At 68.7% G+C, this 115,343-nt stretch carries 96 protein-coding genes and 3 pseudogenes (2 of these 99 running past the window's edge); 41 read left to right on the top strand and 58 right to left on the bottom strand.

The window, feature by feature from the left end:
• The 3 genes from OD750_RS00555 to OD750_RS00565 form a co-directional block, all read left to right on the top strand.
• A protein-coding gene (locus OD750_RS00555; RefSeq protein WP_263544448.1) for a YncE family protein crosses the window boundary here: on the top strand, positions 1–228 show its final stretch. Its footprint begins 357 nt before the window's first position; 228 of the gene's 585 nt are visible here — the last part of the coding sequence; the start codon falls outside the window, past its left edge; the stop codon is at positions 226–228.
• Positions 162–911 carry a beta-propeller fold lactonase family protein gene (locus tag OD750_RS00560; protein WP_263544449.1) on the top strand — a complete coding sequence of 250 codons (750 nt, stop codon included), beginning with the start codon at positions 162–164 and terminating at the stop codon, positions 909–911. The genes OD750_RS00555 and OD750_RS00560 overlap by 67 nt, the downstream gene beginning before the upstream one ends.
• A gap of 180 nt (positions 912–1,091) precedes the next feature.
• The gene (locus tag OD750_RS00565; protein ID WP_263544450.1) at positions 1,092–2,630 is read left to right on the top strand and encodes an FAD-dependent oxidoreductase; all 1,539 of its coding nucleotides are present in this window, start codon (positions 1,092–1,094) and stop codon (positions 2,628–2,630) included.
• Between the two features lie 16 nt (positions 2,631–2,646).
• On the opposite strand, the gene OD750_RS00570 is transcribed toward OD750_RS00565, so the two are convergent.
• Positions 2,647–3,264: a BON domain-containing protein gene (locus OD750_RS00570; RefSeq protein ID WP_263544451.1), complete on the bottom strand. Its 618-nt coding sequence runs from the start codon at positions 3,262–3,264 to the stop codon at positions 2,647–2,649.
• A gap of 413 nt (positions 3,265–3,677) precedes the next feature.
• On the opposite strand from OD750_RS00570, the gene OD750_RS00575 reads away from it, so the two are divergent.
• The 3 genes from OD750_RS00575 to OD750_RS00585 all read left to right on the top strand — a co-directional run bounded on the left by OD750_RS00575 (position 3,678) and on the right by OD750_RS00585 (position 4,432).
• A complete protein-coding gene (locus OD750_RS00575; RefSeq protein ID WP_263544452.1) occupies positions 3,678–3,827 on the top strand; it encodes a hypothetical protein in 150 nt (49 codons plus the stop codon).
• Between the two features lie 63 nt (positions 3,828–3,890).
• Positions 3,891–4,106, top strand: coding sequence for a hypothetical protein (locus OD750_RS00580; protein ID WP_263544453.1), 216 nt, complete (start codon positions 3,891–3,893; stop codon positions 4,104–4,106).
• The gene (locus tag OD750_RS00585) at positions 4,094–4,432 is read left to right on the top strand and encodes a hypothetical protein (protein ID WP_263544454.1); all 339 of its coding nucleotides are present in this window, start codon (positions 4,094–4,096) and stop codon (positions 4,430–4,432) included. The genes OD750_RS00580 and OD750_RS00585 overlap by 13 nt, the downstream gene beginning before the upstream one ends.
• A gap of 103 nt (positions 4,433–4,535) precedes the next feature.
• Here OD750_RS00585 and OD750_RS00590 read toward each other — a convergent pair whose 3' ends face one another.
• Complete coding sequence (locus OD750_RS00590; protein ID WP_263544455.1) at positions 4,536–5,249, bottom strand: hypothetical protein; 714 nt, start codon at positions 5,247–5,249, stop codon at positions 4,536–4,538.
• Here OD750_RS00590 and OD750_RS00595 point away from each other — a divergent pair.
• The gene (locus OD750_RS00595; protein ID WP_263544456.1) at positions 5,248–5,949 is read left to right on the top strand and encodes a DUF3313 family protein; all 702 of its coding nucleotides are present in this window, start codon (positions 5,248–5,250) and stop codon (positions 5,947–5,949) included. The two genes, OD750_RS00590 and OD750_RS00595, sit on opposite strands and share 2 nt — an antisense overlap.
• Positions 5,950–5,952: 3 nt before the next feature.
• Here OD750_RS00595 and OD750_RS00600 read toward each other — a convergent pair whose 3' ends face one another.
• Positions 5,953–6,252, bottom strand: a complete 300-nt coding sequence (locus tag OD750_RS00600; RefSeq protein ID WP_263544457.1) for a hypothetical protein — start codon at positions 6,250–6,252, stop codon at positions 5,953–5,955.
• Between OD750_RS00600 and OD750_RS00605 the strand changes: the two genes are divergently transcribed.
• The 4 genes from OD750_RS00605 (at position 6,247) to OD750_RS00620 (ending at position 9,847) form a co-directional block, all read left to right on the top strand.
• A complete protein-coding gene (locus OD750_RS00605; RefSeq protein ID WP_263544458.1) occupies positions 6,247–8,382 on the top strand; it encodes an FG-GAP repeat domain-containing protein in 2,136 nt (711 codons plus the stop codon). The two genes, OD750_RS00600 and OD750_RS00605, sit on opposite strands and share 6 nt — an antisense overlap.
• A gap of 496 nt (positions 8,383–8,878) precedes the next feature.
• Entirely contained in the window at positions 8,879–9,088 is a 210-nt protein-coding gene (locus OD750_RS00610) for a cold-shock protein (protein ID WP_263544459.1), read from the top strand.
• Between the two features lie 91 nt (positions 9,089–9,179).
• A complete protein-coding gene (locus OD750_RS00615) occupies positions 9,180–9,446 on the top strand; it encodes a hypothetical protein (protein WP_263544460.1) in 267 nt (88 codons plus the stop codon).
• Between the two features lie 26 nt (positions 9,447–9,472).
• Positions 9,473–9,847 carry a hypothetical protein gene (locus tag OD750_RS00620; RefSeq protein WP_263544461.1) on the top strand — a complete coding sequence of 125 codons (375 nt, stop codon included), beginning with the start codon at positions 9,473–9,475 and terminating at the stop codon, positions 9,845–9,847.
• Positions 9,848–10,060: 213 nt separating this feature from the next.
• Here OD750_RS00620 and OD750_RS00625 read toward each other — a convergent pair whose 3' ends face one another.
• Positions 10,061–11,311, bottom strand: a complete 1,251-nt coding sequence (locus OD750_RS00625; protein ID WP_263544462.1) for a S1 family peptidase — start codon at positions 11,309–11,311, stop codon at positions 10,061–10,063.
• A gap of 413 nt (positions 11,312–11,724) precedes the next feature.
• Entirely contained in the window at positions 11,725–12,897 is a 1,173-nt protein-coding gene (locus OD750_RS00630; RefSeq protein WP_263544463.1) for a hypothetical protein, read from the bottom strand.
• 79 nt (positions 12,898–12,976) lie between these two features.
• On the opposite strand from OD750_RS00630, the gene OD750_RS00635 reads away from it, so the two are divergent.
• On the top strand, positions 12,977–13,336 hold the full coding sequence (locus OD750_RS00635; RefSeq protein ID WP_263544464.1) for a hypothetical protein: 360 nt from the start codon (positions 12,977–12,979) through the stop codon (positions 13,334–13,336).
• Between the two features lie 3 nt (positions 13,337–13,339).
• Here OD750_RS00635 and OD750_RS00640 read toward each other — a convergent pair whose 3' ends face one another.
• The 4 genes from OD750_RS00640 to OD750_RS00655 form a co-directional block, all read right to left on the bottom strand.
• Complete coding sequence (locus OD750_RS00640) at positions 13,340–15,850, bottom strand: hypothetical protein (RefSeq protein ID WP_272841726.1); 2,511 nt, start codon at positions 15,848–15,850, stop codon at positions 13,340–13,342.
• Positions 15,850–16,587 carry a hypothetical protein gene (locus tag OD750_RS00645; protein WP_272841727.1) on the bottom strand — a complete coding sequence of 246 codons (738 nt, stop codon included), beginning with the start codon at positions 16,585–16,587 and terminating at the stop codon, positions 15,850–15,852. The genes OD750_RS00640 and OD750_RS00645 overlap by 1 nt, the downstream gene beginning before the upstream one ends.
• A 67-nt stretch (positions 16,588–16,654) precedes the next feature.
• The gene (locus tag OD750_RS00650) at positions 16,655–17,647 is read right to left on the bottom strand and encodes an SDR family oxidoreductase (RefSeq protein ID WP_263544466.1); all 993 of its coding nucleotides are present in this window, start codon (positions 17,645–17,647) and stop codon (positions 16,655–16,657) included.
• A gap of 114 nt (positions 17,648–17,761) precedes the next feature.
• Positions 17,762–18,271, bottom strand: coding sequence for a hemerythrin domain-containing protein (locus OD750_RS00655; protein WP_263544467.1), 510 nt, complete (start codon positions 18,269–18,271; stop codon positions 17,762–17,764).
• A gap of 286 nt (positions 18,272–18,557) precedes the next feature.
• Here OD750_RS00655 and OD750_RS00660 point away from each other — a divergent pair, with 286 nt between their 5' ends.
• Positions 18,558–19,901, top strand: a complete 1,344-nt coding sequence (locus OD750_RS00660; protein WP_263544468.1) for an outer membrane protein assembly factor BamB family protein — start codon at positions 18,558–18,560, stop codon at positions 19,899–19,901.
• 21 nt (positions 19,902–19,922) lie between these two features.
• Here OD750_RS00660 and OD750_RS00665 read toward each other — a convergent pair whose 3' ends face one another.
• The 7 genes from OD750_RS00665 to OD750_RS00695 form a co-directional block, all read right to left on the bottom strand.
• On the bottom strand, positions 19,923–22,571 hold the full coding sequence (locus OD750_RS00665) for a serine/threonine protein kinase (RefSeq protein ID WP_263544469.1): 2,649 nt from the start codon (positions 22,569–22,571) through the stop codon (positions 19,923–19,925).
• 26 nt (positions 22,572–22,597) lie between these two features.
• A complete protein-coding gene (locus tag OD750_RS00670; protein ID WP_263544470.1) occupies positions 22,598–25,270 on the bottom strand; it encodes a serine/threonine-protein kinase in 2,673 nt (890 codons plus the stop codon).
• A gap of 51 nt (positions 25,271–25,321) precedes the next feature.
• Positions 25,322–28,012 carry a serine/threonine-protein kinase gene (locus tag OD750_RS00675; RefSeq protein ID WP_263544471.1) on the bottom strand — a complete coding sequence of 897 codons (2,691 nt, stop codon included), beginning with the start codon at positions 28,010–28,012 and terminating at the stop codon, positions 25,322–25,324.
• A 115-nt stretch (positions 28,013–28,127) separates the two neighbouring features.
• Positions 28,128–29,531 (bottom strand): NHL repeat-containing protein, encoded by a 1,404-nt coding sequence (locus OD750_RS00680; RefSeq protein ID WP_263544472.1) that lies wholly within the window; start codon positions 29,529–29,531, stop codon positions 28,128–28,130.
• A 59-nt stretch (positions 29,532–29,590) separates the two neighbouring features.
• The gene (locus OD750_RS00685) at positions 29,591–32,437 is read right to left on the bottom strand and encodes a serine/threonine-protein kinase (protein ID WP_263544473.1); all 2,847 of its coding nucleotides are present in this window, start codon (positions 32,435–32,437) and stop codon (positions 29,591–29,593) included.
• A complete protein-coding gene (locus OD750_RS00690) occupies positions 32,421–32,993 on the bottom strand; it encodes an ECF-type sigma factor (RefSeq protein WP_263544474.1) in 573 nt (190 codons plus the stop codon). Before OD750_RS00690 ends, OD750_RS00685 begins: the two co-directional genes overlap by 17 nt.
• A 461-nt stretch (positions 32,994–33,454) precedes the next feature.
• A complete protein-coding gene (locus OD750_RS00695; protein ID WP_263544475.1) occupies positions 33,455–33,832 on the bottom strand; it encodes a hypothetical protein in 378 nt (125 codons plus the stop codon).
• A 269-nt stretch (positions 33,833–34,101) separates the two neighbouring features.
• On the opposite strand from OD750_RS00695, the gene OD750_RS00700 reads away from it, so the two are divergent.
• The gene (locus OD750_RS00700) at positions 34,102–34,932 is read left to right on the top strand and encodes a hypothetical protein (protein WP_263544476.1); all 831 of its coding nucleotides are present in this window, start codon (positions 34,102–34,104) and stop codon (positions 34,930–34,932) included.
• 94 nt (positions 34,933–35,026) lie between these two features.
• Here OD750_RS00700 and lysM read toward each other — a convergent pair whose 3' ends face one another.
• Entirely contained in the window at positions 35,027–35,455 is a 429-nt protein-coding gene (gene lysM, locus OD750_RS00705; protein ID WP_263544477.1) for a peptidoglycan-binding protein LysM, read from the bottom strand.
• 20 nt (positions 35,456–35,475) lie between these two features.
• Entirely contained in the window at positions 35,476–36,276 is an 801-nt protein-coding gene (locus OD750_RS00710) for a DUF937 domain-containing protein (protein ID WP_263544478.1), read from the bottom strand.
• A 152-nt stretch (positions 36,277–36,428) separates the two neighbouring features.
• Here OD750_RS00710 and OD750_RS00715 point away from each other — a divergent pair, with 152 nt between their 5' ends.
• Both OD750_RS00715 and rocF read left to right on the top strand, forming a co-directional pair.
• A complete protein-coding gene (locus OD750_RS00715; protein ID WP_263544479.1) occupies positions 36,429–36,758 on the top strand; it encodes an Hpt domain-containing protein in 330 nt (109 codons plus the stop codon).
• A gap of 111 nt (positions 36,759–36,869) precedes the next feature.
• Complete coding sequence (gene rocF, locus OD750_RS00720; RefSeq protein ID WP_263544480.1) at positions 36,870–37,790, top strand: arginase; 921 nt, start codon at positions 36,870–36,872, stop codon at positions 37,788–37,790.
• Here rocF and OD750_RS00725 read toward each other — a convergent pair.
• The 4 genes from OD750_RS00725 to OD750_RS00740 form a co-directional block, all read right to left on the bottom strand.
• On the bottom strand, positions 37,770–39,146 hold the full coding sequence (locus OD750_RS00725; protein WP_263544481.1) for a hypothetical protein: 1,377 nt from the start codon (positions 39,144–39,146) through the stop codon (positions 37,770–37,772). The genes rocF and OD750_RS00725 overlap by 21 nt on opposite strands.
• Positions 39,147–39,148: 2 nt before the next feature.
• Positions 39,149–40,498: an NHL repeat-containing protein gene (locus OD750_RS00730; protein WP_263544482.1), complete on the bottom strand. Its 1,350-nt coding sequence runs from the start codon at positions 40,496–40,498 to the stop codon at positions 39,149–39,151.
• Positions 40,499–40,546: 48 nt separating this feature from the next.
• The gene (locus tag OD750_RS00735; RefSeq protein ID WP_263544483.1) at positions 40,547–41,920 is read right to left on the bottom strand and encodes an NHL repeat-containing protein; all 1,374 of its coding nucleotides are present in this window, start codon (positions 41,918–41,920) and stop codon (positions 40,547–40,549) included.
• A gap of 247 nt (positions 41,921–42,167) precedes the next feature.
• Positions 42,168–43,004, bottom strand: a complete 837-nt coding sequence (locus OD750_RS00740) for a hypothetical protein (RefSeq protein ID WP_263544484.1) — start codon at positions 43,002–43,004, stop codon at positions 42,168–42,170.
• A 196-nt stretch (positions 43,005–43,200) separates the two neighbouring features.
• Between OD750_RS00740 and OD750_RS00745 the strand changes: the two genes are divergently transcribed.
• Both OD750_RS00745 and OD750_RS00750 read left to right on the top strand, forming a co-directional pair.
• A complete protein-coding gene (locus OD750_RS00745) occupies positions 43,201–44,571 on the top strand; it encodes a tryptophan--tRNA ligase (protein ID WP_263544485.1) in 1,371 nt (456 codons plus the stop codon).
• 2 nt (positions 44,572–44,573) lie between these two features.
• Positions 44,574–46,337, top strand: coding sequence for a tetratricopeptide repeat protein (locus OD750_RS00750; RefSeq protein ID WP_263544486.1), 1,764 nt, complete (start codon positions 44,574–44,576; stop codon positions 46,335–46,337).
• Here the strand turns inward: OD750_RS00750 and OD750_RS00755 are convergent.
• The 6 genes from OD750_RS00755 to pdhA form a co-directional block, all read right to left on the bottom strand.
• A complete protein-coding gene (locus OD750_RS00755) occupies positions 46,322–46,966 on the bottom strand; it encodes an RES domain-containing protein (RefSeq protein ID WP_263544487.1) in 645 nt (214 codons plus the stop codon). The genes OD750_RS00750 and OD750_RS00755 overlap by 16 nt on opposite strands.
• Positions 46,967–46,969: 3 nt before the next feature.
• The gene (locus OD750_RS00760) at positions 46,970–47,617 is read right to left on the bottom strand and encodes a helix-turn-helix domain-containing protein (RefSeq protein ID WP_263544488.1); all 648 of its coding nucleotides are present in this window, start codon (positions 47,615–47,617) and stop codon (positions 46,970–46,972) included.
• A 76-nt stretch (positions 47,618–47,693) separates the two neighbouring features.
• On the bottom strand, positions 47,694–49,106 hold the full coding sequence (locus tag OD750_RS00765) for a dihydrolipoamide acetyltransferase family protein (RefSeq protein ID WP_263544489.1): 1,413 nt from the start codon (positions 49,104–49,106) through the stop codon (positions 47,694–47,696).
• A gap of 56 nt (positions 49,107–49,162) precedes the next feature.
• Positions 49,163–50,143, bottom strand: a complete 981-nt coding sequence (locus OD750_RS00770; RefSeq protein WP_263544490.1) for an alpha-ketoacid dehydrogenase subunit beta — start codon at positions 50,141–50,143, stop codon at positions 49,163–49,165.
• Positions 50,144–50,150: 7 nt separating this feature from the next.
• On the bottom strand, positions 50,151–50,675 hold the full coding sequence (locus OD750_RS00775; RefSeq protein ID WP_263544491.1) for a GNAT family N-acetyltransferase: 525 nt from the start codon (positions 50,673–50,675) through the stop codon (positions 50,151–50,153).
• The gene (pdhA, locus tag OD750_RS00780; RefSeq protein WP_263544492.1) at positions 50,675–51,754 is read right to left on the bottom strand and encodes a pyruvate dehydrogenase (acetyl-transferring) E1 component subunit alpha; all 1,080 of its coding nucleotides are present in this window, start codon (positions 51,752–51,754) and stop codon (positions 50,675–50,677) included. Before pdhA ends, OD750_RS00775 begins: the two co-directional genes overlap by 1 nt.
• A 257-nt stretch (positions 51,755–52,011) precedes the next feature.
• Between pdhA and kynA the strand changes: the two genes are divergently transcribed.
• Together kynA and OD750_RS00790 are read left to right on the top strand one after the other, a co-directional pair.
• Complete coding sequence (kynA, locus tag OD750_RS00785; protein WP_263544493.1) at positions 52,012–52,863, top strand: tryptophan 2,3-dioxygenase; 852 nt, start codon at positions 52,012–52,014, stop codon at positions 52,861–52,863.
• A gap of 214 nt (positions 52,864–53,077) precedes the next feature.
• Positions 53,078–54,577, top strand: a complete 1,500-nt coding sequence (locus OD750_RS00790; protein ID WP_263544494.1) for a peptide MFS transporter — start codon at positions 53,078–53,080, stop codon at positions 54,575–54,577.
• 52 nt (positions 54,578–54,629) lie between these two features.
• Here the strand turns inward: OD750_RS00790 and OD750_RS00795 are convergent, their stop codons facing one another.
• On the bottom strand, positions 54,630–55,085 hold the full coding sequence (locus OD750_RS00795) for a MarR family winged helix-turn-helix transcriptional regulator (RefSeq protein ID WP_263544495.1): 456 nt from the start codon (positions 55,083–55,085) through the stop codon (positions 54,630–54,632).
• Between the two features lie 164 nt (positions 55,086–55,249).
• On the opposite strand from OD750_RS00795, the gene hppD reads away from it, so the two are divergent.
• From hppD to maiA, 4 genes are all read left to right on the top strand, one after another.
• A complete protein-coding gene (hppD, locus tag OD750_RS00800; protein ID WP_263544496.1) occupies positions 55,250–56,338 on the top strand; it encodes a 4-hydroxyphenylpyruvate dioxygenase in 1,089 nt (362 codons plus the stop codon).
• A 186-nt stretch (positions 56,339–56,524) separates the two neighbouring features.
• The gene (gene hmgA, locus OD750_RS00805) at positions 56,525–57,820 is read left to right on the top strand and encodes a homogentisate 1,2-dioxygenase (RefSeq protein ID WP_263544497.1); all 1,296 of its coding nucleotides are present in this window, start codon (positions 56,525–56,527) and stop codon (positions 57,818–57,820) included.
• A gap of 64 nt (positions 57,821–57,884) precedes the next feature.
• The gene (locus OD750_RS00810; protein ID WP_263544498.1) at positions 57,885–58,919 is read left to right on the top strand and encodes a fumarylacetoacetate hydrolase family protein; all 1,035 of its coding nucleotides are present in this window, start codon (positions 57,885–57,887) and stop codon (positions 58,917–58,919) included.
• Positions 58,920–58,996: 77 nt separating this feature from the next.
• The gene (maiA, locus tag OD750_RS00815; RefSeq protein ID WP_263544499.1) at positions 58,997–59,668 is read left to right on the top strand and encodes a maleylacetoacetate isomerase; all 672 of its coding nucleotides are present in this window, start codon (positions 58,997–58,999) and stop codon (positions 59,666–59,668) included.
• Between the two features lie 42 nt (positions 59,669–59,710).
• On the opposite strand, the gene OD750_RS00820 is transcribed toward maiA, so the two are convergent.
• The gene (locus tag OD750_RS00820; RefSeq protein ID WP_263544500.1) at positions 59,711–63,163 is read right to left on the bottom strand and encodes a S8 family serine peptidase; all 3,453 of its coding nucleotides are present in this window, start codon (positions 63,161–63,163) and stop codon (positions 59,711–59,713) included.
• Positions 63,164–63,672: 509 nt separating this feature from the next.
• Positions 63,673–64,785 carry a PilT/PilU family type 4a pilus ATPase gene (locus tag OD750_RS00825; protein WP_263544501.1) on the bottom strand — a complete coding sequence of 371 codons (1,113 nt, stop codon included), beginning with the start codon at positions 64,783–64,785 and terminating at the stop codon, positions 63,673–63,675.
• Between the two features lie 215 nt (positions 64,786–65,000).
• Here OD750_RS00825 and OD750_RS00830 point away from each other — a divergent pair, with 215 nt between their 5' ends.
• The 9 genes from OD750_RS00830 to OD750_RS00870 all read left to right on the top strand — a co-directional run bounded on the left by OD750_RS00830 (position 65,001) and on the right by OD750_RS00870 (position 76,102).
• Positions 65,001–65,303 carry a DUF4398 domain-containing protein gene (locus tag OD750_RS00830; RefSeq protein WP_263544502.1) on the top strand — a complete coding sequence of 101 codons (303 nt, stop codon included), beginning with the start codon at positions 65,001–65,003 and terminating at the stop codon, positions 65,301–65,303.
• On the top strand, positions 65,303–66,247 hold the full coding sequence (locus tag OD750_RS00835) for an OmpA family protein (protein ID WP_263544503.1): 945 nt from the start codon (positions 65,303–65,305) through the stop codon (positions 66,245–66,247). The genes OD750_RS00830 and OD750_RS00835 overlap by 1 nt, the downstream gene beginning before the upstream one ends.
• Before the next feature lie 287 nt (positions 66,248–66,534).
• A complete protein-coding gene (locus OD750_RS00840; RefSeq protein ID WP_263544504.1) occupies positions 66,535–66,747 on the top strand; it encodes an HP1242/YdcH family protein in 213 nt (70 codons plus the stop codon).
• A gap of 181 nt (positions 66,748–66,928) precedes the next feature.
• A complete protein-coding gene (locus OD750_RS00845) occupies positions 66,929–68,299 on the top strand; it encodes a pyridoxal-phosphate dependent enzyme (RefSeq protein ID WP_263544505.1) in 1,371 nt (456 codons plus the stop codon).
• 13 nt (positions 68,300–68,312) lie between these two features.
• Positions 68,313–69,350: a phytanoyl-CoA dioxygenase family protein gene (locus OD750_RS00850; protein ID WP_263544506.1), complete on the top strand. Its 1,038-nt coding sequence runs from the start codon at positions 68,313–68,315 to the stop codon at positions 69,348–69,350.
• A complete protein-coding gene (locus OD750_RS00855; protein ID WP_263544507.1) occupies positions 69,347–70,513 on the top strand; it encodes a cystathionine gamma-synthase in 1,167 nt (388 codons plus the stop codon). Before OD750_RS00850 ends, OD750_RS00855 begins: the two co-directional genes overlap by 4 nt.
• A 32-nt stretch (positions 70,514–70,545) precedes the next feature.
• Complete coding sequence (locus OD750_RS00860; RefSeq protein ID WP_263544508.1) at positions 70,546–71,376, top strand: ABC transporter permease; 831 nt, start codon at positions 70,546–70,548, stop codon at positions 71,374–71,376.
• Entirely contained in the window at positions 71,366–72,724 is a 1,359-nt protein-coding gene (locus OD750_RS00865; RefSeq protein ID WP_263544509.1) for an ABC transporter ATP-binding protein, read from the top strand. Before OD750_RS00860 ends, OD750_RS00865 begins: the two co-directional genes overlap by 11 nt.
• A 126-nt stretch (positions 72,725–72,850) precedes the next feature.
• Positions 72,851–76,102, top strand: coding sequence for a glycosyltransferase (locus tag OD750_RS00870; protein WP_263544510.1), 3,252 nt, complete (start codon positions 72,851–72,853; stop codon positions 76,100–76,102).
• A 25-nt stretch (positions 76,103–76,127) separates the two neighbouring features.
• Here OD750_RS00870 and OD750_RS00875 read toward each other — a convergent pair whose 3' ends face one another.
• Positions 76,128–76,628 carry a hypothetical protein gene (locus OD750_RS00875; protein ID WP_263544511.1) on the bottom strand — a complete coding sequence of 167 codons (501 nt, stop codon included), beginning with the start codon at positions 76,626–76,628 and terminating at the stop codon, positions 76,128–76,130.
• Positions 76,629–76,806: 178 nt separating this feature from the next.
• Between OD750_RS00875 and OD750_RS00880 the strand changes: the two genes are divergently transcribed.
• A complete protein-coding gene (locus OD750_RS00880) occupies positions 76,807–77,769 on the top strand; it encodes a sulfotransferase family protein (RefSeq protein WP_263544512.1) in 963 nt (320 codons plus the stop codon).
• Positions 77,770–77,831: 62 nt separating this feature from the next.
• Here the strand turns inward: OD750_RS00880 and OD750_RS00885 are convergent, their stop codons facing one another.
• The 14 genes and pseudogenes from OD750_RS00885 to OD750_RS00950 form a co-directional block, all read right to left on the bottom strand.
• Entirely contained in the window at positions 77,832–79,565 is a 1,734-nt protein-coding gene (locus tag OD750_RS00885; RefSeq protein ID WP_263544513.1) for a hypothetical protein, read from the bottom strand.
• Positions 79,566–79,680: 115 nt separating this feature from the next.
• A complete protein-coding gene (locus OD750_RS00890) occupies positions 79,681–81,486 on the bottom strand; it encodes a hypothetical protein (RefSeq protein ID WP_263544514.1) in 1,806 nt (601 codons plus the stop codon).
• Positions 81,483–83,873 (bottom strand): hypothetical protein, encoded by a 2,391-nt coding sequence (locus tag OD750_RS00895; RefSeq protein WP_263544515.1) that lies wholly within the window; start codon positions 83,871–83,873, stop codon positions 81,483–81,485. The genes OD750_RS00890 and OD750_RS00895 overlap by 4 nt, the downstream gene beginning before the upstream one ends.
• A gap of 48 nt (positions 83,874–83,921) precedes the next feature.
• On the bottom strand, positions 83,922–84,374 hold the full coding sequence (locus OD750_RS00900) for a GtrA family protein (protein WP_263544592.1): 453 nt from the start codon (positions 84,372–84,374) through the stop codon (positions 83,922–83,924).
• Positions 84,375–84,378: 4 nt separating this feature from the next.
• Positions 84,379–85,053 (bottom strand): class I SAM-dependent methyltransferase, encoded by a 675-nt coding sequence (locus OD750_RS00905; RefSeq protein WP_263544516.1) that lies wholly within the window; start codon positions 85,051–85,053, stop codon positions 84,379–84,381.
• A gap of 204 nt (positions 85,054–85,257) precedes the next feature.
• A complete protein-coding gene (locus tag OD750_RS00910; RefSeq protein WP_263544517.1) occupies positions 85,258–87,075 on the bottom strand; it encodes a hypothetical protein in 1,818 nt (605 codons plus the stop codon).
• A 9-nt stretch (positions 87,076–87,084) separates the two neighbouring features.
• Positions 87,085–88,368 (bottom strand): NAD(P)/FAD-dependent oxidoreductase, encoded by a 1,284-nt coding sequence (locus OD750_RS00915; protein ID WP_263544518.1) that lies wholly within the window; start codon positions 88,366–88,368, stop codon positions 87,085–87,087.
• Positions 88,369–88,411: 43 nt separating this feature from the next.
• Positions 88,412–89,689: a hypothetical protein gene (locus OD750_RS00920; protein ID WP_263544519.1), complete on the bottom strand. Its 1,278-nt coding sequence runs from the start codon at positions 89,687–89,689 to the stop codon at positions 88,412–88,414.
• 25 nt (positions 89,690–89,714) lie between these two features.
• The gene (locus OD750_RS00925; protein ID WP_263544520.1) at positions 89,715–90,662 is read right to left on the bottom strand and encodes an NAD-dependent epimerase/dehydratase family protein; all 948 of its coding nucleotides are present in this window, start codon (positions 90,660–90,662) and stop codon (positions 89,715–89,717) included.
• Positions 90,659–91,396, bottom strand: a complete 738-nt coding sequence (locus OD750_RS00930; RefSeq protein ID WP_263544521.1) for an SDR family oxidoreductase — start codon at positions 91,394–91,396, stop codon at positions 90,659–90,661. Before OD750_RS00930 ends, OD750_RS00925 begins: the two co-directional genes overlap by 4 nt.
• Before the next feature lie 4 nt (positions 91,397–91,400).
• Positions 91,401–92,699: an FAD-binding oxidoreductase gene (locus tag OD750_RS00935; protein WP_263544522.1), complete on the bottom strand. Its 1,299-nt coding sequence runs from the start codon at positions 92,697–92,699 to the stop codon at positions 91,401–91,403.
• Positions 92,699–94,113 (bottom strand): annotated as a pseudogene (locus OD750_RS00940) (UbiA family prenyltransferase). Before OD750_RS00940 ends, OD750_RS00935 begins: the two are co-directional and overlap by 1 nt.
• Positions 94,114–94,195: 82 nt before the next feature.
• Positions 94,196–95,149: a WxcM-like domain-containing protein gene (locus OD750_RS00945; protein ID WP_263544523.1), complete on the bottom strand. Its 954-nt coding sequence runs from the start codon at positions 95,147–95,149 to the stop codon at positions 94,196–94,198.
• Positions 95,146–97,101, bottom strand: coding sequence for an acetoacetate--CoA ligase (locus tag OD750_RS00950; protein WP_263544524.1), 1,956 nt, complete (start codon positions 97,099–97,101; stop codon positions 95,146–95,148). The genes OD750_RS00945 and OD750_RS00950 overlap by 4 nt, the downstream gene beginning before the upstream one ends.
• Positions 97,102–97,452: 351 nt before the next feature.
• On the opposite strand from OD750_RS00950, the gene OD750_RS00955 reads away from it, so the two are divergent.
• The gene (locus OD750_RS00955; RefSeq protein WP_263544525.1) at positions 97,453–98,553 is read left to right on the top strand and encodes a YjgN family protein; all 1,101 of its coding nucleotides are present in this window, start codon (positions 97,453–97,455) and stop codon (positions 98,551–98,553) included.
• Positions 98,550–98,774 (top strand): annotated as a pseudogene (locus OD750_RS27465) (DUF7092 domain-containing protein); the annotation flags it as partial. The gene OD750_RS00955 and the pseudogene OD750_RS27465, both read left to right, overlap by 4 nt.
• Positions 98,775–98,791: 17 nt before the next feature.
• On the opposite strand, the gene OD750_RS00960 reads toward OD750_RS27465, so the two are convergent.
• Positions 98,792–98,989, bottom strand: a complete 198-nt coding sequence (locus OD750_RS00960; protein ID WP_263544594.1) for a hypothetical protein — start codon at positions 98,987–98,989, stop codon at positions 98,792–98,794.
• A 138-nt stretch (positions 98,990–99,127) separates the two neighbouring features.
• On the opposite strand from OD750_RS00960, the pseudogene OD750_RS00965 reads away from it, so the two are divergent.
• Positions 99,128–99,580: pseudogene (locus OD750_RS00965) on the top strand (M48 family metallopeptidase); the annotation flags it as partial.
• Here the strand turns inward: OD750_RS00965 and OD750_RS00970 are convergent.
• From OD750_RS00970 to OD750_RS00985, 4 genes are read right to left on the bottom strand one after another with little or no spacing between them, the layout of a single operon-like run.
• Positions 99,577–100,227, bottom strand: a complete 651-nt coding sequence (locus OD750_RS00970) for a DUF3299 domain-containing protein (RefSeq protein ID WP_263544526.1) — start codon at positions 100,225–100,227, stop codon at positions 99,577–99,579. The pseudogene OD750_RS00965 and the gene OD750_RS00970 overlap by 4 nt on opposite strands.
• The gene (locus OD750_RS00975; protein WP_263544527.1) at positions 100,224–101,432 is read right to left on the bottom strand and encodes an ABC transporter permease; all 1,209 of its coding nucleotides are present in this window, start codon (positions 101,430–101,432) and stop codon (positions 100,224–100,226) included. The genes OD750_RS00970 and OD750_RS00975 overlap by 4 nt, the downstream gene beginning before the upstream one ends.
• Positions 101,429–102,109 carry an ABC transporter ATP-binding protein gene (locus OD750_RS00980; protein WP_263544528.1) on the bottom strand — a complete coding sequence of 227 codons (681 nt, stop codon included), beginning with the start codon at positions 102,107–102,109 and terminating at the stop codon, positions 101,429–101,431. Before OD750_RS00980 ends, OD750_RS00975 begins: the two co-directional genes overlap by 4 nt.
• Positions 102,106–102,597 (bottom strand): DUF2796 domain-containing protein, encoded by a 492-nt coding sequence (locus OD750_RS00985; protein WP_263544529.1) that lies wholly within the window; start codon positions 102,595–102,597, stop codon positions 102,106–102,108. Before OD750_RS00985 ends, OD750_RS00980 begins: the two co-directional genes overlap by 4 nt.
• A 42-nt stretch (positions 102,598–102,639) precedes the next feature.
• Between OD750_RS00985 and OD750_RS00990 the strand changes: the two genes are divergently transcribed.
• The gene (locus tag OD750_RS00990; protein ID WP_263544530.1) at positions 102,640–103,062 is read left to right on the top strand and encodes a MerC family mercury resistance protein; all 423 of its coding nucleotides are present in this window, start codon (positions 102,640–102,642) and stop codon (positions 103,060–103,062) included.
• Between the two features lie 29 nt (positions 103,063–103,091).
• On the top strand, positions 103,092–104,693 hold the full coding sequence (locus OD750_RS00995) for an alkaline phosphatase D family protein (RefSeq protein WP_263544531.1): 1,602 nt from the start codon (positions 103,092–103,094) through the stop codon (positions 104,691–104,693).
• Here OD750_RS00995 and OD750_RS01000 read toward each other — a convergent pair.
• The 5 genes from OD750_RS01000 to OD750_RS01020 all read right to left on the bottom strand — a co-directional run bounded on the left by OD750_RS01000 (position 104,690) and on the right by OD750_RS01020 (position 111,313).
• Positions 104,690–106,903 (bottom strand): DUF5916 domain-containing protein, encoded by a 2,214-nt coding sequence (locus tag OD750_RS01000; RefSeq protein ID WP_263544532.1) that lies wholly within the window; start codon positions 106,901–106,903, stop codon positions 104,690–104,692. The genes OD750_RS00995 and OD750_RS01000 overlap by 4 nt on opposite strands.
• Before the next feature lie 131 nt (positions 106,904–107,034).
• Positions 107,035–107,979 carry an electron transfer flavoprotein subunit alpha/FixB family protein gene (locus tag OD750_RS01005; RefSeq protein ID WP_263544533.1) on the bottom strand — a complete coding sequence of 315 codons (945 nt, stop codon included), beginning with the start codon at positions 107,977–107,979 and terminating at the stop codon, positions 107,035–107,037.
• An 11-nt stretch (positions 107,980–107,990) separates the two neighbouring features.
• Positions 107,991–108,737: an electron transfer flavoprotein subunit beta/FixA family protein gene (locus tag OD750_RS01010; protein WP_263544534.1), complete on the bottom strand. Its 747-nt coding sequence runs from the start codon at positions 108,735–108,737 to the stop codon at positions 107,991–107,993.
• 90 nt (positions 108,738–108,827) lie between these two features.
• Positions 108,828–109,739 (bottom strand): ATP-grasp domain-containing protein, encoded by a 912-nt coding sequence (locus tag OD750_RS01015; RefSeq protein ID WP_263544535.1) that lies wholly within the window; start codon positions 109,737–109,739, stop codon positions 108,828–108,830.
• Positions 109,739–111,313: a hypothetical protein gene (locus OD750_RS01020; protein WP_263544536.1), complete on the bottom strand. Its 1,575-nt coding sequence runs from the start codon at positions 111,311–111,313 to the stop codon at positions 109,739–109,741. The genes OD750_RS01015 and OD750_RS01020 overlap by 1 nt, the downstream gene beginning before the upstream one ends.
• Positions 111,314–111,394: 81 nt before the next feature.
• Between OD750_RS01020 and OD750_RS01025 the strand changes: the two genes are divergently transcribed.
• Positions 111,395–111,544: a hypothetical protein gene (locus OD750_RS01025; protein ID WP_263544537.1), complete on the top strand. Its 150-nt coding sequence runs from the start codon at positions 111,395–111,397 to the stop codon at positions 111,542–111,544.
• 24 nt (positions 111,545–111,568) lie between these two features.
• Here the strand turns inward: OD750_RS01025 and OD750_RS01030 are convergent, their stop codons facing one another.
• Both OD750_RS01030 and OD750_RS01035 read right to left on the bottom strand, forming a co-directional pair.
• Positions 111,569–113,173, bottom strand: coding sequence for an electron transfer flavoprotein-ubiquinone oxidoreductase (locus OD750_RS01030; RefSeq protein WP_263544538.1), 1,605 nt, complete (start codon positions 113,171–113,173; stop codon positions 111,569–111,571).
• 79 nt (positions 113,174–113,252) lie between these two features.
• Complete coding sequence (locus tag OD750_RS01035) at positions 113,253–114,053, bottom strand: GntR family transcriptional regulator (protein ID WP_263544539.1); 801 nt, start codon at positions 114,051–114,053, stop codon at positions 113,253–113,255.
• 124 nt (positions 114,054–114,177) lie between these two features.
• Here OD750_RS01035 and OD750_RS01040 point away from each other — a divergent pair, with 124 nt between their 5' ends.
• A protein-coding gene (locus OD750_RS01040; RefSeq protein ID WP_263544540.1) for an amidase crosses the window boundary here: on the top strand, positions 114,178–115,343 show its 5' portion. The gene runs 241 nt beyond the window's last position; only the first 1,166 of its 1,407 coding nucleotides appear in the window; it begins with the start codon at positions 114,178–114,180; its stop codon lies off the right edge, out of view.

The raw sequence follows: 115,343 nt of genomic DNA on the forward strand, positions 1-115,343 counted from the left end.
ACGGCAACGATTCCCGTCGGCATCCAGCCGCAGTCGGTCGCTGTCCGGTCGGACGGCACGCGCGCCTATGCCACGAACGTCGGTTCTTCCAGCGTGTCGGTGATCGACACGGCCACGAATACGGTGACGGCGACGATTACCGTCGGCGGCAGCCCCTTTCGGTGGCATTGCGGCCGGACGGCACGCGCGCCTACGTCGCCAACGCCGACAACAACTCGGTGTCGGTGATCGACACGGCCACGAACTCGGTAGTGGCGACGATTCCCGTCGGCAACCTGCCTTCCGCCGTGGCCGTGAGGCCGGACGGCGCCCGCGCCTATGTCGCCAACTTCGGCTCCGACAACGTGTCGGTGATCGATACGGCCACGAACACGGTGACGACGACGATTGCCGTCGGCAATGGTCCTCGAGGCGTCGCTTTTCGACCGGTCGGCACCCGCGCCTACGTCACCAACTACGGCGGCAGCGCGGTATCGGCGATCGACACGGCCACGAACACCGTGACGGCGACGATCCCCGTCGGCACGTTCCTGCATGGCGTCGCGTTCAGGCCTGACGGCGCTCGCGCCTACGTCGTCAGCTACGTTGCGTATACCGTTTCGGTGATCGCGATCGGGCCGCAGGTCGCGGCGTTGTCGCCGGGCAACGGTCCGGCGGTGGGCGGCACCGTGGTGACGCTCACGGGCATCAATTTCACCGGCGCCACCGCGGTGAACTTTGGCGCGATACCGGCCGCGAGCTTCACCGTCAACAGCGACACGCAGATCACCGCCACCGCTCCGGCGACGGGCAGCCTCGGCATCGTCGACGTGAGAGTGACGACGCCCGACGGCATCAGCGTCAATTCCGCCGCCGACGACTACAACTACGATACGTTGCCGGTGACGTTGCAATCGTTCGACGTGAAGTAGAACGACGAAAGCGGCCCCGGCGCCGTCGGGAGGCGATCGTGCCGGCGCGGTATTTTGCCGCGCTTTGCGCGTTGTGAACGTTTGCCGTCGCGCGCCGCTTGCGCCCGGCCCCGGACTGCGCTTTGCTTGCGCCTCCCGCGAAGTACGCGATCACCGTTCCCCGATGATCAGGAGCCGCCCATGTCCAGCTCGCATTCCGATACCGCGCAACACCCGGACCTGACGCTCGGCGTCGACGCTTCCTCGATTCCCGACGACGGCGTGCTGCCGGGTCGCGTCGGCGACAGCCCCGTGCTGCTCGCGCGCGTCGACGGCGCCATCGTCGCCGTCGGCGGCGCGTGCACGCACTACGGGGGCGCGCTGCACGAAGGCCTGCGCACCGGATGTTTCATTCACTGTCCGCTGCATCACGCGTGTTTTGACCTGCGCACCGGCGCGGCCGTGCGCGCGCCGGCACTCAATCCGCTGGAGCGCTGGAAAGTCGAAGAGCAGGGCGGCAAGGTATTCGTGCGCGAAACGCTCGCGGCTGCCGACGCCGATGCGCGCGACGCATCGGGCGATCCCGCATCGATCGTCATCGTCGGCGGCGGCGCGGCGGGCCTCGCGGCGGCGCAGCGGCTGCGCGACCTCGGCTACGCCGGCGCGCTGACGATGCTGAGCGACGACACGCTCGCGCCGTACGACCGGCCGAACGTATCGAAGGACTATCTCGCAGGCACCGCCGATCCGGCGTGGATGCCGCTGCGCGACGACGCGTTCTATCGCGACCGCGGCATCGCGCTGCGCACCGGCACGCGCGTCGAGGCGATCGACGCGGCGGCGCGCCGCGTCGTGCTCGCCGGCGGCGAAGCGCTGTCGTACGACCGCCTGCTGCTCGCGACCGGCGCCGAGCCGAACCGGCCCGCGACGCCGGGCTTCGATCGCGACAACGTCTTCGTCGTGCGCAGCCAGGACGACAGCGATCGCCTGATCGCCGCGGCGCGGAATGCGTCGTCGATCGCGGTCGTCGGTTCGAGTTTCATCGGGCTCGAGGTGGCGGCGTCGCTGCGCGCGCGCGGCCTGCCGGTGCACGTGATCGGCCGCGACGACGTGCCGATGGCCGGCAAGCTCGGCGGCGCGATCGGTGCGCTGATCCAGGACGTGCACGAGCGCAACGGCGTGCAATTCCATCTGCGCCGTTCGGTGCAGGGCTACGACGGCGAGCGCCTGACGCTCGACGACGGTTCGACGGTCGAGGCCGACGTCGTCGTGCTCGGCGTCGGCGTGACGCCGAGGCTCGCGCTCGCCGAATCGGCCGGGCTCGCGCTCGACAAGGGCGTGCGCGTCGATGCGTCGATGCGCACGAGCGATCCGAACATCTACGCCGCGGGCGACATCGCACGCTTTCCGAATCCGTTCGGCGGCGCGGCGATTCGCGTCGAGCCTATCCGTGTCGAGCATTGGGTGCTCGCCGAGCGCCTCGGGCAGATCGCCGCCGCGGCGATGCTCGGCATCGACGAGCGCTACGACGAGGCGCCGTTCTTCTGGAGCGTGCACTACGACGTGACGATCCGCTACGTCGGCAGCGCCGACGGCTGGGACGCGATCGAAGAGATCGGCTCGGTCGCGCAGCGCGACGCCGAGGTGCGCTATCGCAAGGGCGGTCGCGTCGTTGCGGTCGCGACGATCAATCGCGACGTCGCATCGCTCGAAGCGGCGGAGCTGGGCCTGCTGCGATAGCGGACGCTCGCCTTCGCTAGCGAACGAGCCCGCTCGCATCGACCGAGCGAACGCCGAGTGTCTGCACCGCCAATGCCGTCGCGCGTTCGATGCCGGACGCGTCGGCCATCTTCCCGCGCAGATGCACGATGCCGTCGACGGACGACACGTCGATGCCGCAGCTGTCGACCGCCCGGGAAAACGACAACGTGTAGCGAAGCGCCGACGCGATCCACGCATCGGACTTCGCCTGCGCACTCAGCCGCGCGGCGTCGCGCGAAACCGCGCCTTGCCTCGCGCCTTCGGTGCGCGGTGGCCAGTAGGCGACGTCGAGCCGGTTGTTCACGCGAATGACGCCGTAGGTGTCGAGCGCCGCGGCGGCGATCTCGGCCTTGTCGGCTTCGGTGCGCGTCAACCCCCGGATTTCCACGACGCCCCGTTGCGTCGAGATGCGAACGTCCGCCGAGTCGACGGCCTTGTTGAACGACAGGCGCGACAGGATCGCCGTCGTCATCGCGCCGTCGTCGACCACGGCGTCGCAGCGCGCGCGCGCGGTGTCGACCGGTGCAGCTGCAGCGGACGCGTCCGCGCGTGCAGCCATGGGCGCGGCAGCGAGCGACAGCTGCGCGATCGCGAGCCCGGCGAAGGTGATCATGGGAATTCCAGTACGTCGTGTTTTGCGCGCGATTGCCGCGTTGCGAATCGAAAAGCCGGCGTGCAACAGGGCGATTCGACGCAGGAACCGAGAGGGAACCTTCGATCAACGTACGCCCCGGGTGCAGGGGGCGCAAGTGCTGGTGGTTTCGTTATGCAAATATATTTCTTTGTATATAAAACCAATAAATGACGTAACGGTTTGGTAACAAGTCCGGGCGCATAGTCGCGGTATCCCTGCCGGATCTGCGGCCATTGCAGATCCCAACAGCGACGTCAGCCGCTCCGGCTGTCGCTCTGCGCGCTGTCTCTTCATCACGTCCAATGGTACCGGGCTCCGGTACTGTCCGGCCGCGGCTGTCCGCGGACCTCTGTCTGGAGATTCACGCCATGGACGGTGCACGGGAGTACGCCATGAACAACAGTCACGACAACAGCACGAATCCGCCGGTCGCCGCGAATACCGAGAACAAGCCGGCGAACGAGACGGTCGAGCAGGCCGCCGCGCCGGCGGATGCGCCCGTCGAGCCCGCGAACGATTCGAGCGAGCCCACCCGGGCTTGAACCGATCAGGGAACGCCGGCGCTATCGCGCGCCGGCGCGTCACGCGAATCCGCGGTGCAGTCAATGAACGAAGTTCCGATGGTCCGCGGCGGCGACGCCGCGAATGCTTCCTTCTACGGCGAGGTGCAGTCCGTGCCTGAAAAAAGTCGCTTTGCGAACAATTTCATTCCGGTGCTCGCGCGCCGGGTCGCGGCCGGCCCGCATCGCAGGCGCCAGCGCCTCGACGGACTGCTGCGCGTACCGGCGTGGCCGACGGCGACCGCGCGATGGATACGCTAGATCTCCGGTCGGGCGGCCGTGCGCGAACGGTCGGCGCGAACGCGCCGTCGACGCTCGAAGTGGCGTTCACGATCGTCGACGATCCGTCGAACGACATCGTGTACAAGGGCGCCGGCAGCTATGCCGCGACGCGCGGGGAAACCGCGGTCCGCCTGGTCGAAAGCAACTTTCCGCCGTTGCGCTTCAACCTCAGTTTCGATCTGGGCCTGCGAACGCTGCACGCGAGTGCGCGCATCGATTTTCCGTTCGAGAACGATGTGTTTCTGCTCGTTCTGGCGAGCGCGTTGACGTCGACGGGGACGCGATTGGCGCCTGACGCCGACTGACTTTTCCCGCGGGTGCCGACGCAGCGACGCGCGTGCCCGGGATCGGCGATCGAACGTGCCTGTTAGTTGCCGGGCGCCGAAACGGTGACTGCGAGACGCCTCGTCATGCGCCTCGGTCGGCAGCGCCGAAAAGTTTGTCCCAGTAGTAGCCGTAACCCCATGCCTTGACGCCAGACGAGCGACCCGTATACGACTTCTCGTCGGTACGCAGCTCGCTGGCGCATCCGAAATGAAAGGTTGCGCTGCGAAACACGTGGCCATACGACTCCGTGATTCTGATTCCCGCAACGTCGAATTCGACCTCCATCGATGCGTACAGCAGCGCATCAGCAGGGATGCGGTGAGCGGCGGCCTCTTTCAGAAGCCATTCTCGATAGAGAGTGCCGGTACGCATCTGCGGGTGAGCAATGCCGTCGATCGACGCGCTTCCTTGCAGAAAGTCGAATATGACGCGACCGTTCCGCTTCCCGGCCAGAATCGCAAGATCGAACCCGTCGGGTAGATCCAGAAATCTCTGTGGCAGCATGTTCGCGAAGTGCTGGATGACTTTCCGGCGCATCTGGCGGCGCGGCTCCTGGTCGAACGCCGGAATCGGCATCGCATCGCTTTTGAAACGGTAGCGACCAAGTATCGGCTTGCTGCGGGCTTTTCGACAAGCGAATCTCCGACGCGCTTTCGCGTTGCTTGATTGACGATGGGACGGTCCCGGTGTCGTCGCCGTACCTCCTCCTGTACGCTTCTTCGGATTGACGACGGGCGCAACGCCGCCGTTCGTCCGGACTTTCGTTTTTTCGATTTCCTCAGGGGGAAGTTTCATGCTCAAGCACACTGGGTGGGTCGTTGCCGCATTGTTCGCCGCGCTGTCGTGTAATTCGGCCGTTGCGGCCGGCGCCGAACCACCGACCACGTTCAAGAAAGCATCGGATACATGGAAGAAGGACGGACTGCAGCCGGTGCGCGCGGAAGGGCTCGATCTCGTCTACGTACGCAAGGAATCTCGCCTGAACGGCTATTCCAAGGTGCTGCTCAAATCCGTGTCGGTCGACGTCAATCCCGACTGGCGCCGCAAGTCCGGCATGAGCATCAGCACGACGCCGGTCAAGGTGAAGCCGGTGATCGAAGCGGTCACCGCGATGGTGAGCGAGGAAGTGCGCAAGGCGCTCGAAGCCGGCGGCTACGCACTCGTCGACGCGCCCGGGCCGGACGTCGCCGAGATCGACGTCGCGGTCGTGAATCTGTTCCTGATCGCGACCGACGAAATGATGGAGCGCGACAAGTCGGTCGACGCGAAGTCGGTCGGCCGGATGTCGCTCGTCGCGACCGTGCGCGATGCCGCGAGCGGCGATCTCGTGCTGCATGCGTTCGACGACGAGGTCGGCCACAAGCCCGACCGGCCGTACCGCGAAGCGGCGGCCGAGTGCATGGACTGGGTGCGTTCGGCGCTGGCCGCGTGGGCTGGCACGCTCAGGAGCGGACTCGATATTTCCACCGGCAAGCGGTCGCTGTCGGCCCGCTGAGCCTCATCGCCGCGCGAGATCGGGCCGTTCCGGCAACACCTCGGCCAGCACGCGCCGAAGTTCCGGCGTGACGATCCACGCCGCCGCGTCCTCGCACTCGCTCTCGGGCTGAGCCCAGTACAAGAGCGAGTGGATGTGCAGATCGATGTTCCGGCGCGGCCGCTTCCTTTTGCCCGAGCGCGTCGATATCTCCGCGCTCCGCGCGCCGCCGCGGTGTCGCCGCGGGCCGTCTTGCTGATATCGTCGTGTTTTGCGTCCGCGCGCCTCGCGCGAGCCGCCAATGGAAGGATCCTCGTCGTGCACAAGCCTCTGCGCCTCGCGTTGCTGATCGGCGGTCTCGTTCTCGCCGCGCAGTCGTCCGCCGCGATCGATCTTGCGCTCGTGCGCAGCGGCGTCGGCGTCACCGGCGGTCCGCGCCAGCTCGCGGGCCATCTCGACGTCAACGGCAACGGCCGTCGCGAGCTGCTGGTCGCGGCGCGCTGGCACGTCACGCTCGCCGAGGAAGATGCGGGTCCGCGCGGCTATCGCGAGGTGGCGCGCATCGACGCGCCGTCGTACCAGGAGTTCGGCGGCGCGCTGCTCGTCGACGTTCCCGGCGCCGCGCCGGCGCTGCTGCTGCAATGGAGCGGCCGGCTGGAGCTGCGCGATGCCGCGACGCTGCGCATCAAGGCATCGCTCGACGGTCAGTTCGGCTGGCCGCTGCTCGGCGATGTCGACGGCGACGGCCTGCCCGAGATCGTCGTCGAATCCGGCAACGGCGTCGCGCTGCTCGACCCCGCGACACTCGCCGCGCGCGGCAACGTCGGAGGATGGATCGGCGCCATGGCGGCGGCCGACATCGTCGGCGACGCGCGCGCCGAGATCGTTTCGGGCGACGGCCGCGCCTACACGGTGACGCGCAGCGGCAGCGAGCTGTCGGCGACCGAAGTCTGGAACGCCGGTATTGCCGGCACGTGGATTCCGTATCCCGTCGACGTCGACGGACACACGGCGATCGTCCTGCACGACAGTTTCGGTTTCAGCGCGCAGCTCGCGACGTTCCGGCCGACGCCTTCCCTGCGCACGCTCGTACCGGCCGACGGCCCGAGCTTCGTGCCGCGCTTTGCCGATGTGAACGGCGACGGGCGCGTCGATCTCGTCGCGGCCACCGGCTCCAAGGTGCGCGCGCTCGATATCCCCTCGGGCGCGACGCTGTGGGAGCGCGACACGATCTATCAGCCGCCCTACATCGGATCGGTCGCCTTTCCGGCAACCGCCGATCTCGACGGCGACGGCACGGTCGAAATCGCCTGGGCCGACGCGTCGTACGACTCGGGCGTGGTCGCGGCCTCCGCACCGATCGTCGGCGCACCGCGCTGGCGGGCGGACCGCAACCAGTCGCGCGTCGCGGACTGGACGCGGGTCAGGCGCGCCGACGGTTCGTCGTCGATCGCCTATCTGACTGACGCGACCGAATCCTACCCGCGCCTGCACACGCTCGGTTTTCTCGACGGCGTGACGTTGGCCGACGAAGGCGGTTCGGCGCTGGCGTGGCTGCCCGACTACAACGGCTACTCCCGGAGCATCGTCCAGCACGCCGTCGCTGCGCTGCCGGTCGCGGGCGACGGCGACGCCATCGTCGTCTCGGGTGCGGAACTGCCGATGTTCGGCGGAACGCCGCTCGCGCGCTGGCTGTGGACGTTCGACAGCACCGGCGCGCTCGTCTCGTCGCGCGCACTCGCATCGACCACCGACCCGCAGCGCATCGCCGTGGCGCAGGTGCTCGACCGGCCCGAGCGGCAGGTCGTCACGGCCGGCTGGATTCCGTTTCCGACGTCCGGCGCATCGACATGGACGGCGCGCGTCGAGGTCGTCGACTACGCGACGGGCGCCGTGCTGTGGCAATCGGTGCTGCTGCCGTCGTACGACGGCGCGCCGCTGACGAAGCTCGCCGTCGCCGATCTCGACGGCGACGGCCGGCTCGAGGTCGTCGTCGCATACGGCGACAAGGTCGCGGTGCTCACCCCCGCGAGCGGCACGGGCGTCGTCGCGAACTACCCGGCACAGACGTTTTCGGTGCTCGCGCGCGGCCCCGGGCGCAGCGCGAAACTGGCCACGCTGCGGAACACCGACGTCGCGGTCTACGACGGCTTTTCCGTAGTGCCGCAGAAAACGTTCGTGCTGCCCGACTACGCGCAGGATATCGTCCTGTTCGCGCAGGCGCCGGACGACGCGCTCCTGTTCGCGACATCGGGATACGGCGGCCTCGCGGTTCGTCGATATGCCGACGGCGACGTCGTCGCGACGTCCCGGCCGCATTCCGGGGTCGGCGGCATGTTGCTCGCCGCGACCGATGCCGACGGCGACCGTCGCGTCGACATCGTCGGTTCCGATCCGGGATTCATGGTCTGGCGTCTCGACAACGATTACATTTTTCGCGGGGCGTTCGATTAAGCCCCGCGTCGAGCTCGCGCAGTTTCGCCGCAATCATCGGCGCTGAACAATCGGAGCGAACCGAGCGCATCGTTGCGGCGAGCATGCCGACGCCGCCGGCGACGAACGTCCAACGCGCCGGTATCGCCAGCGACGCGGGCAGCCGGCGAACGCCTCGGCGAGACGTGCGGCGAGGCCGCCGATCACGGCGAGCGGCACGAGCGCGAGCACCGGCACGGGCAACCCGTTCCGCCGCGTTGACGGGGCCGCACTGGCGCAAAGTGGCAAAGTATTTTCTCGACCGCCGGCGGACCTCCGGCCGCTTTCGGCACCTGCGCTCGCTTTCGTAAGGTTTAGGGAGTACAGTGGGTGCACTGTGCTTGCTCGGTCACCGTGAATCCTGTGACCCGGTTGATCTACCGATCCTCCCTCTCATCCCTCGCGTTACCCCTTGCAAACCAGTCGCTTCATCCGGACGCGTAGTCCGTTGTCATTATACATTGCAAGGAGTAGATTTATGTCGGATCGTCAGAGCGGCACCGTCAAGTGGTTCAACGACGCCAAGGGCTTCGGTTTCATCACCCCGCAGAGCGGCCCGGACCTGTTCGTGCATTTCCGCGCGATCCAGGGCAGCGGCTTCCGCACGCTGCTGGAAGGCCAGGCCGTGACCTTCGTCGCCGTGCGCGGTGAGAAGGGCATGCAGGCCGACCAGGTTCAGGTTGCCTGATCCAACGCTGTAAACCGGTCTTCGCGGCGTTCGCCGCGAAGACCTTCGCGCCGGACATCGGCGCGTACGACGCAAGACCGCCAAGGCGCTTATGGCAGGCAAGATCGTCCTGTTTCAGTTCCGGCTGGCGAGCGACCGCAGCGTCAGCCCGCGCCAGCTCAGAGAGATCTGGTCGCTTGCCTCCAATTCCGCCAAAGTGTCGGTCTCAAGGACGCCGCGGCTCGTCGGCGCCGGATTCACCTATTCGCTGTCCGGTCCTTCGGACATGCCGAACATCGCCGCGGTCGAATCGCGGCTGCGCATACTTCTGGACAAATACGTCGAAGGCGCCGCGATAACGCTCGCACGGATGCACTGAATCGTCGCAACAGCGAGGGGCTGCGTATGAATTACGATATTGCGATTGGCCGCTGCATCGGTTTCGACGCCGAGAACGCCGTCGTCAAGCTCGAAGGCGCCATGCTGGTGAAGCTCGAGCCGAGCTTCGTGTTCAAGGGACCGACGAAGGCGCTGCTCAAGGTCGCGCGGTCGGTCTGGAGCAAGACGCGACCGCCGCTCGCCGACAAGGAGTTTTTCGTCGATCGCGATGCGATATCGGCGCATCCGGAAGCGTTTCTCGACTACAACGGCGACGATCGCTACGTGAGCGTCGATCTGCGCGCGCTGCTGAACGATCCGAGTTCGAACGCGCCGCCGGCCAACGCGCAGCGCCCGCAGGCGTCCGACTATCCCAACACCTTGCGCCGCCGGATATTCTAGTGGCCTGTAACAGACAAATCGAAAGCAGCTCGCTCGTCCTGGCCGCGCAGTACTTGCTGCTCACTCGGCCGATAGCGGGTGCTATCGGCCTCGCTCCGCAGCGGCGTCCTGCACGACCAGTCCTTTGCGATCCCTCTTCCGATTTATCTGTTACAGGCCACTAGCCGCAAAGAACGCCGGCCGTGCAAACGGCACGACCGGCGCCCGATCGGCTTACGGCTGCACCGGATAGCCGTTGTACAGCCGGATCACGTCCGCCCAGTCCTGGAAATACATCTGCGTTCCGCTGCCCGCGGAAACGACGCCTTTCGCGCGCACGCCGTCGCCGAGCAGCGAAAACACCGGACCGCCGCTGTCGCCGCCGCGCACGGCCGTGCCGCCGTTGATCTGCGTCGTCTGGATCAGGCCGTAGACCGTATAGCCCCAGTCGCCGTCGGAATCGGGGTGTTCGCGCGGCCACGACACGTTCGTGCTCGATCCCGTGCGCAGTCCGCAGACCACGCCGCTCGACATGCTCGACTGGCACAACAGCTCGCCGCCCGAGTGGTAGCCCCAGCCGAGCACGTTCTTGTAGTCGTTGCCGTTCGGCTGCACGTTGTCGAACATGCGGTAGAAACCGCCCGCGTCGATCAGGATCAGGTCGTACGAATACTGGTCTCGTGTGACCGGGCCCATGTACTGCCCGTCGTAGCCCTGGTAGCCGACATCCGGGGTGGTAGCGCAGTGCGCCGCGGACAGCACCCACGTGCGATTGTAGGCGCGAATGCCGAACCCGGTGGTGCACTGCGCGCGGAACTGCGTACCGCGACGCGAGACCCAGTAGCCGCCGGCGTTCCACGGCGGCGAGTCGTCCGTGCGGCTCATCAGCTCGATCGTTTCGGTCGCGGTGCTCACATCGACGCGGACGTCGACGCGCGCGTCGGCGAGCACGCGCTCGGCCGTGGCGAGCGTGGGGCCGAACGCCTTCGCGCGCGACGCCGCGTGTTTCTCGAAGGCGGCGCGCGGCATGCGCTGCACGTCGAGGCCGCCACCGTCGTTGCGGATCGTCACGGCCTGGATTTCGCTACCGCCGAGCTTGCGCGCGGCCTTGTCGATCTTCGCCGCAGCGGCCTCGAGTTCGGCGAGCGAATAATCCGCCGGCTTGACCGTCACGGCGCCGACGCCGCGTGCGCGGTCGAGCGCGTTGCGCATGTCGAGGCTCAGCGGACCCTTGTAGTACAGCCAGACGCCGTCGCCTTCGAACGCGACGCCGGCGAAGCCGGAGCCGGGCGATTGCAGATGCGCCTCGTACAGCGCCGTTACCGCGGGCTGCAGCTTTTCCTGCTTGCGCATGATCGCGAGCGTGTCGGCATCGAGCGTGGCGAGGAACGAACCGGATTTCGCGGTCGGATCGACCGGCTCGTCGGAAGCGTGGACGGAGCCGGCCGCGAGCAGGCCGGCGATCAACACGGACAAATGGAGCATGTTGCGTTTCATCGGGTTTCTCCAGGGGATGGCCGCGTCGTTCGTTCAGGGCGATCGGTGCGGCGGGTATCGATTGAGCGGTTTGTTGCGGTTTTCGCGTTCGTTCAGTTAGTTCATATTCGCTCCTTGTGTAAATTGCTGGAGGAAACGATCGTGGCGACGCGGCTCACGGCGTGAGACGTCCGCGCGACGGATATGGAACGGCGATTTCGGCAACACGCGGCGTCGCGCGCTTATGCAATCAAGGAATATTGACTACATGTAGTAATGTGGAGAAATTATGAATCGCGCGGCGACGCCTTCCGTTGCGACGGAAGGCGGTTCGCGATGCCGGGACGGGCGGGGTGGCGGTGCCGGGTGACGCCGGCCGTTGCGGCCGGCGCGACGATCGCCGCCACGGCGGCGATTGGCGATCAGTCCGCCGCGGGCGTTTCAGGCAGCGGCGTGTCGCAATGCGGGGCGCCGCGCTCGGCGACGGCGGCCATCACGTAGTCGCCGTTGCCGCTCACGCGAAAAAACGTCGACGCCGCGCCGTCGTCGCGCCGCAGTTCGACCTGCGTCGTGCCGGGCGCGTCGACGCAGGCGGCGATGGCGCCGAATTCCACCGGTTCGTAGCGCTTGCGCGCGGCATGCAGCGCCTCGTGCGCCTGCTCGAGCGACGACGCCTGCGCCGACCAGCGGCGCGCGAGCGGCCACGGCGAGACGATCCATTCGTCGACGAAGTCGCGTGCGCTGCTTGCGACGGGCGCCACGCGCGTCGCGGTCGCACCGTCGATCGCGTAGCGGCGTACGTATTCGCGATTGTGCAAGCCGGTGTCGATGCTCGCGCCGGTGAAGCGCAGCTCGACGTGTCCGGCGTCGACTTTCAGCCGGCCGGTGTCGTCGTTGCCCCACCACAGGCCGTCGCTGCCGGCGAACACCGGTGCCGGCGCGTCGGGATTCGCGCCCGGCCGCAGCACCGTGTAGTCGATCGTCGACCACGTCGACGTGCACCAGGGCCGGATATGCGACATCGCCGCGAACCAGCGGCCGTCGCCGTCGCGTGGCGATACGGCAACCTGGAACGCACTCCACGCGCCGTCGACGCGCGCATAGCGCGGGCTCGTCGTCGTCAGCACGCGGCGCCAGTGCGCGCCGTCCGGCACGTACGCGAGCCATAGCGCATCGACGCCGCAAGGAATCGGAATCTGCGCGGTCACGCCGAGCAGCGGCGGGTCGTCGAATGTCCTGGCTTCGACGCCGATCGCGGCATCGCCGGTCTTGCCGTCGCCGGCGGCGCGTTCGAGCGCTGCAGCGAGCGTTTTCGTATCCGTGCTTTTCGACGCGGCGCACGCGACCTGCGCGTCGACGAGCGTCACCAGCGCCGCTTTCAGCGCGACGATCGCGTCGCTCGTCGCGGGCGCGAGGTCGGTGTCGAGGTCGTTGCCCGCGACGGCCGCCCGCACGACGCCGCGCGGCGCGGCGATCGCGTCCGCCGCCTTCTTCGAGGCCTCGGTCGAACACGCGGTTTGCGCGAACGCGGTGACGGGCAGCGCGCCGCAGGCCAGCAGCGCGACGGCAGGAAGGCGGGAACGACGTTGGCGCATGGCGATGCGAAGATCGTGGCGGCGGTGCGCAGTATGATGCGCGCGCGGCAGTTACGCCGCATCGGCCGGATGCCAGACGATGAAGCCTGTCTGTCGAACGATACATGCCTACGTTCACGGGGGACGTATCGGCGTGCTGGTCGAAATCGGTACGGACACAGACTATGCGTTGCGGACCGACGAATTCGCCGCGCTCTGCGGCGACGTCGCGATGCACATCGCCGCGTCGAACCCCGCCGACCTCGACACGCTGCTGGCGCAGGCGTTCGTGAAGGACCCGGCGCGCACCGTCGGCGACCGCGTCGCCGAGGTTGCGTCGGTGCTGGCCGAACGCGTCGCGATCACGCGCTTCGTGCGCTGGGATCAGGCGCCCGAGGTTTGCGAACATCCGCCGGAGCCGCCAAAACGGCCTGCCGCGATCCTGCGCGGCATATCGTGATCGCTACCGCGCGCAGCCGCCCGCCTTGACGAGATCGATCGTGCCGGCGCGCGCGAACATGTCGGCCGCTTCCTCGGTATTGTCGAAGCGGTAGTCGAGCGTCGCCCTGTCGCACGCGAGTATCGTGAGCTTCGCCGTGCCGACCGCGAACATGTTGTTCGTCGGCACGCTGTCGAACGCGCCGCCGATCGTGCGCACGATCGGCAGTTCGACGACGCCGTCGCGCGCGCTCGCGAGCGATCCCTGCAGCGTGAACCAGCGCGGTTCGAACGGCAGCGGAATGAAGCCGGTGTACGCCACGCGGAACGTGAACCACGGCGCGAAGAACACGCCGCCGGGCTGCACCACGAACTGCAGGCCCTGGCCGGCCGTCGCCGGTTCGAACCACGAACCCGACAGTCGCGCGTCGAACCCGTTCGCCGGTGGCGCCAGGCCGGCGCCGGGTCGCGTCGTGCCATCGGCGAGCGCGCAGTCGGCGACCGCGGCGCCGAGCCGCGACAGCGTGATCGTGCCGTGCGCGCCGCCGTTGACGTCGGCGTCGAAGGCGTAGCGCAACGTACCGTTGTCGCAATCGGTAAAACGGACGAAGGCCGTGCCGACGCGCCGCGCCTGCCGCGGCGGTTCCCGGTCGAACTCGCCGGGATCCGTCAGCGTGATCGCGAGTTCGGCGCTCGTCGCGTTCGGCGCTATGGCGCCCTGCACGACGTACCAGCGCTGCTGTCTCGCGGCGTTGCCGCCTTCGCGCGCGAACGTGAACCACGGCATGAAGAACGTGCGCGAATCGGGCAGGTAGTCGAGCGCGAAGCCTTCGCCGTTCGCGTACGGCGCCCACCAGGCGCCCGCGATGCCGGGCTGGTCGATGCGGATGCGCGGCGCGTCCGTGCCGACATCGGCCTGCGCGAATACGCCGACCGTTGCGCCAACCGCGCGATCGGCGACGTTCAGTGCGACGCGCGCGTTGCCGTTCGCGTCGAGCGAGAGCGCCTCGACGCGCCCGCAGAAGTCGCCGCACGCGGCGTACCGCTCGTCGAGCGGTGCACCGGTGACGGCGTCGTAGCGCGCGATGCGCAGGCGCTCGCGCTGCCCGGTCGCGAGTGCCGCGACGCCGCCCGACGCCGAGAGCGCGAACGCGCCGCCGCCGCCGGGCAATACGAGCGCTTCGTCGATCGTTGCGAGCGGCGCACCGTCGCCGGGCGCGAACGCCTGCACGCGCACGCTTTCCGGCTCGCTCGCGCCGCGGTCGTTCTCGCGTTCGACCAGATACGCCGCGTTCGCGGACCTGACGATCGCGGCCTTGGCGTATGTGCTGCGATAGGCGCGCTTCCAGGCGATGGTGCCGTCGGCGCGGATCGACCACAGCTCGCGCCCGCCCGTCGACGGCGACGCCGCCTCGCGCGCGATCGCGTGCACGCCGCCGTCGGCCGCGGTCGATCCGTCGGCGAGTTCGAACGCGCCGAGTGCGTTCGCGGAAGCGCCGATGGCCTTGGCGTTGCCTTGGCGGTCGTAGCGCAAGAGCGCGGGAACGCCGTCGGTCTTGCGCAGGCTCAGCGTCGCCCAGCCCGCGCCGTGCAGCGACGCCGACGCGATGCCGCCGGCGCCGACGACGCGCGCGACCTGCGTGCCGTTCGTGTCGAACCGGATGAACGCATGCGTCGTCGCGTCGCCCTGCACCGTGATCAGCGAACCGTCGTCGAGCACCTGGTAGTCGTCGACATCGGGCGGGCCCGGCGGCGGCCACGCCTTCGACGCTTCGCCGCCGTTGGTCGCGGGCAGGCTCTTCGCCCAGCGCTCGGCGCCGTCGGCGTCGTCGTAGCAGCGGATTTCGTTGGTCGGGCCGGTGGGGTTGCCGACCACCTTGCCGCCGATGCACAGCCGCCCGCCGCCGGCCGTCATGCGCACGTTGTACCAGTTGCCCGCGACCGTCCGGCGCCACGCGGGCGCGCCGTTCGCGCCGACCTTCGTCAGCGTCATCGCGTCGGTGTCGTCGGTGTAGATCGGATGCGCGAACAGATAGCTCGCGCCGTTCGCGTCGAGGCGCTGCGCCGCGAGGGTTTGGCCGCGTCCGGCGCTCGGCGTCGCGCCGGGCGAGTCGACGACCTTGCCGTCGGCGTCGACGGCGTATAGCTCGCTCTGAAGCGAACCGGCGATCCGGCTGCCGCGCACCTGAACGGTGCCGTCGGCGCGCGTGGCGATCGGTCGCGCGTTGACCGTCGGCAGCGTGGCTTCGGCCCGCGTCGCGCCGCTGCGGTCGACGCGCAGGAAGCGCGCGCCGGCGTTGTCCGCGCATACGAGCGCGGTGTCGCCGTTGCGCAGCAGCGTCATTGTCGGCATGTCGGCGCGCTCGGTGCCGACGCAGACTTCCTTGCGCCACGCGAGCGCGCCGTCGGTGCCGATGCGATACAGCGCGGCGGCGGTGCCCGTGCCCGCTTCCATCAGCACCTGCAGCGAACCGTCGGTGTCGAGCGCGGCGGCGCGTACCTGCTCGAGCCGGTTCGTCGCCGCGTAGTGCCACATCAGCCCCCTCCCTCGGCCTGCAGTTTGTACACGTGGAGATTGCCGATCGTGAAGTTCGACGCGCGCACGAAGCCGACGACGTACGTGAACCCCGCAGGGTCGACGACAACGCGTTCGACCTCCAGCGGCGCATTCGCCCACGTCCATTCGATGTAGCCGGTCCGGTCGAACCGGCGCACCACGCTGTCGCCGCTCGTGCCCGCCGTTGCCGCGATCGACGCGCCGCCGTCCGGTGCGGCGCCGATGCGCACGACGCGCGTGTACGCCACGTCGTCGAACGGAAACATCAGGAGCCGGCGTCCCGCATCGGAGAACAGGTACAGGTTTGCGTGGTCGGCGACCCAGGTGCGCCCGGTTTGCGAGGCGGCGACGTCGACGCAGGGATAGGCGGTCGTTTCGCGCCAGATGCGGCGCAGCGAGCGGTCGGTGCGCGTCACGCCGCAGGCGAGGCCGTCGTCGACGAGTATCGCGCCGCCGTCGGCGAGCGGCAGGGCGCGATCGAACTCGGGCACGAAGCTGTCCGGTTGCGCGGCGAGCGGCAACGTCGAGCCGGTCGTGTCGGTGCGGCGCGCACCGTCGTAGCCGAGGCTCCACAACGCGCCGTCGCTCGCGATCATGAAATCGGCCGCGTTGATCGGCGCGGTCGGCGGCGCTTCGACGTAGCGCCAGCCGACGGCCGACGCCGGACCGGTACCGATGCAATACAAAAGAACAATGTAAAAAACTCGGCAATTCATCGGCGACGCCTCTTTCCCGCTGTGACGGCGGGAAGGCGTCGTTCCCCCAAGCGGGCGCTTCGAACGGTTACCCGCGCGGTCCGCCCATCACCGGCAGCACCGCGCCGCTGATGTAGCTCGAACAGCACGGCGCCGCGAGAAACACGTAGGCGGGCGAAAGTTCTTCGGGCTGCGCCGGCCGGCCCATCGCGCTGTCCTGTCCGAACTTCGCGACGTCCTTCGCGCTGCGGTCGGCCGGATTGAGCGGCGTCCACACCGGACCCGGCGCGACCGCGTTGACGCGGATGCCGCGTTCGGCGAGGTTGCTCGCGAGCGCCATCGTGAACGCGTGGATCGCGCCCTTCGTCGCCGAGTAGTCGAGCAGTTCCTTGCTGCCGAAAATGCCGGTTTCCGATCCGGTGTTGATGATCGAACCGCCCTCGCGCATATGCGGCAGCGCCGCGCGCGCCATGTGGAAATAGCCGGCGATATTCGTCTGCAGCGTTTCCTGCAGGTGCGCGTCGGTGAGTTTTTCGAGCGACTCGCAGTGCTCCTGGAACGCGGCATTGTTGACGAGCACGTCGAGCCGACCGAACGCCTCGACGGTCTGGCGTACCGCGCGCTCGCAGAACGACGAGTCGCGCACGTCGCCGGCGATCGTGATGCAGCGGCGTCCTTCGGCCTCGATGCAGCGTTTCGTCTCCTGCGCGTCCTCGTGCTCGTTGAGGTACGCGACGGCGACGTCGGCGCCTTCGCGCGCAAACAGCACCGCTACCGCGCGACCGATGCCCGAATCGCCGCCGGTGACGATCGCGGCGAATCCGTCGAGCTTGCCGCTGCCGGCGTATTGCGGCGCGAGAAACCGCGGCGGCGGATCGAGATCGGCCTCGCGGCCGGGCTTCGCCAGATGCTGCTCGGGCAGCGGGTTCTCGGGTTGTTTGCCGTGTCCGGCCTGTATGACCGGCGGCTTCTCTTCGTCGCCGCCACCGCGAGCGCGTTCGCCTTCGTCGATACCTTTCTGGATCCGGCGCTGGCGCGCGACCGCGGCGCGACCGGGGGATGGGCCTGATTTGCCTGTCATGACGATGCTTCCGGTTGCGCGCGCGCCGCGTCACGGTCGCGGCGCGCGCTTGGTCGCCTGTCGCCCCGTGGCGAAAGGCCTTGGGCGTCCCTGCCGTCCCGAAAAACGATCGCGTCAGTGCGAGACCTCGGTCACGTGGATAAGCGTGCCGCCGGCACCGCCGTCCACCTGCGATTCGAGCGAACGTCGCAGTTCCTGCATTTCCGCACCGATCGCATCGAGGTCGAGGTCGGATTTTTCCACCTTCGGAAAGAGTTCTTTTTCCTCTTCGCGCACGTGGTGCTTGACGTATTCCTTGAGTACGACCACGCGCGCCTTGACCATCGGGTCGCTCGGATCGCGGCCGTTCATGTCGGCGATGAGGCCGTGCAGCGTGCCGTGCTCGACGGTCGCCTCGCAGACGAGGTCGACTTCCTCTTCGCCCTTTTCGGTCTTCAGCAGGCGCGGATACAGCAACGACTCTTCGAGTTCGGCGTGGATCGCCAGCGCCTGCCCGATGCGGCTGGCGAGCTCGGCCTGCGCGTGCGCGTCGCCGTCGGCGGCGTCGAACTGCGCGAACAGATGCTCCACTTCGCGGTGATCGGCCTTGAGAATGTCGATCGCATTGGAACCGTTGGCGGCCATGGCGTTTCTCGCTGTGTGGAAAACTTCCGATAACCGAGCAAGCGCTGTGCCATGGCCGCAAACGTTGTCGCGGCGCGATCGCGCACGCGGTCGCCGTTGCATTGCGCCCAGACGCGGCACGAGCGTCTTGCAGCGCGCAACGCCGGGCGCGACCGGACCAACCGCACGCAACGTCACTCCGGTCGGCACGCGAGCGCACAACCAGGGCACGCTCCCGCGCGACTCACGATGTACGGTCGCCGCGTGCCGCGGCGTTCACGGTCCGATATCCGACAAGGAGCGAACGATGTCCCGCGTCATCCGAACGATCATGGCGGCGGCGCTCGCGTGCGCCGCGCACGGCGCGCAGGCGCAGTGGATGCCGCAGTGGATCGGCACCTGGCAGCACCCGGAACCGGTGCGCGGCGTCGCCGCGAGCGGCGTACGCGCGACGGACGACGGCGTCGTGTTCGCCGCGATCGACGTCACGCATCACGGCCGCGCACACGCGGCGCTCGCGCGCTTCGGCGCGGACGGCGCGTTCGCGTGGCTGCGCGAGCACGAGGCGCTCAATATCGCGGCGATCGAACGCCTCGACGGCGGCCGTGTCGCACTCGTCGGCCAGAGTGCGAGCGCGAGCATGACCGTCTACGTGCGCGTCTACGACGGTGCTACCGGCGACGTCGTCTGGCAGCGCGAGTTCTCGCCGGCGAACCTGCGCTACGACGAGCGCTACGGATCGCGCCATCTCAGCGTCGACGCGAACGGCAATCTCTACGTATTGGGGAGCGACGACGGCGACTTCGTCGTGATCCGCTACGATGCGGCCGGCAACGCGCTGCCGGCGTGGCGCTACGCGACCGGCGACGCGAAGGTCGCCGGCAGCTACATCGTCGCGCTGGCCGACGGCGGCGCGATCGTGACCGGGCAGGGCGATTCGCTCGACGGCGGCTACCGGACGGTGCGCCTCGATGCGCAGGGCGCGGCGCTGTTCGACGACACCGAGCCCGGCGATATCGGCAATCCGCTCGGCCCGTCGTATGTCGCCGCGGCGCCGGACGGCGGTTTCGTCGTGGTCGCCGCACCGGAATCGTCGTTCGGCGTACCGAAGGCGCAGGCGTGGAAGCTGTCGGCGACCGGCGAACGTCTGTGGACGACGGTGCTGCCGAATCCGAACGCGCCGTCGAGCCTGTCGATCGGCGCATTCGCGCCGCTGGCGGACGGCGACGTGCTGATCGTGCCCGAGTCGGTTTTCGATCATCGCTTCCGGCTCGTGCGGGTGCGCGGCAGCGATGGCGCGGTGCTGCGCGATGCGAGCGCGGCGACCGTCGGCAACCCGATGGCGCTTGCGGTCGCGCCGAACGGCCGGGCGCTCGTCGGCGGCTTCGTCTTCGTCGGGTCGAGCGGCGCCACCGCCGCGCGCGTCGCGGAGTTCGACGCGAACGGCGCGCCGTGTCGCGCGGCGACGGATCTTGCGATGTCGGGCGGCGTCGCGGCGGGTGCGAGCGTCGCAGGCTGGAGCGTGCTCGGCGGCAGCGTGTTCGTGCAGGGCGTCGGCAACGACGCGCTGGTGCGGCGCTATGACGCGAACGGTGCGTGTACGAGCGGCGAGGCGATCTTTGCGGATGGGTTTGAAGACGCGGTGCGGTGAGCGGCGGTGCGATGCGTCGTTTCAAAGCCCGAAGAACGTCTTCATTTCTTCCATCTGGGCGATGCGCCCGACATGCCAGGGGTTGTCTTTCTTGAGTTTGCTGGCGCGCTCGATCACGAACGGCGCCAGCAGCTGCCGGGCGGCGTCGAAGTCGTACTTGCGAAAGTGAATGTATGCAAGATCGGCGCGGACGAAGCCGACGTCCGCGCCTTCCCCGTAGATCGACGTCACCAAGCGGTTGGCTTCGGTCGTGATCGGTTCGGCTTCGAAGCGCCGCCCTTGGGCGATGAGTTGCTCACCGAACGATTGCAGAAGCAGACCGCGATTGCCGAGCGACTCCGGCGGCGTCGCGGCGAGCGCCTTGTAGGACATCTGCTCGGCACGTTCGGCATCGTGCAGCGTGTAGTAGTAGTCGGTGCTCATGCGATCGTAGAGATTCGCGATAAACGGGCTCGTCGGTCCGATACGCCGCAAGCCGACGTCGATCGCGCGCGCGCGTAGCTGCAGTGCCTCCGCAGCACGTCCAAGGCTCATGTAGAGGGATGCCATGGTCGACATCAGGCGTGCGGCCGCAGCGTTGTCGGTCCCGTAGATCGTGGCATGCCGGTTGTACGCTTCGATGACGTAGGGGGCAGCCTGCTCATAGTCGAACAGCCGTCCATACGCGACGCCGAGCTGCCGCATCGTTTCGATCTGAATAGCCGGATCGAGTCCGGCCCGCGACTGCTGCTCGTGCAGCAGGTCGGCCAGTAGCGCCTTGGCTTCGGCAAACTTGCCGTTGTCTGAAATCAGCGTTGCGTGACGCTGGCGCAGCCGATCAACGTACTCCACCGGCAGGTCGCCTCGCCGCGAAAGCAGGTCAATAGCCGCGTCGTAGACACGCTCTGCTTCGGTTCTCGCGTCGGCGCCGGCGTTCGCACGACCACGTATCGTCCACAGGTCGTAGAGCAGCTCGCCGTCGTCAACGCGCATCCCGTCACCGAGACGCTCGATCGCGGCAGTCGACGCGGCGACCGCATCGCCGAACCGGTTCTGCACGAACGCCGCTTCCGCATCGGCGAGTCCCTGCCGCGCGCGCAGTTCGGCGGACGGATCCGCGACCTGCGCGAGCGCCGCGCGGGCAATTTCCGCGTGCCGCACCGATTCGGGCAGCCGGTCGAGCGCGAAGAACAGGTGCGCGAGCGTCTGCGCGATCGTCGCGCGCAGTGCCGGGTCTTGCGACGGCGCCTGGTTTTCGAGCGATGCGACGGCGCTCGCGAGCAGTTCGTCGGCGCGCAGTTCGCGACCGCGTGCCTTGACCGGGTCGGCCGCTTCGAACGCGTCGACGAGAAAGCTCGTGACGCGCCGGGACGCCGCGAGCGCCTGCACGGCGCGGTCGCGTTCGACGCTTGCGCGGCGGTATTGCGCGATCGACACCGCCGTCGTCGCGAGCACCGCGATGCCGAGCAGCGCGGCGACGAGCGCGGTGACGCGGTGGCGCCGCACGAAGCACGCGAACCGGTAGCGCCATTCCGACGTGCGCGATGCGATCGGCCGGAACGCGAGCACGTTGCGTACGTCGGTGGCGAGATCGTCGACCGAGCGGTAGCGGTCGTTCGGTTCCTTGCGCAAGGTTCTCGCGACGATCGCGTCGAGATCGCCGCGCAGTGCGATGGCGAGCGCGGCGCCGTTCGGCAGCTGCCGCGCACGCGCCGCGCCGTCATTCGTGCTCGCCGAATCGCTCGCAGGCGAGGCCGGGCGGTGCGCGATCGTCTCGACGATCGTCTCGCGTGCGGCATCGGTGAAGCGAAACGGCGGCGACCCGGCGACGAGTTCGTACAACGTGCAGCCGAGGCCGTAGACGTCGGTCGCGACCGACGAGGCGCGACCGAGCACCTGTTCGGGCGCGGCCGAACTGACCGAGAAGAAGCCGTCGACGGTCGCCTCGCCGTTCGCCGCGATGCCTTCGAGCGACTTGGCGATGCCGAAGTCGACGAGGCGCACGCGGCCGTCGCGATCGACGAGGATGTTCGACGGTTTCAGGTCGCGATGCAGCACCAGGCGCCGGTGCGCGTAGGCGACGGCGTCGCAGACGTCGGCGAACAGGGCGAGTCGCGCACGCAGGTCGAGCGCGCGTTCGTCGCAGTAGCGCGTGATCGCGATGCCGTCGACGTATTCCATCGCGTAATACGGGCGTTCGTCCGGCAGTTCGCCGGCGTCGATCAGGCGCGCGATGTTCGGATGGTCGAGCGTCGCGAGTATCGCGCGTTCGTGCCGCAGGCGTTCGATCGTGCGGCGCTCGCGCACGGCGAACGGCACGATCTTGAGCGCGACCCGCTGCACGACGCCGGCGACGTGCCGCTGCGCCAGGTACACGCGACCCATGCCGCCTTCGCCGAGCAGGCGCTCGATGCGGAAGCCGTCGATCACCTGGTCGCGCGCGAGTTCCGCCTCGCGCAGAACGCCCCCGAACGCGTTCGCGATGTTCGCGTCGCCGAGCGTGCCGTCCGATCCGGTGAACGCGTCGTGCACCGAGACGAGATCGCGCACGGCCGCGTACATCGCATCGTCGTCCGCGGCGCGGCGCAGATAGTCGTCGCGCAGGCCGGGTTCGACGGCGAGCACGTCGTCGAACAGCCTGCGCAGTTTCGTCCAGCGCCGCGCGTCGGACGACGGTTGAAGGTCGCTCATGGATTTCGCTCGTTCGTGCCGTCGCGTCAAAACCCGAAGAATGCGGCCATTTCGTCCATTTGTGCAATCTGGTCGCGCTGATACGGGTCGTCTTTCTCGAACGCGCGAACCGTGGCGATCACCTCGGGCGTGAGCCGCTCGCGCGCCTCGTCGAACGCGTACTTGCGATAGCTCAGATACGCAAGGCTCGCCGCGACCGCGCGGACGCGCAGGGAATCGCCGAACAGTCCGGCGAGCGTCGATTCGGCGTCGAGCAGCATCGATTCGGCCTCCAGTGGACGCCCGCTCGCCATCAGCACTTCCCCGAGCGCCTGCTGATACGTCGCACGGTTGGCGCGCGCGTCGACCGGCGTCAGCGTGAGCGCCGTGCGATACGCGCGTTCGGCCTGGTCGAACGCGTGCCAGTAGTGGCGGTATTCGGCGCCCATGCGCTCGTATTGCGTGCCGACGAACGGACTGTCCTCGCCGATGCGGCGCCGGCCGACATCGAGTGCCTTCGCACGCAGGTGCATCGCTTCGGCGTGACGGCCCAGGCGCGTGTAGAGCGACGCGGTATCGCCCATCAGGCTCGCGGTCGTCGCGTTGTCTTCGCCGTAGGTCGCAACGTGCAGGCTCAGCGCTTCGGCGAGATGGCGCTGCGCCGGATCGAGATCGCCGAGCCTTTCGTACGCCTTCGCCAGTTGCCGCAGCGTTTCGATGCGCGTGACGGGATCGGGGTTCGGGCGCGCGCGCTGCTCGTCCAGCAGCGTTCGCATGAGGTCGCGCGCTTGCGCGAACGCGCCCGAATCCGACACGACCGCGGCGTGCCGCTGCCGCAGCAGGTCGATGCGTGCGACGGGCGTGTCGGCGCGTCCGGAGAAGATCGCGACGGCGGTTTCGAACGCCTGCTCCGCGTCCTTCGTTTCGCCGGCGCCGACGTTTGCGCGACCGCGTATCGAGAACAGGTCGTAGAGAAGATCGCCGTCGCCGGCCTGCGTACCGCCGCCGAGGCGCGCTATGCCTTCGGCCGATGCCGCGACCGCGTCGCGGTAGCGATTCTGCGCGAACGCCGCTTCGGCATCGGCGAGGCTCTGGCGTGCGCGCAGTTCGGCCGACGGTTCGGCTGTCTGTGCGAACGCCGCGCGGGCGATCTGCGCCTGTTGCACCGACTCGGGCAGCCGGTCGAGCGCGAAGAACAGGTGGGCCAGCGTCTGCGAGATGGTCGCGCGCAGTGCGGGGTCCTGCCTTGCCGAGTTCTGTTCGAGCGATGTGACCGCGCTGGCGAGGAGTTCGTCCGCGCGCAGTTCGCGACCGCGCGCCTTGACCGGGTCGGCCGCTTCGAATGCGTCGACGAGAAAGCTCGTCACGCGCCGCGCGTGGTCGCGCTGGAGTTGCGCGGTCGCGAGCGCCTCGATCGCGCGGTCGCGTTCGACGCGCGCGGTGCGGTGCTGGGCGATCGACAACGCCGTCGTCGCCAGCACCGCCGCGCCGAGTAGCGCGGCGACGAGTGCGGTGATGCGGTGGCGCCGCACGAAGCACACGAACCGGTAGCGCCACTCCGATGCGCGCAGCGCGATCGGCCGGAAGGCGAGCACGTTGCGCACGTCGGCGGCGAGGTCGTCGACCGAGCGGTAGCGGTCGTTGGGTTCCTTGCGCAGGGTTTTCGCGACGATCGCGTCAAGGTCGCCGCTCAGCGCGGCGGCGAGCGCGTTGCCGTCGGGCAGCTGCCGCTGCCGCGCGGCGGTGTCGTTCGCGCGGGCCGACTCGCTCGCCGGCCCCGCCGGGCGATGCACGATCGTGTCGACGATCGCCTCGCGCGCGAAGTTGGCGAAGCGGAACGGCAGTGCGCCGGCGAGGAGTTCGTGCAGCACGCAGCCGAGGCCGTAGACGTCGGTCGCCACGGACGTGGGCAGGCCGAGCACCTGTTCGGGCGCGGCCGATCCGATCGAGAAGAAGCCGCCGTCGACGGTGGCCTCGCCGTTCGCCGCGACGCCGTCGAGCGACTTGGCGATGCCGAAGTCGACGAGGCGCACGCGGCCGTCGCGATCGACGAGGATGTTGCCGGGCTTGAGGTCGCGATGCAGCACGAGTCGCCGATGCGCGTAGGCGACGGCTTCGCAGACGTCGGCGAACAGGGTCAGCCGAGCGCAGAGATCGAGCGTGCGTTCGTCGCAGTAGCGCGTGATCGCGACGCCGTCGACGTATTCCATCGCGAAGTAGGGGCGTTCGTCGGGCAGCTCGCCGGCATCGATCAGGCGCGCGATGCCCGGATGGTCGAGCGTCGCGAGTATCGCGCGCTCGTGCCGCAGGCGTTCGATCGTGCGGCGTTCGTGCACGGCGAACGGCACGATCTTCAACGCGACGCGCTGAACGACGCCGGCCACCTGCCGCTGCGCCAGATACACGCGACCCATGCCGCCTTCGCCGAGCAGGCGTTCGAGGCGGAATTCAGCGATCTGCGCGCCGGCGTCGAGGTCGCCGTCGCGCAGCATCGCGTCGATCGCGCGTGCGGCGGCCCCTGCGTGCGGCGCCGACGTCGTCTGCGCGAATTCGTCGTGTACGCGGATCAGACGCCGCACTGCCTCGAACGTCGCGTCGTCGCCGGCGGCGCGGCGCAGCCAGGCGTCGCGCGACTCCGGTTCGACCGCGAGCGCGTCGTCGAATAGCTGGCGCACTTTGCGCCAGCGTCCGGCATCGGGCGGAACTTGTGTCGCGGTCATGGGATGGTCTCGTTCGGGTGCGCCGGACCCGACGGTTGCGATGGCGATAGCTTACGGAACCCGGAAGCGATAGAACGCTGCCATTTCCAACAATTGTTCGTACCGTTCGCGGTTGGCGCCCTTCGTGCCGCCCCCGGTCACACCGCGAACGACGTATGGCGTCAACAACGCTGCGGCGTCGTCGAACCGGTATTGGCGGAAGTACAGCCACGCGAGCTGCAGGTCAAGGTACGCGCGTTCGAGGTGTTCGGGGGACAGTAGCGACAATGCCGTGTCGACGTAGTATTCGGCCTCGAAGCGGCGATCCTGCGCCGCGAGCAGATTGGCCAGGATCATCAATGACGCCGCGCGGCTGACGCTGCCTTCGGACGGGCTGGCGGCGAGCGCCTTGCGCGCCGCGTATTCGGCCTGGCCCGCGTCGCCGAACAGGTCGCGATAGTGGTGGCTCATGCGCATGTACAGCAGCACCATGAACGCGCTGCGCTCGCCGATGCGACGTGCCCCGATGTCGGCGGCTCGCCGGTAGATCTGCATCGCCTCGCCGACGGTGCCGTCGACCGCCAGCAACGTCGCCTTGTTGCGCAGGAGATACGCGCCCATCGCGTTGTCGTCGCCGTACATTGCCGTATGCCGCGCGAGCGCTTCGTCGTTGTACAGACCCGCAAGACGATAGAGCTCGTCCTTGTCCTCCGGCGCGGCGCCCAGGCGCAGCAGCGTCTGCGCCAGGAGCCGCAGCGTTTCGGTCAGCGCCGGATCGTCGGCGCTGCCGCGCGCGCGCTGTTCGGCGAGCAGCGCTTCGAGCCGCGCGCGCGCGTCGGCGTTGCGGTCGTTGTCGGACAGCACCTGCGCGTGCTGCTGGCGCAAGCGCTCGATGCGGTCGACGCCGATGTCGCGGCGCCCGGACAACTGCGCAATCGTTTCTTCGTAGCGTTTTTCGGCCTCGCGATAGCGGCCGCTCGCCGCCGTCGCGCGATTGCGCACGAGGTGCAGGTTGTACGCCAGATCGCCGTCTTCGATGGCGCTGCCCGGACGCGCGAGCGCGTCGCGCGAAATGGCGATTGCCTCGTTGTAGCGGGTCTGGACGAAGGCGGCCTCCGCATCGGTCAGTGCCTGGTTGGCGGCGAGATCGGCCGCCGTGCCGCCCGCGGCATCGAACGCCGTGCGTGCGATCTGCGCCTGCTGCAACGATTCGGGCAGCCGGTCGAGCGCGAAAAACAGGTGGGCCAGCGTCTGTGCGATCGTTGCGCGCAGCGCGGGGTCTTGTTTGGCCGGGTTCTGTTGGAGCGATGCCACGGCGCTGGCGAGGAGTTCGTCGGCGCGCAGTTCGCGACCGCGCGCCTTGACCGGGTCGGCGGCTTCGAACGCGTCGACGAGAAAGCTCGTCACGCGGCGCGCGTGGTCGCGTTGCAGCTGCGCGGTCGCCAGCGCGGCGACGGCGCGGTCGCGTTCGGCGGCGGCGCGGCGCGACAGCACGATCGACGATGTGCCGGCTGCCAGCACGGCGATGCCGAGCGCCAGTGCCGTCGCCGCGGTCAGCCGGTTGCGGCGCAGCAGCAGCCTGCTGCGATACCGGAATTCGGACGCGCGCAAGGCGATCGGCCGGAAGGCAAGCACGTTGCGCACGTCGGCGGCGAGATCGTCGACCGAGCGGTAACGGTCGTTGGGTTCCTTACGCAGGGTTTTCGCGACGATCGCGTCGAGATCGCCGCGCAGCGCGGCGGCGAGCGCGTTGCCGTCGGGCAGCTGCCGCTGCCGCGCGGCGGTGTCGTTCGCGCGGGCCGACTCGCTCGCCGGCCCCGCCGGGCGATGCACGATCGTGTCGACGATCGCCTCGCGCGCGAAGTTGGCGAAGCGGAACGGCAGCACGCCGGCGAGGAGTTCGTGCAGTACGCAGCCGAGGCCGTAGACGTCGGTCGCCACGGACGTGGGCAGGCCGAGCACCTGTTCGGGCGCGGCCGATCCGATCGAGAAGAAGCCGCCGTCGACGGTGGCCTCGCCGTTCGCCGCGACGCCGTCGAGCGACTTGGCGATGCCGAAGTCGACGAGGCGCACGCGGCCGTCGCGATCGACGAGGATGTTGCCGGGCTTGAGGTCGCGATGCAGCACGAGTCGCCGATGCGCGTAAGCGACGGCCTCGCAGACGTCGGCGAACAGGGTCAGCCGCGCGCAGAGATCGAGCGTGCGTTCGTCGCAGTAGCGCGTGATCGCGACGCCGTCGACGTATTCCATCGCGAAGTAGGGACGTTCGTCGGGCAGCTCGCCGGCGTCGATCAGGCGCGCGATGCCCGGATGGTCGAGCGTCGCGAGTATCGCGCGCTCGTGCCGCAGACGTTCGATCGTGCGGCGTTCGTGCACGGCGAACGGCACGATCTTCAGCGCGACGCGCTGGACGACGCCGGCCACCTGCCGCTGGGCCAGATACACGCGGCCCATGCCGCCTTCGCCGAGCAGGCGTTCGAGACGGAATTCGGCGATCTGCGCGCCGGCGTCGAGGTCGCCGTCGCGCAGCATCGCGTCGATCGCGCGTGCGACGGGATCGGCGCCCGGCGCTTCGCCTGTTCCCGTGAACGCTTCGTGCGCCGCGATGAGGCGATACACCGCGGCGAGCACGGCTTCATCGGCGGCAGCACGGCGCAAATACGCGTCGCGCGCCGCCGGATCGAGCGAGAGCGCCTCGTCGAACAACCGGCGCACCGTTGTCCAGCGCTCGTCCGTGCGATGTTCCGATGTCGTCGCGTGCATTCGCCCCTCCCCGGCGATCCACGTTACCTGACAACACGCGGAGGGAACCGTTTCGGGGTTCTCGTTGCGGTACGCGAGAAGAAAGGGTTTTTCCACATCCTCCGTTGTGGATCGTTCAAAAACCGTCGGCGAAAACGAGATCCGACGACAGCCGCGTCAGCACGAGATCGTAGTCGGTGTTGGCGGTGGCCGAATCGGGCGATTCTCCGGCGACGAGCGGCTGGCCGCCGTCGAGCGCGATGCGCCTGAACGTCGTGCTGTACGACTCGATCGTCGGCGTCGAACGGCGCGCCGTGTACAGCGTTTCGGCGCTCGTGCCGTTGAACGCCGTGTCCGGCACGCCCGCCGCGGTCAGGCGCAGCACGGCGCCCTTGCGCGCCGCGGCGTATTCGCCGGCGACGACGACGCGGCCGAGACCGTCGACGGCCACGTCGCCGTAGATCGTGTCGTTCGTGCCGGTCACGAACAGGCCGCGGCCGGCGACGTTGCCGAACGTCGTGTCTTCCGCGACGCTCGCGGCCTGCCGGCGCAGCACGACGCCGCGCACTTTCAGGTCGGACATCGTCGTATAGCCGGCCGCGAGGATCTTGCCGTCGGCCTGCACCGCGATGCCGCGCATGTAGTCGAGCGGAAAGCCGCCGGCGGTACCGCGGTCGATCGCATAGGTGAAGGTCGTCGACGACGACGTGACGAGATCGCGCGTGACGATGAACCAGTCGGTATTGCTCGCGCCCTCCGCATAGTCGCCGCCGATGACGAGCCGGTTGCGCGTCGCGTCGTGCACGACGCGCGCGACGCTGACGACGTTGCGGCATTGCGCCCGGCAGTACAGCGCGGTGCCGTTGCCGGACGAGCCGAACGCCGTGTCGCGCGCGCCGTCGGGCTTGAGCTTGACCACGCCGACGGTCGTCATCGGCGTGCCGTTGTCGTCGTCGCTGATCATGCCGGCGACGACGACCGAGCCGTCCGGCAAGGTCGCGACGCTGCCCGGCGTGTCGTTGACGCGGCTGTGCGGGGCGTCGTAGTCGAACGCGACCGACGTGCCGCCGTCGCCGGCGAAGCTCGTGTCGTCGGCGCCGTTCGCAAGGAAACGGACGACGCCGAAGTCGGCCTGGCCGAGCGCGCCGGGCGTCGCGCCGACGACGACGATGCGGCCCTGCGCGTCGACGGTCATGTCGGTGACGGTGCTCAGGAACGCGTCCTTGACGACGCGCCCGTCCGTGCCGAACGTGCTGTCGTTCGTGCCGTTGCGTCGAAATTTATGCAGAAAAATCAACCTGCCGGCGGCGCCGCCGGCGATCGCGCCGGCGATGACGTAGCCGCCGTCAGGCGTGCGCCGCACGCCGACGATGCGCTCGTCCTGCGTCCCGCCGCCGGCCTGAAAGCTGCGCCGCCACCCGGCCGGCGTATCGGTCAGTCCCGCCGCGAACGTGGTATCGACCGCGTTGTCGGCTGCCCGGATCTGCGCGAGCGGGAGGAGGGCGGCGACGGCGACGAACAGGCGACAGGGCGACGGCATGGCGGTACTCCACGGATTCGGTGTCCGGGAGTACGCAGCGGCGCGGCGGAAAGTGACATTCAGCGCGCGAGCGAGGCCTGCGCCGCGCGCAGCGACACGAGATCGCGCAGCCACGGCCGCTGCACGGCGAGCACGCCGACGGCCGCGTCGAGTTCGGTGCGGGCCGCGTCGCGCTCGCCGGCGCCGAGCAGCGCGCGGCCCAACTGCCCGCGCGCGAACGCGGTGCGCCAGTGGTCCGCGCCGCCGGCCTGCGCGTAGCCGGCGACGGCGTCGCGGAACTGCGTCCTTGCGCCCGCGAAATCGCGCCGTGCGAGTGCGCAGCCGCCGAGAACCAACGACGCGTGCGCGCCTTCGATGATGCCGGCCGGCGCGAGTGCCCGGGCATCGTCGAGTGCCGACTGCGCAACCGGTTCGGCCTGCGCGCAGTCGCCGGTGTCGGCGAGCACGGCGGCGAGATCGCCGCGCGCGGTGCTGCGTTCGAGCGAGGGCGCCGTGTAGAACTTGTCGACGCGCGCGATCGCCTCGCGCGCCGGCGCCAGCGCCTCGGCCGCGCGGCCCTGGTAGCGCAGGTTTGCGATCAGCGCCGACTGCGACGAGAGCCAGCCGCTCGCGCTCGCGAGGCTGTCGCCGTCGCGCGCGGTGGCCGCGTCGCGCGCGGCGAGCACGAGACGCAGCTGCGCCTCGCCGTCGGCCAGTCGGCCGCGGTTCGTCGCGAGCGCGGCAAGGCTGCTGCGCGCGGTCAGCACGTAGGTGTGGTCGGCCGGCAGCATCGTCTGCCACAGCGCGAGCGCTTCGCCGACGTGCTGCGTGGCGCCGTCGAGATCGCCGAGCCGGTAGCAGTTGACGCCCCAGTTGTTGAGTTCCTGCGCCAGCAGGCCCTTGTCGGGCTGCGGCTGCGCGCGCAGGATCGCGATGATTTCCGGCCGCAGCGCGAGCGCCTGCGCCGCATCGCCGGTACGCTCGAGGCTCACCGCCTTGCGTCCGAGCGTGCGCGCGATGTCGGCGTGGTTCGGCGGCAGCGTCTTGCGGCGCAGCGCCAGCGCCTCGTCGATGGTGACGAGCGACGCCGCGTAGTCGCCGGCGTCGGCCTGGTACGTCGCGAGGTTGAACAGCGCCGGACCTCGCGTGGGATCGTCCGGCGCGAGCGTGCGCCGCTCGACGTCGACGATGTGCCGGACCAGGGCGATGGCCTCGCCGGTTTCTCCGAGGTCGTTCAGGTGGATCGCCGTCGACTGCTCGGCGCTGAGCGTTGCCGGCGCGTCGGGGCCGAGCCGTTCGCGACGCGACGCGAGCGCCCGGCGCGCGAGCGCGACGGCCTGCGCGTAGTGGCCGCGCGCGCCGAGAATGCTCGCGCGTTCGAACGTGAGCAGGTCGGCGAGGTCGGCGTCGTCGGGACGCCGCGCGACGCGCAGCGCCTCGGCCTCGTCGATCAGTGCGGTCGCGTCGTCGTAGTCGCCCGCGACGCCGCGTACCTGCGCGAGCGAGTGCCGCGTGTCGATCGCTAGCGCGGCCTGCTCGCGCGAGAACAACGGCAGCGCGGCGCGGAACTGCGCTTCGGCCGCGGCGTAGTCGCCGAGTCCGACGTAGCTGGCGCCGAGCACGGCGCGCAGCTGCGCGGCGGCGGCGGGCTGGTCGGCGAGTTCGCGTCCGATGCGCGCGGCGGCTTCGTCGACGAGGTCTTTCGCGGTCGCTTCGCGGCCTCGCGAATTGGCCGGATCGATGCTGCGGAAAATATCCTCGAGAAATCCGTTCACCGCTTCGGCGCGGCGCGCCTCGGCGCGCGCGATGCGCGCCTGCCACAGCGCGACGGCCGTGCCGCCGACGAGTGCGGCGAACGCGATCGCGGCGGCGGCGACGCCGAGCCTGTGCCGTGCGAGAAAGCGCCGCGCGCGGTAGCCGGCGCTGTCGGCGCGCGCGAGGATCGGCAGGCCCGCGCGCGCGCGGCGCAGGTCCTGCGCGAGTGCGTCGACGCTGCCGTAGCGCCGCGCGGGTTCGGGGTCGGTCGCGCGCGTCACGATCACGCCGACGTCGCCGCGCAGCGCGTTCGCGGCGGCGTCGAACCGCCGCGCCGCGACGAGTTCGTACAGCAGCGCGCCGAACTGGTACACGTCGGTCGCGGTACCGGCGTCCTCGCCGCGCACCTGTTCGGGCGCGGCGTAGGCGCGTGTGAGAAACCGCGCGGCGGTGGCGGTGCGCTCGGGCGTGTCGGCGTCTTCAAGCAGTTTTGCGATGCCGAAGTCGAGCAGATGCGGTTCGCCGCGCGCGTCGACGAGCACGTTGGACGGTTTCAGGTCGCGGTGCACCACGAGCTGGCGGTGCGCGTACGACAGCGCGTCGGCAAGGCGCAGCGCGAGCGCCAGGCGCGCGTCGGCATCGGCGCCGGCCGCCCAGGCGTCGAGCGGCACGCCGTCGACGTATTCCATCGCGAGCCACGGCCGGCCGTCGGCCGCGACGCCGCCGTCGACGAGGCGCGCGATGTTCGGATGCGAAAGGCGCGCGAGGATGCCGCGCTCGCGCTTGAAGCGCGCGAGCACTTCGCGGCTGTCCATGCCGCGCTTGACGAGCTTGAGCGCGCAGCGCTGCACGAAGTCGTCGCCGCGGCGCTCGGCCAGATACACCGCGCCCATGCCGCCGCGGCCGATTTCGCGGACGACGCGCCAGTCGCCGAGCATCGTGCCGGCGGGCAGGTCGTCGTCGTCGCCCGCGAGTTCGGCGGCGACGTCTCCGGCGTCGCGATCGAGCAGGCGATTGCCGGCCGCCGCCGCCGCGAGGAGTTCGCGCACGGTCGCGGCGAGCGCGTGGTCGCCGCCGCATTGGGCGGTGACGAACGCGTCGCGCTCGGTATCCTCCAGCGCGAGCGCGTCGCGCAGCAGGGCGAACGCGCGGCGCCTATGCGGCAGATCCATCGCCGCCTCCCTGTCGCATTTCCACGGCGAGCAGCGCGCGTGCGGCCTGCCAGTCGCGCAGCACCGTGCGTACGGTGAGGCCTTCGATCTGCGCGATTTCGGCGAACGACAGCCCGCCGAAAAAATGCCATTGCACGACGCGCGCCGCGCGGTCGTCGACGGTTTCGAGCTGCGACAGCGCCTGGTCGAGCGCGAGCACGTCGACGGCGATGTCGCCGCCGTCCGGCACGTGTTCGTCGAGCGTGACGAGCGCGATGCCGCCGCCGCGCTTGCCGGCCTGCGCGCGGCGCGCCTGGTCGATCAGCACCTGCCGCATCGCGCGCGCGGCGAGCGCCATGAAGTGCGCGCGGCTGGTCGCGTCGAGCGCGCCGCCGGCGAGCTTCAGATACGTTTCGTGCACCAGCGCGGTCGTCGACAGCGTCTGGTCGCGCGCGCCGCGCAGCTGGCGGTGCGCGCAGCGGTGCAGTTCGTCGTAGAGCCGCCGGAACAGGTGCTGCCGCGCGTCTTCGTCGCCGCGGCCGGCCGCCGCGAGGAGTTCCGTGATCGCCTCGTTCATTCCCCTGCGCCCGGCCGCTGTCGGCACCAAGCATTGCCGCCGGGTTCGTCGCCGTCAACGTCGGGTGGCGCGAATGCAGGCATATGCACGGTCGAGAACCGCACGGCGTCGTGCGCCGGCCGTCCCCGGAGAGCCGGCAAGACCGTCCGGTCGACTGCGTCTCGGGTCGCATTCGATACATCCGCCCGACGGCGAGGCGCAGTCGGTTGGATTCGTCGCCGGGCCGAGCGTTCGGGCGGCGGCGGGGGGCGGCGTCATCCCCCCTGTCGCGATCGCGTCGTCGGCGCAGAGCGTCACGACGTGCGTCGACCGCAGCGTGCCGGGGCTGCGGCGACGCCCGATGCCGGCAGCTTCGGCCCCGCCGGTTCGGCGACGCGGCCGACAGCACCTTCGCGGACGACATCGACCGATAGCGTTTCGTCGTTGAAAAGCAGGGCTCCCGCGCAATACGCGGGAAACCTTCATTCGTCCCGCGGACGCACCGCCGGCTCGATCAGCCGGTCGTCGGCGAACAGCTGCAGCAGGCGCAGATGCAACGCCGTGCGATCGAGCACGGTATTCACCGCGAGTACGACGCGCGCGGAGTCGGCGCCGCGCTCGGCGCGCAGAACGTCCACGCGCGCGCGCCGGTCGGGCCGCCACAGCTGGCCGGCGCCGAGGCGCACGCCGTCGACGAGCGCGTCGCGTACCTGTTGTGCCCGCCAGTGCGGATCGGACAGCCGGGCGTGGACGCGCACGACGTCGTCGGCATCCAGCGGAGTGCCTTCAAGCGTCACCGTGTACGCGGCAGGAATGCCGTCGTCGCTCGCGCCATCGATCAATCCGTGCCACCGATGCACGACGTTTCTCCGTTCGTCCCCCATGGCCGGCGACTGTCCGGTGGCGCATGCCGGGCGCGCATGTGACGATAGTACGGGTCGGGCCGCCGATTCGATGAAACATGTTTCATCATGGCGCGGTTCGTGTATACGTGTTGACGTGGATACATGTGAAATGAAACGGATGCGCCCGCTGTGCGAGTTACAGCGCGCTCGTTGCAGTCGTGACACAATATCGACGTCGTGGCCAAGGCAACGTCTCTCCCCTGAAAACGCAAGGAAGGATCCCCATGAACAAAAACAGAAACCTGCTGTCGCGCTCGATTTGTGCGGCCGTGCTGGCCGGCGCCGCCGGCGCCGCCGCGGCCGATACGCATCCGGCGCTCGACCGGATCAGCATCTCGCTCGGCGTCTATCAGGCCGACAGCGACGCCGACGCGCGCATCGACGGTTCCGGCGGTTCGCTCGGCAGCAACGTGAATTTCGAAGACGACTTCGGCCTGACCAAGGATCGCGAAGTCGCGCGCGCGCGCCTGAGCTTTCTGATCGGCGACAGCCAGGGCCTGGAAATCGACGGCTACAGCTTCAACCGCAGCGCGACGAAGACGCTCGACCGCACGATCGTGTACGACGGCAGCACGTTCGACGTCGACGCGCAGGTGCACGGCAGGCTCGACATGGATTTCGCGTCCGTCGCCTGGCGCTGGTGGATTCCGGCCGGCGACGCCGACGTTTGGGGCGTGGGCCTCGGCGCCGGCTACTATCGCGTCGCGGGCCAGGTTGCGGGCGAGGCCACGCTGAACGGCGAGCCGCAGTTCGTACGCACGGACGAGAGCGCTTCGGCGTGGGCGCCGCTGGTCGAACTGGGCTGGCGCCACGCGTTCTCCGACCGCGCGCGCCTGTACGCCGACATTTCCGGCGTATACAAGTCTAGCGGTTCAATTTCCGGGCATATCTACAACGGCGCGCTCGGATTCGAGTACTTCCCGTGGCAGGCGATCGGCTTCGGCATCGAATACGGCGCGCAGCGCATCAAGATCGACGCGGACAAGACGAACTTCGACGGCGAGTTGAACATCAACCTGAGCGGCCCTTCGGCGTTCCTCAAGGCGCGCTTCTGAGCGATCGGGCGACCCTGGCGCAACGCCGGGCGCGAGTTCTCACCGGAAACCCCGGCGCAAGGCCGGGGTTTCGAGAAATCGGATGCGTCGTGGCCTACGGGATGCGCAGCACCTGGCCCGGATAGATATGGTCCGGATCCTTGAGCATCGGCTTGTTCGCTTCGAAGATCTTGTTGTAGTCGCCGGCCTTGCCGTAGACCTCCTTGGCGATCTTCGACAGCGTGTCGCCTTTTTTAACCGTATACATCTTCGATTCGCTGTCGGGCTTGGCCACCGTCACCGCGTCTTCGACGTTCTGCACGCCCTTGATGTTGCCGGCCGCGAGGATCAGTTTCTCCTTGTCCGCCTGCGTCTGCGCGTTGCCGGTGACCTTGACCGTGCCGTCGATGAACTGGACGTCGACGTCGCTGACGCCGATTTCCTTCTCGATGTGCTGTTTGATCTGCGTGCCGGCCGTGGCGGGATTCGCCACCGCGTCGAGCACCTTTGCGCCTGCTTCTTTGACGAAATCGAACAGTCCCATTGCTCTCTCCTTATCGTGAATTAACGTCTGGCCATCGAACCGATCAAACCGCCGCCGACCTGCATCAGGTCGGAAAGATCCACATCGCCGTCGCCGTCGCGGTCGAGCACGGCGCCCAGCAGGCCGCCGGTGACGCCGCCGCCGGCGCGCGCGCGCTCGTTGTCGCGTCCGAGCGCTTCTCCGAGGCCGCCGGGCCCGAGCTGCTGGTTGCGATTCATGCGGCCGAGCACCGCCATGACGATCGGCGCGAGCATCGCCAGGAGCTGCATCGCGTTGCCGGCGCTCATGCCGGTCGTCTGACCGAGGCCGTCGGCCGCTTGCTTTTGCCGTGAGCCGAAGATGTGGCCGAGTATCGCGCCGCCGATGCCGCCGCCCTGCGTGCCGCCGGCCTGGCCGCCGCCCAGGACGCTGCCGAGCACGTCGCCGATGCCGCCGCCCTGCGCGCCGCCGGTCTGGCCGCCGCCCAGGACGCCGCCGAGCACGTCGCCGATGCCGCCGCCCTGCGCGCCGCCGGCCCGGCCGCCGCCCAGGACGCTGCCGAGCACGTCGCCGATACCGCCGCCGCCCTGCGCGCCGCCGCCGAACAGGCCGCCCAGCAGGCCGCCGATGTCGACGCCGGAGTGGTCGCGTTCGAGGGCGCCGTGCAGCGCCTGCGCGCCTTCGGGCGTAGCGCTGTTGCGTGCCAGCGCCCCGACCATCAGCGGCAGGGCCTGTGCGATGGCGTTCTGAGCCTCGTCGGGCGACAGTCCGAAGCGCTGTGCGACCGCGCCGATTTCCTGGTCGCCGATTTCATTCATTACCGCGTCGACTACGCCGCTCATGGCTGATCTCCTAAAAAACTTCCAGAAACGTCACACTACCACCAGCGCAACGGCTGTGCGCGACAGTTTGCAATCCTGCACATGTTGTTCACAGTGTTTTGGCGCGCGTTATGCAACCGACGCGGTAGTCTGGCAGGTATCGATTGCTACCGATGACGACACCCGTGGATCGAATGGAAGAACTGCGCCAGCGCTACGCGCAATCGCTGCCGCAAAAGGGGCGCGACATCGCGCGGCAGTGGCAGGCGTGCGACGCGGCGCCGCAAGACCGGCGCGCGCTCGTCGAACTGCACCAGCAGGTGCACCGCCTGAGCGGTTCGGCGCCGGCCTACGGCTTCGACGAGCTCGGCGCACTGGCGCAGCCGATCGACGCCGCGATCGCCGAATGGCTCGCCCGCAACGCCGACGGCCGCGAGCAGGCCGAACTCCTGCGCCTGATCGAACCCCGCGTCCGCGCCCTGGTGACCGCGCTCGCATTCTGAACCGCGCGAAGTCGTCGGCGTACGGAAACTGGCTGCGCGACCCGGCGCGCGGCTATGCTTGGCGTTTTCCGCAGGGGCGCGCCGCACGTGGCCTGCGCCAACGAGGTTCACATGAATACATTTCCACCGGTAGTGCTGATCGGCGCGCCGACCGACATCGGCGCCGGCCATCGCGGCGCCTCGATGGGGCCCGAAGCGCTGCGCGTCGCCGGCATCGCGCATGCGCTCAAAGGGCGCGGACTCGACGTGATCGACCGCGGCAATCTTGCCGGTCCGGTCAATCCGTGGCTGCCGCCGCGCGACGGCTACCGGCACCTGGAGGAAGTGGTCGCGTGGAACCGCGCCGTGCTCGACGCCGTCTACGCCGAACTCGAGGCGGGGACGCTGCCGATCCTGCTCGGCGGCGACCATTGCCTGGCGATGGGCTCGATCACCGCGGTCGCGCGGCACTGCCGCGAGCGCGGCAAGAAGCTGCGGGTGCTGTGGCTCGATGCGCACGCCGACTTCAACACGAACGTCATTACGCCGTCGGGCAACGTCCACGGCATGCCGGTCGCGTGCCTGTGCGGCTACGGCCCGGCCGAACTGACGCACCTCGGCGGCGCGTCGCCGGCGCTGCAGCCGGGCGAAATCCGGCAGATCGGCATCCGCTCGGTCGATCCGGGCGAAAAGAAGCTGGTGCACGACGTCGGGCTCGACATCTACGACATGCGCTACATCGACGAAATCGGCGTCAGCCGCGCGATGAAGGAAGCGCTCGAGGGCGTCGACGCCGACACGCACCTGCACGTGAGCTTCGACGTCGATTTTCTCGACCCGGCGATCGCGCCGGGCGTCGGCACGCGCGTCAAGGGCGGCCCGAACTACCGCGAAGCGCAGCTCGTGATGGAGATGATCGCCGACACGGGGCGGGTGGGTTCGCTCGACATCGTCGAACTCAACCCGGCGTTCGACAAGCGCAACCAGACCGCGAAGCTCGCCGTCGACCTCGTTGAAAGCCTGTTCGGAAAATCAACGCTCATGCGCGACTGAGCGTCTCGCGCCATGCCGCAGCTGCCGCAAGCCCGCGAGCAGCACGATCAGCGCGATCGACAGCAAAGCCAGCGTGCCCGCCGCCGGAACCGGCCGCGCGCCGCCGTCGCCACGCAGTTCGACGTAGCGCAGGAAGCGAATGCCGGTCGCCGCGTGGTAGTCGGCGACCGCGAACGTCCACGGCGAGTCGGCGACGAAGTTGTGCCGGGTCAGCCGCGCCGGCAGCCCGAATGTCCCGGTCGGCCGGGGTTCCCGGAACGTACCGTCGGGCGTGCCTGCGGCGTCGAGCGCGAACAGGAACGTTCCATGGCCCGGCGTGGGGATGAAGCCGCTTTCGCGATAGATGCCGACCAAAGCACGGCCGCGGTCGAACGGCTGCACGGTTCTGATGCTGTCGGGGCCGTCGACCGCTGTCGTCATGCGGCCTTCGCGGTCGAGATAGCCGGCCAGCATCGACGCGTCGCTCGCGACCGCGTAGCGGCCCGACGCCAGCGCGAATACGTCGACGAGGTGCCGATCGCCGTCGTCGCCGACGTCGCGCCAGCCGTCGCCGCCGTCGACCGTGCCGTCGGCGCGGTAGCGGCGCCAGCGGTTGACCGCGCGGCCGTCGCGCGCCGCGGTGTGCAATACCTGAAATCCGCCGTCCGGCAGCGGCATCGTGTCGCCGTAGCGGCCCGGCAGGTCGGGCAGTTCGACGAGTCCGGCCCGGCCGAACGCCGTGTCGAGCCGGCCGTCGCCGGTCACGCGCAGGAGCCGCGCACTGCCGTGCGTCATCGGCGGCAGCGAAAGGAACGGTCGCCAGGGAATCGACGCGATCAGAAAACCGTCGCCGTGCTTGTGCGCCGTCCACGCGTCGGCCGTCTGCGGCAGCGGCAGCGAGAGCGCAAGTCCGTGGTTGAAATCGCGCGACGGTTTTCCGTCGGCGCCGAAGCGCAGCAGCAGCGCGTCGCCGATGCCCGCGGCGCGGCGCAGCCAGACGAACGCGAGCACGCCGCCGTCGGACAGCGGCAGCAGTCGCGCCAGATTGACCGTCTGCGCCGGACTGCCGACCGGCGTCTGCGCGACGCCGCCGCCGAACGCCGCGTCGATCGCGCCGTCTGCCTGCAGCTTGCCGAGGACGAGCACGTTGCCCCCGCTCGCGCTGCTGCGGCCGGCCAGCGCGAACACGAGCGCGCCGTCGGCGGCGACCGCGAGGTGCACGTCGTCGCTGCCGTTGTCGTCGAACCCGGCGACCTGGACGACGCCGCCGGCGCCGAATCCGGGATCCGGCACGACGACGGCGCGCGCGGTCGACGCGACGGCCAGAAACAGCGCGACGACGAAGAAACCGCGAACGGACCGTTTCGCCGCGACCACGGTCAGCGCACCGCGAACCGGCGCCGCGCCAATCCCGCGGCGCAGGCGGCCAGCAGTAGCAACGCCGGCAGGCCGAGCGCCGGAATCGGCTGGTCCGACGCGCCGCGGCGCACGTCGAGATACCGCAGCACGCGCATCGAATTCTCGCCGGCGGACGCCAGCACGACGCCGCGCTCGCCGTCGGCGCCGACGCTGTAGTCGGCGTTCGGATCCGTCGGCGATCGCCAGCGGTCGCCCTGCGGTTCGGCGAACGCGCGGTCGATCGCGCCATTGCGGTCGAGCACCCACAGCCAGGTGCCGTCGGCCGGCGACGGCGTACCCGGGAAGTACTGCCCCGCGTTCGCGAGCAGCTTCTCGCCGTAAGGCTGCACGTTCGGATTGCTCGTCGCGCCGCCGATGCACAGGCCGCTGAACTTCGACAGCGTTCGGCCGTGCGCGTCGAACGTGCGCTGCACGCACGACGCGCCGGCGACGGCGGCATACGTTCCGTCGCCGAGCGGATACACGTCCCGGACGACGTCGTCGGGCGAATCGACGTTCGGAATGGCCTCGACGCCGCCGTCGCCGAACGCCGTGTCGACGCTGCCGTCGGCGCGGTAGCGCCGCCAGTAGTTGGGAACGGCTTCGCTTTGTTGATAATTCAAGATCTGGAAACCGCCGCCGGGAACGGGCATCACGTCGGTGCTGCCGATGCCTTCGCCGCTGCCGGGAACGACGATGCTGCCGCCGCCGCCGAACGCGATATCGGGCGACCCGTCGGCGCGCACGCGCCAGGCATCGAAGCCCAGCCGCACGCCGAAGGTTCCGAGCCGTCCGACGCCGACGACGAGATAGCCGCTGCCGGTGTCGAACACCTTGGGGTTCTCGTAGGCGTGCGGCGCGACGACGAGCGGCGCGCCGGCGTTGAACGCCGGATCGAAGCGGCCGTCGGCCGTGACGCTCGCGAGGATCGTCTGGTGTCCGACAGACGACGAGAGCGTGACGAGTGCGTACAGACTGCCGTCGTTGCGCACGTGAACATCGTTGAACCGCACGAACTGCAGCTCGGCCTGCGCCAGCTCGAGCGTCGCCGACGCGCCGTTGCCGAATGTCGGATCGAGGCTGCCGTCAGGCAGCAGCCGCGCGACCCACAGCAGCGGTTGAATGGTCCAGAACGGTCTCGGATTGCCGCGAACGGCGGCCACGACGACACGACGATCCGGCAGCACCGCCGTATGGGTCGTGCCGGCATTTCGTTGTCCCGGCAGTGCGAGGTCGACGATGCCGGCATTGCCGAAGCCGGCGTCGGGCGCCAGCGCCGCGCGCGCGACGCAAGGCAGGGCGAGCGCGAGAACGAGTATCGCTTTCCACATGGTGAACTCCGAAGGCGTGCCGGGTGGTTGTTCGATTCGCGTGGCCGGTCAGTCGCGGCGGCGCAGCCGCCGCCCCGCGAACGCGGCGGTGCCGGCGACGACGAGCAGCAGGCCGGGAAGGCCGAGCGCCGGAACCGGTTGCGCCTGCGTCGTGCCGCGCGGCGCGACGAAGCGCTGGACGCGCACCGTGTTTTCGGCGAACTCGGCGCTCGCGACGACGAAACGTTGAGGGCCGTCGGCGGCGACGTCGTGGCTGGCCGAATGCGGGCCCGGTATGCGCCAGCGGGTGTCGTCCTGCGGCTGCGCGAAGGCAGCATCGACGCGGCCGTCGAGATCGACCGCCCATGCGTAGGATCCGTCGCTCGGCAGCGAGATGAAGTACGTGCGCTGCTCGCCTTGCATGAGGATGCGCTCGCCCCAAGCGTGCGGGCGGAACTTCTGGCTCGTACTCGCCAGTCCCGGCGTGCACGTGCTGGCGAAGGTGACGAGAATGTTGCCCTGCGCATCGAGGATGCGGCGCCCGCAGTTCGAACCCTCGGTGCCGAGCCAGGTGCCGTCGCCGAGCGCGTAGACGCGTCTGAGACCGAACCCGTCGTGGGTCGGAATGGCGGCTTCGCCGTTGATGCCGAAGGCGGTGTCGAGACTGCCGTTCGCGCGGTAGCGGCGCCAGAACGAGCGTTCGCCGGCACTCGTATATTCAAGGAACAGTATCTGCAGCCCGCCGCCCGGCACGGGCATGGCATCGCGGATCTGCGCCGGCGTCGATTCGACGTCGAGCACGCCGTCGGCGCCGAACGCGATGTCGGGCGTGCCGTCCAGATGCAGACGCCGCGCGATCAGTCGCGTGACGTGGCCGCAACACGTTTCGCGATCGATGCCGACGACGACCACCGCGTTGTCGTCGACGAACAGTTTTTCGCTGGTGAACGGCGCCAGCGGCAACGGCTGGCCGGCGTTGAATGCGGGATCGAGACGGCCGTCGGCCGTGACGGCGAGGAGCAGCGCTTCGGACTGCGGCGACGGATCGCCAGCGCCGGTCGTCGTCGACATCAGCACGAACTGGCTGCCGTCCGCACGCATATGGATGTCGCCGGCCACGGCGTAGTCGGCCGGTGCGGGCCGCAGCACGAAGGTGACCGTGCCGCCGTTGCCGAACGTCGCGTCGGGCCGGCCGTCGGGCAGCAGGCGTGCGAACGACGCCGTCAATGCGCCGCTCGCGCTGTCACGCCCCGTATCGGTCCTCGCGACCGCGATGCGCCGGTCGGGCAGCACCGCGACATGCGCCGGATTGAGATACGAGGCACCCGGCAGCGCGATGTCGACGATGCCGTTGCTGCCAAAGCCGGCGTCGGGCACGGGCTCGGCCGACACGAGCCCCGGCCCGGCGGCGAGCACGGCGAGCACTCGCGAAAAAACGGACAAGAAATACCGGCGATTCGACGCTCGCGGCCAAATCGGCGCAAGCGTTGCGATCGTGCTTTCCATGAACACCCCTGTTCGACGTCCTGCGATCGACCCTTGAGACGCGGGCCGACGCAGGTCCCCCCAAAGGCGGATGCGCACGATCGCGACGGGCGGCGTGCCGCCCGTCTTCAGATTGTTAACAAGAAGATAAAGCGACTTCCGGCCCGGCGCGGCCGGAAGTTCTATTGAAAACGACTACAAAATATCAACGACGCGGCGGATCGGCGACGAAGCCCGCCGGAAACGCCTGCGGCTCGTCCGGCACCGGGCGCGGATGGCGCGGCACGATGCCGCGCGCGGCAAGGTTGCGCCAGCTGTCGTACCAGACCGACACGACTTCGTTCGGCCGGCTGCTCTCGCGCTCGAACGTCGTGTAGCTCGCGTAGCTCGACTCGCGCTGGCCGTGTCCGGTGCCGAGCGATTCCTCGACGGCCGGCGCCGGCGCGCGCTTGGCGGCGTCGGCGGCGCCGCCGCGCGGCGCGGCCTGTGCGGTCGACGCGGCCGGCGCTTCGGCGCGACGGCCTTCGCTTTCGCGCGCGGCGCCGAGCTTGTCGTCGGCGATGCGGTCGCGGTAGATCGGGCGCGGCGGCGGCACGTAGCGTTCGCGGAACACGGCGACGCCGATCACGCCCACGTTGTCCGGCCGCCCGGTGCGCGCCGCGTACGAATCGGAAAGCTCGGTGAACTCGAACGCCGCGATCTCGCTCATGTCCTTGCGCCAGCCGGCGACTTCGGTCGACTCGTACGGGCCGAGCACGTAGCCCGACTGGTTCGGGTTCGCGGTCTGACCGCTGATCGCGTTGACGCCGTCGACCGACAGCACGGCGAGCACGCGCTGCGCGCTGCGGTTGACGATGCGCACGGCGTAGCGGTGGCCCGGCGTGCCGGCGACGTAATACTGGCCGCGCTGCGGGTATTGCGGCAGCGTCGTGCCGGTGTCGCGGTCGACGACGGAGATGTCGACGAGGCTGCCGGCCTGCGCGGCCGTCGAGGCGGCGATGGCCAAGCTAGCGAGGGCGGACAACAGGGTGCGCGCTTTCATGGTGGGGCTCCAGACCGGATGTGCGGCAATCGAACGCGAAGCCGCCGGGTACGGGGTTACAACGCCGATCGGCGCCCGAAGCGAACGTATGCCCTTGTCTGCAAAGCGTTTGCCCGTACACTGGCGGTCTTGCCCGCGGTTTTGCGCCGCGCCCGGCCGCGCAGCGCGCGGCCTTCGTTTCGAGAGCGTTCACGCAATGAAGACCCGCGTACTCACCGGCATCACCACGACCGGCACCCCGCACCTCGGCAACTACGTCGGCGCGATTCGCCCGGCGGTCGCGGCCAGCCGGCGCGACGACGTCGAGTCGTACTACTTCCTCGCCGACTACCACGCGCTGATCAAGTGCGACGACCCGGCGCGCATCGCGCGTTCGCGCCTGGAAATCGCGGCGACGTGGCTCGCCTGCGGACTCGACCCGGAGCGCGTGTATTTCTACCGCCAGTCCGACATTCCGGAAATTCCGGAGCTGACGTGGCTGCTCACCTGCGTGACCGGCAAGGGCCTCATGAACCGCGCTCACGCCTACAAGGCGTCGGTCGACCAGAACGTCGCGGCCGGCGAAGACCCCGATGCCGGCGTCACGATGGGCCTGTACAGCTATCCGATCCTGATGGCCGCCGACATTCTCATCTTCAACGCGCACCAGGTGCCGGTCGGGCGCGACCAGATTCAGCACATCGAAATGGCGCGCGACATCGGCGCGCGCTTCAACCATCTGTTCGGCGCCGGGCGCGAATATTTCGTGCTGCCCGAAGTCGTGATCGAGGAAAGCGTCGCGACGCTGCCGGGTCTCGACGGTCGGAAAATGTCAAAAAGCTACGACAATACGATTCCGCTGTTCGACGGCGGCGCGAAGCGACTGAAGGAGACGATCGCGCGCATCGTCACCGACTCGCGCCTGCCGGGCGAGCCGAAGGACGCCGACGCCTCGCATCTTCTGACGCTCTACCGGGCGTTCGCCGATGCGGCCGACGCCGAAACGTTCCGCGCCGATCTCGTCGCGGGCCTCGGCTGGGGCGACGCCAAGCAGCGCCTGTTCGAGCGCATCGAACGCGACGTCGCGCCGATGCGCGCGCGCTACGAGGAGCTGATCGCGCGTCCGGACGATATCGAAGACGTGCTGCAGCAGGGCGCGAAGAAGGCGCGCGCGATCGCGACGCCGCTGCTGGCCGGATTGCGCGAAGCGGTCGGACTGCGACGCCTGGGCGGCGCGGCGAAGGCGAAGGCCGGCGCCGCGAAGTCGGCGAAGGCCGCGCGTTTCGTCAGCTTCCGCGAGAAGACCGGCAGCTTCCATTTTCGTCTCGTTGCCGCTGACGGCGAGCAGCTGCTGCTGTCGCCGGCGTTCGCGAATCCGAAGGATGCCGGCGCGACGATCTCGCGGCTTGCCGCGCCCGACGCCGACGTGTCGGTCGAGCGCGACGACGACGCGAAGCGCTTCAGGCTTGCGCTCGACGGCGAAACGGCGGCCGTGTCCGACGCGTTCGACACGCTCGATGCGCGCGACGCGGCGCTCGACAAGGTGGCCGAAGCGCTGCGCCAGATTCGCGCGTCCGAGGAAGGCTAGGCATGTTGCGCTATCTCGCCGCGTGCGCCGTGATGTTCGGCGCCGCGGCGCACGCGGCGACCGGCAAGTCGCCGCTGCCGGCGTTCGGCGCGCCGCCGCTGGCCGAATCGGCCAGCGTCGACGGCGACGCATACCGCCGCGCGTACGGTTCGCGGTCGGGCCACGAATTCGACGCGGCGCTCGCCGCCGACCTCGACGCGGCAATGACCGGCGCCGCCTGCGATACGCTTCTGCCGTCGGCCGACGCGCTGGCGACGCAGGAGCCGCGGCGCCTGGGCCCGCATTTCGTGCGCATGCGGTGCGCGCTCAAGCGGGGCGACGGCGTCGACATCGCGAACGCGTTGCGTACGGCGTTTCTCGCCGCGGTGGCGTCGGCCGAGCGGCCGTCGGCCGAGTACCATCCCGACCGCGTCGTCGCGGTGGCTTCGCTCGTCGACGCGTACGTCTATCTGCTCGCGAAACGCGAAACGATCACGGCGTCGACGTTCGAGATCGCCGGCGGCGGACGCCGGCTGTACTACGTCGCGGCGGTGCGGACACCGGACGGCGGGCGCGAATCGATCGTGCGGTTCGATCTCGCCGATCTGATGCGCGCGACGCTCGGGCAGCTCGGCGGCGACGCGATCGAATATCCCGACATGCCGGCGCTCGAATTCGCGCGGCTGCTCGCGACGCAGCCGGAACTGCGCGGACGGGCGCGAACCGGCATCGCACTGTTTGCCGCGGGCTTTCCCGGCATGAGCCTCGCGCACGAGCCGCTGCGCGACGCGCTCGCGCAGGCGGCCGACGCGCAGGTGAATCCCGATGTGCACTATGCATCATTGTGGCTCGCGTACGCGCAGCTCGCCGACGTGCCGCCGGGCGCGCGCGTCGCCGAACTCGCGCGCGTCGCGGCGGCGCAGCTCGCCGACGGCGACGTGCTGCTGGCGGCGCTGGCCGAGCGGGGAGTCGGCGTCGAACGGTCGCGCCGCACGCGCGACGCCGCGCTCGATCGCGCGGCGCGGCGCATCGGCATGCCCGCCGCGCAGCTGAGGCTCTCGCAGCTGCTGGCGCGCGCCGGCTCGCCGCTGTACGACGCCGGTCTCGGCGCCGACTGGCAGCGCAAGGCGGCACGCGCCGGCGACGCCGTCGCGCAGTGGCAGTACGGTTCGTCGCTGTGCTTAGGCGCCGCGGCGAAACCCGCGCAGTGCGACGTCGCGTGGTTCGAGCGGTCGGCGAAACAGGGGGCGACGACCGCGACGCGCCTGCTGGGCCGCGCGTATCTCACCGGCACCGGCGTGCCGCGCGATGCGGCGCGCGCGCGCGGCTACTACGAAGCGGCGCTCGCGGCCGGCGACGAGAACGCGGCCGGCACGCTCGGCGAAATCCACGCGAACGGCGACGGCGTGCCGCGCGACCGCGCACGCGCGATCGAGTTGTTCCGCCGTGGCGCGCGCTACGGCGACCCGCGCGCGCAGGTGAGCCTCGCGCTCGCGCTGCGCGACGGCGCGGCCGGCGACGCGGCCGAATCGCTGCGCTGGTTCAAGGCGGCTGCGCAACAGGGCGAGCGGCGCGGCTTCGCCGGCTGGGGGCGCGCGCTGGAAGAAGGCCGCGGCGTGGACAAGGACGAGACGCTCGCGCGCGGCATGTACGCGTGGGCGGCCGAGGCGGGCGATCGCGACGCGATGCGACGACTGGCGGCGATGCTGCGCGACGGACGCGGCGGCGACGCCGACGCGTCGCAGGCCGACGCGTGGCTGCAGCGCGCCGATCAGGTCAGGCCGTAGCCGAGGTCTTCGGCGGCGGCCGCGACGAGGTCGGTCAGCGCGGCATCGGCGAGCGCGCGATTGAATTCGGGTTTGAGCGGCAGGACGTCGAGCGCTTCGGCGCGGTCGGTCAGCGCGAACGCCGGCGCGTTGCCGTTCATCGACGAGCAGTAGGCGATGCCGGCGCAGTGCGGATACGCGTCGTACAACGCTTGCGCCCACTGCCGCGCCCGATGGCGCGGGCCGGAATGGATCGCGGTCGACGCGCCCATGCGCGTGACGAAATTGCCGGTGAGATCGACGAGGTCGACGTCGCGCGCGAGCGCGAACACCGCGAGCCACGGCTCGCGCCGCTGCTTGTTGATCACGCGATCGGTCTGGAAGACTTCGGCAAGGCACGTCGCCGCCGCGGACGCGGCGTAGAAGATCGCGCGATGCCGCTGCATAAAGCCGTTGCCGGCCTTGTCGGGCAGGTGATGATCGAAGCGCGCGTCGGTCGGCCCGAAGCGGCGGAACGCGTTCCACGCGACCGGATGCGGCCCGCCGGCGAAATAGATGCGGGCGAGCGGCGTGCCCTTGCGCACGCAGCGGATGGCCGGTTCGATCGCCCGTAGCGCGTCGACATCGGGCGGCTCAGGGAATTTCGCCATCGCTCAGATCAGTGCAACGAGACGCAGCACCGGCTTGACCTCGCCGGTCGCGAGCAGCCATTCGCGCGGCGACGGATGATGCTTCGCGTCGGCGTCGCCGAGTTCGGTCGACGGCAGCATGAACCAGCGGACGAATTCGACCGGCGTCACGTCGGGCGACAGCGCCGGCACGATCTGCGCGAGACCCGGCACTTCGGCGCCGTCTTCGAACTGCACGAGCGGAATGCGGTGTTCGCCGTTCGCGTCGAACGCGTACAGCGTTCGCGCGCGGATGCGTTGGCGGATGCGGCTCGGATCGACGCCGAGCAGGCGTGCGGCTTCTGCGGTGGTCGTCGAGGCGTCGAGAATTTCGAAAAAGGTATGCGCCATGCGTTCGCGCGCGGCGGCGGCCTTGGCGGCGGTGCGGCGGTTCGGCAGGAAGCCGACCGCGCGCAGGGCGTCGGTTTCGCCGGCGGAGAGGCTCGATGCGGCGTCGAGGCTCTTCGGCTGGACGACACTGCCGGCCGGGCGGCCGTGCACGAAGGTGTCGTAGGCGGCGCGGATCCAGTCGGCGGCCGCGGGCGCCGGGGCCGCGGCGGAATCGCGGACCCAGCTGCCGGTCGGAAAGCCGGTGCCGGTGCCATAGGGTTTCACGGGTTTCGGCTTGCTCATCACGCTTGCTCCCGTCGGGAGATGACGGGAGCAAGCGTATCACGGCGGAGCGGGGTATGCCTGAACGGCGCCCGGTTCAGGCCGGCAGCGCGAGATCGTCGAGCATCGCCTTGAGGAAGCGCGCCGCTTCGCCGCCGGTCGCCGCGCGGTGGTCGAACGTCAGCGACAGCGGCATCAGCCGGTGCGTCTCGACGCCGCCCATGACCGGCACGACTTCGTAGCGCAGCTTGCCGGCCGCGACGATCGCCACGCACGGCGGCACGACGACCGGCGTCGCGTAGCGGCCGGCGAACACGCCGAAGTTGGAAAGGGAAATCGTATACCCTTTCAATTCTTCCGGCGGGATCGAGCGATTCTTCACCGAATCGCGCAGACGGTTGATCGCCATGCGCAGACCGGCCGCGTCGAGCACGTCGGCGTTGCGCAGCGCCGGCACGAACAGTCCGTCCTCGGTGTCGACCGCGATGCCGACGTCGACGTGAGGATGCAGCGTGCGCGTGAGATTGTCGCCGTCGAACCAGGCGTTGAGCGCCGGCACGGCCTTGCACGCGCGCACGAGCGAGCGGATCAGGCGCACGGTGATGTCGTTGCCGGGCTGCCAGGCGTGCAGATCGGCGTCGTCGCACAGCGTCGTCGGCACGACCTTCGCGTGCGCGTCGGCCATCACGCGCGCCATGTTGCGGCGCACGCCCTTGAGCTGTTCCGGCTGGCCGAGCACGGCTTGCGCGGCGGGCGGCGCCGTGCGCATCGGCTGACCCGACGCCGACAGCGCGGTGCGCGCGGGCGCGGCGACCGGTGCGGGAGCCGGTGCGGGGGCTGGTGCAGCAGCCGGCACGGCGGCCGGCGCCGGCGCGCTCGGACCGTTCGCGGCGGCGTTCTTCACGTCGTTCATCGTCACGACGCCGCCGGCGCCGGTCGCCGCGACGCGCGCCAGATCGACACCGAGCTTTTTCGCGAGCGCACGCACGGCGGGCATCGCCTTGACGCCGCCGACCGAGACGACCTGTTCGCTGACGACGCGGTCGCTCGCTTCCATCGCGCCGACGACCGTGCCGGAATCCGCGCGCGCGGCGGGCGCCGCCTCGCCGGTTTTCAGCGTGCCGCCGTCGTCGGACGCGACCACCTTGCCGCCGTCCGTCGGCGCGGGTTCGCCGGCGCCCTTGGGCAGCGCCGGCTCCGGCGTCTTCGCGGCATGGCCGTGGTGATGGCCCGTGTCCTGCGCTTCGGCGCGCTGCGGCAGGCTCGGATCGATCTCGATCGCGACCAGCGGCGCGCCGGTGTTGATGACGTCGCCGTTCTTGCCGTAGAGCTTGACGACCTTGCCCGAATACGGCGACGGCACTTCGACGACGGCCTTGGCCGTTTCCATCGAAACGAGCGGCGCGTCGAGGCGCACGACGTCGCCTTCCTTGACGGACCATTCGACGATCGTGGCGTCGGGCAGCCCTTCGCCGAGATCGGGCAGCAGGAATGTTTTGGTGTCGGCCATGGCAGCGATTCCTGAAAGGATTTTGCCGCGGCGCCATGCCGCGGCGAGAACGAAGATCAACTGGCGGCGAGCGTGCGCTTCGCCGCGGCGACGATGCGCTCCACGCTCGGCAGGTATTTCATCTCGAGCCGGAACAGCGGGATGTGCGTGTCGTAGCCGGTCACGCGTTCGACCGGCGCGACGAGGTCGTACATCGCATGTTCGGCGAGGCGCGCGGCCACTTCGGCGCCGAAGCCCGCGGTGCGCGGCGCTTCGTGCACGATCACGCAGCGGCCGGTCTTTTTCACCGATTCGTGGATCGTGTCGAAGTCGAGCGGCTTCAGCGTCGCCACGTCGATCACTTCGGCGCTGACGCCTTCCTTGGCGAGCGCGTCGGCCGCCTCGAGCGTCTCCTTGACCTGCGCGCCCCACGTCACCAGCGTGACGTCGGTGCCGTCGCGCAGCACGAAGCACACGTCGAGCGGCAGCGCTTCGCCGTCGTCGGGCACTTCTTCCTTGTACTGGCGGTAGATGCGCTTGGGTTCGAAGAAGATCACCGGGTCGGGATCGCGGATCGCCGCGAGCAGCATGCCGTAGGCGCGCGACGGCGACGACGGCATCACCACGCGCAGGCCAGGCACGTTCGTGAAGATCGCTTCGTTCGCTTCGGAGTGGTGTTCCGGCGCGCGGATGCCGCCGCCCCAGGGCACGCGCAGCACGAGCGGGCAGGAGAGGCGGCCGCGCGTGCGCGTGCGAAAGCGCGCCGCGTGGCAGACGATGTGGTCGACCATCGGATAGACGAAGCCGTCGAACTGCGCTTCGGCGACCGGCCGCATGCCTTGCACGGCCATGCCGACGGCGACGCCGGCGATCGTCGTTTCGTCGAGCGGCGTATCGAGCACGCGCTGCGTGCCGAATTTTTCGGAGAGTCCCGCCGTGGCGCGAAACACGCCGCCGTTGACGCCGACGTCTTCGCCGAGCACGACGACGGACGCATCATTCGCCATCTCGTGCGCGAGAGCCTGGGTGATCGCTTCGATCAGGGTAATTTGTGCCATTGGTCCGCTACCTGTCAGACGCAGCGCCGAGCGGGTGACGCATCACCCACATCGGCATGGGGTCGCTTGCGCGCGGATAGTCGCGTTCGCCGACGATCGCGAATCCGCAGCGTTCGTACATCCGGCGCGCGCGCTCGTTCACCTTGAGCACGTCGAGCCACATACAACCCTCGCCGCGTTCGCGCGCGCGGTCGGCGCACGCGTCGATCAGCACGCGGCCGTAGCCGCGCCCGGCCTGATCGGCGAGGAAATAGATTTTCTGCAGCTCGGCGCCGCGCTCGTCGCGCGCCGGCACGGGCTGGTTCCAGCGCAGTTTGGCGAAGCCGACGTCGAAGCCATCGACATCGCCGACGAGATACAGCGCGCGGTCGGCGTCGACATCGGCCTGGATTTCGCCGACGTCGAACTGCTGCGCGAGCCACACGTCGAGTTCGTCCTCGCGCCACAGCGTCGCGTAGTGGTCGCGATACGTGCGCGCGCCGAGCGCGGCGACGCCGGCGGCCTCATCGCGTCGGGCGGCGCGCACGCGCATCAGCCGCGCCGCTGTTCCAGCGCGAGCGCCTGCGCGCGCTGCGCGGTGAGATCCGGCGGCAGTTCGGCGTAGACGTAGTCGAATATCGCTTCGACCGGCTGCGTCTTGGTTTCGAGATACGCGTTCACTTCGACGTCGACGATCTTCTCGCACTCGGCCTTCCACGCTTCCTCGTGCTTGTCGCTCCAGACGTTCTGTGCGGTGAGATACGTGCGCAGGCGCTTCATCGGTTCGCGCTCCCACGCCGCCTTCACTTCGGCGTCGGGCCGGTAGCGGCGCGCGTCGTCGGCGGTGGTGTGGTCGGACAGGCGATAGGTGACCGCCTCGATCAGCATGCCGCCGTGGCCGTGGCGCGCGCGCTTGATCGCGTGGTCCATCGCCGCGCGCATCGCGATGAGGTCGTTGCCGTCGACCTGCAGGCACTCGACGCCGGCCGCGATGCCTTTCTGCGCGAGCGTCTTGGCGCCGGTCTGGATCGTACGCGGCACCGAAATGGCCCACTGGTTGTTCACGATCACACTGACATAGGGCAGCGTCTGCGCGCCGGCCATGTTGATCGCGCCGTAGAAGTCGGCCTTCGACGAGCCGCCGTCGCCGACGACGCTGACGGCGACGCGCGGCTCCTTGCGGATCTTGAAGGCGAGCGCGGCGCCGGCCGCGTGCAGGCACTGCGTCGCGATCGGCACGCACCACGGAAAATCGTGGGCAGGGCCGGAAAAATCGTTGCCGCGCTCGTCGCCGCCCCAGTACATCAGCACTTCGCGCGGCTTCACGCCGCGCACGAACTGCGCGCCGTATTCGCGGTACATCGGCGCGAACACGTCGTCTTCGCGCATCGCCGAGCCGATCGCGACGTGCGCGGCCTCGTGGCCCAGGCACGAGGCGTAGGTGCCGAGCTTGCCGGTGCGCTGCAAGGCCACGGCCTTGGTGTCGAAGACGCGTACAAAAAGCATCGTTTTGTACAATTCGACGAGCTGCTTCGCGTCGCGCGCGAACTCGGGCAGGTCGCTGCGCACGAGCTTGCCGTCCGCGTCGAGGTATTGCAGGTATTCGATTTCGAAAGTAGCGGCGATGGACATGCTTCCTCCGCTTGTTGCGGGTGACGATGCGCCTGGCAGGCAGCGGGGCGCGACGACGACGGGACGCCGTGGCGTCCGTAGGCTGGCGCGCGCGCAGATCCAGTGCTGCGGCGGAACGCGACCGACCGAAAGGGACGCCTTGATAGCAATTCGACCGCCCGGAATCAAGGCCCGCCGCAGCATTCGCACACTTCGCGACCGCATGCGCAACCGCCCGGTCGGCTATGCTAGAGCACTTGGATGACGGAAGAAGTGCCGTGAGCGAACCGAACAAGCGCGACCTCGAAGCGGGCATCACCACCGACCTGCGCGACCGCATGAGCTATGGCGGATATCTCGCGCTCGACACGCTGCTGTCGGCGCAGTCGCCGCTGTCCCGGCCCGAGCATCACGACGAGATGCTGTTCATCATCCAGCACCAGACGTCGGAATTGTGGATGAAGCTAATCATCCACGAATTGCGCGCGGCGATCGCGCATCTGGCGCAGGACGATCTCGATCCGTGCCTGAAGATTCTCGCGCGGGTCAAGCAGATCCAGCGCCAGCTGTTCGAGCAGTGGGCCGTGCTCGAAACGTTGACGCCGTCGGAATATCTCGAGTTCCGCGACGTGCTGGGTCCGGCGTCGGGTTTCCAGTCGCATCAGTACCGCACGATCGAATTCCTGCTCGGCAACAAGAACGCCGACATGATCGCCGTGTTCGCGCACGATCCGGCGCGCCAGGCCGCGCTGACCGCCGTGCTCAAGGCGCCGAGCCTGTACGACGAATTCCTGCGCTATCTGGCGCGCCAGGGCCATGCCGTGCCGGCCGAATGCGTCGAGCGCGACTTCTCGCAGCCGTACGAGCGCAACGCGCACTTGATCGGCGTGTTCCGCCGCATCTACGAAAACACCGACACGTACTGGTCGGCGTACCACCTGTGCGAGCAACTGGTCGACGTCGAGGAAAGTTTCCAGCTCTGGCGCTTCCGCCACATGAAGACGGTCGAGCGCATCATCGGCTTCCGGCGCGGTACGGGCGGCTCGTCCGGCGTCGCGTTCCTGCGCAAGGCGCTCGAATTGACGTTCTTTCCGGAGCTGTTCGAAGTGCGCAGCGTGATCGGCACCTGAGGCCGAGTCCGGCTCCGTCGCAAGCCTTGCCGGAAGCGCGTTTGCGCGGGTGTTGCCGTATCGGTTGAATCGTTTCAATGCGGTGCGCAATGGCGCATCGCAGCAACGCGCGGGTTTGACTTGGAGCGCGCGCACCGGTTAAAGCTTTGGCTCCTTCGTCGCGCCGCCAAGCGGTCCCGCGGCACCACTCAACCAACCATCAGGGGATCGCCGCATGAGCGGAACCGCCACACCGAGCGCGCAGCCCGCGCCGCCCGAATTTCCGCAACTCATGGGTCATCCGCGGCCGTTGTGGATGCTGTTCATGGCCGAGTTCTGGGAGCGCTTCGCGTTCTACGGCATCCGCTGGGCGCTCGTGCTGTACGTCGTCGCGCAGTTCTACAACGGCGATCCGTCCGGCCAGGCGCCGGCGGGCCTCATCTACGGCTCGTACCTCGCGCTCGTGTACGCCGGCGCGATCGGCGGCGGCTACGTCGCCGACCGCTATCTCGGCTACCAGCGCACGATTCTCGTCGGCGCCGTATTCATGGCGGCCGGCCTGTTCCTGATCTCGATCCCGAACCAGGACGTCTTCAAGCTCGGCCTCGCCACGATCATCGTCGGCAACGGCATGTTCAAGCCGAACATTTCCACGATGGTCGGCAAGCTGTACTCGATCGGCGACCTGCGCCGCGATTCGGGTTTCACGATCTTCTACATGGGCATCAACCTCGGCGGCTTCATCTCGCCGATCGTCACCCAGGTGCTCGCGCAGTACATCTTCGGCACGGGTTCGATGCCGTCGTACAAGATCGTGTTCATCGCGTCGGGCATCGGCATGCTGCTGTCGCTCGTGTGGTTCTACTTCGGCCGCGCGCAGTTGAAGGGCATCGGCGCGCCGCCGCCGGAAGCGCCGGGCCGCGAGCGCATCGTGCACGTCATCATCGGCGCGATCGTCGTGATTCCGGTCGCTTACGGCTTGCTCGCGCTCGGTGCGGAGGCGCTGCAGTGGGTGCTCACCGCGATGTTCATCGCGCTCGCGGTAACGCTGATGATCGAGGGCATCAAGAACGGCACGGTCGCGCGCGACAAGACGATCGCGATGCTGATCATCTTCGTGTTCAATATTTTGTTCTGGATGTTCTTCGAACAGGCCGGCAGCTCGTTCACGTTCCTCGCCGACAACATCGTCGACCGCATGTTCGGTACCTGGGAATTCCCGACCGCGTGGTTCCAGAGCGTCAATTCGCTCGCGATCATCGTGCTCGCGCCGCTCGTCGCGTGGATCTGGGTCGCGATGAAGGACAACAACCCGATCATTCCGCGCAAGTTCGCGCTGGGCCTCATCTTCAACGGCCTCGCGTTCCTCCTGCTGATGTACGCGCTGACGCACCTCGTCGACCTCAACAACAAGATCCCGTTCTGGACCCTGTTCATGGTCTACGTGATCCAGTCGGTCGGCGAGCTGTGCCTGTCGCCGATCGGCCTGTCGATGGTGACCAAGCTCGCGCCGGTGCGCCTCGTCGGCTTCGGCATGGGCGGCTGGTTCCTGTCGACCGGCATCGGCAACAACCTGTCGGGCATCTTCGCCGGCCACGTGAGCGGCGAGACCGGCATGAGCGTCGCCTCGGCGCTGTCGGGCTACACGTTCGGCTTCTGGGCGCTCGTCGGCGCCGGCGTGCTGCTGTTCATCGTCGCGCCGCTGATCTACCGGTTGATGCACGGCGTGCGCTGACGCGCCGCATCTGAGCAAGATCCGAAAGGCGGCTTCGGCCGCCTTTCGCGTTTCAGCGGCCGAGTTCCTGCAATTCGGCCTGCCAGAGTTTTTCGAGAATGCGCGACAGCCAGCGCTGTTCGTCGGCGTCCAGATACGCCAGCAGGCGGCGTTCGTGTTCGAGCGCGAGCGGCGCGACTTCGTCGTAGATCTTCCAGCCCTTCTCGGTCAGGGTCAGCACGGACTGGCGCTTGTCGTGTTCGGCCGTGCCGCGGCGGACGCGACCGTCCTTCATCAGCTGCGCGACCGCGCGGCTGACGGCTACCTTGTCCATCGCCGTACGCTGCGCGACCTCGCGCGCGGCGATGCCGTCGTAACGGCCGAGCACGGCCAGCACGCGCCACTGCGTGATCGACAGGGCGAATCGGCTTTCGTACTCGCGCGCGATCGCCTGACTGACCGTGTTGGACAGCACCGACAGCCGGTACGGCAGGAATTGTTCGAGCTCGAGCACGTGGTGAACGGTCATGACGCGGCAAACCTTGCAAATGGTTTCAGATGAAACTATAACGTCGGCCTCGATGGCGCAAGCCGCAGGCGCGCGCCAGGTTCAGCGACGTGACGCAAGCCGCGAGGCGTGCGCCACGTTCAGCCACCAGCGGCGTGCGCCGCACAGCCAGACCGGAGCCGACCATGTCCTCGCAGCCGAACCTTGGAATGCAGCCGACGCAGTTCGAAAACCCGATGGGGATCGACGGCTTCGAGTTCGTCGAATTCGCCTCGCCCGATCCGGCCGCGCTGCACACATTGTTCCGGCGCCTCGGATTCAGCGCGATCGCGCGTCACAAGCGCAAGGCAATAACGCTGTACCGCCAGGGCGGCGTGAATTTTCTCGTCAACGAAGAACCCGATTCGTTCGCGGCCGACTTCGCCAAGGCGCATGGCCCGTGCGCGTGCGGCTTCGCGATCCGCGTGACGAAACCGGCCGCCGAGGTCGTCGAGCGCGTGGTCGCCAACGGCGGCGAGCGCCACGATGCGAAGATCGACACGCGCGCGGTCGACGCGCCGGTCGTCAAGGGCATCGGCGACTGCATGCTCTACATCGTCGACCGCTACGGCGACGCGGGCACGGTCTACGACGCCGACTACGCGCCGATCGCGGGCGCGGACCAGAACCCGAAGGGCTTCGGCCTCACGTTCATCGACCACCTCACGCACAATCTGTACTTCGGCAACATGCAGAAGTGGTCGGACTACTACGAGCGCCTGTTCAACTTCCGCGAGATCCGCTACTTCGACATCAAGGGCGTCAAGACCGGCCTCGTCTCGAAGGCGATGACCGCGCCGGACGGCGTCGTGCGCATTCCGCTGAACGAATCGTCCGATCCGAAGAGCCAGATCAACGAATACCTCGACGCGTACCACGGCGAGGGCATCCAGCACATCGCGTGCTTCACCGACACGATCTACGAAACGGTCGAAGCGATGCGCGCCGCGGGCGTCGAATTCCTCGACACGCCCGATACGTACTACGACGTGATCGACATGCGCGTGCCGGACCACGGCGAAGACGTGCCGCGCATGGCGAAGAACAAGATCCTGATCGACGCCGACAAGGAAACGCACCAGCGCAAGCTGCTGCAGATCTTCACGCAGAACGCGATCGGTCCGATCTTCTTCGAGATCATCCAGCGCAAGGGCAACGAAGGCTTCGGCGAGGGCAATTTCCAGGCGCTGTTCGAGAGCATCGAACGCGACCAGATGCGCCGCGGCGTTTTGTAGCATGATGCTGAGAAACGGGCTTCCTGCCCGTTTCTCAGTCGAACGGCGCAAGCAAAGCTTGCGCACCTTCTCCGCGGGTCAATCGCTTGCGCGATCGACCCGCGGGCGATCCATCCATGGATCGCCTCGTTATATCGGCCGCGTACGCGAACTGCGTACGCTCAGCGTTCCTACGACGATGCCGCCATGACCCTGTCCTACCAATCCGGTTTCGCCAACGAGTTCGCGAGCGAGGCGCTGGCCGGCGTGTTGCCGGTCGGCCGCAACTCGCCGCAGAAAGTGCCGTACGGCCTGTACGCCGAGCAGCTGTCGGGCACGGCGTTCACCGCGCCGCGCCACGTGAATCGCCGCAGCTGGCTGTACCGGCTGCGTCCATCGGCGGTGCACAAGCCGTTCGAACCGCTCGCGCACGCGACGTTTCACAACCGCTTCGACGAGGCGCCCGCGACGCCGAACCAGCTGCGCTGGGATCCGCGCGCGCTGCCGGCCGCCCCGACCGACTTCGTCGACGGCCTGTACACGATGGCCGGCAACGGCGGCGCCGCGGCGCAGCATGGCGTCGGCATCCACGTCTACGGCGCGAACCGGTCGATGGAAAACCGGTTCTTCTACGACGCCGACGGCGAGCTCCTGATCGTGCCGCAGCAGGGGCGCCTCTCCATCGCCACCGAATTCGGCGTGCTCGAACTCGAACCGCAGGAGATCGCGCTGATTCCGCGCGGCGTGCGTTTTCGCGTCGAGCTCGTCGACGGCGTCGCGCGCGGCTACGTCTGCGAGAATTTCGGCGCGATGCTGCGCCTGCCGGATCTCGGTCCGATCGGATCGAACGGCCTCGCGAACGCGCGCGATTTCCTGACGCCCGTCGCCGCGTACGAAGACCGCGAAGGCGACTTCGAACTCGTCGCGAAATTCCAGGGCGGCCTGTGGCGCGCCGACATCGGCCATTCGCCGCTCGATGTCGTCGGCTGGCACGGCAACTATGTGCCGTGCAAGTACGACCTGCGCCGCTTCAACACGATCGGGTCGATCAGCTACGACCACCCCGATCCGTCGATCTTCACGGTGCTGACGTCGCCGTCGGATACGCCGGGCACGGCGAACCTCGATTTCGTGATCTTTCCGCCGCGCTGGCTCGTGGCCGAAGACACCTTCCGCCCGCCGTGGTTCCATCGCAACATCGCGAGCGAGTTCATGGGCCTCGTGCACGGCGTGTACGACGCGAAGGCCGGCGGCTTCTCGCCGGGCGGCGCGAGCCTGCACAATGCGATGAGCGGCCACGGCCCGGACGCGGCGAGCTTCGACAAGGCCACGCGCGCGGACGTGAGCAAGCCCGACCATATCGTCGACACGATGGCTTTCATGTTCGAGACGCGCGCGGTGATCCGCCCGACGGCGCAGGCGCTGGCCGCGTCCGAGCTGCAGGCGCATTACTACGAGTGCTGGCAGGGCCTGAAGAAGACGTTCGATCCCGCGAAGCCTTGATCGGCCGGCGTATCGCCGCCAGTAAAATCAGAACGACACGCCACCGCCGCAACGGAAGACGACGATGAAACTGGGTACCTTGAAGGAAGGCGGCCGCGACGGCACGCTGATCGTGGTGAGCCGCGACCTGTCGCATGCGATCAAGGCGCAGGGCATCGCCTCGACGCTGCAGCAGGCGCTGGAAGACTGGTCGACGATGGCGCCGCGCCTGAACGCGCTGTACGAACAGCTCAACGACGCGGTCGCCGCGAACGAGACGACCGGATCGGCGCAGCGCGTCGGCGGCGCCACCGACTACGCGACCGGCATCTTTCCGCTCGATCCGCACGCGCTCGCCGCGCCGTTGCCGCGCGCCTACGAATTCGTCGATGGCAGCGCGTACCTGCCGCACGTCGAACGCGTGCGCCGCGCACGCGGCGCGGAAGTGCCGGCGACGTTCTACACCGATCCCTTGATGTACCAGGCCACGAGCGCCGGCTTCTACGGACCGCGCGATCCGGTCGTCGTGCCGAGCGAGGCTTACGGCATCGATCTCGAAGCCGAACTCGTGGTGATCACCGACGACGTGCCGATGGCGGTGACGCCCGAAGCGGCGGCGTCGCACATCCAGCTGATCGGCCTCGTCAACGACGTGAGCCTGCGCAACCTCATTCCCGACGAGCTCGCGAAAGGTTTCGGCTTCCTGCAGTCGAAGCCGCGTTCGGCGCTCTCGCCGGTGTTCGTCACGCCGGACGAACTCGGCGAAGTGTGGAAAGATTCCAAGGTGCACCTGCCGCTGCTGACGCATCTGAACGGCGAGTGGTTCGGTGCGCCGGAGGCGGGCGTCGACATGCAGTTCAACTTCGCGCAGCTCGTCGCGCACGCGGCGAAGACGCGTCCGCTGTCGGCCGGAACGATCGTCGGCTCGGGCACGATCGCCAATCAGGATACGTCGACCGGCGCGTCGTGCCTGGCCGAACGGCGCGTCGTCGAAACGCTGCGCGACGGCAAGCCGTCGACGCCGTTCATGCGCTTCGGCGATACGATTCGCATCGAGATGCTCGACGTCGACGGCCGCTCGGTCTTCGGCGCGATCGAGCAGACGATGAAAGCGCTGTAACGCTCTTGCGCCGCGTCGCGCCGGGGTACACATTGCGCGCAGGGCGCCGCACCGGCGCCTGACAGGGAGGATCGGCGATGTCGGCGGAAGGCGGATTGCGACTCTACGGCTACTGGCGCTCGAGCGCGGCGTATCGCGTGCGTATCGCGCTCAATCTCAAGGGGCTGCCGTACGAAACGGTGCCCGTGCACCTCGTCAACAACGGCGGCGAGCAGCACGCCGAAGCCTACCGGCGGCTCAATCCGCAGGAGCTGATACCGGTGCTGCAGGACGGCGGGCGCATCGTGCGCCAGTCGATGGCGATCGTGGAATATCTCGACGAGGCCTACGAGGGCCATTGCAAGCTGCTGCCGACGCCGGCGCGCGACCGTGCCCGCGTGCGCGCGCTGGCACAGATCGTCGCTTGCGACGTGCATCCGCTCAACAACCTGCGCGTGCTGCAGTATCTCGAACGCGAGTTCAACGTGCCGCCGGTCGAGCGCGAGCGCTGGTCGCGGCACTGGATCGTCGAGGGGTTCAGGGCGTTCGAGGAACTCCTGGCCGAAAACCCGTCGACCGGCCAGTTCTGCGAGGGCGACGATCCCTCGCTCGCCGACGTGTGCCTGATCCCGCAGGTGTACAACGCGCGCCGTTGGGACGTCGATCTGTCGCCGTTTCCGACGATACAGCGCATCGACGAACACTGCCGCAAGCTGCCGGCGTTCGCCGACGCGCGGCCCGAGGCGCAGCCGGACGCCCCGCCGGTTTGATCGTGCCGGGGAAGCCGCCTCGCGCGGCTTCCCCGGGTTTCTTCACGGTTGCTCGAAGCCGTTCTTGAAGATCACGTCCGCTCGGATCGTCGGCAGCAGGCACAGCGATTTGATCGCGCCGCTGTCTGCCGGTTGTGCGTCGCTGACGAGCACGTCGTAGGTGCCGCCGGCTTCGACGCCGTCGAACGCCGACAGCGGCTGGCTCGGCGTGTATCGGCCGCCGGGCGGCGCATACGCGGCATCGCCGTTCTGGCAGTCGGCCTCGGCGGCGCCGGCGGTGCCTTCGTCGTCGAACACGAGGTCGGCGTTGTTGCCCATGCAGCCGTAGTTGTCGTCGGGCACTCCGGGCCGGTCGAGCAGCGTCGCGCTCGTTGCGCCCTTGCTCAGGCGCACGGTCAGGTCGCCGGTCCACGTATGGTCCGTCGAGAACGCCACGTCGAGATCGCCGATGGCGCCGAGCGCCGGTACCGTGATCTGCACGGTCGTGCCGGCGGCATCGTTGTCGGGAATCGGCGTGCCGGGCGTTGCGCAGAAGCGTGGTTCGGTGGTGAACGTGAATGCGGTCGCGTTCGCGCCCGCGCCGCAGTGATTGTTCGCGCGCACGCGCCAGTGATACGTCGTCTGGCCGGCCAGCACGGGGGCAACGGTGTAGCTCGTGCCCGTCACCGTGGCGGTGCGGTCGATGCTGCCGAACGCCGGATCGTCGTCGATCTCGACCGTGTAGCTCACGGCACCCGCCGACGCGCTCCAGTTCAGTGTCGGCGATACGACGACGTTCGTCGCGTCGTCGGCCGGGGCCGTGGGCGTCGGAGCGGGCGACACCTGCGGGCTGTAGCGCAGCCTGAGATGGCCGTCGTTCGCGTGCGTCGCATCCTGGCCCCGGATCACGATCGGATGGTCGCCGGCGACGAGCGACGTGCCTGCCGTCAGCGAGAACGCGCTCGTGAACGGCACGGCGCCGGCGCCGATGCTGAACGACGAGGTGCTGCCGGCCGGTATGGTCGTCGCGCTCAACGCGACGTTGCCGGTGTAGCCGCTGATCGCGCCGATCTCGATCGGCCAGGTCGCGGTGCCGGGACCGCAGAGCGCCTGCGTCGGATTCGACGCGGCGACGTAGAAATCCGGATCCTGCGTGCAGTTGTAGCAGACGAGCGCGAAATCCTGGTCGGTCGCGTCCGCGTTGCCCGGCACGCCATCGCCGCCGATCTGGGTGCCGACGACGCTGACCTTGATCGAACCGCTCGTGCCGGGCGGCAGGAACACCGCCTCGGTGTTGTTGGCCGCATCGGCCGCGCCGCCGGCCGGATCGCTCCACTGGCCGTTGAACCGGTTGCCGATGTACGTGACGCCGCCGACCGTCACGGCCAGGTCGAGGTCGTTGACCTGCGGCGCTGCGGAATCCACGGCGCCCGGCGCATCGGTCCACGTCAGCACGATGCGCACCGGCTTGCTGCCGTCGGCGACCCCGCCGCGCAGCTCGTACGCCGCGCCGGTATCGGCGAGCGTCTGCGTCTGGTCGACCAGCACGCGTGCGGGCGTCGCGGCAAACGCGGCGCCGAGGTTCGGCATGCCGAAGCCCTGCGCGAACGACGGCAGCGTGTCGTTCGCGTCGACGCCGGTCAGGTAGGTCGGGTGCGCGATCAGATAGCTCTTGAGCAGTGCCGGGCTCGGCGCCGGCCGGGCATGGTTCGTCTGCAGATGGCGATAGACGAGGCTCGCCGCGCCGGCAACCGCGGGCGTCGAATGGCTGGTGCCGCTCGACCCGGCGACCGCGGTCTGCCCGCTCGGGCGGTACTTGTCGCACACGCCCGCGCCGGAATAGCCCGCTGCGACGCTGGCGCTGCCCTGGATGTGCGTGCCCGGCGCGACGATCTCGGGCTTGGCGCGGCCGCCGACGGCCGGGCCGCGCGACGAGAAGCCGGCCATGTCCATCGCGTTGTCGGCGTCGGCCGGTCCGCTCCCGCAACCGTCCGTCCAGGCGCCGTCCTCGTCGGACGGGCGCGGGTTTTCGGACGCGCCGACCGTCAGTACGTTCTTGGCATTGCCCGGCGAAGAAACCGTATTGGCTCGGGGGCCGGAATTGCCTGCGGCGAAGATGATCGCCAGCGACTGGTTGCCCGCCGCGGCCGGATCGGCGTCGCGCACGCCGACGTCGTAGGCGCGCGACGCCGCATCGTACGCGGTGACGGGTATGCCGAAGAACGTATAGCCCCACGAATTGCTCGAGATGCCGACGTTCTGCGCGAACTGTGTCGTGATCAGTCCTTCGTCGCCGGTACCGCAAAGGCCCGAACTTCCGGAGCCGAAGATCTGGAAATTGGCCAGGCGCGCGAAAGGATTGATGCCTTCGCGACGTCGGAAACCGTCCGGATCGCGGTACGGAAAGCCGGTCCGGTCGTCGTAGCCGCCGGCGATCGATGCGTTGATGTTGCCGTGGCCGTCGACGCCCGCGGCGACCGCCGTCGTGCAGCTGACCGCGTAGGTCACGCGCGAGTCGATGCCGGCGCCGTTCGTCGTGAAGTTCGCATCGCCGGCGCCGGCCGCCGCCGTGCCGTTGCCGATGCCGTCGTCGACGATCGATACGACCGGGTAGTCGGCCGGATTCGTCGAGAATCCGAAGCCGGTCAACCACGCCAGATACCCCGGCGCCGAAGGCCCGCTCTGCGCCGGGTTGAGGTTGCCGGCGACGATCTGCGTCTGCTTCTCGTCGAGGCGGCGCTTGACGCCGGCCGGTTCGACGGCGAGGACGTCGCCGAGTGCCGCGATCTCGCCGACGCGCGCGAGCGGCACGTCGACTTCACGCGCCAGCATGCCGCGCAGGTTCGACCAGCCGCGCTTCGTCCGGTCGCCGTCGAGACCCGCGATGAAGTTCTGCGTCGGCGTCACGCCGGCGTGATCGGCCACGACGACGGTGATTCGCGCGCGGTCGTCCGGACGTTCGGCGGCGAGGCGTGCCAGCGTCGGGGCGATTTTCTGCTGCGCGCGCAGGGGCGCCGAGTAGCGCAGCGGTACGCCGCGCCCGGCGAGATCGGCGAGCGCGCGGCCGGCAGCCGCGTCGCCGACGACGAGATACGCGTTGTGGTTGACGTATTGCAGCGGTACGGCACCGGTCGAGCGAACCTTGTCGAGCCACGCGTCGGTGACCGGGCCGACGAACTGGACGACGAATACGGAGGTTCCCGCCGGCGCCGGTGCATGCGTGTCGGCCGCGCCGGGAACGAACGCGCCGCCCGGCAGCGCGATGCTGCGGTCGGACAGCGATGCCGTTGCGCGTAGCGTTCCGGCCGCGATGCGCGCGCGCTGGTCGGCATCGATACGCCACAGCGCGAACGGACCGTAGTCGTGCACGAGCGTGTCGCCGCGGGTGCCTTTGGGCAGCAGCGCGTAGTCGGCGTCGAACTGCGGCGAGACGCCGATCTGCGCCATGGTGGCAGGTGCGGCGAGCGCGAGCATCGAAGCAAGAAACAGTCGGGTGCGAACGGGCGGTTTTCTCACGACGATTCTCCGGGCGAGTCTATCCGGCGACGAATCGGGACCGATTCATGCGTTGACGGATACGAGGGGCTGAGCGAACGTCACTCTAACGACGCGAGACGATGAAGATCAACGTAAAAATTCACCGTACGGAACGATTTGAAAATTCTGTTCAGTACAGAATGGCGCATCGTTGCGCGGGGGCGGTGGCGTGCGCATTCACCGATCGCGGGCCGGCGGGCGGCGCGGCCGGAAAACCGCGGCATGCCGTCGCCGGTGATGTCGCGGCTCGTTGCGGCCGCTACGAGCGCGTCGTCCGGTGCCGGATGGCAGCCGGACCGGCCGTGTGCTGTTCACGGCGCCGTCGATGTGCCATGACGCGAAGCAGGCCCGACGGCTCGATACCGTTTCTTCGGGGGCGATATTCCCGCGAGCGACACGGGCACCGATCCGTGCTCGTGTCGGCAAGCGAGTGCCCGGCCCGGCGGGAACGTACCGGCTTTCGATGTAAGCGTGCGGTTAAGCGCGCGTCAGAATGCCGACATGTTGAACGGATCGTGCTCGGCGTTCGAATTGTCGCCGCCGCCTTCGGCGAGGCGGATCTTGAGCGCGAGGCCGTCGCGAGAATCGGCCTTGGTCAGCGCTTCTTCGAGTTCGATCTTGCCTTCCTTGTACAGCCGGTACAGCGCCTGGTCGAACGTCTGCATGCCTTCCTGCAGGCTGCGGTCCATCGCTTCCTTGATTTCGTGCACCTGGCCGCGGCGCATGAGGTCGCGGATATGCGGCGTATTGATCAGGATTTCGACCGCCGGCAGGCGGCGGCCGTCCTTGCCGACCACGAGGCGCTGCGAGATCACGGCCTTCAGGTTCAGCGCGAGGTTCATCAGGATGTTCTTGTGCGCCGACTCGGGGAAGAAGTTGAGGATGCGCTCGATCGTCTGGTCGGCGTTGTTCGAGTGCAGCGTCGCAAGACAGATGTGGCCGGTTTCGGAGAAAGCGATCGCCGCTTCCATCGTGTCGATGTCGCGGATTTCGCCGATCATGATGACGTCGGGCGCTTCGCGCATCGCGTTCTTGAGCGCCTCGTGATAGCTGTGCGTATCGAGGCCCACTTCGCGCTGGTTGACGATCGACTTCTTGTGCCGGTGCAGGTACTCGATCGGGTCTTCGATGGTGAGGATATGGCCCGACTGGCTCGAATTGCGGTGGTCGATCATCGCGGCGAGCGTGGTCGACTTGCCCGAGCCGGTGGCGCCGACGACCAGGATCAGGCCGCGCGGCTCCATGATGATGTCTTTGAAAATCTGCGGCAGTTTCAAGGCGTCGACCGTCGGGATCTCGCTCTTGATCGCGCGGATGACCATGCCGACTTCGCCGCGCTGCTTGAACACGTTGATGCGGAAGCGGCCGGCGTCCTTGACCGCGATCGCCATGTTGAGCTCCAGATCGCGTTCGAACTGCGGCACCTGGCCCTCGTCCATCAGCGAATAGGCGATCTTCTTGACCATGCCGCCGGGCAGGCCCGTGTTGCCGAGCGGGTAGAGGCGCCCCTCGACCTTGATGTTCACCGGAGCGCCGGTCGTCAGGAACATGTCCGACGCGCCTTTCTCGGTCATGAGTTTGAGGAAATAGCCAATATCCATCGCTCGACTCGCTGCTGTTGACGGCGCCGTACGGCTGCCGTGTCCGGAATGTGCGCTGCAACGTTGCAACGATCATGCCGGCTTCCGACAATAGCGCGGCATTCCTGCAGCGCCGATGACGCGGAGTTATGACACCAACGCCGGCAAAAATCCACGCGGTCTGTCTGTTTTTGGCGTTGTTTTGCGCCAATGCCGGAGCGGCTTCCCGCAACGCGATGCCCGACGTCGACGGCGCGGTTCGCGCGCTCGCGCTCGCCACCGAGTCGGGCGCCGCGACGTATGCGCCGCTCGAACTGCGCTTTGCGACCGAACAGCTCGACCAGGCGCGCGCCGCGATCGCCGGCGGGGATGCGAAGCAGGCCCGCCTCCTGATCGACCGCGCCGCCGCGAACGGCGACCTGGCCCTCGCCAAGGCGCGCCTGGGGCGCGTGCGCGAGGACAGCCGCGCCAAGGCTGCGCAGATCGCCGAACTCAAGGCCCGGCTCGGCGTCGCGCCGGCCGCGGGCGAGCGCCCGTGATGCCGTGGCGGTACACCCTGGTCGCGGCGGCGTCGCTGCTCGCCGCGTGCGGATCGGCGCCCAGGCGCGATCTCGACTACGACCGCATGCAGGCGCGGCTCGACGAACTGGCCGCCGATCCGCAGCTGTCGAAGTACGCGACCGCCGAGCGCGCGTTCGCCGAAACGATGCTGCGCCGTCTCGACGTCGCCGGCGGCAAGGAGCACGAACAGCTCGTGTACCTCGCCGAGCGCCGCGTCGATATCGCCTACATCGCCGCACAGACCGCGCTGGAAGCCGACGAACTGGCGCGACTGGAACGCGAACAGGCCGCGTTGCTGCTCGACGCGAGCCGCCGCGAAACCGAAGCTGCGCGCGAAGAGCTCGATCGTCAGAGGCGCCAGGAGCTCGCGCGGCTGGAAGAAGCGCAGCGCGCGGCGCAGGTACAGGTCCCGGTGCCGCCTGCGGTCGGGGCCGGGCTTCCGCCGGAAACCGCCGCGCCGCCTGTCGAATCCGTCCCGCCGGCGCAGGCGTCGGCGCCCGCCGCGGCGACGCTGGCCGAGCGGCTCGCCGCGATCGCGCCGGAGCTCGGACCGCGCGGCGCGCAGATGACGCTCGAAGATCTCGCGTTCGAGCCGGGCCGCGCGACGCTGCGCGCCGACGCCGGCGTCGGCATCGATCGCATGCTGGTTTTCGTCGAGCGCGACGCGCACAAGACCATACGCATCGAAGGCCACACCGACGCGACCGGCAGCGTCGAGGCGAACCGCGACCTGTCGCTGCGCCGCGCCGAAGCGGTGCGCGACGCGCTCGTCGCGCGCGGCATTCCGACCGAGCGCATCCGCGTCTACGGCCTGGGCGAAGGCGAGCCGCTGGCGCCGAACGAGGACGCCGAAGGGCGTGCGCTCAACCGTCGCGTCGTCGTCATTCTCGAAGCGGCCGACAAGACGCCCGGTGGCGTTTAATGTTTTGATAACGAAAGAGATTTCATTCGCGTTTGCGTCGCTCCCGGCAAAGGAGTAGGGTCGGATCGCGGTCGTCGGGCGCATCGTCCCGGCGGACGCGCGACCCATGCAGAAAGCGCATCGACGAGATACGAGGCCCCACTTTCCGCCGCCGCAGCACGGCGGGCGGGGCCGCTTGATGTCGCCAAACCCGCATCCCTTCGAATCCCGGCACGTTTGCTCCGCCTGCGCCCCTTCGGCGCGGACGGCTTGCGCGTGCGTCTCACGCTGAAAGAGGAGAATGGCCGATGTTCGAGAACCACCAGAAATCCGAGATTGACGCCTTGATGAAGGCCAATACCGAATTCCGCAGCCTGTACCAGCGGCACCAGGAGCTGGACAGCAAGCTGCGCGACGCCGATCTCGGCGTGCTGCCGATGGACGACACGCAGTTGCACACGTTGAAGAAAGAAAAGCTCTGGGCGAAAGACCGCCTGCTGCACATGTGGGAACACCGCTGACCCGGCACGCGAGTCGCGTCGCCCCGCTTTCGCGCAACCCGAAGCACTCCGGCCGGCGCCATGCGCCGCAGAACGTCCCCTGATCCTCCGGTCCGCGTCGCGCGGCCGGAGGAGCCTCGGTTATCATCCCGCCCCTGACTATTGACCGCGCCTTGCTTCGGGTGCGTACGGCGGGAGCCACATGACCATCCACAACAGCGTGCTCGAACTCATCGGTCGCACTCCGATGATCAAGGCGCAGCGGCTCGACACGGGTTGCTGCGAGTTGTTCCTGAAGCTCGAAAGCATGAACCCCGGCGGTTCGATCAAGGACCGCATCGGCCTGTCGATGATCGAAGCGGCCGAACGCGAAGGGCGCATCAGGCCCGGCGATACGCTCGTTGAAGGCACCGCCGGCAACACCGGCATCGGCCTTGCGCTGGTCGCGCAGCAAAAAGGTTACAAGCTGATACTCGTCGTGCCCGACAAGATGAGCCGCGAGAAAATCTTCAATCTCAAGGCGATGGGCGCGGAAGTCGTGCTGACGCGGTCGGACGTGGCCAAGGGCCATCCGCAGTACTACCAGGACATGGCCGAACGCCTCGCGCAGGAAACGCCGGGCGCGTTCTTCATCAACCAGTTCGGCAATCCGTCGAACCCGCTCGCGCACTACGCGGGCACGGGGCCGGAAATCCTCGAACAGATGGGCGGTTCGTTCGACGCGATCGTGTTCGGCTGCGGGTCGTCCGGCACGATGACGGGCCTGTCGAAGTTCTTCGCCGAAAAGGCGCCGAACGTGGAGCTGATCCTGGCCGACCCGGTCGGCTCGATCCTCACGCAGTACATCAACGAAGGCACGCTGTCGACGAAGAGCGCGTCGTGGATGGTCGAGGGCATCGGCGAAGATTTCCTGCCGACGATCAGCGATTTTTCGCGCGTGAAGAAGGCCTACGCGATCAGCGACAAGGAAAGCTTCCTGACCGGCCGCGAGCTGCTCGAGAAGGAAGGCATCCTGGGCGGCTCGTCGAGCGGTACGCTGCTGGCCGCGGCGCTGCGCTACTGCCGCGAGCAGACCACGCCCAAGCGCGTCGTCGTGTTCGTCTGCGACACGGGCAACAAGTACCTGTCGAAGATGTACAACGACTACTGGATGCTCGACAACGGCTTTCTCGAGCGCGAGCACTTCGGCGACCTGCGCGACCTCATCATGCGTCCGTACGCGGCGCACGACACCGTCGTGATCGGCCCCAACGACCCGCTGACGATGGCGTACCAGCGCATGAAGCTGTACGAGATCTCGCAGCTGCCCGTGATGGACGGCGAGAAGATCGTCGGCATCGTCGACGAATCGGACGTACTGCTGCACGTGCACGCCGACGAGTCGCGCTTCCGCGATCCGGTGTCGACCGCGATGGTCTCCAAGCTCGACGTGCTCGACGTGCGCTCGACCATCGAAGCGCTGCTGCCGGTGTTCGATCGCGGCCACATCGCGATCGTCATGGACGGCGACCGGTTCCTCGGCCTCATTACCCGCATCGATCTCCTCAACTACCTGCGCCGCCGCGTGCAATAACGAGAATCGCTCTATGAAATTCCCTGCAGTTTCGCTCGATCCGCCCGTGGATTTGCGAAAAATCCACGTTTTTCGCACGGAGAATTTTCCGCAGTCGCCGAATATTCCGTGGCTGGACCGGCCCGACTGGGCCGAGCAGGTCGACGCGCGCGTGGCTGCCGGAACGCTGACCGAAGAGCAGGCCGGCTGGTGCCGCCAGTGGGCCGAGCAGGGTTACCTCATACTGCCGCGCTTTTTCGACGAAGAACTGCTCGACCGCGCCTGGAGCGACTACGAGGCGCACATCGCTGCCGGCCAGTTGATGCCGCTCGAGGACTATGCGCTCAGCGTGGAAAGTCCGCTGCCGGGCCGGGTGCTCAATCCCCACTTCAAGGTTCAGGGGTTCGACGAAATCCTGCGTCACGCGGGCGCCTGCGACATCGTCTCGCTGCTGCTCGGTGCCGAGTCGATGCCGTTCCAGACCATCTCGGGGCACAAGGGCTCCGAGCAGGGCGCGCACTCCGATTCGATCCACATGACGACGTATCCGCAGGGCTATCTCGTCGCCAACTGGATCGCGTTCGAAGACATCGACCCCGATTCCGGACCGCTGCAGTTCTATCCGGGCAGTCACCGCCTGCCTTACTCCTACGCGCGCGAATGCGGCATCTCGCTGGACGAGGGGCGTGTCGGCTACGGCGCTTATCACGCCAAATACGAGCCGCACGTGCAGTCGGTAATCCGCGACAACGGCCTGGAGCAGCACTTCTTCCACGCGTCCAAGGGCGACGTGCTGTTCTGGCACGCCAACCTGCTGCACGGTGGTTCGCGCATCCGCAGCGCAGAGCTGTCGCGGCGCGCGCTCGTATGCCACTACTTCGCGGCCGGCTGCCTGTGCTATCACGACTACACGGGCACGCCGAGCCATCTGTTGAAGCTGCCATTTCTCGATCGCGAGGACTTCGACGCGGACGCCTATCTGCGCTTTCATCCCGACGTCGCCGCGGCCGGCGCCGATCCTTACCAGCACTACGTCAATCACGGTTACCGCGAAGGAAGACGAGTTCGATGAGCGCCGACAAGCAATCAGGCCTGGGCACCCGTGCGATCCATGCGGGCCAGTCGCCCGACCCGACCACGGGCGCGGTGATGACGCCGATCTACGCGACGTCCACCTACGCGCAGGCGAGTCCCGGCGTGCACCAGGGTTTCGAGTATTCGCGCTCGCACAATCCGACGCGCTTCGCCTACGAGCGCTGCGTCGCCGACCTTGAAAGCGGCACGCACGGCTACGCGTTCGCGTCCGGACTCGCGGCGACGTCGACCGTGCTCGACGTGCTCGACTCGGGCGACCACGTCATCGCGATGGACGACGTCTACGGCGGCACCTATCGCCTGTTCGAGCGCGTGCGCCGCCGCTCGGCCGGTCTCGATTTCAGCTGGGTCGACCTCAACGACACCGCCGCGCTGGAAGCCGCCGTGCGTCCGAACACGAAGCTGATCTGGATCGAGACGCCGACCAATCCGCTGTTGAAAATCGTCGACATCGCGCAAATCGTCGAGTTCGCGCGCAAGCGCGGCATCCGCGTCGGCGTCGACAATACGTTCGCGACCCCGATGCTGCAGCGGCCGCTCGAACTCGGCGCGAACCTCGTCATGCACTCGGCGACGAAGTACCTCAACGGCCATTCCGACATCGTCGGCGGCATGATCGTCGTCGGCGACGACGCCGAACTCGCCGAGAAGATGACGTTCCTGCAGAACGCCGTCGGCGGCGTGCAGGGGCCGTTCGACAGTTTTCTCGCGCTGCGCGGCCTGAAGACGCTGCACCTGCGCATGCGCGCGCACTGCGATTCGGCACTCGATCTCGCGCAGTGGCTGGATTCGCATCCCAAAGTGGAAAAGGTGATTTATCCGGGCCTTGCTTCGCATCCGCAGCACGCGCTCGCCAAACGCCAGATGGCGGGCTTCGGCGGCATGGTCAGCATCTACGTCAAGGGCGGCTTCGACGGCGCGCGGCGCATGATGGAGCGTTGCAGGCTGTTCGCGGTCGCCGAGTCGCTCGGCGGCGTCGAAAGCCTCGTCAACCATCCGGCCGTGATGACGCATGCGTCGGTGCCGGCGGAAAATCGCGCGCGCCTCGGCATCCACGACAACCTCGTGCGGCTGTCGGTCGGCGTCGAGGACGTCGAGGATCTTCGCGCCGAACTCGACGACGCGCTCGCGGCGGCCTGAACTGCGATGTCGTTCCCCTGGCGACATCGCGAATGACGAATCCGACGCAGAACCCGGCCGCATTCCTCGCCGAGCCGTTCTCGGCTTTCGGCCGGCACCGTTCGCTGACGTGGGAACTGGCCAAGCGCGACGTGCTCGGCCGCTACCGCGGCGCGAGCTTCGGTCTCCTGTGGTCGGTGTTGAGTCCGTTCCTGATGCTGATCGTCTACACGGTCGCGTTCGGTACGATCCTCAAGAGCCGCTGGCCGCAGCAGGTGGAAGGCGGCGTCGATTTCGCGCTGATTCTCTTCGTCGGACTGATCGTGCACGGCTTCTTCGCCGAATGCCTGTCGCGCGCGCCGAATCTCGTCGTCGGCAATCCGAGCTACGTGAAGCGTGTGGTGTTTCCGCTCGAAATTCTGCCGTGGCCGATGCTGCTGTCGGCGTATTTCCACGCGCTCGTCAACGCGCTGGTGTTCGTGCTGCTGCATCTGGTCCGCTTCGGCCCGCCGCCGTGGACCGTCGTGCTGTTTCCGCTCGTACTGCTGCCGCTGGCGCTGCTGTGCGCCGGCGTCGGCTGGCTGTTCGCGTCGCTTGGCGCGTACCTGCGCGATATCAGCCAGATCACCGGCGTGCTCGCCACGGCGATGCTGTTTCTGTCTTCGGCGATCGTTCCGCTCGACGGTCTGTCGCCGGCCACAAGGGCCGTGTTCGACGCGAATCCGCTGACGTTCATCATCGAGCAGTCGCGCGCGGTCGCGCTGTGGGGCCAGATGCCCGATTGGAACGGCCTTGCGCTGTATTCGCTGGTCTGCCTCGCGTTCTGCTACGTCGCTTACGCGTGGTTTCGCGCGACGCGTCCGGGGTTCGCCGATGTCCTCTGACGTCGCGATCCGCATCGAAGGCGTCAGCAAGGCGTTCGCGATCTACGAGCGACCGCACCACCGGCTGATGCAGCAGCTGCTGCCGAACGCGCAGCGCGCCTGGTATCGCGAATTCCACGCGCTGCGCGATATCAGCTTCGAGGTCGGCCGCGGCGAAACCGTGGGCATCGTCGGCCGCAACGGTTCGGGCAAGTCGACGCTGCTGCAGATCATCTGCGGCACGCTGTCGCCGTCGGCCGGGTCGGCCGACGTGCGCGGCCGCATCGCCGCGCTGCTCGAACTCGGCGCCGGATTCAATCCCGATTTCACCGGCCGCGAAAACGTCTACCTCAACGGCACGGTGCTCGGCCTGTCGCGCGCGCAGATCGAACGACGCTTCGACGACATCGCGGCATTCGCCGATATCGGCGACTTCATCGAACAGCCGGTCAAGAGCTATTCGAGCGGCATGTACGTGCGCCTGGCGTTCGCCGTCGCGATCAACGTATCGCCGGAGATCCTCGTCGTCGACGAGGCGCTGTCGGTCGGCGACGAGGCGTTTCAGCGCAAGTGCTTTTCGCGCATCCAGCGCATGCGCGACGACGGCGTCACCGTATTGTTCGTGTCGCATTCGGCCGGCCACGTGATCGAGCTGTGCGACCGCGCGCTCCTGCTCGACCGCGGCGAGATGCTGCTCGCCGGCGCGCCGCGTCACGTGATTGCGCGTTATCACAAGCTGGCGTTCGCGCCGGCCGATCTCGTGGACGCCGTGCGCGAACAGATTCGCAGCGACGCCGACGGCATCGCGCCGGAATCCGCGTCCGATCCCGCGCACGGCGCCGCGGTCGACGACAGCGAATTCGACCCCGACATGAAGCCGATGAGCACGGTCTCGTATCCGTCACGCGGCGCGCGCATCGTCGATGCGCACGTGCAGACGCTGTCGGGCCGCCGCGTCAACGTCCTGCGCGCCGGGGCGACCTACGTCTACACCTATCGGGTCGCGTTCGAGACTAACGCGTATCGAGCACGTTGCGGCATGCTGATCAAAACCGTCAGCGGCCTGGAGCTTGCCGGCGCCGTCAGCGCGACCTGGGAAAACGCGGTCGAGCGCGTCGAGGCGGGCGACGAGTTCGAAGCGCGCTTCGAATTTCGTTGTCTGCTGGCGCCCGGCACGTACTTTCTCAATGCCGGCGTACAAGGACAGATCGACGGCGCCGAGGCCTATCTGGATCGGCAGGTGGACGTCGCGATGTTCCGCGTCATGCCGGAAGCGGGGCGGCTTGCGACGGCCTGGGTCGACCTGGATGTGCGGGCGTCGGTGGACGGCACCGATGCTGCGCGTCGGAGCGGACCGCCGCCGGGCTGACGGCGATTGCGGTAATGAATCCGGTTCGGGGGAACCGATGGTGTCGATCCGGCGCGCAGCAATGCGCGACGGTTCGAAATGGACAGTGCATGCCGGACGGGATGGCCGGATCGAAGGGGAAGCGCGGTGAGCAAACTCTATCTGCGTCGCCACGGCGACCACTACAGCGAGCGGCACGTCGTCGTCGGCGACGCGGTCGCATGCGCGAACGGCACCCGTACGCGCTTCGCGGTGGATTCGGCGAACGAGCTCGTTTCGGTGCGATTCGATCCAACGGCCGAAGCCGGCGTCTATTCGATACTCGGCGTGTGCTGGCGCGATCCCGATTCGGGCGAGGAACTGGTCCGCTACGAGACTTCCGGTCCCGGCGTGGGCGCGGTCGGCGGCGTGCGCCTGCCGCGTACCGCGGATCAACCGCTCGCGTTCTGGGCGATCGACCAGGACCCGTATCTCGAACTCGTCTGGCCGGCCGAGATTCGCGCGCGGCGCGCGCCGGTCGCGCTCGACGTGGAATGGATGCACGAGACGATGAGCGAAACCGAGTCGGCGCAGATCGGCTTGCATCTGCTGGGCGTGGATCGCGACCAGCTGCTGGCCGGATCGAGCGAGACGGAACATCGGCGCGAAACGGAGTCGCCGGAGGCGGACCGGCTGCGCAGGGCGCAGATCGATACGGAACGACGGCTCGGCGAGGCCGAGTATCACCTGGCGCAACTTTCGGCCGCACAGGATCAGTCGACGATCGAATTCGACGCGCGCACCGACGGTCTGTTGCGGCAGATGGAAGGGCTGACGCACGAGCTGCTGTCCGCGTTCGAGGCGCGGACGCAGGCGGAGCGCGAAACGACGCTGCAGGCCCTGCAGGAAGAACGCGCGTCGATGCGCGGCGAGCTGGACGCCTTGCGCCGCGCCTTCGCGGCGGTCGAACACGCACTGGCTCAGACCACGGCGAAACAAGTTCACCAGCAGAACGAATTCGCGTCCCTGCTCGCGCGACTGAATGCGCCGAGCGGGTGGCGTCGCGCGCGCAACGGCGCGATTGCGTTCGTCCGGCATCTGCGGCGCAACGTCGGCGCACTGCTAGACCTGTGGCGCGTACATCGGTTCGCAGCGCAGCCGCTGGGCGACGTCGCGGCGGTCGCGACGCAGGACGGTGCGACGGTGTGGCGATCCAGCGGCGAAGATCCGCGCTTCCTGCTGGTAGCCAAAAGTGCCGGCATGCCGAGTTCGGGCTGGTACAGCCTGAGGGCGCGGATCGACCTTGCCGACACTACCGCGCTGGTCGAGCCGTCCCTCTACGTCGACTACGGCAGCGGGATGGGCGAGGCCGGCAAGATCGTCCTGCGCTTCGATCCGCTGCAGTCGTCGCAATGCGTGCTGGTGAAGTTCGAAGGCGACGTTCGTTCGCTGCGTTTTGATCCCTCGACGCAGCCGTGCGCGTTTTCGCTCGGCGATTTTCGTCTGCGCAAACTCAGTGCGATCGAGGCGGCGCTGCGACTTGCCGGACCGACGCTCGCGCAGTTGAGACGCTCCCCGCGCCACCTGTCGATGGCGTTCGGCGATGCGTACAAGGCGTGGCGCAGAGGCGGCATCGCCGAAGTGGAAAGCCGGTTGCGCGCGCTGCACGAAGACCGCCAGCGCGATCTCGGCTACGCGAACTGGGTGGCGCGCTTCGACACGCTGAGCGTCGAGGATCTCGAACGGCTCGCCGCCGCCGTCGCCCGCATGCCGCGGCGGCCGAAAATTTCCATTCTCGTACCGGTATACAACACGCCGGAACGGTGGCTGCGCCGCTGCATCGAAAGCGTGCTGGAACAGGCCTACGGCGAGTGGCAGCTGTGTCTGGCGGACGACGCTTCGACGCAGCCGCATGTGCGGCCGATCCTGCGGGAGTATGCCGCGCGCGACGCGCGCATTCGCCTGGCGCTGCGCGAAACGAACGGCCATATTTCGGCCGCGAGCAACAGCGCGCTCGAGATCGCGGACGGCGACTACGTCGCGCTGCTCGACCACGACGACGAGCTGCGTCCGCACTCGCTGTATCTCGTCGCGCAGCGTCTCGTCGAAGATCCCGAACTCGGCCTCGTCTATACCGACGAGGACAAGCTCGACGAGCAGGGGCGCCGCTACGATCCGTACTTCAAGCCCGATTGGAATCCGGCGCTGTTCCACAGCCAGAACTACCTGAGCCATCTGAGCGTTTACCGCGCCTCGCTCGTGCGCGAGGCGGGCGGTTTCCGGCTCGGCTACGAAGGCAGCCAGGACTACGATCTCGCGCTGCGCTGCATCGAGCGCCTCAGGCCCGGGCAGATCGCGCACATCCCGCATGTGCTGTACCACTGGCGTTCGGTGGCCGGCTCCACCGCGCGCGCGGGCAGCGAAAAGAACTACACCCACGACGCATCGCAGCGCGCGCTGCAGGATCACTTCGCGCGCGTGGGCGAAGCGGCCGCCGTGGAACTGACCGACAAGGGCTATTTCCGCAGCCGCTACGCGCTGCCCGATCCGCTGCCGCTCGTCAGCCTGATCGTGCCGACGCGCGACAAAGTGGAGTTGTTGCGAATGTGCGTCGACGGCCTGCTCGACCGGACCGACTATCCCGCGCTCGAAATCCTGGTCGTCGACAACCAGTCGAGCGAACCGGCGACGCTCGCGTATTTCGATCGGCTCAAGAACGAACCGCGCGTGCGGATATTGCCGTACGACCGGCCGTTCAATTTCTCGGCGCTCAACAATTTCGCGGCGGCGCAGGCGCGCGGCGACGTGATCGGTCTCATCAACAACGACATCGAAGTGATCGATCCGGGCTGGCTGCGCGAACTCGTCGCGTACGCGGTGCGCGACGACGTCGGCGCGGTCGGCGCGAAACTGTACTACCCGGACGATCGCATCCAGCACGCGGGCGTCGTCGTGGGCTTCGGGGGCGTCGCAGGCCATTCGTACCAGCGCATGCCGCGTGCCTGCGCAGGACAGATGAACCGCGCCAATCTCGTGCAGAACCTGTCGAGCGTCACGGCGGCATGCCTGTTGCTGCGTCGCGACGTGTACGAGAAGGTCGGCGGCCTCGACGAGGGCCTCAGTGTCGCGTTCAACGACATCGATTTCTGCCTGCGCATCCTCCAACTCGGCCTGCGCATCGTGTGGACGCCGCACGCCGAGCTGTATCACCACGAATCGGCGTCGCGCGGCTACGAAGACTCGCCCGAGAAACTGGCGCGCTTCCATCGCGAGATCCGTTTCATGCAGGAGCGCTGGGGCGAGCGTCTTCTCGCCGACCCGGCGTACAACCCGAACCTGTCGCTCGACACCGAACCGTTCGAGCTCGCGTGGCCGCCGCGCGCGAGCTACGCGTTCCGGAGCGGCGCCGGCGAGCCGTGACGGTCGCCGGCGCGCGAGCCGGACGTCAGAGAGGGCGACGCATCGCCGCGAACGCCGCGATGCGTCGTCGCTGTCCGACGGCAAGAGCGACGAGACCGGCGCCGAGCGCGAACCAGGTCCAGCGATTGCCCGCGGGTACCGGCGCTTCGACAAAGCCGCGGCCGACGACGAGTTGCAGCGAGCCCATGTAATAGCGCAGCCACGGGGGCGACATCACGCTGATCGGATGCACGTAGACGTCGACGGTATACGAACCGTCGGGAAGACCGTCGACCGCAAAGCGATACACCGCCGGCGGCGCCTGCGGTATGAGCTGCTGATCGACGACGACCGTGATGCGGCGTGCGCCGACCGTGATTTCGGAAATGCGCAGGTACTGTCCATCGAGCTGCAGCGTCTCCACCAGCAGCGAGAAAGGCTGCAGGGCCGCCGGCGCCGGCGGATCGAAACTCAGCACCGGGTTTTGCGCGTACGCGGCGCCGGTACCGAGCAACAGCAGAAACAGGATTTGTCGTATCCGAAGCATGTGCTTCCCCTGAAAGCGTTCACCGCTACGAACGAAGCGGTACTTGCGAGCGTGACCGGACATACGGCGGCAGTCAATGGAACTTGCGTCGGTGTCGCGAGTCCGCGACCTCGCAGGCCGATCCGGCCTACAATTGTCCCGTTGTCCATCCTCGTCGGTCCGGGAGTACGCGTCGGCAATGCAGGTTTTCGTTTGCGGCATGCACCGCTCGGGCACGTCGATGGTTGCGCGCCTGCTCAACCTCATGGGCATGTATTTCGGTCCGGAAGGCAGCGGGTTGCCGGTCAATCGCGAGAACCCGAAGGGCTTCTGGGAGCGCCGCGATGTCGTCGAATTGAACGACCGATTGCTCGCCGCGACCGATTCGGTCTGGTACGACGTTTACGGTTTTCTGGCTCGCGACACCGGTTGGCGGCCGCCCCAGGGGCTCGTTGCCGATCTGCGCGCCAAGCTGCTCGACATCGACGCGTACAGGCCGTGGTTCATCAAGGATCCGCGCCTGTGCCTGACCTTGCCGTACTGGCTGGAGCACTGCGAGCGGCCGGTCGCGGTCGTCTGCTCGCGGTCGCCGCAGGCCGTCGTCGCCTCGCTCGCCAAGCGCGCCGAGATCACCGGCGTCGTTTTTTCCGTCGACGAGGCGGTGGCGCTATGGGAGGCGTACGGCGTCGCGCTGCTGCGCGCGACCCGGTCGCTGCCATGCGTTTTCGTGCGCTATGACGATGTGCTGGCCACGCCGGAGACGGCGTGCGCGGCGTTGTTCGACGCGCTTGAAGCGGCCGGCGTGACCGGACTGCGCAGGCCGTCCGCGGCGGAGGTCGCGGCGTTCGTCGATGCCGGGCTTCAACGCAGCGGCATCGCGTCGGGGCGCGCCGCGCCGGCGCTGCCCGAACGCGTCGCGCCGATCGATGCGCTGCTGCAGCGCGGCGGCGCCGTGCCGCCGCTGTCGCGCGCCTCGCTCGATGCGTTGGCGGGATTGCACAGCCGCTTGTGGCAAGTCGTGCAATCGCGGCGGGTCGCCGCGGCGCTGACCGCGCGGGCGGCCGACATCGGCGCGGTTCTGGCGCGCGACGAGTCGGCGCCAAGCGAGCCCTGGTCGGTCGCGCGACTCAGGAAGCTCGCGTCGACGAAGTCCGCGAAGTAGCGGTTCGGACGCTTGCGCGGCGTCGATGCCGGTGTCGACATCGACGCCGCGTGCTGCGCCGCCTATTCGAAACTGCTGCGGAAAATCCGGTCGGGCGGCGGGCCGACGATGATCGGTCCGTCGGAATGACGCGTGACGCCGTCGACGCCGTCGTACGCGAGCAGTCGCACGTAGTACTTGCCCGCGGGAATGCCGGTCGACATGAACCCGAACTCGCCGGCGCCGTTCGTGGCGTTGACGGTTCCCAGTGCGATTTCGTTCCCGTTGTCCGGATTGCGGTCAGGGTCGAGCGCGATACCGACCGGAACGATCGGCGTGTCGACGTCGGTCAGGTTCCAGCGCACGACGTATCCCGGGTTCGTACGCGCGAACGGCGACAGCACGACGGAATAGATGCGCACGTCGCGGCAGGTCTCGGGGCTCGGCGTGTTGGTGCAGGACGCGGTCGGCGCGAACTCGTGCGGATCGAGCCTGAAATACGCCAGCTGGCCGACCCACGGCGAAGGACTGCCCGCTTCCAGCGCGACGGCGGCAAGGTCTTCGATGCAGAACTCGTTGACGCCTTCCTCGACGATGATGTCCTTGCTCGTCGACATGGTCGTCGTCGAGGTTCCCCAGAAGACACGTGCGACCGAACCCAGTCCGACGTCTCGCGGGCCAAACGTCTGCATCGTCACGCAGAGCGAACGATAGTAGTCGGCGTCGATGGCCTTGCGCGTGGTCGACAGCATCAAACCGGGATCGCCGCTCGTCGGGCGCGCGTAGAACGTGCCGACCGGATTGTCGTAGCGAATGTTCGTCAGCCCGCCGGTCAGGAGGATGTCGCCGGCATCCATCGGCCCCCACGCGTTGCCGATGTCGTTGGCCGCGTAGCTGTCGGCCTGGTTGCCGCGCACGTTGGGCGCGGTGACCTCCACGAGCGGCGGGGCGTTGATGTGTATCAGTCCGACGCTGTCGGCGGTGGCGCCGCTGCGCGAGACGCGGATGCGCCAGTCGCCGGGCGGCAGCTTCGACAGGTCGGCCTGGAAACTCGTGCCGGTGACGCCGGTTGCCAGCGTCGCGACCGTGCCGCCCGCGTCGACCGCGCCGATCGTATAGGTGCCCGACTGCGTATCGCTCCACGAGACGGTGAATTTCTGCGAGGTCACGGCCGGCGCGGTCAGCCGGATCCAGTCGATCTCGACGCGCACATTCGCCGCGGCGTTGGGGTCGATGCGTAAACCGCCGACCTGCGCGTATTCCGTCCAGGTATGCGGCGTGTTCGGGTGAATGTTGCCGATCATGTCGAACGTGACGATCTGCCACTGGTTCGGCGTGACGTTGAGAAAATTGGTGAAACCAAAGGTGCCGTTGCCGGAGCTTTCGCCGTCGCGCAGGAAGAACACCTGCGACGGCTGCTGCGCGGTCAGCGCCGGACCGCTCGCCGCGGTCATGCGGATCTTCATCGTCACGTAGCGATAGCGGCTCGTCACGATCGGACGGGCCGCGCCTCGGCTCAGATTGATCGTACCGCCGAGTCCGGGATTGAGCGCGTAGAAACCGGCGTCGGCGCTCGTCGTGTTGAAACTGAAGATGCCGCCGGAAAACGTCTGCGCCGTGACGCCGCCGGACTCGGCCGTGGCCACGTCGAGCGCGTTGTTCATGTCCCACGGATCGGAGAACTGGCGCGTGGCGTAGTCGTCGCCGGCAACGACGATGTGCGCCCCGCCGTCGGGTTGCGTCACGTTGAGCGCAAATGCGACAGGCGATCCGAGCAGTGCCGGAATCGATATCGCAAGGTACTTCCAATCTCTCATCTGCCGCCTCCACGTCGCATGGCGCGGAGCGAGCAAGACTCGGGCCAATGCTTGTTGCCGGACAGCATACCCCCAGCCACTTACCCGTTTGTGAATCACTCGTTCAATTCGCGGATCAGTCGAGAATCCACGGCAGGCGCAGCCACGGCAGCATCGACTGCACGCGCGCGGTCAAACTTCCCGCCTCGGCCGGAAGCGTGAATGCGAACCACGACGCGGTATTGGCGTCGCGCGCCTCCCAGCGCAGCGGGCCTTCGGCAGCCATCGCCACGGGCGTCCAGCCGGCGCCGTGCGGCGGCAGCGCCATCGCGGTGCCGCGCGCGTCGTTGCGGTACAGCGTGAACGTCACCCCCGGATCGCCGAGATAGCCGGCGAAGCGGATCACGACGTAGGGCAGACGCGGCGCCACCGCATTGCCGGCGCACGCCCCGACGGCGCCGTCGCCGACCGATGCCGAATACGACCCGACCGCATGCGCCAGCGCCGGCGTCGCCGCGTCGACGCCCGGATACTCGAAGCCGCTGCAGCCGCCCGTGCGGTTCGACAGCGGCGCTCGAATCGACGACGGCAACAGCTGGCGCGTCGTTTCGTCGTCGAGCAGCAGCGCGAGACGTTCGCGCGACGGGTACGAGATCGCGCGCGCGGACTTGCCGTCGAACGCCGCCGCGCCCTGGCCCGCGATGTACGCGGCGAGTACGGTGCGGTTCTCCTGCGCGACGCCGGCATGACGCGAGAGCGCTGCGGCGCCCTTGATGCCCCAGGCGGCAAATGCCGTCGTCGCCACGAGCGCCGAGACCGCCGCCGCCGCGACGATCGCACGGTGGCGGCGAAGCGACGCCGGCACGGCGAGAAGACGCATCGCAAGGGCGAAATTGGCGAGCGGCGCGAGCACGAGCGTATCGGTGTACCGGCTGCTCGCTATCACCATCTCGTGGCCGCGCGACCACGCGACCGCCGAGCCCTGCAGGAGCGCCCAGGCCGCGATGCCGAGCAGGTACAGGTCGATCGCGCGGCATTCGCGACGATGCGCCACGCGCCACAGCACTATCGCGCAAGGCCACCACAGTAGCGCGACGCTGACGATGCTCGGCGGCAGCGGCCACGCCGTGGTGCTCAGGAAGGCGCCGTACAGATCGGCGAGCCCCTGGGCCTTGAGCGCCGCGTGGCCCGCAACCGGCGTCAGCAGCGCAAGTCCGACGGCGGCGATCGCCGCGGCGCAGGCGGCGGCGGGCAGTGCCGTGCCGCGCGCGGCATCGCCGTGGCGCCAGCGCGCGAGCCAGACGAGCGCGAGCACCGGCGCGAGCAGCAGGCCCGACGCCAGCGTGAACAGCGACGCAGCCGCGAGCAGCACCGACGCGATCGCGGCGCCGTACCCGCGGCCGAAAGCGGCCAGCGCGAGCGCGAGCGCCGCGAAGCCGTTCATGAAGTAGAACGCGTTCTGAAAGCCGGTGATCAGGTTTTCCCAGCCGTACGGCACGATCCCGACGGCCAGCGCGACGAGCCAGCCCAGGAGCAGCGCCGGACCGCTCAGGCGCCGGAGCACCGGCCCCACGCAGACCAGCAGAACGAACGCATACAGGACCGCGTTCGCGAACGTTTCGACGAGATTGTCGAACTGGCCGCCGTTGCCGGCGAACAGGGCGAGATTGAACAGCCGCGAGAACGCGATGCGGTGTTCGTTGTGCGGCGCGAACAGTTGAGCGAGGTTGAGAGATCCCTCGACGAACGGCTTGTACAGCCCGGCGATCTCGCTGTCCCACTGATCCCAGAACGGCGTGTCGGAGCCGCAGCGCGCGAGCACGATCCAGCGCGCGAGGACGACGGCCAGCACCAGCAGCGCGCCGAGCACCCACTGGATCGCGCTGCGGTTCGCGTCGTCGACGATATACCGTGCCGGCGTCGGTTCGGCGGCCGTCGTCATGGCGCGTCCGGCACGATGGCGACGTCGCGCAGATACGCCCAGTCGCAGGCCTGGTCGCCCGCCTCGCCGGGACCGACGCGAAGCTGCACGGTCGCGTCGGCGGCGAGCGTCAGCCTGGCGCTGCGGAATCGCGCCGGATTCGGCGCGCCGGTTTTCGCGAACGGATTCAACCGCAGCACTTCCTGCGCCGGCCCGCCGTCGGCCTGCACCACGATCGCGACGCCGTCGCCGTGCGCGCACGGCGGCGCGGTCAGCGCCTCGGCGCGGATGCCGGCCTCGCCTTCGACGACGTAGGTGCCGGCCGCGACGGCAAACGTGAGCGTGCTCGGCGCGTGCGCGAACAGTGCGGGCCGCTGGTCTTCCTCGATGCGATTGACGATGCCTTCGGCGCGGATCGGGCGCTGCTTGAATCCGGGATACATCTGGCCGATCGCGTGCGCCGCGTCGGGCGGCGCCGGCAGATCGCGCTCGGCGAGCGGCGTCAGCGCGTACGTGAATTCGCGCCGCTGCAGGAACGCGAGCGCTTCGCGCTGCGGCAGCAGCCGAACGCGCGCGACGCGCGGCATCGGCTCGCGCATGAACAGGCGCGAGAAGTCGTCGAGCGAGGTGACGAGCGGCGCGACGAGAAAGCCGGTTTCGCCGGCGTCGCGCGTCATGCGCAGGCGGCGGATCGTCCCGTCCTCGAGCGCGACCTCGATGAACCAGATCGGTTCGCGCAGCAGCGCCGAGACGAGCTTGCCGGGCAGGCTCAACTGCGCCGAGAACGACAGGACGACGCCCGGCGCGTCGGCCGGGATGTCGATCCAGTCGCCCAGCGCGGCCGGCGTCGCCGGCGTCCGAACCTCGAACGGCGCCATCGCCGGCCGGTCCTTCTTGAGCAGCAGATACTTCGATTCGAGCAGCACCGGCGAATAGCGGCGCAGCAGCGAAAGGATCGACAGCGGATCGTCGATCGTCGCCAGATGATCGTCGATCGGCGAGAACGAGAGCATCACGTAGTCCGGCGCGCGCTCGCCGAGCAGGAAATTCTCGTTGAGGCGCGACAGCGGACGGGTGTACGCCGTGTAGTTCTGAAAGACCGGACGAGGCGCGTAGTTGAACCGATTGATCTCGAGCACCGCCTGCTGGTAGCCGACAAGATCGACCGTCCGGTCGCCGATTTCGGCGCGGATGCGCGGCAGCGCGAACGTTTCGGCGGCGCGTGCCGCGAGTGCCGGGAACGGCGCGTTGTGCGCTTCGCGGTTCGTCAGCAACGAGAAGTTGTTGCGGATCTGGGTCGCGCCGATCGTCACGAGCTGCGGCAGCGGCTGCTGGCCGTCGACCTGCCACAGGCGCAGGAACACGCCGGCCGAAAACAAGGCGACCGCGAGCGCGGGAAGGCCGAACGGACGCAGCACCGACTCGGTAATGCGCGGCAGCTGGGGGATCAGAAACGCGACACAGGCGAAGAAGACCGCCGTGTGCAGGTCGGCGCGGGTGAATCCCGAGCGCCACGCGAGCAAGAGCGCCGCGCCGAAATACAGGATCACGACGACGACCGCCAGCGCGCGCCGGTGCTGCCACAGCGCGAGCAGCATGACCGCGCCGCAGGCGAAGAGCGTCAGCGCGCCGGCGATTTCGATCGTCAGGCGCGGAAATACGCTCATCACGCGCGCGTAGCCCGCCGAGATCTCGATGCCGTAGGCGAGCTGCCTTCCAATGTCGCCGACGTGCTGGCCGGCGAGCAGCCACAGTGCCAGGAACGTCGCGGGCACCAGAACGAAGCATAGGGCGGCCGCGCCGAAACGGCGATTGAGCGCGAGCACCGCGCTGGCACCGAACCACCACAGCACCGCGAGCGGCGCGAGGCTGAACTTGATGCACGCGAGGGCGCTCACGTACGTCGCGGAGACGACGATGAGCAAAGTCAGTCCGGCGCGAGACGACGTATCGTTTGATCGGTACAGGATCGCCGCGAGCGCGTACGCCGGCACGACGAACCAGAGCACGTCGCCGGCGACGCCGACCGCGCAGATCAGCGCCGCGGCGACGAGCGCGATGCGCCGCGACGTGTCGGCGGCCTCGAACAGCGCCGCGGCGAGCGCCGCCTGGGTGAGGGCGAGCGCGATCTGCGACCACCAGTAGACGTCGGCGAGCGGCCCCCACCGGCTGGCGCCCGGATGCAGGAAGCCGAGCGGGCCGTAGGTGAACACGATGTCGTGGCCCCAGCGCATGCCGTGCCGGAACGCATAGCCCAGCACCGACGTCCACGAAGGATCGAGATCGTCCGTCGTGAGCGGCGGCGCGCCGAAGCGGCACCACAGCAGAAACAGGAGCGGAAACGCGATGAACCACGCGACGAATCGCGCGCTGCGCGAGGGCCTGTGAGGGGCGGTCCTTGCTGCCATGCTGAACTCTCGCTGTTGGAGTCGCGCCGCGGCTTCAAACCGCGCGCATCAATGCCGGCGAAACGAAAGGTATTTGTGACCGAGGTAGCTGCTCACCGTCGGCACCGCGATGCCGACCGCGTGCGCGATCTCCTCGACGTACGTGGTCACGCCGAGCCACGGCAGCAGCCAGTGCGCGAGCACGAGGCTCACGACGAGCGTCTGCGCCAGTCCGAACAGGTTGACGAGCACGAAGAACACCATCTGCTTGCGCAGAGAGTTCGTCGACTCGGAGAACACGAGCCAGCGGTTCAGCGAGAATGCGACCGTCATGCCGAGGCAGTAAGCCAGCACGATCGCCACGGGGTACGGCGCGACGAGGCTGAACAGCATGCGCGAGAAGAAATTCGTCGCCGCGGCGACGCCGCTGACGGCGACGAACTTGAAAAACTGCGGCGATGCGCCGGCGAGCCCGCGCGGCGATTCCCGCGACGCCGCGTCGTCGCGCGGGGGGCGTTCGATTCGATCACGGAGCGCCCTTGCTCGCGACGACCAGCGCCTGCTTGCCGAGAAAGCGCCACGCGAGCGGAACCTTCAGGTACAGCGACACCAGCCACGGCGCCTGCGGCAGGCGGCTCTTCGTCGTGTACGGCAGAAACCGCGCGACGACCACTTGCGGATCGAGTCCGGCCAGTTGCAGGCCTTCGACCAGACTGCGCTCGGTCAGCGGCGTGTGGTGGTCGAAGAAATCCCAGTATTCGCCGGGCAGGTAGCGGATGTTCGGCTGCAGCACGATCACACGGCCGCCGGGCTTCAGGATGCGGCGCGCTTCGCGGAACGTATCGAGCACGAGGTCCTTGTTCGGCAGGTGCTCGAGGAAATTGCTCATGAACACCGCGTCGACGCTCGCCGCTTCGATCTTGCTGATCGCGGTGCACGATTCGTTGATGACCTCGACCTCCGGCTTGGCGAAGCGCCGCACGTCGGGGTTGAGGTCGACCGCAATCTTGCGCGCGGCCGGAATGTTGTTGATGAATTCGCAATAGCCCGCACCGATGTCCACGACCGTATCGGTCGGCTTCACGTAGCGGCTGAAGAATTCGGTGCACAGGACTTTCCAGATCGCGTGCTTGCGTGCGAGTTCGGCTTCCGGAAAGCGCTGGTGATACAGCTTGTCGAGTTCGAGATTCGTATCGGACATTGCAGGTCTCAGCTTTAGACGGCCCGGTCAGGGGAGGCGCGGGCCGTAATGATTGTCGCGGTCGTGCAGGTTCCGCGCGCCGAAGCGGCGAGCCGGGCGTTGCGACGGTGCGAATCGGGGGCGGTACGGCGCGCGACGCGTCCGATCCGCGAAACCCGTCCGCCATCTTTACACATCGGCTTGAAGGTCGTCATATCGCGCGTCTCACCGGGCCTCGACCAGACGCCGCAGCCGCGCGGCCGTGTCGGCCGCGAGCGCCGAAAGGCGACCCTGTTCGACCGGTTCGCCGAACGCGAACCAATAGTCCGGATTTTCGTCGGCGGCGACGACGACGTAGGTCGCCGACGGCGCGGCGAGGCGGTGCGCCTGCCAGGCTTCGTGGTCCGGCGTCGAGCGCGCGAGCGCGACCGGCGGGCGCCCGTCGGTGCTTTCCAGCGCCAGATGCATCTTCGGCTCGCTCAGATAGCCCGCCGTCGATATCCGCACGTAGGAGCGCCTGGTCGGCACCGGGCTGCTGACGCAGCGGCCGACGTTCGCGTTGCCGACAACCGGCGAAAACGTGCCGACGGCTCGCGTCGCGAGCGCCGGCGTCGTCGGGTAGGCCCCCGGCGACGAAAGCAGCGCGCAGTCGGGCCACGCGATCGGCACCGCTGCGGCGACCGAGGACGGCATCATCGCGCGTACCGTCGGGTCGGACAGTAGCCCGATCACGCGCGTCGCCGACGGATGCGAAATCTCGTCGGGCGACTTGCCGGCGAGCGCCGAAGGGCCCGCGCCGGCGAGGAACGCGGCGATGTTGCCCGCGGCGATCTTTTGCTGCTCGGCCCTCGGCGCCAGCGCCGCGGCGCCGCGGATCGACCAGCCGCCCAGACAGAAGAGAAAACCGGCCGTTGCGACGACGACGACGGCACCGAGCCCGGCCGCGCGGGCGTCGTCGCGCTCGCGCAGCGACTGCACGATGCGCAGCGCCAGCAGCAGATTGGCCGCGCCGCCGAGCGCGAGCGTCTCGGTGTAGCGGCTCGCGACGAACGCCAGGCCGCCGTGTCCGCGCGCCGCGGCGATGGCGACGGCGTGCAGTGCGGCCCACGCCGCGACGCCGAACAGGAAGACGTCCAGGCGCGGCATCGTCGCGGGCCCGCGCACCAGTCGCCACACCCACAGCGCGCACGGCCACCAGACCAGCGGCAGCGAGATCGGACTTGCCGGCAGTGGCCAGCAAAGCGCCGTCATTGCGGCGGAGACGAGCTCCGTCGCGCTGCCCGCACGCAGGCCCGAATGCTGCGGCAGCGTCGGAATCAACTGCAGCCCGAACACGAAGAGGGCGCTCGCCGCGAGGACGACCGCGACGAACGGACGTCCTCGCAGCGCGCCGCCGCGGTACAGGCACAGCGCGGCGACGATGATCGCCGGCGCGGCGAGCATCCCGCTCGCGAGCGTGAACAGTCCGCACAGCCCGGCGCCGACGGCCGCAACGACGGGCGTCCAGCGATCGCCGCGGCCGAACGCGAGCGCGCCGATTGCCGCGAACGCCCACAGGCCTTCGAAATAGAACTGGTTCTGAAAGCCGATCGTGATGTTTTCCCACCCGTAGGGCAGGCTGCCGAGCGCGACGACGGCAAGGCCGGCCGACAACAGGCTGCGACGGTCCAGTTCGTGGAAATACGGCGCGGCGAACGCGCCGAGCATCGCCGCGTATACGATGGTGTTCGCGAAGGCGGCGACGACATTGTCGAACTGCCGCTCGTTCGCGCAAAAAAGCAGCAGTCCGAGAACGCGGGAAAAAAACACGCGATGCTCGTTGTGCGTCGCAAACAGGTCGGACAGGCTGAGCGTGCCGTCGACGAACGGCTTGTACAGCCTTCTGATTTCGGCGTCCCATTGATCCCAGAACGGCAGATCGGTCGCGTACAGCGACACGAAGACGCTGCGCGCGAGCACGACGGCGACGAGCGCGCACGCCAGCGCCGTGGCGTTATGCAGGCGCCAGCGGGGCGGCGCGTCGTGTTTTGCGGTCGCGCCCAACTTAGGGTCTCAGCTCAGCGCCGTGCGAACGAGGCTCTTGGCGACCTTGACGCTCTCGCAGATCGACCGGTCCTCCGGGTAGTAGTACGCGGTGTCGGCCATGCTGAAACCGGCGATCGGCGTCTTCATCGGCGGCAGCATGTCGTAGAAGCCCGGCGGACAGACGGCCTGCGCGAATTCGTAGCGATGGCAGTGCGCCGCGAGCACCCAGTCGCGTTGAAATTCGGGGTTGATCTTCGGCAGGTAGCCGAGCGTCTCTTCGATGAATTCGGCGTTGTCGCGCGCGTACTTCGGATGCGTCTTGGGCATGTAGAACGGCGCGTAGACGATCGCGTCGCCGGTCGTCGGGTTCAAATTCGAGTATTCGATGACGCCGGGAATCTCGATGCTTTCGTCGCAGATGTTCATCCAGAAATTTTCCGACAGCGGCTTTTTCAGCTTCAGGATGACGCAGACGACGGGAATGTTCTCGATCGCGCGGATCTTCGCGGCGAAATCGGCCGGCAGGTCGGGCACGAGCTTCGGCACGTACTGGATCGGCGTCGTGCTGACGACACCGTCGAACCGGTGCTCTTCGCCGCGCACGACGATGCCGCGCACGCGGCCGGCCTCGGACGTCACCTTCTCGACCGGCGAGGACAGGTGAATGCGGCCGCCGCGCTCGACGACGAAGTCGCGCATGCGCGCGAGCAGCGCATCCGAGCCGCCTTCGAGGTAGCCGAGCGATTCGGTGAACAGGTTCTTGCGCGACAGCGCGACGCGCTTGATGCGCGTGCCGAGCCACGCGGCCGAGAGTTTATCTTTGTATTCGTAGAATTTGAGATGGAACAGGCGCTCCCACAGCACCTTGTAGCTGCGCTCGCCGAGGTTCGCCTTGAGCCAGTCGATGACGCCGACCTTGTCGAGCGCGCGCCAGTCGCGCACGGACTTCGTGCGCATCACGTGCAGCGCGTAGCGGAACTTGTCGATCCAGCCGAGCTTGTCGAAGCCGAGCAGCGCGAACGGCGTACCCCATTTGTACAGGCGACCATCGCAGTAGAAGCCCATCTTGGTGTCGGTCCACTTGAGGCGGTCGGACATGCCGAGTTCGGCGAGCAGCTCGAACAGCGGATCGTCGGTCTTGCACACGAAGTGGTAGTAGCGCTCGATCGACAGGCCGTCGAAATCGAAGCTGGCCGACATGCCGCCGATGCGGTCGTCGCGCTCGTAGACGTCGACCTCGTGACCGGCCTTCAATAGTTCCATGGCGGCCATCAGGCCCATCGGGCCGGAGCCCAGTACGGCAAACTTCATCGGTCGTTTCTCATTGCGCGGTGTGTGGTCGTACCGGCCCTCGTCATCGGGCGGGTACGCTCAGGATCCAGGGAGCGGGATTGACCGGCGCCGTCACGGCTTCGCCGCGGTCCATGCGCTCGGCATGCTTGTGCCATTCGAAGTCGGCGAGCGTCGGGCGGCGCAGCACTTCGGGCGGATTGGCGATCGCGACGGCCGCGAGCAGCGCAAGCGTCGCCGGCAGCGCCAGATGCCGGCGACGGCCCAGCAGCGTTGCGAGCGCCAGCACGGCGCAGACCCAGAAGCCGAACTTGAACATGACGTAGTAGCGGTCGCCGGAGCCGAGTGTGTGGATCGGAAACGGCTGCGTCGTGTACTTGCAGGCGAACGTCCACAACTGCGCTGCGTTCGCCGCGGCGATCGCGGCCACCACCGCGCGGCGCACGGGCGTGCCGGCACCCGACCACGCGAGCACGACGAGCGCGGCGGCGACGAGGCAGAACACCGCGTTGGGCATCAGCATCTTGCCGAGCGTATGCGCCTGCAGCGACGCGGCGATGTCGGCGAGTGCGGTCCACGACGGGATCAGCGGCGACGACGCATACGCACCGAACTTGACGTAGCACACCTGCACGAGCGCGCCGGCCGCGAGCGTGACGATGGCGGCGTCGGGGCGCGGCAGCGTGCGATGCGGCCGCAGGTTGCCGGCGAGCCGCGCCTCGATCCACAGGCAGGCATAACCCGCGACGGCGCCCGCCACGGCGAAAATCGAAAACGGACCCGTCAGCGCGGCGACCGCCGTGGCCGGCACCGTCAGCCATGGTCGGCGGGGCTTCTCGCCGGACAGGAAGCACGCGACAGGCACCAGCAGATAGAACTGGACCAGCCACTGCACGTTGACCAGCGTGCCGAACACTTCGCCGGTGCTCGGCACCAGCGCGACCGCGGCCACGAGCGTCCAGAACGCGGCGCCCGGCAGCGGCAGGCGCCGCAGCGACCACAGCGACAGCGCGCCGGTCAGCAAGGCCGCGCTGCAATAGACGAGCGGCGCATGGACGTTCGACAAACCCGTCGCGATCCACGCGACGAGACGCTGCAGCACGACGAGATAGCCGGCCGCGGACGTCAGCAGGCGCGGCATCGCGTGTCCGTATTGCTCGGGGAACAGCAAGGTGCCGTCTTCGGCCCAGAACTGAGGCAGCGTCAGCGCGTCGGGCGCTTTGAGCGCGAGTACGGCCACGACAAGCACGAGCGCCAGCACAGCGTCGGGCGGCGCGTCGTGGCGGTCATTGCGCAGCGCGGTCGCGACCGGCGTGTGCGCGATGTCCTGTGCGCGCGTCACCGTCGCCGCCTCGCGTCGCGCCCGCTCATCGTTCGAGCACGATCTTGCCGTAGCGCGGATCGCAATAGCTTTCGCGTACGGCGTCGGCGAACGGCGTCTGCTTCACGCCGAACACGCGCTCCGTGTCGACGCCGGTGAATTCGTCGCCGGCCGTCAGCGCCTTCAGCTGGTCCGCCGTGAACGGCGGCTTGTCGCTGAACAACGCGTAGATTTTCAACAGCAGGCGAAACAATCCGTACGGGATGTGCACGATCGGCGTGCGCAGGCCCTTCGCGCGCTTGATCGTGTGGATGATGTCGACGTAGTCGATGCGCGTGTCGCCGCAGACGTCGTACACCGTGCCGGGCGGCTGCGTTTCGATGCACTTGACGATGCAGCGGCAGAAGTCGCGCTCGTACAGCGGCTGACGCATGTAGCGGCCGTGGCCCGGGATCGGGAACACCGGCACTTTCTCCATGAACCGCGACAGCCAGCCCAGGTGCTTGGGATCAAACCAGCCGAACATCAGCGTCGGTCGCAGCACGCAATGCGCGACGCCGCTGTCCTGCACCATGCGCTCTTGTACCTTTTTGGTGTTCGTATAATCGTCGTCGGCCACCGAGTTCACGACCGACGACGAGATGTGCACGAGGTAAGGCACGCCGTGGCGCTTGCATGCGTCGAGCACGCGCTTCGTCGCGTCCTGGTTGTTGCGCACGAACTCCTGCGGAAACTTGCCGGTGATCTGCGCGTGCAGCTGTACGACGCACGCGGCGCCGGCGAACGCGTTTTCCCAGGCGCCCGCTTCGGCGAGGTCGGCGTGGATCGTCGTCACGTCGGGGTGCAGTTCGCGCAGGATGCCGAGGTTGTGCGCGTGCTTGTCGATCGCGACGAGGTTCGTATAGCCCTGCGCCTTGAGCTCGACGATGAGATTCTGCCCGACCAGGCCGGCCGCGCCGGTCAGGACGAGCTTGTCGGCCTTGCCGACGCTCACAGCTTCACCCGCTTGAACACGAATTCCGGCACGCAGCGGATCACGAACATGATCAGCGACCAGAACCACGGCAGGTAGACGACGCTCTTGCCCTTGTCGATCGCCTCGACGATGCCCTTGGCGACGTCGTCCGGCTGCGCCCACAAGGCGCCTTTGGGAAAATTCTTCGTCATCGGCGTATCGACGAAGCCGGGCTTGATCGTCACGACCGCGACGCCGGACTTCTGCAGCCGCTGGCGCAGCCCCGACAGGAACGCGCTGACCGCCGCCTTGGCCGCGCCGTACGCGTAGTTCGACATGCGTCCGCGATCGCCGGCGACCGACGAGATCACCGCGATCGTGCCGTGGCCTTGCGCGGCGAAGCGGTTCGCCAGCGGCGTCAGGAGTGCCATGACCGACAGCGCGTTCGTGTCGAATTCGCGCCGCAGCGCGTCGACCGAGGTCTCGCATTCGGCCTGGTCGGACAAGGTGCCGTGTGCGATCAGTACCGTATCGAGGCCGCCGAGTTCGCGCTCGGCGGTGTCGATCGCGCCGGCGTGCGCGGCGTAGTCGTTGACGTCGAGCGTCGCCGTCGCGGTGCGCACGGCGCCGCGGACGCCGAGGTCGTCGGCGATCGTTTTCAGACGCGCCGCGTCGCGGCCGACGAGGCACAGCGCGTCGCCGCGGGCGGCGAAGCGTCGCGCGGTGGCTTCGGCGATCGCCGAGGTCGCACCGATGATGAGGATCCTGCGCATTGCGTTACTCCGTCACGCGCCGCCAGAAACCCGACGAAAACGCCGGGTCGAGGTAGGGTCGCAAGCTTTCCCAGGCCGGGTAGTACTGCCGGAAGCGCTCTCCGCGCATCCGCGCATCCTTGGCCGGATAGACCGCGCCGCCCGCCGCGGCGACGACGTCGTCGAGCCGCTCGAGCAGTTCGAATGTGGCCGCGCCCCGGTTCGGGAAGTCGAGCGCGAGGGTCGCGCCCGGCCGCGGGAACGAGAGGATACCAGCCGAGCGGCCCGGGCCGAACATCTTCAGGACCGCCAGGAACGAACCGGTGCCGCTGTCGGCGATCTGCTCGATGAGGTCGGTCAGCGCGTGCTCCGCGCCTTCCGGCGGCACGACGCACTGGTACTGCAGAAAGCCTTTCGGCCCGTAGATGCGGTTCCAGTGACCGATCGCGTCGAGCGGGTAGAAATACGGCTCGTAGTGCGTCAGCGCGTGCGCGACCGGCGTGCGCTGCCGGTGGTAGTACGCCGCGTTGAACGCGCGCAGCGACGCGCCGTTGATCAGCGAGAACGGCGGCGTGAACGGCACCGACAATCGCCGCTTGGGCCGCGCCGGGCCGTCGCCGGCCGGCGCGTGGTTCGCGCGGATGAAGTGGCCGCGCCCGAGCGCGTCGCCGCGCGCGACGCAGTCGATCCACGCCACCGTGTATTCGTAGTCGCGCTCCGACGCCGCCGACAGCGCGAGAAACTCGCGCAGGTTCGCGAAGCGGTGCGTTTCGATGTTCATCCAGGCGCCGCGGATGCGCTTCAAACGGATCTGCGCCCAGGTGACGACGCCGGTGAGGCCGAGGCCGCCGGCCGTCGCGGCGAACCAGTCGGCGTTCTCGGACGGGCTGCACCAGCGCCGCGTGCCGTCCGAGCGCAACAGTTCGAAGCCGTCGACGTACTCGCTGAAGCAACCGGCGACGTGATGGTTCTTGCCGTGCACGTCGTTGGCGATCGCGCCGCCGACGGTCACGAACTTCGTGCCGGGCGTGACCGGCAGGAACCAGCCTTGCGCGACGGCGAAATCGAGGATGTCCGACAGCAGCACGCCGGCTTCGCAGCGCAGCACGCCGGTCGCCGGATCGAAGCCGATGTAGCGGTCGAGCCCGCGCGTGGCCAGCAGCGTGCCGCCGTCGTTGAGGCACGAATCGCCGTAGCTGCGCCCGTTGCCGTACGGCAGTGCGGTGCCCTCGAACGCCGGCAGCGGCGCGTGGCGGTCGCGCAGCGCGATCACGCGCTGGTTCTGCGCCTGCGGGTAGCGGCCCCACGAGGTACCCGGCGACATCAGATCGCTCCGGCCACGACGATCGCGCAGAGCACGAGCACGATGCGGCTGACCGTATCGACGAGCGCGAACACGACCGGATCGTCGTGCATGCCGCCGCGATGCGCGACGAGCCAGACGCGGCTGATCCAGTACAAGAGCAGCGGGCACAGCAGCCACAGGATCTGAGGCCGGTGGTACAGCGCCTCGCTCGCCGTGCTGTTGATGTACAGCGCGAGCACGAGCACCGAGAGATAGCCGCTCGAGCCGCCGAGCGACTGGATCAGCGGAACGTCGTCGACGGTATAGCCGCGTCCGCTGGCCTTGTTCGTCGGGCCGTTCTGCAGCGCGGCCAGCTCGGTGTAGCGCTTGAGCATGGCGAGGCTCAGGAACAGGAACATCGAGAATGCGAGCAGCCAGAACGACAGGCCGCCGCCGATCGCCGCGGCGCCGCCGATGATGCGCACGGTGTAGAGCGCCGCGAGCACGACGACGTCGAGCATCACCACGCGCTTCAAATGCAGCGAATAGGCGAGCGTCAGCGCGTAGTAGATCGCGAGCACGCCGGCGAACGCGGGGCCGGCGACGAAGGCGAGCGCGAACGCGACGACGACCAGCAGCGGCGCGGCGACCAGGCCGTGGACGAGCGGCAGCGTGCCGGCGGCGAACGGCCGCAGGCGCTTGCGCGGGTGGCGGCGGTCGGCGTCGAGGTCGAACAGGTCGTTGAGCACGTAGACGCCCGACGCGCACAGCCCGAACGCGACGAACGCGACGACCGAATGCACGAGCGCCTGCGTTTCGAACACGCGGTGGCCGGCGAGTATCGGCAGGAAGACCAGCAGGTTCTTCGCCCACTGGTGCAGGCGCAGCGCCTTGAGCCACACCTTGGGCCCGCCGGCCGGGCGCTCGAACACGCGCTCGACCTCGCATTCCTGCGCGGCCGCGGCCGGCAGCGACGCTGCCGCATTGACCACGACGGCGCGTCGTGCATATTTCCACACGGCGAGATCGCGGCGTTCGTTGCCGGCGTAGTCGAAGCCGCGCTCGCCGTAGCGTTCGCGCAGCGCGTCGCCCTTGGCGCGGCCGGCGAGATTGCGCTCGCCGTCGCTCGCCATCACCGCGTCGAAGACGCCGACGTGCGCCGCGACCGCCTGCGCGAGCTGCGCGTCGGAAGCGGTGCACAGCACGCGCGGCCGGTCTTCCGTACGCAGCCATTCGACCACGCGCTCGTCGTAGGGCAGCGCGGACGGGTCGATCTGCGCGCGCAAAGCGATCTGCCGCTTCAGATGCGCGCGGCCTTTCATCAGCCAGGCGACGAATGAAAAAAGTACAGCGGATTGCGGCGCAGCAACGCCAGCGCCGACTCGAACAGGAGGTCCGAGCGTATCAGCGTGCCGTCGAGATCGACGCAAAGGGGAATGGGCGTAGTCGACATCCGTCCGGGTCCGGCCACAAGGTTGCGTGCCCGCCGTGGCGGGCAAAGCCGGAAGTCTACTATGCCTTGCCGCGCGAGGCGCTCAGGAAGGCGTGGGCCGGCTCAAAGCGAGAAACCGGTCATAGTCCCGGACATAATCGGCCGCATCGTAGCGGTGCGACGCAAATACCAGCAAAACCGCGTCCGGCGAATATTTGTACTGGATGCCCCAGACCATCGGCGGCAGGTGGATGCCGAGTTCGGGACGGTCGAGCAGAAATTCCTGGCGCCGGCTGCCGTCGTCGGCGACGACCGCGCAACTGCCTTTGACGCAGACGAGAAACTGGTGGCACGCCAGATGCGCGTGCTCGCCGCGGGTTTCGGCGCTCGGTACGTCGTAAACGAGAAAATACCGTTCCGCGTTGAATGGAATATCGGTCGGAAATTCGCCGACGCTCAGGCTGCCGCGCAAATCCTTGACTTGTTTCAATCGATGCAACGTCACGCCGGCGACCGCGGTCGCGACCGTGCCGGGTTCCGCGGGAAATGCCGTCGCTTCGGTGGCCGAACCGCGCGTCTGCGCATGCGATTCGACATAGCCGGTGATGCGCGCCGGATTGCCGACGACGATCGCGTGCGGCGGCACCGAGCGCGTGACGACCGCGCCGGCGCCGACCATCGCGTACTGTCCGATCGACACGCCGGGCAGGATCGTCGCGTTCGCGCCGATCGATGCGCCGCGGCCGACATGCGTCTGCGCGAACGTCTCGGGATATTCCTTGCTGCGCGGAAAACGATCGTTCGTGAACGTCGCGTTCGGGCCGATGAACACGTCGTCCTCGACGCGCAGGCCGTCCCACAGCTGCACGCCGCATTTGACCGTCACCCGGTCGCCGACGACGACGTCGTTCTCGACGAACACGTGGTCGCAGATGTTGCAGTCGGCACCGATGCGCGCGCCGGGCAGCACGTGCGCGAACGCCCACACGCGCGTGCGCGGACCGATCGCGACGCTTTCGCAGCAGCCGAGCGGATGGACGAAAAAATCCGCCGTCACACCGACAGTTCCGGCAGCAGCGCCTCGTACAGCGCCAGCGCCTGCGGATTGGCGAGCGCGTCGGTGTTCTTCACCGGCTTGCCGTGCACGATGTTGCGTACCGCGAGTTCCACGATCTTGCCGGAGATCGTGCGCGGGATGTCGGCGACCGCGAGGATCTTCGCCGGCACGTGGCGCGGCGTGGTGTTGTCGCGGATCTGCTTCTTGATGCGGTCGCGCAGCGCGTCGTCGAGCGTCGCGCCCTCGCGCAGCCGCACGAACAGCACCACGCGCACGTCGTGCTCCCAGTCCTGGCCGATGCACAGGCTTTCGACCACTTCGGGCAGCTGCTCGACCTGCCGGTAGATTTCCGCCGTGCCGATGCGCACGCCGCCGGGATTGAGCGTGGCGTCCGAGCGGCCGTAGATGATGACGCCCTCGTGCTCGGTCAGCATCGCGTAGTCGCCGTGGCACCACACGTTCGGGTGCCGCGCGAAATACGCATTGTGGTATTTGCTGCCGTCCGGATCGTTCCAGAAATAGATCGGCATCGACGGAAACGGCGCGAGACAGGCGAGTTCGCCGGTCTCCTCGCGCACGGGCTTGCCGTCGTCGTCGAGAATTTCCACCTTCATGCCGAGTCCGCGGCACTGCAGCTCGCCGTGGTAGACCGGCAGCAGCGGGCTGCCGAGCGCGAAGCACGAAATGATGTCGGTGCCGCCGGAGATCGACGACAGCATCACGCGTTCTTTCACGTCGCGGTAGACGTAGTCGTAGCTTTCGGGCGCGAGCGGAGAACCGGTCGACAGGATCGTCTTCAGCGCCAGCAGCTTGTGCGTCTCGCGCGGGCGCACGCCGGCCTTCTCGATCGCCGAGATCCATTTCGCGCTCGTGCCGAACACGGTGATGCCGAGTTCGTCGGCGAGATCCCACAGCGCGTTGCCGTCGGGATGCGACGGCGAGCCGTCGTACAGCACGACGCCGGCGCCGACCGCGAGGCTCGACACGAGCCAGTTCCACATCATCCAGCCGCACGTCGTGTAGTAGAAGATCTTGTCTTCGCGCTTGACGTCCGCGTGCAGCACGTGTTCCTTCAGGTGCTGGATCAGCGTGCCGCCGGCGCCGTGCACGATGCATTTCGGCACGCCGGTCGTGCCCGACGAATACATGATGTACAACGGGTGGTCGAACGGTGTCAGCTCGAACTGCAGCGCGCGATCTTCGGTGCCGACGAAGTCGGGCCACGCGACCGCGTTCGGGATGTCATCGAGCGCGAGCGCCGCGCCGCTGTAGGGAATCACGACCAGCTTCTCGACGCTCGGCAGCTGCGCGATCACGCCGCGGATCTTGGCGAGGCAGTCGTGCGTCTTGCCGCCGTACGGATACGCGTCGGTCGTGAACAGCACCTTCGGCTCGATCTGGCCGAAGCGGTCGACGACGCCGTTGATGCCGAAATCGGGCGAGCACGACGACCACACCGCGCCGAGCGACGTCGCCGCGAGCATCGCGATGACGGTTTCCGGCATGTTCGGCAGAAAACCCGCGACGCGGTCCCCAGGCCGCAGGCCCAGCTCGCGCAGCGCATGCGCGAGTCGGCCGACGTGCTGGTGCAGCTCGGCGTAGGAAATTTCCCGCGCGTGACCCCACTCGTTGCGGAACAGGATCGCCGCGCGGTCGTCCTTGAAGCGCAGCAGATTTTGCGCGAAGTTCAACCGGATGCCGGGAAACCATTTCGCGCCGGGCATCTTGTCGCCGTCGACGAGCACTTCATGGAACGTGCCCGATGCGCGGATGCCGCAGAACTCCCATACGAGCTGCCAGAAGCGCTCGGGATACCGCACCGAAAAATCGTACAGCGGCGCGTAGCTGCGCAGATCCTCGTTGCCGGTCTGTTCGCGCACGAAGCGCATGAAGCGGCTGAGGTTCGCGCGTTCGACGCGTTCGGGGCTGGGTTCCCAGATCGGCTTGCTCATGTCGGGATTGCCTGACTTCCGTGGCGGATGACGATAGGGTCGAGCGGCCCGTGACCGTCGAGCCGGCCGGTTCGATTGTTGCAGGGCGCGCGGTCGGCAGGGAAGGCTGCCGGACGCGCCATTGTATCGGCCATAGGTACGATTGCGATATCGCGATGCCTGGCATTGATCATGTTTCGCGCTGAATTTCGATTAACGACGCGGGCCGTACACGGGCGGTCCGCAGGCGGTCCACGGAAGGATCGCCGGGGGTGGGAAGCCCCCGTCGAAGGTTTGCAGGCTTTGCCTGCACCGCCGAGGGGCGGACGGATCCGTCCCTCGGCACCCCGTTGGATTCGCGCAGGGGGATTCGTGAACGAAGCGACGGAAACCGGTGTCGTGCCGGAAGCGGGAAACGACGCGACCGCGACGACGACCGAACCGCGGACGCACCGGTTCGTCTTCAGCGGCGACGTGCGCGAGTACTTTCGCATCTGGATCGTCAACCTCGCGCTCGGCATCGTCACGCTCGGCGTGTATTCGGCCTGGGCGAAAGTGCGCACGCAGCGCTACTTCTACGGCCACACGCGCCTTGCCGGCGCGCCGTTCGAATACCTCGCGCAGCCGCTGCCGATCCTGAAGGGGCGCATCATCGCGGTCGTCCTGTTCGGCAGCTATCTGCTGGCGAGCCAGTTCATGCCGCTGGTCGCGCTCGTACTGCTCGTCGTGATCAGCCTCGCGACGCCGTGGCTCGTCGTGCGCGGCCTGATGTTTCGCGCGCGCTACGCGTCGTGGCGCGGGCTGACGTTCCGTTTCGTCGGCGACTACGGCGAGGCGATCCGCTACTTTTTTCTGATGTACATGCTCGTGCCGCTGACGCTCGGACTGATCTATCCGTACATCAAGTACAAGCAGAAGGCGTTCGTCGTCGACAACCACCGTTTCGGCGGAAGGCGCTTCGTGTTCGGCACCGACGCGTCGCCCTTCTTCGGGCCGTACGTCGGCGCAGGGCTGAGCCTCGTCGGACTGATCGTCGTGTTCGTGGTGCTGGTGATGCCGGCGGCGATGGGAGCGTACGCATCGAACGACGCACAGGCCGAGGCGCGCGCGGAGCTTCTGGCCACCGCCTACACCGTCACGATGTATCTGGCGTATTTCGTGGCGTGGACGTTCCTGTCCGCGCGCATCGGCAACATCGTCTACAACCACACCTCGATCGACGGCCACCATTTCATCTCGTCGCTGCGCGCGCGCGACCTGTTGTGGCTGTACGCGAGCAACACGATCGCGATCCTCGCGAGCGCCGGCATGCTGATTCCGTGGGCGATGATCCGGCTCGCGCGCTATCGCGCCGACCATCTCATGCTCGTCGCGAGCGGCGATCTCGAGACGTTCACCGCCGAGGCGAAGACGGACGTCGGCGCCGCCGCGTCGGAAGTCGACGGCCTGTTCGACGTGGACATCGGCCTGTGAACGAACGCGCGGCGACGTGGTACGACGGCCGCACGAGCCGCGCGCACGCGGTGACGCTGCGCCGCGTCGACGCCGCGACGCTCGAGATCGATGCTGGCGACTGGTGGCGCACCGAGCCGATCGCGTCGATCGAGATAACGCCGCGGCTGGCCCGTGTGCAGCGCACGCTGCGTTTCGCCGACGGCTCGATCGCGCACGTCGACGACGACGACGCGCTCGACGCGTGGTTCGGCGAGCGTCATCGCGTCGAGGCGCGCGTCGACCGCCTGGAACGCCGCTGGCGCATGGCGCTCGCGGCGCTGGCGATCTGCGCGGTCGCGGCGGGCTTCTTCTTCGCGTACGGCTTGCCGCGCCTCGCCGACGTCGCGGCGCGCGCGATACCGCTGTCGGTCGAGCGCACGCTCGGCGCGCAGGTCGATGCGATGTTGCGGCGCATGGGCTTCGACGAAACGGGGCTCGAACGCGGGCGCACGGAGGCGATCCTCGCGCGCTACGCCGCGTACGCGGCCCTCGTCCCCGGCGGCGGCGAGTATCGCGTGACGTTCGCGCGGTCGGCCTCGGCGCGAACGCGTTCGCGCTGCCGGGCGGCGATATCGTCGCGACCGACGCGCTGGTGCGCGAACTCGACGACGACGAAGTGCTGGCCGTGCTCGCGCACGAAACCGGGCATCAGCACCATCGCCACGTCATGCGCTCGGTGCTGCAGGGATCGGCCGTCGCGCTGGCCGCGGCGCTCGTCACCGGCGACGTCGGCTCGGCCGGTGCGGTCGCGATTGCCGTGCCGACGTTTCTGCTCGACCAGCACTACTCGCGTGCGTTCGAGGCGCAGGCCGACGAATTCGCGTTCGATTCGCTCGAGCGTGCCGGGGTGTCGCCGCGCCGCCTCGCCGACGCGATGCGCAAGATCGACGCGGCGGGCGCGAAGCGCCGCGACGGCCAGGCGCTCGGGTACCTCCAGTCGCATCCGTCCAGCGCGGCGCGGATCGCGCGGGCGATCGAGCGCGCCGAGGCGTTCGAACGAAATTAGCCGTCGTAAGGCGCGAGCGACGCGTCGTCCATGACGTAAGCGGCGTTGCCGAGGTCGCCGTCGACGCGTTCCTCGCGCAGCGTGCCGCGCAGCCATTGCGGCTCCCACGGATCGGGCGCGCGCACGGACTGCGCGAGCGTGACGTGCACGAGCTGGTTCGGCGGCGGCGGCGGAACGTGGATGCACGCGCCGAAATACGGCACGAACAGGAATTCGCGCACGTGCTCGGCGTCGTCGAACGCGACCGGCACGACGTAGCCGGCGAGGCGGATCCGCCGGCCGGTATACGTGGATACCGTGTGGAAAGATCCCGATTGCGTCATGCGCCGCGCGCCGTGGTGGTCGATTGCGGGTGCGTCGCCGCGGCGCAGCGCGTCGAGTTCGGCACGGGGCATGAGGTCGGTCCAGTCGACGTCGGCGTAGCCGTCGTGGGCTTTCGGCGGCGCCGCCGGTTCGGGCGCAACGGCGCCGCCGGTGACGGCCGGCGCGAGGCCGCTGCGCGCGGCATGACGGCGTGCCGCCATCGCGCCGTCGGTCGCCGCGCGTGCGAGCGCGGCGCCGTCGTCGCGTTCGACCGGTACCGGCGGCGCGGGCTCGGGCGAACAGCCCGCGAGCACGATGGCGACGACGCACAGCAAGCGCCTCATAAGCGCAGACTCAAACCGTCGGCGAGGCTGCGCCGGCACGCGAGGGCGGCGGGCACGCCGCCGGCGACAGCCGCGACCGCGACGACGGCCGCGACGAGCAGGACGTCGCGCGACGACGGCCACGCCGCGCCGAACTGCAGGCCGTACTGCGCGGCGGCGAAGTCGCTCGCGCCGGCGAGCGCGGCGCACGCGAGCGCAAGGCCCAGCGCGCCGCCGACCGCCGCGAGGACGAGCGCCTCGACGACGAGCAGCGCGAACACCGTGCCCGCGCCGGCACCGAGCGCGCGCAGGATCGCCATCTCGCGGCGGCGCTCGTTCAAACCGGCGAGCAGCACGCCGAGCATGCCGGCGAGGCCGGTCGCGACGACCAGCGCGCCGACGACGCGCAGCGCGTTTTCGGCGACGCCGACGAGACGCCACAGGCTCTGCAGCGCGACGCCGGGCAGGATCGCGAGCAGCGGCTCGGCGGCGTAGTCGTTGATGCGCCGCTGCACGGCGAACGTCGCGGCGCGGCTTTTGAGTCCGACGAAGAACGCGGTGATCGTCGCGGGCGCCTCGCGGCCGTCGGGCATGAAGTCGCGATGGATCGCGTCGATCGCCGACAGATCGACGAGCACCGCGGCATCGACCGGCGTGCCGGTGCGCGCGAGCACGCCGACGATGCGGAACGGATCGTTCTCGTGCGCGACGAAGCCGGCGAGGCCGTGCGTCAGCACGAGTTCGCGGCCCGGCGCATAGCCCAGGCGCTGCGCGACGTCGGCGCCGACGACCGCTTCGAACGTCGCGCCGAACGCGCGGCCCTGCGCGAACGCCAGGTCGCGGCGCGCACCGAAGCGATAGCGCCGGAAGAATTCGGCGGTCGTGCCGACGACGCGAAAGCCGCGGTGCGAATCGCCGAGCGCCACCGGCACGGCCCAGTCGACCTCGTTCCAGCGCGCGATCGCCTCGTAGCTCGACCAGGCGATCTCGTTCGTCGCGTCGCCGATATGGAACACCGAGTACAGCAGCAGATTCAGCGGCCCCGAGCGAGCGCCGACGACGAGATCGATGCCCGACACGGTGCCGGCGAAGCTCGCGCGCACGTCGGCGCGGATGCGCTCGACCGCCACCGTCACCGCGACGCCGAGCGCGATCGTCGCGATGCAGACGAGCGCCGTCGCGCGGCGATTGCGCAGGCTGCGCCACGCGAGCGCGAACGGCGTCATGCGACGGGCCCGATCTGCAGCACGCGGTCGAAGCAGCCGGCCAGCGCGCGATCGTGGCTGACGAACAGCACCGCGCTGCCGGCGCGGCGGCATTCGTCGAGCAGGAGGCGCACGAACGCGTCGCGTGCGTCGGCGTCGAGCGCCGACGTCGGTTCGTCGGCGACGATCAGTTCCGGCGCGCCGATCAGCGCGCGCGCCGCCGCGACGCGCTGCTGCTGGCCGACGCTGAGCGCGTATGCCGGTTGCCGCGCGAGCGCGTCGGGGTCGAGATCGAGCGCCGCGAGAAGGCGCCGCGCCTCGGCGTCGACGCCGCCGGCGAGCGCCGCACGCTCGCGCCGGCGCCGCGACCAGCGGCACGCCAGATGCACGTTCGACGCGACGTCGAGATACGGTATCAGATTGAACTGTTGGAAAATGACGCCGATGTGGTCGGCACGCACGCGATCGCGCGCGCTGGCGCGCAGGCGCGCCAGATCGCGGCCGAGCACGCGCACGGCGCCGCTCTGAGCCGTGAGCACGCCGGCGACGAGATTGAGCAGCGTGCTCTTGCCGCTGCCGCTGCGGCCGTGCAGAAACACGCGCTCGCCCGGTGCGACGTCGAGCCGTGCGAACGAGAACAGCGGCTCGTCCGCGCGCCACGCGTGGCGCAGATCGCGCAGTTCGACCACGGCGCTCACGGCGCGAGCACGAGTCGCGCGGCGCCGCGCGCGAGCGTGCGGCTGTCCTGTCGGTCGGGCAGCACGAGGTTCGCCGTCACGCGTTCGAGACGCGCGAATCGTTCGAACAACGTCAGATCGAGCGTCGTCAGTCGCGCGGGTGCCGTGCAGCGCCAGGCCGCGCGCACGTCGAAGTCGGCATGTTCGCCGGCCGTATCGAAGTCGGCCGCGCTCGATTCGAGCGCGCAGCCCGCGGCGGCCGGCAGCGCGATCCACTGCGCCGGCGCGGCGAGCAGCGCTTGCGCGCGCGCGAGCGCCGCGCGTTCGGCATCGTCGCGTGGCGCGCGCTCGAAGCCGACGATGCTGGCGCCGGGTGCGCCGAGCGCCAGTTCGAGGCGGTCGCCTTCGAGCGTGACGGCCAGCGTTGCCGCGCCGTGTTCGTGCACGCCGTGTGCGGTCGCGAAGGCCGGTGCGAGCGTGAGCCAAAGTATCGCTGTGACGCGTTTCATTGAGATGTTATAACGTAACAAATGTTATCGCGATGTAAGTACGTGATCTCCACTCGCCATTCCGTCTGGTTCGACCGCGCCGGCCTTGCCGTCTCCGGCGCGTGCGCCGTGCACTGCGCGCTCGTGCCGCTCGCGTTCGCGCTGCTGCCGTCGTTGACGCTCGCACTGTTGTCGCTGCGCGATCCGGCGCACGGGTTGGCGTTCGCGCTGTTGCGGCTCGCGCGCTACGAGGCCTGGACGATCGCCGCGGCGATCGCGCTCGCGTTCGGCACGAGCTTCGTCGCATGGCGCCGGCGCGGTGCGCGGCGCGGTCTCGCGTTCGCGTCGGCCGGCGCGCTGCTGCTTGCCGCCGCGCTGGCTGCGCCGTCGCCGTGGTCGCACGCGGCGTTCGCCGTCGCAGGCGGATTCGCGCTGTGTCTCGCCCACCGCGCGAACCTGCGCGCGGCTGACATCGAGTCGACGTAGCATCGGCGCGATCGACTCTGGAGATTGCGATGCCGACCCCGGACCCGCGCCGCCTCGCGCTCGAACGTCTCGCACGCACGGCGGGTATCGACCGCCGCGCGTTTCTGCGCGGCCTGACCGCGTTCGCGCTCGGTGCGTTCGCCAGCCCGCGCGTACGCGCGGCCGACAAGCGCGTGCGCTTCGCCGGCCATCCGTTTCAACTCGGCGTCGCGTCGGGCGTCGGCGCGCACGACCGTGTGGTGCTGTGGACGCGCCTGTGCCCCGATCCGCTCAACGGCGGCGGCATGCCCGAAGAACGCGTGCGCGTCCGCTGGGAAGTCGCGGCCGACGAGGGATTCCGGCAGATCGTGCGCGACGGCATGCACTACGCCGCGGCGGAACTGGCGCACAGCGTGCACGTCGACGTCGACGGCCTCGCGCCGGATCGACCGTACTGGTACCGCTTCTTCGCCGGCGACGAGGCGAGCGCGGTCGGGCGTACGCGCACGCTGCCGGCGCCCGACGCCGCGAACGCGCGGCTGCGTTTCGCGCTCGCGTCGTGCCAGCACTTCGAGCAGGGCTACTACGACGCGTATCGGCATCTCGTCGCCGACGCGCCCGACCTGATGCTGTTCGTCGGCGACTACATCTACGAAACCGATTCGGACGAAGACCCGGTACGCCGGCACGCGTCGCGCGAGCCGCATGCGCTCGCCGACTACCGCAATCGCCATGCGCAGTACCGGCTCGACGAGCACCTGCAGGCCGCGCACGGCGCGTTGCCGTGGATGGTGACGGTCGACGATCACGAAGTGGACAACGACTGGGCCGGCAACGTCTCCGAAGGGCTAGACCCGCAGTTCGCGGCGCGCCGCGCGAACGCGCTGCAGGCGTACTTCGAGCACATGCCGCTGTCGCCGTCGGCGCTCAAGACCGGCGCGTCGCTCGCGCTGTACCGGCGCGTCGACGTCGGCCGCCTCGCGCGCATCCATCTGCTCGACGACCGGCAGTACCGCGATCCGCACGCGTGTCCGCGTCCCGGCATCGGCGGTTCGAACACGGCCAGTCTGCGCGAATGCCCGGCGCTCGCCGATCCCGCGCGCACGATGCTCGGCGCTGACCAGGAGCGCTGGCTCGACGCCGGCCTCGGCGCGAGCCGCGCGCGCTGGAACGTGATCGCGCAGGAAACGCTGTTCAGCGCGTTCAAGCAACCCGAGGACGGTGAAGACCGCTACTTCACCGAGGACTGGAACGGCTATCACTCGGCGCGCACGCGACTGGTGAAAACATTGCAGAAGCACAAATTGAACAATGCGCTGATCGTCGGCGGCGACGTGCACACGAGTTTCGCGATGGACGTGAAAGCCGATTTCGACCGCCCCGAATCGGCGATCGTCGCGACCGAATTCACCGGCACGTCGCTGACGTCGGCGGGCATCTCGCAGGAGCGCGTCGCGCGCTATCTCAAGGCCAATCCGCACGCGCACTTCGGCAACAGCGACGAGCACGGGTACCTGCTGTTCGACGTGGACGCGGATCAGGTTCGCGCACAGTTTCGCGTCGTCGAATCGATCAAGCGGCGCGGCTCGCCGATCCGCACGCTCGCGCAGTTTCGCGCCGAGCACGGGCGGCCCGGGGTCAAACCCGTCTAGAAGCGATACCGAACCTTGGCCAACAACTGATCCGCATCGCGCAGTTCCAGCGCGTCGGCGAACAGCTCGCCCGGATCGTCGGCATGGCCGTCGCGGCGTTCGAAACCGCCTCGGCTGTAAACGAGATAGAACTCCGACTGCGGGGCGATCTCGTAGCGGTAGCGCAGCTGCACGCCGAAGCTGTTGATGCTGAAATCGTCCGCCGTGCCGTCGCGCCGGAGGCGTCCGCGCTCGCCGATGCGCCACGCACGCGCGTCGCGCGCGCCGATCGACAGCCACTGCATCTTCGCGCGCAGCTCGTGCCGCGGCGCCGGAAACCAGTTGAGATTGACGGCGGTGTCCCACTGCTTGCGCCGATAGCTCGCGAGGCGGTCGCCGTCCAGCCAGATCAGCCAGTCGTTGGAAAATCGCACGTACGCCGTCACGTCGACGGTCAGCCGGTCGCTGACGTAGTACGTGAACTCCGGTTCCCACTGCACCGCGCGGCCGTGCACGCCTTCCTGCATCAGCCACACGCCGACGATGTACTGCCAGTCGCCGACGCGCGGGCTTTCGTAGTACGTCCACATGCTCGTGCGCGACGGTCGCCAGACGTTGCCGGCGCCGCGCGCGATCTGGTCGTCGTACCCCGCGAGATCGCCGCGCAGCTGCAGGAAATACTTGCCGCCGCCCTTGAACTCGGCCGACCGTTCCAGGCGCAGGACCGGCGACAGCCGGTCGCCGTCGTCGTTCGTGCGGCCGACCGCGATGCCGGTGTACGTCACCGCGGCGGTCGCACTGTCGGCGCCGAAATCGTTGCGTTTGTAGCGCGTGCGCCATTGCGCCTGGTTCAGATCGTTGCGCGGCATGTAGCCGGCGTCGTTGAAGTCGAGATCGGCGCCGTAGTGGCTGATCCACGCATCGTGTTCCCAGCGGTCGTTCACGGTGCCGACCCAGCGCGCCCAGCCGCCGGTGCCGCGCGTGGTGATGCCCGCGTCGTCCACTTGCGAGGCGATGACCTGACCGTCGAAACGCATGCGCTCGCTCGCCTGCCAGCGCCAGTCGGTCGCGTCGACGAGCGCGCTGCGGTCGAGCGCCGGCCGGTCGACCGACGTCACCAGGGTACCGATGCTGAAGGTTTCGCCGGGCGCGAGCAGGCGCGCGGCGCGGAAGCTGCGGCCGGCGTCGCCGGATTCCTCGGCGTCGAAGAAGCCGTATTTGAACGCGCCCGCGCTGCCGTTGACCTTCAGCGCCGCGTCGATGCCGGCGGCCTCGCCGCTGCCGTCGTCCGATGCCGCGCCGATGCGCCGCGTGTACAGGATCAGACCGTCCTGCGGTGTGCGCAGGTCGAACAGCCCCTGGTTTTCGGTGAAGAACGGGCGCTTGTCGGAGTAGTACGTCTCGATCGCGTCGAAGTTGACGACGAGTTCGTCCGATTCGACCTGGCCGAAGTCGGGGTTCAACGTCGCGGTCAGTTGAAAATTGCCGCCGGGTTTCCAGAACACGTCCATGCCGCCGCGAAATTCGGTGCCGGGATTTTTCAGATCCTGCAGCACCGACACGTACGGGAAGAAGTCGAGCAGCTGCGCGCGATACTGCGCGATCTCCACTTTTTCGTAACCGGACAGAAACACCTGGTTGCCGTAGAACACCGGCGGCGTCGCCGAGCGCTCGCTGCGGCTCGCCACCACGCGGTCGAAATACACGGCCACCGTGCGCGTCGGCGTGTCGGCACCGCGCATGCTCGCGATCGTCCACGGCACGAGGATTTCGACGGTCCAGCCCTCGTCGGTTTCGTGCACGGCGTGCTGCCAGTCGGCGTCCCAGTCGCTCGAGAACTGGTTTTCGTCGGTGATGACCGCGTCCTCGATCGAGTCGGACAGCGACACGGTGAAGTTGTAACCGGTCTTGCCGTCGGCGTCGAAGTCGATCATGACGTTGACGCGGTCGGCCGCGCCGATGTTGTCGCGCGCGGTGATCGGTTTCAGACGCGGCACGCCCGGCGGCTGCGCGCAGCGGAACGCGAACGCGAGGCCCTGCGGCGTCGACAGCATGCGCGCTTGCGTCGCGAGCGTGGCGGCGTCGAGCGCGTAGGGCTGCGTGCGGCGGAAATCGGCGAACACGCGCGCGTCGGCCCAGTCGGCTTCGTCGGGCTTGCCGTCGACGACGATGGCGGCATGGGCGGGCGCGGCGAACGCGCAGGCGAGCAGAAAGAATCGGCGAAGCGTCATTGCAGGGCCGGGCGCGTCTTCAAAGGCGAGGGCGCGGATTCAACCGGTCCGGCTGCCGCGATGCAAGCGCCGGAAGTCGGGGGCGCCGCCATCTCGTCCCGGCGTTGCGCCGGGACGAGATGACGAATCGCTCAACCGAGCGCGGCTTCGAGTTCCGGCACCAGCTTGAACAGGTCGCCGACGAGGCCGAAGTCGGCGATCTCGAAGATCGGCGCTTCGCCGTCCTTGTTGATCGCGACGATCGTGCCCGCGTCCTTGATGCCGGTCAGATGCTGGATCGCGCCGGAAATGCCGATCGCCATGTACAGCTCGGGCGCGATGATCTTGCCGGTCTGGCCGACCTGCAGGTCGCTCGGCACGTAGCCCGCGTCGACTGCCGCGCGCGACGCGCCGACCGCCGCGCCGATCTTGTCGGCGAGCTTGTAGATGATCGCGAAATTCTCGGCCGAACCGACGCCGCGACCGCCCGACACGACGCGGCCGGCGCTCTGCAGATCCGGACGGTCGCTCTTGCCCTGCGCGAGTTCGACGAAGCGCGTATGCGTCGGCAGTTCGACGGACAGCGCCAGCGCCTCGACCGGCGCGCTCGCCGAACCGGTCGCCGCGGCGGCGAACGACGCGGTGCGCACGGTGGCGGCGACGATCGCGTCGGCCGGCGCTTCGACCGTGATGATCGCGTTGCCGGCGTAGATCGGACGCTTGAACGTGTGCGCGCCGAGCACTTCGGCGACGTCGGAAACCTGCGCGACGCCGAGCAGCGCGGCGGCACGCGGCAGCACGTCCTTGCCGAACGTCGTCGACGGCGCGAGCACGTGGCTGTAACCGGCGGCGGCGGCGGCGATCTGCGGCGCGTAGACGGCCGCGAGCGCGTGTTCGTTCGCGGCATTGGCGACTGTGAGCACCTTGCCCACGCCGTCGATGCGCGCGGCTTCGGCGGCGATCGCGGCCGGATCGGCGGCCAGCACCAGCACGTCGATCGATTCGGCGTTGAACGCCTTGGCGCACGTCACGCAGCGCGCCGTGCTCGGGTTGAGTTTGCCGTTCAGGTGTTCGGCGACGATCAGAACTTTGCTCATGTCGATTCCCCTTACACCAGACCCTTGTTCTTGAGCGCGGCCACGAGTTCGGCCACGTCCTTGACCATCACGCCCTTGCTGCGCTTGGGCGGCGCGGCGTAGGCGGTGGTCTTGAGGCTGTCGCCGGACGCAACGCCGAGCGACGCGAAGTCGATCGTTTCGAGCGGCTTGGACTTGGCCTTCATGATGTCCGGCAGCTTGATGAAGCGCGGCTCGTTCAGGCGCAGGTCGGTCGTGATGACGGCCGGCAGGTCGACGTCGATCGTCTCCAGGCCCGCGTCGACTTCGCGCGTGACGCGCACGGCGCCGCCGTTCACTTCGACCTTCGACGCGAATGTCGCTTGTGGACGATTCCACAGCGCGGCGAGCATCTGGCCGGTCTGGTTGCAGTCGTCGTCGATCGCCTGCTTGCCGAGGATGACGATGTCCGGCTGTTCCTTCTCGACGAGCTTGAGCAGCGCGCGCGCGGCCGTCAGCGGCTGGATCGCCTCGGACGTGACGACGTGGATCGCGCGGTTCGCGCCCATGGCGAGGCCGTTGCGCAGGTGCGCCTGGCAGTCGGCCGGGCCGATCGTGGCGACGACGACGTCGGTCGCGACGCCTTTTTCGCGCAGGCGCAGCGCTTCTTCGAGCGCGATGTCGTCGAACGGATTGGCCGACAGCTTGACGCCTTCGGTGACGACGCCGGAGCCGTCGGGTTTGACCTGGATGCGCACGTTGTAGTCAACGACGCGCTTGTAGCCGACGAGGATCTTCATGGAGCGGATTCCTTGCTGGACAACGAGGAGGCGGCGACGGCAGCCTCGGGGAGAACGCGAATTCTAGCGTGGTTCGTCCGTTTCGACAGGTCAGGCTGTCCGGACAGCACTCGCCCGGCGCAGTACGGCGGCCGCGTAGCGGTCGGCCGAACCCGCGCCGTGCGCGAAGAATAGGGACGGTTCGCTGAGTTCCAGCTCCAGAACGCGCGGCTGCCCGGCGCCGTCGTGGATCAGGTCGACGCGCGCGTAGAGCAGCGGCGCGTCCGCGGGGATCGCCGCGAGGGTGCGCGCGCCGAGCGCGAGTTCCGCGTCGCTCGGCGTGCGCGGCGTGATGTGTTCGGCCGCGAACAGCGCGCGCGTGGCGTCCTCGCCGCGCCGCAGCAGCGGACCCTTGCGGATCGCGTGGCTGAACGCGCCGTCGAGGTAGACGAGCGCGGTTTCGCCGTGGTCGTCGACACGATCGAGATACGGCTGCAGTACGACGCTGCGGCCGGCATCGATCAGGCTGCGCGTGTGTGCGAGCGCGTCGTCAAGCGCCGATCGCGCGTGCCGCCGCGCGTCGCGCGAGCCGGCGCCGACGCACGGCTTGACGACGAACTCGGTCGCGGTCGGAAAGTCGGCGAGGAACGCGTCGAGTTTGGCCGCTGCATCGTCGCCCGGTTCGACGAACCGGCTCGGCACGATCGCGACGCCGGCGCGTTCGAGGTCGGCGAGGTAGTGCTTGTCGGTGTTCCAGCGCACGATGTCGACCGGATTGACGAGCGCGGTCGCCGCCGCCGCGCGCTGCGCCCAGGCGAGGAATTCCGGCAGGCGCTGCGTGTAGTCCCACGGCGAGCGCAGCGCGGCGACGTGCCATGCCGTCCAGTCGACCGAGGGGTCGTCCCAGTCGAGCGTGGCGACGTCGGCGCCGGCGGCGCGCAGCGCGTTGACGAGCGGCGGCAGGTCTTCGTCGAGGTCGCGCGCGGCGCGGGCGGTGACGAGGGCGATGCGATAGGCGGACATTACGGTGCGGCCTCCGGCGAAGCGACGCGGCCTTGCGCGTCGACGGAAAAGGGGAAGACGTTCGCGCCGGTTTCGGCGTGGTCGGGCTCGACGAACTGCAGCGTGCACAGATTGCCGAAGCGATCGACGAGATCGTGACCGTTCGCGACCGCGATGCGCAACCCCGGCCAGGCGCCGGCGGCGCAGTCGCGCGCGTCGACGACGGTGTTGTAGACCGGCCGGCCGGCGAATATCGCGCAGCGCATCAGGCTCGCGCCGCGCGACGCGGCGCCCTTGACCATCGTGTCGATATGCGTGCGCACGTCGTCGCTGTAGTCGGGCATGGCCAGTTCGATGCGGCAGCCCGGCGGAAAATCGCGCGCCGCGAGCGCTTCGCCGATGCGCGTGACGCGCGCGCTGTCGGCGGCGTAGAGGTCGGTCCAGCGCGAGGCGATGCGGTGCGACAGCACGAGGCCGACGACGCACAGCGCGCCGAACGCGCCGACGCAAACCGCGCGCGCGGCGCGGCCGCGCAGCAGCGTCCAGATCGCCGGCACCGCGAGCGCGATGCCCGCGGCCGCGAGATAGTAGAAGCGCAGGTTCAGCGACAGCACGCCCGCGTCGTTCGCGAGCGCGAGCCGCACGATCGGCGCCTGCAGTACCGACGGTGCGGCGACGAGCACGAGCGCGATCGACGCCGTGCGCATCGCGTACGCGCTGCGCCGGCGCACCGCGACGATGCCGGCGGCGATGACCAGTGCCGCGAGGAGAGCGACCAGCGCGATCGCGAGCGGATGCAGCGACGCCGACGTGAAGCCGAACAGCGCATGCGGCAGATAGCGCCACCAGGCGAGCGCGCCTTCGACGATCGCGCCGGCGCCGGCCTGCGCGCCGGTCGTCGTCGTCGCGGTGCCGCTCGCCACGCGCAGCGCGAGTGCGGCGATCACGGCCGCGACCGCGGCGATCGCGACCCCGTAGCGCCGCTCGCCCGTCGCGTACCGGTGCGCGAGCGCGCGCACGAAGAGCGCCGCGGCGACGGCGTAGGCCACTTCCTTCGACGTGAGCGAGAACAGCAGCAGCGCGGCGCTCGCGATCGCCGCGCCTGTGCTGTCGCGGCGCAGCGCGCGTTCGCCGGCGACGAGCGCGGCGAGGCCGAACAGCAGCGCGAGCGGATCGAAGCGATCGGACAGCCAGATCGCGGTGCCGATGCCGGCCGGCGCGCAGGCGAACGCGAGGCCGGCGACGAGGCCGGGCAGCCACGGACGATCGGCGTCGCCGTCGCGCGCGAGCGCGTTGCCGAGCACGGCGACGAGCGCGGCGTTCGCGGCGTGCACGACGAGGTTCGCGGCGTAGTGCCAGACGCCGTCGGCGCCGAACGCCTGCGCCGTCAACCACCAGAACGCGAGGCCGACCGGGCGATAGAAATAGGTAAAAAACGCATTTTCACGCAGCACGACCGCGGGATCGTCGAGATGGCGCGTCAGCGCGAGCCAGCCCCAGTCTTCGGGCGTGATGCCGGCGTGGAGGGCGGGCAGGAAGGCGATCGCGGCGACGAGGGCGGGGATCAGCCAAGCGAGGGCGGGACGTAGGGGCATGGGAGCGGCGAGCGAGGTTACGACGAGCAAGGGGCTTCGGGCTCGTCATCCCAGCGAAAGCTGGGATCCAGCTCTTGCTCTTTGGGGTTTTCGCTCTCGCTCGTCATCCCGGCGCAGGCCGGGATCCAGCTTTTCGATATCGGCGAAAACCGAGTCCAGGAGCTGGATTCCGGCCTGCGCCGGAATGACGAGCAAAAAGCAAAAGCTGGATTCCAGCTTTCGCTGGAATGACGGAGTTCGTGCGACGACGCGTCATTACAGGTTCTGGTAGTTCGGCCCCGCCCCGCCTTCCGGCGTCACCCAGGTGATGATCTGGTACGGATCCTTGATGTCGCAAGTCTTGCAGTGCACGCAGTTCGCCGCGTTGATCTGCAGGCGCTTGCCGGCTTCGTCCTCGACGATTTCGTAGACGCCGGCCGGGCAGAACCGCTGGCACGGGTTCGCGTATTCCTCGGCGCAGCGCGTCACGCAGATGTCGGTGTCGGCGACCTTCAGGTGCACCGGCTGGTCTTCGTCGTGCTCGGTCGCGGCGAAGTACACCGAGGCCAGGCGGTCGCGCGGCGGCAGCGTGCGTTCGACGAAGTCGCGCCTCGGCGCTTCGTACTGGCCGATCTTGTGCAGCGAGTTCCAGTCCGGCGTGCTCTTGAGCGTCCACGGCGACAGCCCCGCCGTGACCGTTTCCCAGCCGGCGTTGGCCAGGCCCATCCACAGTCCGCCATGGAAGCCCGGTTTGATATTTCTGACTTTGTGCAGTTCTTTGCCGACCGCCGACGCGCGCAGCTTCGCGTCCCAGCCCTCGACCGAGTTCGTCGCGGCGATGTGTTCGGCCGCGAGCATGCCCGAGCGCAGCGCCTGGTGCGTACCCTTGATCTTCGGCACGTTGAGCGTGCCGGCCGCGTCGCCGATCAGCAGCGCGCCGGGCATTTCGCAGCGCGGCAGCGCCTGCCAGCCGCCGGTGACGATCGCGCGCGCGCCGTACGAAACGATGCTGCCGCCTTCGAGCAGCGGCTTGATCGCGGGGTGGTTCTTCAACTGCTGGAACAGCTCGAACGGCGACAGCATCGGATCGGCGTAGTCGAGGCCCGTGATGTAGCCGATCGCGACGCGGTCCTTGTCGAGGTGGTACAGGAACGAGCCGCCGTACGTCGCGTTGTCGGCCGGCCAGCCGAGCGTGTGCATCACCTTGCCCGGCTCCACGCGCCCGGCCGGCAGCTGCCACAGCTCCTTGATGCCGATCGAATAGCTCTGCGGGTCGCAGTCCTTGTCGAGCGCGTATTTGGCGATCAGCTGCTTGGACAGATGCCCGCGCGCGCCTTCGCCGAGCACGGTGATCGGCGCGGTGATGTCGATGCCTTGCGTATAGCCGCTCTTGTGTTCGCCGTCGCGCGCGACGCCCATGTCGCCGATGCGCACGCCGCAGACCGCGCCTTGATCGTTGAACAGCGGTTCGGCCGCGGCAAAGCCGGGATAGATCTCGACGCCGAGCGCTTCGGCCTGCGGCGCCAGCCACGCGCACAGTGCGCCGAGCGAGACGATGAAGTTGCCGTGGTTGTGCATTTGCGGCGGCACGACCGGCAGCTTGAGCGCGCGCGCTTTGTCGCGCAGCCACCAGAACTCGTCCTTGGTCACCGGCACGCAGATCGGCGGCGGATTCTTGCCCCAGTCGGGCAGCAGTTCGTTCAGCGGTTCGGGCTCGATCACCGCACCGGAAAGGATGTGCGCGCCGACCGTCGATGCCTTTTCGATCACGCAGACGCGGATGTCGGGCTTGAGCTGCTTCAGGCGTATCGCGAAGGCGAGGCCGGCCGGGCCTGCGCCCACGGTGACCACGTCGTATTCCATGACATCGCGTTCGCTCATGGCGGACTCCGGCTAGGGCGAGGAAAGGCGCATTGTCGCGGTTCCCAGCTAGAGCCGGCAATCAGGCCGGCGTACGTCGCTACACGCCGCGCATCACATCGCTGCGCTCGTAACGCGTGACATAGCTGAAAACGTCGCCCGGATGCAGCGTCACGGCCACGAGCAGGATGCGGTTCTTCGGGTCGAAATAGCGCCGCAGCGTGCGCAGCGCCGGCGTGCCGGGCTCGACTTCGAGTTCGCGCGCCTGTTCGGCGTCGAGCGCGACGGCCGACAGGATCTGCTCGACGAGGCCCACGCGCGCGAACAGCTCGCCCTCGATCAGCGCGCGCATCGCGTCCTCGACGCGCGCGAAGCCGGGCGGCAGCCCCTGCATCGTCGCGCGGCGGTATACATCGGTAATACAGAACGGTTTGAGCATGCGCCGCTGGTAGCGGATGCCGTGCAGCAGCACGCATTCGGTGCCGGCGCGCACGTCGAGCCAGCCGGCGATCGTCGCATCGGCCTCGAGCCGGTCGCTGTGGCGCAGCTGGAAGCGCGTCGCCTGGGTGTACTGCAGCAGATCGTCGATCGAACGCACGTACTGGTTGTAGCGCACCTGCGGCTCGGCGCTGCGCACCTGCGTGCCCGAGCCGCGCCGGCGCGCGACGAGGCCCATCTCCTCGAGCGTACGCAGCGCTTCGCGCGCGGTGTAGCGGCTGATCGCGAAGCGCTCGCACAGCTGCGCCTCGGTCGGCAGCATGCCGCCGACGGGATGGTCGCCGCGCTTGAGCTCGTCGCGCAGTTCGTCGGCCACCTGCAGGTAGCGCGGCTTGCGCGACGAGCGCAGGCCGCGGCGCGCGGCGCCGGTCGGCGGTTCTCGGGGTGTTTCTTCCTCGCTCATCGCGTCGTGCCGGCCACTTGACGGGGCAAGTGTACGTGTACGCGGTCGCGGATTCGCCGTCTCGCGCTGGCGTAGAAATAGGCATCGGTCATAATCGGGCGAAGCAGGATAGGGAGGGGACTGGATGAATGCGGTAACGGACGAACTCGCCGGACACGAATTGCGCGGCGCGGCCCTGTGTCACCAGCTGCACTGGCTGGCCTCGGGGCGCGTCGACGCGGAGTGGCTGACCACCCTGTACCTGTCGGCGATCGAGCGTGAAAACCCGCGCCTCAACGCGTATATCGCCCTCGACGCGGCCGGCGCGCGCGCGGCTGCCGCGGCGGCATCGGCGCGGCGCAAGTCGGGCGGCGCGATCGGCCGCCTCGACGGCGTGCCGGTGGCGATCAAAGACAATTTCGACGTCGCCGGCTGGGCCACGACGGCCGGCCTGCCGGGCCGGCGCGAGCATCGCGCGACGACCGACGCGGCCTGCATCGCGCGCCTCGCCGCGTCCGGCGCGGTGATCCTCGGCAAGACCAATCTCGACGAAGGCGTGCTCGGCGCACGCACGCACAACGCGCACTACGGCGCGACGGTCAATCCGTGGCGCGAAGGCTACGGCGTGGGCGGATCGTCGGGCGGCTCGGCCGCCGCGGTCGCGGCGGGCCTGTGCGCGGCGGCGCTCGGCTCCGACAGCATGGGCTCGATCCGCATTCCCGCGAGCCACTGCGGCGTCGCGGCGCTCAAGCCCACGCACGGCGAAATCTCGGTGCGCGGCATGGTGCCGGCGGCGCGCAGGCTCGACACCGTCGGCCTGATCGCGCGCGGCGTCAACGACCTGACGGTGCTTCTGCAGGTGCTGGCCGGCTACGACGCGGAAGATCCGCGGTCGCGCAAGCGCCGCGTCGCGTTCGCGCCGCCGGACTGGGAGCCGGGGCGCTTGAAGAGCGGCGTCATTCCGAATCTCGCGGCGCTCGGCACGTCGCCGGAAGTCGTCGAAGTGTTCGAGAACGCGCTCGTGACGCTGCGCCAGGAGCTCGGCGAGCGCCGCGGCGTGAGCTTCGCCGATTATCCGTTCGACCGCGCGCGCCGCGCCGGCCTGTTGCTGATGGAAGCCGAAATGCTGTCGACGTTCGCGAGCGATCTTGCCGACGCCGCGCATCCGGTGTCGCCGGGCTTTCGCGCGATGCTCGAGTTCGCGCGCGGCAAGTCGGCGCCGGACTACGTCGCGGCCGACCGCATGCTCGACGCGTCGGTGCTCAAGATGCGCCGCGTGTTCGCCGAGGTCGACGTGCTCGTCACGCCGAC

Source organism: Tahibacter soli (assembly GCF_025717065.2).
In the GTDB taxonomy this organism is placed as follows: Bacteria; Pseudomonadota; Gammaproteobacteria; order Xanthomonadales; family Rhodanobacteraceae; genus Tahibacter; species Tahibacter soli.

Bases quoted from the DNA above. Each gene is read 5' to 3' on its own strand.
- OD750_RS00565 (WP_263544450.1), top strand. From the start codon at position 1,092: ATGTCCAGCTCGCATTCCGATACCGCGCAACACCCGGACCTGACGCTC.
- OD750_RS00570 (WP_263544451.1), bottom strand. From the start codon at position 3,264: ATGATCACCTTCGCCGGGCTCGCGATCGCGCAGCTGTCGCTCGCTGCC.
- OD750_RS00575 (WP_263544452.1), top strand. From the start codon at position 3,678: ATGAACAACAGTCACGACAACAGCACGAATCCGCCGGTCGCCGCGAAT.
- OD750_RS00580 (WP_263544453.1), top strand. From the start codon at position 3,891: ATGAACGAAGTTCCGATGGTCCGCGGCGGCGACGCCGCGAATGCTTCC.
- OD750_RS00585 (WP_263544454.1), top strand. From the start codon at position 4,094: ATGGATACGCTAGATCTCCGGTCGGGCGGCCGTGCGCGAACGGTCGGC.
- OD750_RS00595 (WP_263544456.1), top strand. From the start codon at position 5,248: ATGCTCAAGCACACTGGGTGGGTCGTTGCCGCATTGTTCGCCGCGCTG.
- OD750_RS00590 (WP_263544455.1), bottom strand. From the start codon at position 5,249: ATGAAACTTCCCCCTGAGGAAATCGAAAAAACGAAAGTCCGGACGAAC.
- OD750_RS00610 (WP_263544459.1), top strand. From the start codon at position 8,879: ATGTCGGATCGTCAGAGCGGCACCGTCAAGTGGTTCAACGACGCCAAG.
- OD750_RS00615 (WP_263544460.1), top strand. From the start codon at position 9,180: ATGGCAGGCAAGATCGTCCTGTTTCAGTTCCGGCTGGCGAGCGACCGC.
- OD750_RS00620 (WP_263544461.1), top strand. From the start codon at position 9,473: ATGAATTACGATATTGCGATTGGCCGCTGCATCGGTTTCGACGCCGAG.
- OD750_RS00625 (WP_263544462.1), bottom strand. From the start codon at position 11,311: ATGCTCCATTTGTCCGTGTTGATCGCCGGCCTGCTCGCGGCCGGCTCC.
- OD750_RS00630 (WP_263544463.1), bottom strand. From the start codon at position 12,897: ATGCGCCAACGTCGTTCCCGCCTTCCTGCCGTCGCGCTGCTGGCCTGC.
- OD750_RS00635 (WP_263544464.1), top strand. From the start codon at position 12,977: ATGAAGCCTGTCTGTCGAACGATACATGCCTACGTTCACGGGGGACGT.
- OD750_RS00640 (WP_272841726.1), bottom strand. From the start codon at position 15,850: ATGTGGCACTACGCGGCGACGAACCGGCTCGAGCAGGTACGCGCCGCC.
- OD750_RS00645 (WP_272841727.1), bottom strand. From the start codon at position 16,587: ATGAATTGCCGAGTTTTTTACATTGTTCTTTTGTATTGCATCGGTACC.
- OD750_RS00650 (WP_263544466.1), bottom strand. From the start codon at position 17,647: ATGACAGGCAAATCAGGCCCATCCCCCGGTCGCGCCGCGGTCGCGCGC.
- OD750_RS00655 (WP_263544467.1), bottom strand. From the start codon at position 18,271: ATGGCCGCCAACGGTTCCAATGCGATCGACATTCTCAAGGCCGATCAC.
- OD750_RS00660 (WP_263544468.1), top strand. From the start codon at position 18,558: ATGTCCCGCGTCATCCGAACGATCATGGCGGCGGCGCTCGCGTGCGCC.
- OD750_RS00665 (WP_263544469.1), bottom strand. From the start codon at position 22,571: ATGAGCGACCTTCAACCGTCGTCCGACGCGCGGCGCTGGACGAAACTG.
- OD750_RS00670 (WP_263544470.1), bottom strand. From the start codon at position 25,270: ATGACCGCGACACAAGTTCCGCCCGATGCCGGACGCTGGCGCAAAGTG.
- OD750_RS00675 (WP_263544471.1), bottom strand. From the start codon at position 28,012: ATGCACGCGACGACATCGGAACATCGCACGGACGAGCGCTGGACAACG.
- OD750_RS00680 (WP_263544472.1), bottom strand. From the start codon at position 29,531: ATGCCGTCGCCCTGTCGCCTGTTCGTCGCCGTCGCCGCCCTCCTCCCG.
- OD750_RS00685 (WP_263544473.1), bottom strand. From the start codon at position 32,437: ATGGATCTGCCGCATAGGCGCCGCGCGTTCGCCCTGCTGCGCGACGCG.
- OD750_RS00690 (WP_263544474.1), bottom strand. From the start codon at position 32,993: ATGAACGAGGCGATCACGGAACTCCTCGCGGCGGCCGGCCGCGGCGAC.
- OD750_RS00700 (WP_263544476.1), top strand. From the start codon at position 34,102: ATGAACAAAAACAGAAACCTGCTGTCGCGCTCGATTTGTGCGGCCGTG.
- lysM (WP_263544477.1), bottom strand. From the start codon at position 35,455: ATGGGACTGTTCGATTTCGTCAAAGAAGCAGGCGCAAAGGTGCTCGAC.
- OD750_RS00710 (WP_263544478.1), bottom strand. From the start codon at position 36,276: ATGAGCGGCGTAGTCGACGCGGTAATGAATGAAATCGGCGACCAGGAA.
- OD750_RS00715 (WP_263544479.1), top strand. From the start codon at position 36,429: ATGACGACACCCGTGGATCGAATGGAAGAACTGCGCCAGCGCTACGCG.
- rocF (WP_263544480.1), top strand. From the start codon at position 36,870: ATGAATACATTTCCACCGGTAGTGCTGATCGGCGCGCCGACCGACATC.
- OD750_RS00730 (WP_263544482.1), bottom strand. From the start codon at position 40,498: ATGTGGAAAGCGATACTCGTTCTCGCGCTCGCCCTGCCTTGCGTCGCG.
- OD750_RS00740 (WP_263544484.1), bottom strand. From the start codon at position 43,004: ATGAAAGCGCGCACCCTGTTGTCCGCCCTCGCTAGCTTGGCCATCGCC.
- OD750_RS00745 (WP_263544485.1), top strand. From the start codon at position 43,201: ATGAAGACCCGCGTACTCACCGGCATCACCACGACCGGCACCCCGCAC.
- OD750_RS00750 (WP_263544486.1), top strand. From the start codon at position 44,574: ATGTTGCGCTATCTCGCCGCGTGCGCCGTGATGTTCGGCGCCGCGGCG.
- OD750_RS00755 (WP_263544487.1), bottom strand. From the start codon at position 46,966: ATGGCGAAATTCCCTGAGCCGCCCGATGTCGACGCGCTACGGGCGATC.
- OD750_RS00760 (WP_263544488.1), bottom strand. From the start codon at position 47,617: ATGAGCAAGCCGAAACCCGTGAAACCCTATGGCACCGGCACCGGCTTT.
- OD750_RS00765 (WP_263544489.1), bottom strand. From the start codon at position 49,106: ATGGCCGACACCAAAACATTCCTGCTGCCCGATCTCGGCGAAGGGCTG.
- OD750_RS00770 (WP_263544490.1), bottom strand. From the start codon at position 50,143: ATGGCACAAATTACCCTGATCGAAGCGATCACCCAGGCTCTCGCGCAC.
- OD750_RS00775 (WP_263544491.1), bottom strand. From the start codon at position 50,675: ATGCGCGTGCGCGCCGCCCGACGCGATGAGGCCGCCGGCGTCGCCGCG.
- pdhA (WP_263544492.1), bottom strand. From the start codon at position 51,754: ATGTCCATCGCCGCTACTTTCGAAATCGAATACCTGCAATACCTCGAC.
- OD750_RS00790 (WP_263544494.1), top strand. From the start codon at position 53,078: ATGAGCGGAACCGCCACACCGAGCGCGCAGCCCGCGCCGCCCGAATTT.
- OD750_RS00795 (WP_263544495.1), bottom strand. From the start codon at position 55,085: ATGACCGTTCACCACGTGCTCGAGCTCGAACAATTCCTGCCGTACCGG.
- hppD (WP_263544496.1), top strand. From the start codon at position 55,250: ATGTCCTCGCAGCCGAACCTTGGAATGCAGCCGACGCAGTTCGAAAAC.
- hmgA (WP_263544497.1), top strand. From the start codon at position 56,525: ATGACCCTGTCCTACCAATCCGGTTTCGCCAACGAGTTCGCGAGCGAG.
- OD750_RS00810 (WP_263544498.1), top strand. From the start codon at position 57,885: ATGAAACTGGGTACCTTGAAGGAAGGCGGCCGCGACGGCACGCTGATC.
- maiA (WP_263544499.1), top strand. From the start codon at position 58,997: ATGTCGGCGGAAGGCGGATTGCGACTCTACGGCTACTGGCGCTCGAGC.
- OD750_RS00825 (WP_263544501.1), bottom strand. From the start codon at position 64,785: ATGGATATTGGCTATTTCCTCAAACTCATGACCGAGAAAGGCGCGTCG.
- OD750_RS00830 (WP_263544502.1), top strand. From the start codon at position 65,001: ATGCCCGACGTCGACGGCGCGGTTCGCGCGCTCGCGCTCGCCACCGAG.
- OD750_RS00835 (WP_263544503.1), top strand. From the start codon at position 65,303: ATGCCGTGGCGGTACACCCTGGTCGCGGCGGCGTCGCTGCTCGCCGCG.
- OD750_RS00840 (WP_263544504.1), top strand. From the start codon at position 66,535: ATGTTCGAGAACCACCAGAAATCCGAGATTGACGCCTTGATGAAGGCC.
- OD750_RS00845 (WP_263544505.1), top strand. From the start codon at position 66,929: ATGACCATCCACAACAGCGTGCTCGAACTCATCGGTCGCACTCCGATG.
- OD750_RS00850 (WP_263544506.1), top strand. From the start codon at position 68,313: ATGAAATTCCCTGCAGTTTCGCTCGATCCGCCCGTGGATTTGCGAAAA.
- OD750_RS00855 (WP_263544507.1), top strand. From the start codon at position 69,347: ATGAGCGCCGACAAGCAATCAGGCCTGGGCACCCGTGCGATCCATGCG.
- OD750_RS00860 (WP_263544508.1), top strand. From the start codon at position 70,546: ATGACGAATCCGACGCAGAACCCGGCCGCATTCCTCGCCGAGCCGTTC.
- OD750_RS00865 (WP_263544509.1), top strand. From the start codon at position 71,366: ATGTCCTCTGACGTCGCGATCCGCATCGAAGGCGTCAGCAAGGCGTTC.
- OD750_RS00875 (WP_263544511.1), bottom strand. From the start codon at position 76,628: ATGCTTCGGATACGACAAATCCTGTTTCTGCTGTTGCTCGGTACCGGC.
- OD750_RS00880 (WP_263544512.1), top strand. From the start codon at position 76,807: ATGCAGGTTTTCGTTTGCGGCATGCACCGCTCGGGCACGTCGATGGTT.
- OD750_RS00885 (WP_263544513.1), bottom strand. From the start codon at position 79,565: ATGAGAGATTGGAAGTACCTTGCGATATCGATTCCGGCACTGCTCGGA.
- OD750_RS00890 (WP_263544514.1), bottom strand. From the start codon at position 81,486: ATGACGACGGCCGCCGAACCGACGCCGGCACGGTATATCGTCGACGAC.
- OD750_RS00895 (WP_263544515.1), bottom strand. From the start codon at position 83,873: ATGGCAGCAAGGACCGCCCCTCACAGGCCCTCGCGCAGCGCGCGATTC.
- OD750_RS00905 (WP_263544516.1), bottom strand. From the start codon at position 85,053: ATGTCCGATACGAATCTCGAACTCGACAAGCTGTATCACCAGCGCTTT.
- OD750_RS00915 (WP_263544518.1), bottom strand. From the start codon at position 88,368: ATGAAGTTTGCCGTACTGGGCTCCGGCCCGATGGGCCTGATGGCCGCC.
- OD750_RS00930 (WP_263544521.1), bottom strand. From the start codon at position 91,396: ATGCGCAGGATCCTCATCATCGGTGCGACCTCGGCGATCGCCGAAGCC.
- OD750_RS00935 (WP_263544522.1), bottom strand. From the start codon at position 92,699: ATGTCGCCGGGTACCTCGTGGGGCCGCTACCCGCAGGCGCAGAACCAG.
- OD750_RS00950 (WP_263544524.1), bottom strand. From the start codon at position 97,101: ATGAGCAAGCCGATCTGGGAACCCAGCCCCGAACGCGTCGAACGCGCG.
- OD750_RS00960 (WP_263544594.1), bottom strand. From the start codon at position 98,989: ATGCGCCGCAACATCGCATCGACCTGCGCGCCGAGCGTGCGCTCGACC.
- OD750_RS00970 (WP_263544526.1), bottom strand. From the start codon at position 100,227: ATGAGGCGCTTGCTGTGCGTCGTCGCCATCGTGCTCGCGGGCTGTTCG.
- OD750_RS00975 (WP_263544527.1), bottom strand. From the start codon at position 101,432: ATGACGCCGTTCGCGCTCGCGTGGCGCAGCCTGCGCAATCGCCGCGCG.
- OD750_RS00985 (WP_263544529.1), bottom strand. From the start codon at position 102,597: ATGAAACGCGTCACAGCGATACTTTGGCTCACGCTCGCACCGGCCTTC.
- OD750_RS00995 (WP_263544531.1), top strand. From the start codon at position 103,092: ATGCCGACCCCGGACCCGCGCCGCCTCGCGCTCGAACGTCTCGCACGC.
- OD750_RS01000 (WP_263544532.1), bottom strand. From the start codon at position 106,903: ATGACGCTTCGCCGATTCTTTCTGCTCGCCTGCGCGTTCGCCGCGCCC.
- OD750_RS01005 (WP_263544533.1), bottom strand. From the start codon at position 107,979: ATGAGCAAAGTTCTGATCGTCGCCGAACACCTGAACGGCAAACTCAAC.
- OD750_RS01010 (WP_263544534.1), bottom strand. From the start codon at position 108,737: ATGAAGATCCTCGTCGGCTACAAGCGCGTCGTTGACTACAACGTGCGC.
- OD750_RS01015 (WP_263544535.1), bottom strand. From the start codon at position 109,739: ATGTCCGCCTATCGCATCGCCCTCGTCACCGCCCGCGCCGCGCGCGAC.
- OD750_RS01020 (WP_263544536.1), bottom strand. From the start codon at position 111,313: ATGCCCCTACGTCCCGCCCTCGCTTGGCTGATCCCCGCCCTCGTCGCC.
- OD750_RS01030 (WP_263544538.1), bottom strand. From the start codon at position 113,173: ATGAGCGAACGCGATGTCATGGAATACGACGTGGTCACCGTGGGCGCA.
- OD750_RS01035 (WP_263544539.1), bottom strand. From the start codon at position 114,053: ATGAGCGAGGAAGAAACACCCCGAGAACCGCCGACCGGCGCCGCGCGC.